At 39.3% G+C, this 115,343-nt stretch carries 108 protein-coding genes and 2 tRNA genes (2 of these 110 running past the window's edge); 6 read left to right on the plus strand and 104 right to left on the minus strand.

Annotated elements, in window-relative coordinates:
- The 21 genes from O3598_RS06165 to O3598_RS06265 form a co-directional block, all read right to left on the minus strand.
- Positions 1 to 1,909, minus strand: partial view of a RelA/SpoT family protein gene (locus tag O3598_RS06165; protein WP_016475797.1) — the 5' portion only. It extends 332 nt beyond the left edge of the window; the window shows 1,909 of its 2,241 coding nt (coding positions 1-1,909); its start codon is at positions 1,907 to 1,909; its stop codon lies beyond the left edge, outside the window.
- A complete protein-coding gene (gene recJ / locus O3598_RS06170) occupies positions 1,906 to 3,900 on the minus strand; it encodes a single-stranded-DNA-specific exonuclease RecJ (RefSeq protein ID WP_316065105.1) in 1,995 nt (664 codons plus the stop codon). Before recJ ends, O3598_RS06165 begins: the two co-directional genes overlap by 4 nt.
- Before the next feature lie 277 nt (positions 3,901 to 4,177).
- Positions 4,178 to 5,596 carry a [FeFe] hydrogenase H-cluster radical SAM maturase HydG gene (gene hydG / locus O3598_RS06175; protein WP_016475799.1) on the minus strand — a complete coding sequence of 473 codons (1,419 nt, stop codon included), beginning with the start codon at positions 5,594 to 5,596 and terminating at the stop codon, positions 4,178 to 4,180.
- Between the two features lie 253 nt (positions 5,597 to 5,849).
- Complete coding sequence (rpmA, locus tag O3598_RS06180) at positions 5,850 to 6,134, minus strand: 50S ribosomal protein L27 (RefSeq protein WP_004696430.1); 285 nt, start codon at positions 6,132 to 6,134, stop codon at positions 5,850 to 5,852.
- Positions 6,135 to 6,146: 12 nt separating this feature from the next.
- A complete protein-coding gene (locus O3598_RS06185; protein ID WP_371441925.1) occupies positions 6,147 to 6,461 on the minus strand; it encodes a ribosomal-processing cysteine protease Prp in 315 nt (104 codons plus the stop codon).
- Positions 6,462 to 6,463: 2 nt separating this feature from the next.
- Positions 6,464 to 6,775: a 50S ribosomal protein L21 gene (gene rplU / locus O3598_RS06190; protein WP_005377353.1), complete on the minus strand. Its 312-nt coding sequence runs from the start codon at positions 6,773 to 6,775 to the stop codon at positions 6,464 to 6,466.
- Positions 6,776 to 6,979: 204 nt separating this feature from the next.
- Positions 6,980 to 7,555 (minus strand): manganese efflux pump MntP, encoded by a 576-nt coding sequence (locus O3598_RS06195; RefSeq protein WP_038148631.1) that lies wholly within the window; start codon positions 7,553 to 7,555, stop codon positions 6,980 to 6,982.
- Positions 7,556 to 7,583: 28 nt separating this feature from the next.
- Entirely contained in the window at positions 7,584 to 9,011 is a 1,428-nt protein-coding gene (locus tag O3598_RS06200; RefSeq protein ID WP_060807907.1) for an Rne/Rng family ribonuclease, read from the minus strand.
- A gap of 57 nt (positions 9,012 to 9,068) precedes the next feature.
- Positions 9,069 to 9,764, minus strand: a complete 696-nt coding sequence (locus O3598_RS06205; RefSeq protein ID WP_371452171.1) for a TIGR03936 family radical SAM-associated protein — start codon at positions 9,762 to 9,764, stop codon at positions 9,069 to 9,071.
- Positions 9,736 to 11,619 carry a TIGR03960 family B12-binding radical SAM protein gene (locus O3598_RS06210; RefSeq protein WP_371452173.1) on the minus strand — a complete coding sequence of 628 codons (1,884 nt, stop codon included), beginning with the start codon at positions 11,617 to 11,619 and terminating at the stop codon, positions 9,736 to 9,738. The genes O3598_RS06205 and O3598_RS06210 overlap by 29 nt, the downstream gene beginning before the upstream one ends.
- Before the next feature lie 60 nt (positions 11,620 to 11,679).
- Complete coding sequence (gene rodA / locus O3598_RS06215; RefSeq protein WP_301833868.1) at positions 11,680 to 12,783, minus strand: rod shape-determining protein RodA; 1,104 nt, start codon at positions 12,781 to 12,783, stop codon at positions 11,680 to 11,682.
- A gap of 7 nt (positions 12,784 to 12,790) precedes the next feature.
- Positions 12,791 to 13,705, minus strand: a complete 915-nt coding sequence (locus O3598_RS06220) for a P-loop NTPase (RefSeq protein WP_371452175.1) — start codon at positions 13,703 to 13,705, stop codon at positions 12,791 to 12,793.
- A gap of 12 nt (positions 13,706 to 13,717) precedes the next feature.
- Complete coding sequence (gene mrdA, locus O3598_RS06225) at positions 13,718 to 15,610, minus strand: penicillin-binding protein 2 (protein WP_311475000.1); 1,893 nt, start codon at positions 15,608 to 15,610, stop codon at positions 13,718 to 13,720.
- Positions 15,611 to 15,648: 38 nt separating this feature from the next.
- Positions 15,649 to 16,140, minus strand: coding sequence for a rod shape-determining protein MreD (mreD, locus tag O3598_RS06230; RefSeq protein ID WP_105084706.1), 492 nt, complete (start codon positions 16,138 to 16,140; stop codon positions 15,649 to 15,651).
- On the minus strand, positions 16,137 to 17,054 hold the full coding sequence (gene mreC / locus O3598_RS06235; protein WP_005377430.1) for a rod shape-determining protein MreC: 918 nt from the start codon (positions 17,052 to 17,054) through the stop codon (positions 16,137 to 16,139). The genes mreD and mreC overlap by 4 nt, the downstream gene beginning before the upstream one ends.
- A complete protein-coding gene (locus O3598_RS06240) occupies positions 17,051 to 18,088 on the minus strand; it encodes a rod shape-determining protein (protein ID WP_005377434.1) in 1,038 nt (345 codons plus the stop codon). Before O3598_RS06240 ends, mreC begins: the two co-directional genes overlap by 4 nt.
- 44 nt (positions 18,089 to 18,132) lie before the next feature.
- On the minus strand, positions 18,133 to 18,831 hold the full coding sequence (gene radC, locus O3598_RS06245; protein WP_371441928.1) for a RadC family protein: 699 nt from the start codon (positions 18,829 to 18,831) through the stop codon (positions 18,133 to 18,135).
- Between the two features lie 102 nt (positions 18,832 to 18,933).
- Positions 18,934 to 19,503: a Maf family protein gene (locus tag O3598_RS06250; RefSeq protein ID WP_371441929.1), complete on the minus strand. Its 570-nt coding sequence runs from the start codon at positions 19,501 to 19,503 to the stop codon at positions 18,934 to 18,936.
- Positions 19,500 to 20,117, minus strand: coding sequence for a hypothetical protein (locus O3598_RS06255; RefSeq protein WP_005382586.1), 618 nt, complete (start codon positions 20,115 to 20,117; stop codon positions 19,500 to 19,502). Before O3598_RS06255 ends, O3598_RS06250 begins: the two co-directional genes overlap by 4 nt.
- A 138-nt stretch (positions 20,118 to 20,255) precedes the next feature.
- Positions 20,256 to 21,461 carry an acetate/propionate family kinase gene (locus tag O3598_RS06260; RefSeq protein WP_371441930.1) on the minus strand — a complete coding sequence of 402 codons (1,206 nt, stop codon included), beginning with the start codon at positions 21,459 to 21,461 and terminating at the stop codon, positions 20,256 to 20,258.
- Between the two features lie 3 nt (positions 21,462 to 21,464).
- Positions 21,465 to 22,028, minus strand: coding sequence for a hypothetical protein (locus O3598_RS06265; protein ID WP_105084710.1), 564 nt, complete (start codon positions 22,026 to 22,028; stop codon positions 21,465 to 21,467).
- A gap of 196 nt (positions 22,029 to 22,224) precedes the next feature.
- On the opposite strand from O3598_RS06265, the gene O3598_RS06270 reads away from it, so the two are divergent.
- Positions 22,225 to 23,430 carry a tRNA(Met) cytidine acetate ligase gene (locus O3598_RS06270; protein WP_371441931.1) on the plus strand — a complete coding sequence of 402 codons (1,206 nt, stop codon included), beginning with the start codon at positions 22,225 to 22,227 and terminating at the stop codon, positions 23,428 to 23,430.
- A 97-nt stretch (positions 23,431 to 23,527) separates the two neighbouring features.
- On the opposite strand, the gene pyrR is transcribed toward O3598_RS06270, so the two are convergent.
- From pyrR to thiT, 59 genes are all read right to left on the minus strand, one after another.
- A complete protein-coding gene (gene pyrR / locus O3598_RS06275; protein ID WP_005382582.1) occupies positions 23,528 to 24,049 on the minus strand; it encodes a bifunctional pyr operon transcriptional regulator/uracil phosphoribosyltransferase PyrR in 522 nt (173 codons plus the stop codon).
- 11 nt (positions 24,050 to 24,060) lie between these two features.
- Positions 24,061 to 24,978: an RluA family pseudouridine synthase gene (locus tag O3598_RS06280; protein WP_005380712.1), complete on the minus strand. Its 918-nt coding sequence runs from the start codon at positions 24,976 to 24,978 to the stop codon at positions 24,061 to 24,063.
- On the minus strand, positions 24,979 to 25,437 hold the full coding sequence (gene lspA / locus O3598_RS06285; protein WP_071605757.1) for a signal peptidase II: 459 nt from the start codon (positions 25,435 to 25,437) through the stop codon (positions 24,979 to 24,981).
- A gap of 90 nt (positions 25,438 to 25,527) precedes the next feature.
- Positions 25,528 to 25,692 (minus strand): 4Fe-4S ferredoxin, encoded by a 165-nt coding sequence (gene fdxA / locus O3598_RS06290; protein ID WP_005377422.1) that lies wholly within the window; start codon positions 25,690 to 25,692, stop codon positions 25,528 to 25,530.
- A 492-nt stretch (positions 25,693 to 26,184) separates the two neighbouring features.
- On the minus strand, positions 26,185 to 26,448 hold the full coding sequence (locus tag O3598_RS06295; protein ID WP_004696474.1) for a SemiSWEET family transporter: 264 nt from the start codon (positions 26,446 to 26,448) through the stop codon (positions 26,185 to 26,187).
- Positions 26,449 to 26,688: 240 nt separating this feature from the next.
- A complete protein-coding gene (locus tag O3598_RS06300) occupies positions 26,689 to 27,987 on the minus strand; it encodes an SLC13 family permease (protein ID WP_118353671.1) in 1,299 nt (432 codons plus the stop codon).
- Positions 27,988 to 28,026: 39 nt separating this feature from the next.
- Entirely contained in the window at positions 28,027 to 28,284 is a 258-nt protein-coding gene (locus O3598_RS06305) for a hypothetical protein (protein ID WP_016475812.1), read from the minus strand.
- Between the two features lie 197 nt (positions 28,285 to 28,481).
- On the minus strand, positions 28,482 to 29,603 hold the full coding sequence (gene mmdB, locus O3598_RS06310; RefSeq protein WP_287506039.1) for a methylmalonyl-CoA decarboxylase subunit beta: 1,122 nt from the start codon (positions 29,601 to 29,603) through the stop codon (positions 28,482 to 28,484).
- A 73-nt stretch (positions 29,604 to 29,676) separates the two neighbouring features.
- Positions 29,677 to 30,060, minus strand: coding sequence for a methylmalonyl-CoA decarboxylase subunit gamma (mmdC, locus tag O3598_RS06315; RefSeq protein ID WP_005377346.1), 384 nt, complete (start codon positions 30,058 to 30,060; stop codon positions 29,677 to 29,679).
- A gap of 97 nt (positions 30,061 to 30,157) precedes the next feature.
- The gene (gene mmdE / locus O3598_RS06320) at positions 30,158 to 30,325 is read right to left on the minus strand and encodes a methylmalonyl-CoA decarboxylase subunit epsilon (RefSeq protein WP_287506037.1); all 168 of its coding nucleotides are present in this window, start codon (positions 30,323 to 30,325) and stop codon (positions 30,158 to 30,160) included.
- A 22-nt stretch (positions 30,326 to 30,347) separates the two neighbouring features.
- Positions 30,348 to 30,692 carry a methylmalonyl-CoA decarboxylase subunit delta gene (mmdD, locus tag O3598_RS06325; protein WP_287506035.1) on the minus strand — a complete coding sequence of 115 codons (345 nt, stop codon included), beginning with the start codon at positions 30,690 to 30,692 and terminating at the stop codon, positions 30,348 to 30,350.
- Between the two features lie 73 nt (positions 30,693 to 30,765).
- Positions 30,766 to 32,295, minus strand: coding sequence for a methylmalonyl-CoA decarboxylase subunit alpha (gene mmdA, locus O3598_RS06330; RefSeq protein WP_205096844.1), 1,530 nt, complete (start codon positions 32,293 to 32,295; stop codon positions 30,766 to 30,768).
- Positions 32,296 to 32,331: 36 nt separating this feature from the next.
- Positions 32,332 to 32,754 (minus strand): methylmalonyl-CoA epimerase, encoded by a 423-nt coding sequence (mce, locus tag O3598_RS06335; protein WP_005377395.1) that lies wholly within the window; start codon positions 32,752 to 32,754, stop codon positions 32,332 to 32,334.
- Between the two features lie 51 nt (positions 32,755 to 32,805).
- On the minus strand, positions 32,806 to 33,744 hold the full coding sequence (gene meaB, locus O3598_RS06340) for a methylmalonyl Co-A mutase-associated GTPase MeaB (RefSeq protein ID WP_287506062.1): 939 nt from the start codon (positions 33,742 to 33,744) through the stop codon (positions 32,806 to 32,808).
- A gap of 78 nt (positions 33,745 to 33,822) precedes the next feature.
- On the minus strand, positions 33,823 to 34,218 hold the full coding sequence (locus O3598_RS06345; RefSeq protein ID WP_005377409.1) for a cobalamin B12-binding domain-containing protein: 396 nt from the start codon (positions 34,216 to 34,218) through the stop codon (positions 33,823 to 33,825).
- Positions 34,219 to 34,245: 27 nt separating this feature from the next.
- On the minus strand, positions 34,246 to 35,892 hold the full coding sequence (locus tag O3598_RS06350) for an acyl-CoA mutase large subunit family protein (protein WP_005377383.1): 1,647 nt from the start codon (positions 35,890 to 35,892) through the stop codon (positions 34,246 to 34,248).
- 28 nt (positions 35,893 to 35,920) lie between these two features.
- Positions 35,921 to 37,423, minus strand: coding sequence for a succinyl-CoA:acetate CoA-transferase ScpC (gene scpC / locus O3598_RS06355; protein WP_005377419.1), 1,503 nt, complete (start codon positions 37,421 to 37,423; stop codon positions 35,921 to 35,923).
- A gap of 370 nt (positions 37,424 to 37,793) precedes the next feature.
- Positions 37,794 to 39,062 (minus strand): O-antigen ligase family protein, encoded by a 1,269-nt coding sequence (locus O3598_RS06360; RefSeq protein WP_371441932.1) that lies wholly within the window; start codon positions 39,060 to 39,062, stop codon positions 37,794 to 37,796.
- A 9-nt stretch (positions 39,063 to 39,071) separates the two neighbouring features.
- Entirely contained in the window at positions 39,072 to 40,379 is a 1,308-nt protein-coding gene (locus O3598_RS06365) for a bifunctional folylpolyglutamate synthase/dihydrofolate synthase (protein WP_016475816.1), read from the minus strand.
- A gap of 9 nt (positions 40,380 to 40,388) precedes the next feature.
- On the minus strand, positions 40,389 to 43,046 hold the full coding sequence (locus tag O3598_RS06370; RefSeq protein ID WP_371452177.1) for a valine--tRNA ligase: 2,658 nt from the start codon (positions 43,044 to 43,046) through the stop codon (positions 40,389 to 40,391).
- A gap of 22 nt (positions 43,047 to 43,068) precedes the next feature.
- Positions 43,069 to 43,953, minus strand: a complete 885-nt coding sequence (tatC, locus tag O3598_RS06375; RefSeq protein WP_005377357.1) for a twin-arginine translocase subunit TatC — start codon at positions 43,951 to 43,953, stop codon at positions 43,069 to 43,071.
- Position 43,954: 1 nt separating this feature from the next.
- Positions 43,955 to 44,926 carry a polyprenyl synthetase family protein gene (locus O3598_RS06380; RefSeq protein WP_119982064.1) on the minus strand — a complete coding sequence of 324 codons (972 nt, stop codon included), beginning with the start codon at positions 44,924 to 44,926 and terminating at the stop codon, positions 43,955 to 43,957.
- Positions 44,923 to 45,621, minus strand: coding sequence for a ribosome biogenesis GTP-binding protein YihA/YsxC (gene yihA, locus O3598_RS06385; RefSeq protein ID WP_009661550.1), 699 nt, complete (start codon positions 45,619 to 45,621; stop codon positions 44,923 to 44,925). The genes O3598_RS06380 and yihA overlap by 4 nt, the downstream gene beginning before the upstream one ends.
- Positions 45,621 to 47,930 carry an endopeptidase La gene (gene lon / locus O3598_RS06390; protein ID WP_281741348.1) on the minus strand — a complete coding sequence of 770 codons (2,310 nt, stop codon included), beginning with the start codon at positions 47,928 to 47,930 and terminating at the stop codon, positions 45,621 to 45,623. Before lon ends, yihA begins: the two co-directional genes overlap by 1 nt.
- Positions 47,931 to 47,995: 65 nt before the next feature.
- On the minus strand, positions 47,996 to 49,249 hold the full coding sequence (gene clpX, locus O3598_RS06395) for an ATP-dependent protease ATP-binding subunit ClpX (RefSeq protein ID WP_005377314.1): 1,254 nt from the start codon (positions 49,247 to 49,249) through the stop codon (positions 47,996 to 47,998).
- Between the two features lie 12 nt (positions 49,250 to 49,261).
- Positions 49,262 to 49,855 (minus strand): ATP-dependent Clp endopeptidase proteolytic subunit ClpP, encoded by a 594-nt coding sequence (gene clpP / locus O3598_RS06400; protein WP_005377316.1) that lies wholly within the window; start codon positions 49,853 to 49,855, stop codon positions 49,262 to 49,264.
- A 34-nt stretch (positions 49,856 to 49,889) separates the two neighbouring features.
- The gene (gene tig / locus O3598_RS06405) at positions 49,890 to 51,194 is read right to left on the minus strand and encodes a trigger factor (RefSeq protein WP_316111943.1); all 1,305 of its coding nucleotides are present in this window, start codon (positions 51,192 to 51,194) and stop codon (positions 49,890 to 49,892) included.
- 158 nt (positions 51,195 to 51,352) lie between these two features.
- Positions 51,353 to 51,808 carry a CBS domain-containing protein gene (locus O3598_RS06410; RefSeq protein WP_005377414.1) on the minus strand — a complete coding sequence of 152 codons (456 nt, stop codon included), beginning with the start codon at positions 51,806 to 51,808 and terminating at the stop codon, positions 51,353 to 51,355.
- A 107-nt stretch (positions 51,809 to 51,915) separates the two neighbouring features.
- On the minus strand, positions 51,916 to 52,395 hold the full coding sequence (gene rlmH, locus O3598_RS06415; protein ID WP_005377364.1) for a 23S rRNA (pseudouridine(1915)-N(3))-methyltransferase RlmH: 480 nt from the start codon (positions 52,393 to 52,395) through the stop codon (positions 51,916 to 51,918).
- 13 nt (positions 52,396 to 52,408) lie between these two features.
- Positions 52,409 to 53,218, minus strand: a complete 810-nt coding sequence (locus O3598_RS06420; protein WP_005380538.1) for an MBL fold metallo-hydrolase — start codon at positions 53,216 to 53,218, stop codon at positions 52,409 to 52,411.
- A 91-nt stretch (positions 53,219 to 53,309) separates the two neighbouring features.
- Complete coding sequence (locus O3598_RS06425) at positions 53,310 to 54,500, minus strand: RuBisCO large subunit C-terminal-like domain-containing protein (RefSeq protein WP_009661556.1); 1,191 nt, start codon at positions 54,498 to 54,500, stop codon at positions 53,310 to 53,312.
- Positions 54,501 to 54,628: 128 nt separating this feature from the next.
- A complete protein-coding gene (locus O3598_RS06430; RefSeq protein WP_005377355.1) occupies positions 54,629 to 55,048 on the minus strand; it encodes a flavodoxin in 420 nt (139 codons plus the stop codon).
- Between the two features lie 10 nt (positions 55,049 to 55,058).
- Positions 55,059 to 55,646, minus strand: coding sequence for a DUF3793 family protein (locus tag O3598_RS06435; protein WP_009661585.1), 588 nt, complete (start codon positions 55,644 to 55,646; stop codon positions 55,059 to 55,061).
- 109 nt (positions 55,647 to 55,755) lie between these two features.
- Positions 55,756 to 56,382, minus strand: a complete 627-nt coding sequence (locus tag O3598_RS06440) for a hypothetical protein (RefSeq protein WP_005377393.1) — start codon at positions 56,380 to 56,382, stop codon at positions 55,756 to 55,758.
- Positions 56,383 to 56,431: 49 nt separating this feature from the next.
- Positions 56,432 to 58,120, minus strand: a complete 1,689-nt coding sequence (locus O3598_RS06445; RefSeq protein WP_105084362.1) for a glutamine--tRNA ligase/YqeY domain fusion protein — start codon at positions 58,118 to 58,120, stop codon at positions 56,432 to 56,434.
- A gap of 45 nt (positions 58,121 to 58,165) precedes the next feature.
- Positions 58,166 to 59,158: a 2-hydroxyacid dehydrogenase gene (locus tag O3598_RS06450; protein ID WP_038141507.1), complete on the minus strand. Its 993-nt coding sequence runs from the start codon at positions 59,156 to 59,158 to the stop codon at positions 58,166 to 58,168.
- 181 nt (positions 59,159 to 59,339) lie between these two features.
- Positions 59,340 to 59,807, minus strand: coding sequence for a large conductance mechanosensitive channel protein MscL (gene mscL, locus O3598_RS06455; protein WP_371452182.1), 468 nt, complete (start codon positions 59,805 to 59,807; stop codon positions 59,340 to 59,342).
- Positions 59,808 to 59,927: 120 nt separating this feature from the next.
- Positions 59,928 to 61,622 carry an ATP-dependent nuclease gene (locus O3598_RS06460; protein ID WP_316586542.1) on the minus strand — a complete coding sequence of 565 codons (1,695 nt, stop codon included), beginning with the start codon at positions 61,620 to 61,622 and terminating at the stop codon, positions 59,928 to 59,930.
- A 109-nt stretch (positions 61,623 to 61,731) separates the two neighbouring features.
- On the minus strand, positions 61,732 to 62,619 hold the full coding sequence (locus tag O3598_RS06465) for a DMT family transporter (RefSeq protein ID WP_009661574.1): 888 nt from the start codon (positions 62,617 to 62,619) through the stop codon (positions 61,732 to 61,734).
- A gap of 81 nt (positions 62,620 to 62,700) precedes the next feature.
- Positions 62,701 to 64,200 carry a threonine synthase gene (thrC, locus tag O3598_RS06470; RefSeq protein ID WP_009661601.1) on the minus strand — a complete coding sequence of 500 codons (1,500 nt, stop codon included), beginning with the start codon at positions 64,198 to 64,200 and terminating at the stop codon, positions 62,701 to 62,703.
- Positions 64,201 to 64,339: 139 nt separating this feature from the next.
- On the minus strand, positions 64,340 to 65,281 hold the full coding sequence (locus O3598_RS06475) for a Dyp-type peroxidase (protein ID WP_009661599.1): 942 nt from the start codon (positions 65,279 to 65,281) through the stop codon (positions 64,340 to 64,342).
- Between the two features lie 87 nt (positions 65,282 to 65,368).
- On the minus strand, positions 65,369 to 65,569 hold the full coding sequence (locus O3598_RS06480; protein ID WP_009661583.1) for a helix-turn-helix domain-containing protein: 201 nt from the start codon (positions 65,567 to 65,569) through the stop codon (positions 65,369 to 65,371).
- Positions 65,570 to 65,683: 114 nt separating this feature from the next.
- Positions 65,684 to 65,759, minus strand: a tRNA-Lys gene (locus O3598_RS06485).
- 107 nt (positions 65,760 to 65,866) lie between these two features.
- A complete protein-coding gene (locus O3598_RS06490; protein WP_038141496.1) occupies positions 65,867 to 66,169 on the minus strand; it encodes a hypothetical protein in 303 nt (100 codons plus the stop codon).
- Between the two features lies 1 nt (position 66,170).
- Entirely contained in the window at positions 66,171 to 67,136 is a 966-nt protein-coding gene (gene moaA / locus O3598_RS06495) for a GTP 3',8-cyclase MoaA (RefSeq protein WP_009661576.1), read from the minus strand.
- Between the two features lie 19 nt (positions 67,137 to 67,155).
- Positions 67,156 to 67,596 (minus strand): MOSC domain-containing protein, encoded by a 441-nt coding sequence (locus O3598_RS06500; protein WP_009661571.1) that lies wholly within the window; start codon positions 67,594 to 67,596, stop codon positions 67,156 to 67,158.
- Between the two features lie 147 nt (positions 67,597 to 67,743).
- The gene (locus tag O3598_RS06505) at positions 67,744 to 68,976 is read right to left on the minus strand and encodes an ISL3 family transposase (RefSeq protein WP_316589771.1); all 1,233 of its coding nucleotides are present in this window, start codon (positions 68,974 to 68,976) and stop codon (positions 67,744 to 67,746) included.
- A 196-nt stretch (positions 68,977 to 69,172) separates the two neighbouring features.
- The gene (locus O3598_RS06510) at positions 69,173 to 70,495 is read right to left on the minus strand and encodes a nucleobase:cation symporter-2 family protein (RefSeq protein WP_205096861.1); all 1,323 of its coding nucleotides are present in this window, start codon (positions 70,493 to 70,495) and stop codon (positions 69,173 to 69,175) included.
- 163 nt (positions 70,496 to 70,658) lie between these two features.
- Complete coding sequence (locus O3598_RS06515) at positions 70,659 to 71,276, minus strand: cyclodeaminase/cyclohydrolase family protein (RefSeq protein ID WP_371452185.1); 618 nt, start codon at positions 71,274 to 71,276, stop codon at positions 70,659 to 70,661.
- A gap of 86 nt (positions 71,277 to 71,362) precedes the next feature.
- Positions 71,363 to 73,033: a formate--tetrahydrofolate ligase gene (locus O3598_RS06520; RefSeq protein WP_371452187.1), complete on the minus strand. Its 1,671-nt coding sequence runs from the start codon at positions 73,031 to 73,033 to the stop codon at positions 71,363 to 71,365.
- Positions 73,034 to 73,267: 234 nt separating this feature from the next.
- Positions 73,268 to 74,536, minus strand: coding sequence for an SLC13 family permease (locus O3598_RS06525; protein WP_038123735.1), 1,269 nt, complete (start codon positions 74,534 to 74,536; stop codon positions 73,268 to 73,270).
- Between the two features lie 103 nt (positions 74,537 to 74,639).
- The gene (gene ttdB, locus O3598_RS06530) at positions 74,640 to 75,251 is read right to left on the minus strand and encodes a L(+)-tartrate dehydratase subunit beta (RefSeq protein ID WP_005377424.1); all 612 of its coding nucleotides are present in this window, start codon (positions 75,249 to 75,251) and stop codon (positions 74,640 to 74,642) included.
- Complete coding sequence (ttdA, locus tag O3598_RS06535) at positions 75,251 to 76,153, minus strand: L(+)-tartrate dehydratase subunit alpha (RefSeq protein WP_156718566.1); 903 nt, start codon at positions 76,151 to 76,153, stop codon at positions 75,251 to 75,253. Before ttdA ends, ttdB begins: the two co-directional genes overlap by 1 nt.
- Before the next feature lie 386 nt (positions 76,154 to 76,539).
- The gene (locus tag O3598_RS06540) at positions 76,540 to 77,562 is read right to left on the minus strand and encodes an AraC family transcriptional regulator (RefSeq protein WP_039926898.1); all 1,023 of its coding nucleotides are present in this window, start codon (positions 77,560 to 77,562) and stop codon (positions 76,540 to 76,542) included.
- A 168-nt stretch (positions 77,563 to 77,730) separates the two neighbouring features.
- Positions 77,731 to 77,997 (minus strand): membrane protein, encoded by a 267-nt coding sequence (locus tag O3598_RS06545; RefSeq protein ID WP_005377360.1) that lies wholly within the window; start codon positions 77,995 to 77,997, stop codon positions 77,731 to 77,733.
- A gap of 341 nt (positions 77,998 to 78,338) precedes the next feature.
- Positions 78,339 to 79,361 (minus strand): AraC family transcriptional regulator, encoded by a 1,023-nt coding sequence (locus O3598_RS06550; RefSeq protein ID WP_371452189.1) that lies wholly within the window; start codon positions 79,359 to 79,361, stop codon positions 78,339 to 78,341.
- Between the two features lie 553 nt (positions 79,362 to 79,914).
- Positions 79,915 to 81,150 (minus strand): molybdopterin molybdotransferase MoeA, encoded by a 1,236-nt coding sequence (locus O3598_RS06555; protein WP_371452191.1) that lies wholly within the window; start codon positions 81,148 to 81,150, stop codon positions 79,915 to 79,917.
- On the minus strand, positions 81,131 to 82,255 hold the full coding sequence (locus tag O3598_RS06560; protein WP_371452193.1) for a molybdopterin-guanine dinucleotide biosynthesis protein MobB: 1,125 nt from the start codon (positions 82,253 to 82,255) through the stop codon (positions 81,131 to 81,133). The genes O3598_RS06555 and O3598_RS06560 overlap by 20 nt, the downstream gene beginning before the upstream one ends.
- Positions 82,248 to 82,778 carry an energy-coupled thiamine transporter ThiT gene (gene thiT, locus O3598_RS06565; RefSeq protein WP_371452195.1) on the minus strand — a complete coding sequence of 177 codons (531 nt, stop codon included), beginning with the start codon at positions 82,776 to 82,778 and terminating at the stop codon, positions 82,248 to 82,250. The genes O3598_RS06560 and thiT overlap by 8 nt, the downstream gene beginning before the upstream one ends.
- A 194-nt stretch (positions 82,779 to 82,972) precedes the next feature.
- On the opposite strand from thiT, the gene O3598_RS06570 reads away from it, so the two are divergent.
- Positions 82,973 to 83,959 (plus strand): GMP reductase, encoded by a 987-nt coding sequence (locus O3598_RS06570; protein WP_005378610.1) that lies wholly within the window; start codon positions 82,973 to 82,975, stop codon positions 83,957 to 83,959.
- A gap of 85 nt (positions 83,960 to 84,044) precedes the next feature.
- Here the strand turns inward: O3598_RS06570 and O3598_RS06575 are convergent, their stop codons facing one another.
- From O3598_RS06575 to O3598_RS06585, 3 genes are all read right to left on the minus strand, one after another.
- Positions 84,045 to 85,229, minus strand: a complete 1,185-nt coding sequence (locus tag O3598_RS06575; RefSeq protein ID WP_038149425.1) for an MFS transporter — start codon at positions 85,227 to 85,229, stop codon at positions 84,045 to 84,047.
- Positions 85,230 to 85,400: 171 nt separating this feature from the next.
- Positions 85,401 to 86,117: a DUF554 domain-containing protein gene (locus O3598_RS06580; RefSeq protein WP_311531980.1), complete on the minus strand. Its 717-nt coding sequence runs from the start codon at positions 86,115 to 86,117 to the stop codon at positions 85,401 to 85,403.
- A gap of 128 nt (positions 86,118 to 86,245) precedes the next feature.
- A complete protein-coding gene (locus O3598_RS06585; RefSeq protein WP_371452197.1) occupies positions 86,246 to 86,842 on the minus strand; it encodes a DNA-3-methyladenine glycosylase I in 597 nt (198 codons plus the stop codon).
- 378 nt (positions 86,843 to 87,220) lie between these two features.
- Between O3598_RS06585 and O3598_RS06590 the strand changes: the two genes are divergently transcribed.
- A complete protein-coding gene (locus tag O3598_RS06590; RefSeq protein WP_371452199.1) occupies positions 87,221 to 89,467 on the plus strand; it encodes an autotransporter outer membrane beta-barrel domain-containing protein in 2,247 nt (748 codons plus the stop codon).
- A gap of 423 nt (positions 89,468 to 89,890) precedes the next feature.
- Positions 89,891 to 91,705, plus strand: coding sequence for a DUF262 domain-containing protein (locus O3598_RS06595; protein WP_009661610.1), 1,815 nt, complete (start codon positions 89,891 to 89,893; stop codon positions 91,703 to 91,705).
- A 254-nt stretch (positions 91,706 to 91,959) separates the two neighbouring features.
- Here O3598_RS06595 and dcuC read toward each other — a convergent pair whose 3' ends face one another.
- The 11 genes from dcuC to ilvB all read right to left on the minus strand — a co-directional run bounded on the left by dcuC (position 91,960) and on the right by ilvB (position 103,853).
- Complete coding sequence (gene dcuC / locus O3598_RS06600; protein ID WP_371452201.1) at positions 91,960 to 93,315, minus strand: C4-dicarboxylate transporter DcuC; 1,356 nt, start codon at positions 93,313 to 93,315, stop codon at positions 91,960 to 91,962.
- A gap of 131 nt (positions 93,316 to 93,446) precedes the next feature.
- Positions 93,447 to 94,625, minus strand: coding sequence for a M20 metallopeptidase family protein (locus tag O3598_RS06605; RefSeq protein WP_371452203.1), 1,179 nt, complete (start codon positions 94,623 to 94,625; stop codon positions 93,447 to 93,449).
- Between the two features lie 128 nt (positions 94,626 to 94,753).
- Positions 94,754 to 94,936 (minus strand): hypothetical protein, encoded by a 183-nt coding sequence (locus tag O3598_RS06610; RefSeq protein ID WP_005378597.1) that lies wholly within the window; start codon positions 94,934 to 94,936, stop codon positions 94,754 to 94,756.
- A 131-nt stretch (positions 94,937 to 95,067) separates the two neighbouring features.
- A complete protein-coding gene (locus O3598_RS06615; protein ID WP_371452205.1) occupies positions 95,068 to 96,255 on the minus strand; it encodes an aspartate aminotransferase family protein in 1,188 nt (395 codons plus the stop codon).
- 89 nt (positions 96,256 to 96,344) lie between these two features.
- The gene (gene argB / locus O3598_RS06620) at positions 96,345 to 97,202 is read right to left on the minus strand and encodes an acetylglutamate kinase (protein ID WP_371452207.1); all 858 of its coding nucleotides are present in this window, start codon (positions 97,200 to 97,202) and stop codon (positions 96,345 to 96,347) included.
- Complete coding sequence (gene argC, locus O3598_RS06625) at positions 97,199 to 98,149, minus strand: N-acetyl-gamma-glutamyl-phosphate reductase (RefSeq protein WP_371452209.1); 951 nt, start codon at positions 98,147 to 98,149, stop codon at positions 97,199 to 97,201. Before argC ends, argB begins: the two co-directional genes overlap by 4 nt.
- A 60-nt stretch (positions 98,150 to 98,209) precedes the next feature.
- Positions 98,210 to 99,220, minus strand: a complete 1,011-nt coding sequence (argF, locus tag O3598_RS06630) for an ornithine carbamoyltransferase (protein ID WP_371452211.1) — start codon at positions 99,218 to 99,220, stop codon at positions 98,210 to 98,212.
- Between the two features lie 62 nt (positions 99,221 to 99,282).
- Complete coding sequence (locus O3598_RS06635; protein WP_371452213.1) at positions 99,283 to 100,470, minus strand: M20 metallopeptidase family protein; 1,188 nt, start codon at positions 100,468 to 100,470, stop codon at positions 99,283 to 99,285.
- A gap of 265 nt (positions 100,471 to 100,735) precedes the next feature.
- Positions 100,736 to 101,323 (minus strand): beta-class carbonic anhydrase, encoded by a 588-nt coding sequence (locus tag O3598_RS06640; protein WP_371452215.1) that lies wholly within the window; start codon positions 101,321 to 101,323, stop codon positions 100,736 to 100,738.
- Positions 101,324 to 101,604: 281 nt separating this feature from the next.
- Complete coding sequence (ilvN, locus tag O3598_RS06645) at positions 101,605 to 102,117, minus strand: acetolactate synthase small subunit (protein ID WP_005381918.1); 513 nt, start codon at positions 102,115 to 102,117, stop codon at positions 101,605 to 101,607.
- Between the two features lie 8 nt (positions 102,118 to 102,125).
- Complete coding sequence (ilvB, locus tag O3598_RS06650) at positions 102,126 to 103,853, minus strand: biosynthetic-type acetolactate synthase large subunit (protein ID WP_371452217.1); 1,728 nt, start codon at positions 103,851 to 103,853, stop codon at positions 102,126 to 102,128.
- A gap of 172 nt (positions 103,854 to 104,025) precedes the next feature.
- Between ilvB and O3598_RS06655 the strand changes: the two genes are divergently transcribed.
- Positions 104,026 to 104,304 (plus strand): thioredoxin domain-containing protein, encoded by a 279-nt coding sequence (locus O3598_RS06655; RefSeq protein ID WP_005378607.1) that lies wholly within the window; start codon positions 104,026 to 104,028, stop codon positions 104,302 to 104,304.
- A 61-nt stretch (positions 104,305 to 104,365) separates the two neighbouring features.
- Here O3598_RS06655 and O3598_RS06660 read toward each other — a convergent pair whose 3' ends face one another.
- The 4 genes from O3598_RS06660 to O3598_RS06675 all read right to left on the minus strand — a co-directional run bounded on the left by O3598_RS06660 (position 104,366) and on the right by O3598_RS06675 (position 107,919).
- Complete coding sequence (locus O3598_RS06660; protein WP_371452219.1) at positions 104,366 to 104,707, minus strand: nitrous oxide-stimulated promoter family protein; 342 nt, start codon at positions 104,705 to 104,707, stop codon at positions 104,366 to 104,368.
- 8 nt (positions 104,708 to 104,715) lie between these two features.
- On the minus strand, positions 104,716 to 105,534 hold the full coding sequence (locus tag O3598_RS06665; protein WP_371452221.1) for a class I SAM-dependent methyltransferase: 819 nt from the start codon (positions 105,532 to 105,534) through the stop codon (positions 104,716 to 104,718).
- A gap of 187 nt (positions 105,535 to 105,721) precedes the next feature.
- Positions 105,722 to 107,038, minus strand: coding sequence for an RNA-binding domain-containing protein (locus tag O3598_RS06670; protein ID WP_371452222.1), 1,317 nt, complete (start codon positions 107,036 to 107,038; stop codon positions 105,722 to 105,724).
- 161 nt (positions 107,039 to 107,199) lie between these two features.
- A complete protein-coding gene (locus O3598_RS06675; RefSeq protein WP_371452224.1) occupies positions 107,200 to 107,919 on the minus strand; it encodes a LemA family protein in 720 nt (239 codons plus the stop codon).
- Between the two features lie 298 nt (positions 107,920 to 108,217).
- Here O3598_RS06675 and O3598_RS06680 point away from each other — a divergent pair, with 298 nt between their 5' ends.
- Complete coding sequence (locus O3598_RS06680; RefSeq protein ID WP_005382895.1) at positions 108,218 to 108,634, plus strand: hypothetical protein; 417 nt, start codon at positions 108,218 to 108,220, stop codon at positions 108,632 to 108,634.
- Between the two features lie 47 nt (positions 108,635 to 108,681).
- Here O3598_RS06680 and O3598_RS06685 read toward each other — a convergent pair.
- From O3598_RS06685 to typA, 6 genes are all read right to left on the minus strand, one after another.
- Positions 108,682 to 108,756, minus strand: a tRNA-Arg gene (locus O3598_RS06685).
- 127 nt (positions 108,757 to 108,883) lie between these two features.
- On the minus strand, positions 108,884 to 109,342 hold the full coding sequence (locus O3598_RS06690; RefSeq protein ID WP_371452226.1) for a low molecular weight protein-tyrosine-phosphatase: 459 nt from the start codon (positions 109,340 to 109,342) through the stop codon (positions 108,884 to 108,886).
- Between the two features lie 36 nt (positions 109,343 to 109,378).
- Positions 109,379 to 110,014 carry a flavodoxin family protein gene (locus O3598_RS06695; protein ID WP_316065144.1) on the minus strand — a complete coding sequence of 212 codons (636 nt, stop codon included), beginning with the start codon at positions 110,012 to 110,014 and terminating at the stop codon, positions 109,379 to 109,381.
- Between the two features lie 341 nt (positions 110,015 to 110,355).
- A complete protein-coding gene (locus O3598_RS06700; protein ID WP_371452228.1) occupies positions 110,356 to 112,602 on the minus strand; it encodes an autotransporter family protein in 2,247 nt (748 codons plus the stop codon).
- Positions 112,603 to 112,749: 147 nt separating this feature from the next.
- A complete protein-coding gene (locus tag O3598_RS06705; RefSeq protein ID WP_371452230.1) occupies positions 112,750 to 113,469 on the minus strand; it encodes a DUF4198 domain-containing protein in 720 nt (239 codons plus the stop codon).
- A gap of 264 nt (positions 113,470 to 113,733) precedes the next feature.
- Positions 113,734 to 115,343 carry the 3' portion of a translational GTPase TypA gene (gene typA, locus O3598_RS06710; RefSeq protein ID WP_038123845.1) on the minus strand. It continues 202 nt past the right edge of the window, so 1,610 of the gene's 1,812 nt are visible here — the last part of the coding sequence; its start codon lies off the right edge, out of view; it ends in the stop codon at positions 113,734 to 113,736.

Consider the following 115,343-nt stretch of genomic DNA (forward strand, 5'->3'; position numbering starts at 1 on the left):
GATGTACGGAAACACCACGACCTCTTGTAATATAACCGATAATATCGTCGCCTGGTACAGGATTACAACATTTAGCCATACGAACCATAACACCAGGTTCGCCTTTTACGAGAACACCAGTGCCATTCTTAGCCTTTTTGGCCCCTTGTACCTTTAACTTTTCAATGATTTGTTCCGTTGTTTTACGAGCATCTTCATGCTCTTTAGATTTTTTGTATAGTTCAACTAATCGCAATAGAACGGTACTTACCGGTATCCCACCATAGCCACAAGCGGCATATAGTTCATTTTCAGTATTGGACTTCAACTGTTTTACAACTTGTTGAATGCGATTGTCACTACAAAGCTCTTTCCAACTATAATTGAGGCGTTTTGCTTCGCGCTCAAGTGCTTCAAGACCCTTTTCAATATTTTCTTCTTTATTTTCTCGTTTGAACCAATTACGGATTTTGTTCTTACTTTCAGAGGAGCCTACAATATTGAGCCAATCAAGGCTTGGTTTACCAGTTTTAGAGGTAATGATATCGACGATATCCCCATTTTGCAAGGTGTAATCCAGAGGCACAATTTTACCATTAACCTTTGCCCCTACACAACGATGGCCTACATCGGTATGAACGCGATAAGCAAAGTCGAGTGGTACAGAACCGATAGGCAACTTAACCACATCACCCTTAGGTGTAAATACAAATACCTCACCAGAGAATACGTCTAATTTCAAAGCATTAACAAGTTCCTTAGGATTAGACGTATCTTGCCATTCTAACACTTGACGAAGCCATGCAACCTTTTGGTCAAATTCTTTATCAGCGCCCTTATTACCTTCTTTATAACGCCAGTGAGCGGCGACACCATATTCGGAAACACGATGCATTTCCCATGTACGAATTTGGATTTCTACAGGTTGCCCCATCGTACCGATAACCGTAGTATGCAAGGATTGATACATATTGGATTTCGGCATAGAAATATAATCTTTAAACCGATAAGGCAACGGTTTCCAAATGCTATGAGCAATACCTAGAACGGCATAGCAATCCGGTACAGTATCAACGATAACGCGTACAGCCAATAAATCATAAATTTGAGACAAGTCGCGATTATCCTTTTTCATCTTTTTATAGATACTATAAAAATGCTTTGGTCGTCCCTTAATATCCGCTTTGATACCGGCCTCACCAAGAGCCTTCGTCAATTGTTCCATCGTATCGTTAACGATATCTTCACGGGCTTGACGCTTTTGTTTCATTTGATCAACGAGATCATAGTATTTATCTGGTTCTAGGTACCGGAAGGATAAATCCTCTAGTTCCCATTTTACGTTGAAAATACCAAGGCGATGAGCTAAAGGAGCAAAAATTTCCAACGTTTCCTTAGCAATGCGTTTTTGTTTATCGCTACGCATATGTTTTAAGGTACGCATATTATGCAACCTGTCACCCAGTTTGATAACGACAACGCGCACGTCTTTCGCCATGGCTAAAATCATCTTGCGATAATTTTCCATTTGGCGATCTTCTTTAGTTTCATATTGGAACTGATTTAATTTTGTTACCCCATCAACGAGGAATGCAACTTCAGCGCCAAATAATTTTTCAATATCTTCCTTTGTATACTCCGTATCCTCAACGACATCGTGGAGCAAGGCTGCAATCAATGTAATATGATCGATTTGCAAATGCGCCAAAATCTCTGCCACTGCAAGAGGATGCATGATATACGGTTCACCAGAGGCTCTAAATTGACCTTCATGGGCTTTATCTGCAAGGGTGAAAGCCTTCATGATTTGGTCGCATTCATCATCTCCTAGATACGAATGCACATAATCCATAAACTCTTTTAAGGCCTCTTCTTTATTAAAGCCTTTTTGTTCAACTAAGGCTTTGCCTTCTTCATTTATGGTCATCATTGTATCACCTCCTGCTGACTATATGTAATAAACGTAACGGATGTTGTCAAATCAAGCTTACCGTTGATGACATTCCAACGGATCATCGCTTGTCCATTATCGTTCGTTTCTTCGCTAATAATACCTAATTCTTTGAACACATCAAGGGCCATCAATGCAGATGAACCATTTTGATTGGTGGGTTTACGCCGCAAAATTTCTTGTTCCACATAGTATAAAGAATTAGCGCCGCCTTTTAATGCGAGGCGTACAATTGTATATATTTCACGTAAACCTTCAGCACTTAATTGAATAGGTTCTTCTATGATAGGCTCTATATCTTGAATCATGAGTTGTGGAGATACAAAACCTTGCCATTCATTTTTTTGAAGTGTAAAGGCAACTTTCACATTCATGCCTTGAAAAATATGTCTAAACAAATCAGGGCGATTCCAAGCGATAGCATCAACGCTACCATTGGCGGTGGCTAAAATCACCTTACAGTGATTTTTAAGTTGCCCCATCAACATAATGTCCTGCACCTTAGCATCCATAACGCCAAATATAGGTGTGCTATTCCCCATTCCATATGGTTCTAAGGCTGACACACGATCTACGATATCTACATCAATATCATCAACAGGCAATGTGGCATCAATGGATACAACGGGAATATACTCATCAGGAGAAACTTGAACCTTACAATATTCTGTTAAACGATGACGCAATTCATCAATACGGCTAGCATCTATACTAAATCCAGCCGCTGCGGCATGGCCGCCAAATTGAATCAATATATCTTCACAGGATTTTAATGCATTATAAATATTAAAACCTTCAATGCTACGACAAGAGCCTTTACCTACGCCATTATCAATGCTGATAACAAGTGTAGGCTTGTAAAACTCTTCTACCAATCGCGATGCGACGATACCGATAACACCGGGATGCCAATTTTCTCCAGCTACTACTGTTACATAATCTGCTAGATGACCTTGAGCAGCCACATTAGCACGGGCCTCTTCGTGAATAGAGCGTTCTATTTCTTGACGTTCCATATTCGTTTCTTGTAATTCTTGAGCAATGGTCTCTGCCAAATCTACATCGTCCGTAACAAGTAGCTCAACGGCACGCGTTGCATGAGTAACACGACCTGCCGCATTTAGGCGCGGTGCTAAGGTAAATCCAATATGTCCTGCGGTGATCGTTTTATCATGTAAGCCGGCCACATCGATAAGTTTATCGATGCCTAAATTAGGCAACTCGTTCATCTTCTTAAGTCCAGCCTGAACGATGATGCGGTTTTCTCCAACCAACGGAACGACGTCAGCAACGGTTCCAAGTGCAACGATATCTAAATCATCAAGATACCACTCTCCGCATTGACGCAACCAGAGCGCTTGGCATAATTTGAACGCAACGCCTACACCGGATAAGTTTTTATCCGTGTACGGACAATCTGGTTGTTTATGATTAATAACGGCACGGGCAGGAGGAATTTGAGGTGGCGCCGTATGATGGTCTGTAATAATGATATCGATGCGATCACAAACGGCCTCGACAATATCATAAGAGCTAATACCACAGTCCACGGTTATCACCAAAGATGCACCATCAGAGATAATATGCTCTAAAGCCTCTAAATTTAATCCATATCCCTCGCTTTGCCGTTCCGGTATGTAATAACTTACACGAGCCCCCATTTTCACCAAAAAGCGATATAACAGCGATGTAGCCGTAATACCATCCACATCATAATCTCCATAGACGACTATAGATTTTTTTGCTTCTATGGTTTCTAAGATGAGCGCAACCGCGGTTTCCATATCCTTTAAGGTAAAGGGATCAAGCAAATCTTTAAGTGTACCTTCTAAGAAGCGATGGCCTTCATCGCTATCTATATTCCGATTCACCATCAATCTTGCTACAATCGGATTTACACCGAGTTCACGGATCAATGTATTTTCTTTTTCTGTATCCCTTGGCATAATATGCCAACGTTTCTTCTTCATAATCCAAACCTCGGTGACATGTATATAAAATAATGTTGATGAATAATGTAATAATTCATAATCAATATTAACATTGATTATAAATCTATTATCATTATCATTTTCTTTCATTATACAACAAACGTCCTTATAAATAAAGGGTTTTATCATTATTTTCCATATATAATTTACTTGTTTTTCTCAACAAAACAGCACTGCTTATTATCATTCTCATAATAAGCAGTGCTTGTTCATATAGTTATATACTATTTTTTACACATGAAATATTAGCAAAAAACTAGAAACGGAAATCTCGTTTTCCATCTTCCATTTGAGCAATGTAAGCCTTTGCCTTATCTTTTACCAAATCATTCTTGATATTTTCCAATTGGTCTTCAATAACCTTGGCACCATGTTTTTTCGTCTTTTCATCGCCGTAATCCATGATGTATTCATTCAACGTCATTAATGCATTAGGTTGGCAACAGTTATGGATTTGGCCGGATTTAGCAAGCGCCATAAAGCGGTCGCCAGTACGTCCTGCACGATAACAAGCGGTACAGAAACTTGGTACATAACCAAGGCCCAAGAGCCAATCTACAATTTCATCCAATGTGCGCGTATCGCTGCGGTCGAATTGTGCGGAGTTATCTTCTGGTTTTTCCTCTTCTTTATAGCCGCCTACACTAGTGCGAGAGCCACCGCTGATTTGGGAAATGCCTAATGCCAAACCACGTTCACGCATAGATTGGCTTTCACGAGTGGACATAATCATACCAGTATACGGTGTAGATACACGAATAAGAGCCACGATTTTTTCAAAGATATCATCCGGTACAGCATTGCTGAAATCATCTACATCGATGTCATCAGCAGGGCAAATACGAGGTACAGAAATCGTATGAGGGCCTACACCATGAACAGCTTCTAAATGCTCGGCGTGCATCAAAAGGCCTACAAAATCATATTTGTAATGTTCTAGACCATACAATACGCCAATACCTACATCATCGATGCCACCTTCCATAGCGCGGTCCATCGCTTCTGTATGGTACGCATAATCACTCTTAGGTCCTGTTGGATGCAAAGCTTCATAATTTTCCTTATTATATGTTTCTTGGAATAATGTATAGGTACCAATGCCAACATCATGCAATTTTTTATAATCTTCAACGGAACATGCAGCGATATTTACATTAACGCGACGAATTTCACCATTTTTATTTTTAATACTGTAAATCGTCTTGATAGATTCCAAAATATAATCAAGAGGATTATTAAGAGGATCTTCGCCAGATTCGATAACAATGCGCTTATGCCCCATCGCTTCTAGAGCGATAACCTCCTCTTTAATTTGTTCTTGAGTCAATTTTTTTCGTTTAATATCGCGGTTCTTAGAGTGATATGGGCAATATACACAGCCATTGATACAATAATTAGATAAATATAGCGGCGCAAACAATACAATGCGGTCACCATAAATAGCTTTTTTAATTTCTTTAGCTAGTGCAAAGAGCTTTTCTTTGTATTCAGGCAACGGACATTCTAAGAGAACTGCCGCTTCTCTATGATTTAGCCCCTTAAACGTAGCCGCCTTAGCTAAAATTTGGTCTAATAATTCGCGATTTTCTTTATTTTCCTCTGCATAGGCAAGAGTATCAAGGATTTCTTGATGAGAAATAAATTCCTCCGCCTTAGGAGATTTTACATCATACATAGTACTTACCTCAAATCTTTCCAGTGGACATGCCACTCTAGTTAGGTCTGTGAAAGTATATCATTACTATTTTAGTAATCTTTCACCGATACTGTACTAAGTATACCACTATTCCTACTAAAAAGCATTGGAATTTACTATAACAAATAATCATTTTCCCAATGCACTGTATACGATAAACCATAATCCACCTAAACAATAATACAAAAAATCCCTAGTGGAAAACCACTAGGGATTCATAGTCTTTGTAAAATTAAGCTTCTACAGGGTATACGCTAACTTTACGGTTATAACGACCAGCACGTTCAAATGCTACTTTACCAGGCACAAGTGCGAATAAAGTGTCATCTTTACCGATACCTACGTTAGTACCAGGGTGGAAGTGAGTACCACGTTGACGAACGATGATGTTACCGCTCTTTACGATGGAACCATCATGGCATTTAACACCAAGACGTTTAGATTCACTATCACGACCATTACGAGTACTGGACACACCTTTTTTATGTGCGAACAATTGCAAATCAAAAGTAAACATGAAGTTCACCTCCTATATTTCGTGTATTTGGACAAACTTTGGATACTGTTTACTAATTTCTTCTAGTCCGAGAAGCATAGTATTTAATATATCCTGACCACTCCGGGTTATTTCACCAGAGAGGACCATATCACATTGGCCTTCGCTATTAGAAAACTCACCTTTTTGCTTAGCAATTTTGGTAAGCCCTAACATAGCTGTAGCAGACAATACAGATACTGCTGCACACACTATATCATAGCCATGTTCATCATATCCTGCATGACCGGACATATGACAACCAATAACTTGGTTATCCTTGTTCCGCTGGATTCCAATGGAAACCATAATTAAGCTTGGATAGATTCAATACGAACTTTTGTGAACGGTTGACGATGGCCTTGACGACGACGGTAGTTGGATTTAGCTTTGTATTTGAATACTAAAACTTTTTTACCTTTACCATGTTCAAGAACTGTACCTGTAACTTTTGCACCGTTTACAAGAGGAGCGCCAACTTTAACGTCGCCGTCATTCACTACAGTCAAAACTTCTTCGAATGTTACGGAATCGTTAGCAGCTGCTTCCAATTTTTCGATAGTAATTACATCGCCTTCAGCAACGCGATATTGTTTACCACCAGTTTTAATAATTGCGTACATGAGAACACCTCCTTGTTATCGAACTCGCTGAATTCGGTATCCCGACCCGAACATCGGTCGGGCGTTTAAACCTGCTTCACGCGGATTGCAAAGTTCAGTAAACCGAACTAATACTGATATAGTATATCGTATTTACACATCTATGTCAAATACAAACCCTCTTATATACGCCCAATTTCTGACACTTTCATATATATACAACGTTTAAAATTCTCCGATAATACCAAGGTGTTGCAAGAGTATCTTAGTACCGATAAGAATTAGGACGCCTCCACCGAGTATGTCTGCATATTTTCCTACGAATTGGCCCATGAATTTACCTAAATATACACCAATCAAAGATATACCAAAGGTAATAACACCAATCATGGTCGATGCCTCCCATACATTGATTGGTAAAAAGGCAAAGGTTAAACCTACAGCCATCGCATCAAGGCTCGTTGCCACAGAGAGCATAATCATTTCCCAAGCGCCTAAGAATTGCTTATCATCATCTTCATCATCGTCATCACTAAGACCTTCTCGAATCATAGCAATCCCAAGATATCCTAAAAGGCCAAAGATAATCCAATGATCCCATTCAGAGATAACATCGATAAACTGACGACCAATAAGCCATCCTATAACGGGCATAAGGAACTGAAATAGTCCGAATAAAAAGGCTAAGGTCACTTTTCGACCATTTTCACCTACTGGCATAGTCAAACCCTTGCCAATAGAAACGCCAAAGGCATCCATGGCTAGACCAATACTAATTAAAATGATTTCAAAAACAGACACGATACTCACCTATCAACATACGACTTACTTATTCTGCTACAGCCATCAAAGAATACCCTTCCCGGCTAATTTGTGGATTCACTACGATTGAAATACTCCGACCAATAGAAGCACCTAAATCATCGAGTACAGATTTGGTTAGATATTGTGCCACCTCTGGGTGGACCTCAATTTCTAAATTAGATTTAATGCGACCAGATTTAAATAGTTCCCGAATCCGACGTACAATCTGCATATATACAGTTCGACCAGACAACATATATCCGGTACCGCCACATTGTGGACATGTATCAAACATCAAGGTTTGTAACCCTTGGCGTGCACGCTTTCGCGTCATCTCCACTAAACCGAGCGAACTAATACCACAGACAACGGTTTTCATCTTATCTAGTTTAGCCTGAGCACTCAATAATTTTAATAACTCTTGTTGATGCTCTTTATCCTTCATATCAATAAAATCGACGACGATAATACCACCGATATCGCGCAAGCGCAATTGTCGACAGATTTCTTTGGCCGCCTCTTTATTAACTGTGAAAGCTAAGTCTTCTAGCTTATTCGATTTTCCGGTATAGTGAGCCGAGTTTACATCAAATACGGTAAGGGCCTCCGTATGATCAATGCGAATAGATCCACCAGAAGGAAGATTAATATCGCGGGAGATAAGATCTTCTAATTGAGGTTCAATGTGGTTCGCTTTAAAGATAGGAGTACTATCTCGGTGGCGTGTTACTTTGATTTGTTGAGAGGTAGGTCCGTGTCCTAAAAGATCCAACAGTCGAGATTCGCCCATATCAGAATCGACGATAATTTCCTCTACATTGCGATGCGCGTAATCTCGCACGAGGCGAAACCAAAAGTCCGCATCACTGTAAAGATCTGTACCACTTTTGGCAACCTTAAATCGCTTTAATACATGTTGCCATGTGCGCCATAAGTAGTCCATATCACGAGCGATTTCATCGGCACTGGCCTTAGCTGCAGCCGTACGGATAATGAATCCACAACCTTCTTTTACATAAGGCGCTGCCAACTCTTGTAATTGAGCACGAATAGATTCATCGGTAATCTTTTTTGAAATATGCATGCCTTCAGAATAGGGCAATAGCACCATAAATCGTCCCGCTAAACTTACATCTGCTGTAACGCGTGCCCCCTTGCCAAGCATTTCTTCTTTCACCACTTGAACGAGAATTTGTTGCCCCACAGATAGGCGTGGCAATATTTTCTGTTCCTTACCTTGTTGAAGGTTCAAGTAAGCATTTTGAGAGCCTCCAATATCAACGAAAGCAGCTTGCATTCCATTCAAAACATTTTTAACAGTACCCTTGTACATATGATTCGCCATGTGAGACTCATCAGTGCGTTCCAAAACAAAATCTATAAGCTGTTCCTTTTCATCGATGACAGCCATGCGAATTTCCTCGCGCATAACATTGACCAAAATTTTATGCATCCTATCCCTCCCTTCTGTTCAGTTTAACTGTAGTATATGCCAAATCAAAACATAGCCTTAATAATTAATTTCTAATGGTGTAAAACGACCTTCTTCATTTTCTACCATAATCGCTTTACGGTGAATTTCGTAACCTGAAGTAATAGGCCAATTATATTGATCCTTGCCAAGATTCCATACTTCACTCGGTTTTATAGTACCTTGTGGATAGATACCAATCCCCATTGTTAGTGTCACCATACCATCGTGCACGGACGCTACAATTGGTTCTTTTACGAATTCTTTTACATCGATAATACGCGTCTTTTTAGGGGTAACCTTTTCATAAGAAATTTCAGTAGCCTCATTAAAAGGCTTAAGTAAGCTATCCCAGTCCACATTCTGTTCCGTTACAGGACCTGTTACTTCGTAAATTGCGTAATTACAGATGGCCATCATCTTTTTAACCTTATCAGGCATGACCTTACCACCGAGAACCTCAAGTTCACGAGGAGCCACTGCATTTAATCGCGCCATAATAGACTCTAAGCTATCATCTTCCAACACATCCATATCAATATATTCTGCTTCTGCCGTTACACCTAGTGCTAGTGCAGAAGAAAAACTAATTTTCATGTGCGGATTAAAGCCCTCAGAATAGGCCATTTTGATTTCTGCACGGCGAATCATGCGCTCTACGGCTTGTGCAAAATCGAGATGCGACAAGAATCGTAATTCTTCGCCTTTATGTAAGGCCAAACGTAATTTTTTCAACTCTGCCACCCTCCTTATAATCTACAATAGCCGTATCTAATTCAGGGCATACATTACAACCCTTACATGGTCCACGACGACAATCTGGCGTTAATTTCTCAGCAACGGCCTGTTCCCATTCGCGTTTTAAGAAGGCCTTGCTTACAGTACAATCCAAATGATCCCATGGCAATGGCTCATCAAAATCGCGGGTGCGACGCGCATAATACGCAGGATCAACACCGCAGTTTTCAAAAGCCTGTAACCATGTTTCATAGCTAAAGAACTCAGTCCAGCCATCAAATTTACAACCGAGTTTCCATGCTTCTACTAATACCTTGGATAATCTACGATCGCCACGGGCAAATACAGCCTCCATATAACCGGTATAGCCATCATGATAATGATAGGAAATATTGCGATTATTAATAAGCGATTTTAAATATTTTTGCTTACGATGGATTTCTTCCACATCTTGTTGACCATACCATTGATATGGAGAATGTGTTTTTGGTACGAAAAACGATACACTAACGGTTACGCTACCATTGCGCTTACCCGTAATATCGCGATGCAAATCGAGTACCTTGTAGGCTAAATCAGCAATACCCGCCAAATCTTCATCAGTCTCTGTAGGCAATCCCATCATGAAGTATAGCTTTACCGTGTTCCATCCAGATTTAAAAGCATTTGTACAAGCAGCTAGCAAATCTTCTTCACTAACACCTTTATTGATAACATCGCGCATGCGTTGAGAACCGGCTTCTGGTGCAAAGGTAAGACCACTCTTACGCACTTGTTGTACCTTCTTAGCAATATCGATAGAGAAGCTATCGATACGCAATGATGGTAAGCTGACGCTAACCTGTTTGTCTTTAAACTCTTCCATGAGCATATCTACTAGTTCTGGCAATTTGGAGTAATCAGCAGAGCTTAAACTCATCAACGAGATTTCATTGTAACCAGTATTAGCAATCGTTTCTTTTGCAATTTCTAACAATCGTTCTGGTGTTCGTTCACGAACAGGACGATATAACATACCAGCCTGACAGAAACGACAACCTCGCGTACAACCACGGAATAATTCAAGAACAGCCCGATCATGAACGATATCTAAAAATGGTACCACCGGTTTTGTAGGGAAAAATACATGTTCTACATCTTCTATGATACGTTTTTGAATCGTCGCAGGCACGTCTTCAAAACGTGGTGTAATCGATTTAAAATCTCCTTGTTCCGTATATTCTACATCATATAATGCAGGACAATAGGTGCCAGGAATTTGAGCTGCTTTCCGCAAGAACGCTTCCTTACCACCGGGGAATCCCTTCGCTTTTTCTGCTTTCAAAAGGTCGATAAATTCATCGCCCCACTCTTCAGATTCACCGAGGGACACAATATCAAAGAAATCGGCAATCGGTTCCACATTATACGCACAAGGGCCCCCACATACGAGCAGTGGGAAATCCATATCCCGATCTTTTGCATACATAGGTATACCGGCTAAATCTAGCATGTTGAGAATATTGGTAAAACTCATCTCATATTGCAGTGTAAACGCAAGTACATCAAAGTCCTTAATAGGCGTCCGTGTTTCTAGTGAGAATAAAGGAATATTGCGTTTCCGCATTTCCTCTTCCATATCGTGCCATGGTGCAAATACACGCTCTGCTACAGCATCTTCACGGCGGTTGACTAAACCGTATAGAATTTTGATGCCCAAATGGCTCATAGCCACTTCATACACATCGGGAAATCCAAGCGCCATAGTTATATCAACAGTACTGTGATCTTTCACGATACTGTTATATTCACCGCCCGTATAACGAGCCGGTTTTTGGACATGTTGTAACCATGACGTATCTAATTGAATCATACATCCTCCGTCTTTTGTGAAAGACTTCTTTCAAACTCATTTCTAAAATTAGAATCATAACTAAAAAATATATTTCTTACGCTGCATTGATATATTTAACAAAATACCAATACTTATCATATTCGTTGTCAACGCACTAACACCATAACTGATAAATGGCAACGGTATCCCCGTAACTGGCATAATCCCCATTGTCATACCGGCATTGACCAATACCTCGAAACATAACATGGATCCAATACCAGTAGCCAATAACATACCGAAACGATCATTACATGTATAGGCTACCTTTATGCTTCGATAGATGAGCATAAACAAAAGAATTAATACAAAGATACAGCCGATAAAGCCAAGTTCTTCACCTATAACAGAAAAGATAAAATCCGTATGATTTTCTGGCAAGAAGTTTAGTTGACTTTGTGTACCATTAAATAATCCCTTGCCAAATATGGTGCCTGAACCAATGGCAATCTTGGACTGAATGATATGATATCCAGAGCCAAATGGGTCAATATCAGGGTTCATAAATACGAGAATCCGCTGCTTTTGATAGTCTTTCAAGACAAACCAAGCCAATGGCATTAGTAAAACGCCTACCGTAGCGATAATTCGAACTAAGCGCAATCGTATGCCAGAAACAAAGAGCATGCCCACAAAAATCGCTATATAAACGAGGGACGTCCCCAAGTCTGGTTGCATGAATACTAGCAAAATAGGTACGCCTACATATAATATAGGCACAACAAGAGATTTAAAGGTATCCAACTTATTGTAACGAGACTCTAACATCTTTGCCATACAGATAATCATGAGTAATTTAGAGAACTCTGATGGTTGCAGCGTAATAGGCCCTAACTGGATCCAGCGCTGTGCACCTAAGGCAGAAGTCCCTACAAAGATTACGGCTAATAGCAACAAAATCGTTAATATATATATACCATTAGCCCAATCTTTTAACTTATGATAATCCATAAATTGAATACCAATTACAAGAGCTACATTAATAACAAAAAAGATAAGTTGCTTTGCTACTAATGTGGAAAAATGCAGCCCTGTTTGATTAATATGGGTAGCACTACCAATGGCAACTACCCCCATTGCAACAAGTAATAGTGTACATATGATGATTGTCCAATCACAATCACGCCAAATTCTTTGTAACATATGGCACCTACTTTATACGAACCCGACGCCACATACTTTCTTTACCAGAAAGAAGTCGGTTTCGCGTAGACCAAGAATTGGTATATGTTACAGGATTGCTTGGATTATCTTCATCTACATCTACAGGCTTAGCTAATGTAGCCGTCACAGAAGGTTCAACTACTTTTACAGCCGTCACTTCGTTAAAGCGCTCAATGAGTTCTTGTTCATCCCAAGCATCTCCAGAGGTTATATACTCTACTACAGGAGCTAGCATATGGCGATATGCTTTTGGCATATCTTGAATGAGTACACCATCCTGCGTATTATCTAGTATTTGTGTGTCATAAGGTAATATAGAGCCCACATATTCAGCACCGAGCGCATCGAGCATATCATACATATTCGGCATATCTCGATCCGTACGGACTGCATTGAATATAACAGCATAATCACGATGACCATATTCTCGACAGAACTGAATGGTACGTGCTGCATTTCGTATGGACACCCACAATGGTTGGGTAACGATTAGGAAACGCTGTGCAAGCTCTACAATTGATTCCAACCCACGACCGATGCCTGCAGGACAATCTACAAGTACATAATCGTAAGACTTGGCTAAGTGGCTCACAAGTTTTCGATATTTCTTACGCCCCATATCTTCCCAGCGCACACTTTGACTAGCTGGTAGAAAATATAGATTGTTCTGAACTTTCATGACTACATCATCAGCCATGGATTTATCTTCTAATGCATTATATGCATCAAAACATACTTCATCTTCTTTTCCCAAGATAATATCTAAGTCGCGTAAACCAAAGTCGCCATCACAAAGAAGAACTCGATATCCTTGTTCGCTGAGCGCAGCCCCTAAACAGGCTGTTATCGTCGTTTTACCTACGCCACCTTTACCTGAGATAAGACCGATTATATCCCCCATTGTATATCCTTCCTATTCCTTTACACTTGGCTTAATTTCCTGTGTTTCTTTTTTGTTGGTTGTTGTTTTTGCATCTGTTGCTTTTGTATCAGTCGATTTTGAACTACTAGTAGGCACCTTAAAATAGGCACTCAAAATGTCACGTACAATCGGTCCTGCAGAACCTGCACCAAAACCACCTTGCTCAACGAGAGCAACGACGACAATTTGAGGCTTATCATACGGTGCATACGCAACAAACCAGCCATGATCTCGACCATGTGCGTTTTCCGCCGTCCCTGTTTTACCTGCTACAGCTACAGGGAATCCTTTAAATAACTCACCAGCCGTACCACCTTCGCTAGTTACATCGCGAAGACCTTCTCGAATGAGGTCCATAATATTTTTAGGTACTGGAAGTACGCCTAGGTTCTTAGGTCCAAAAATTTCAGCTGGTGTCCCATCGGGATTATCAACACGACTCACCACATATGGTTGGTAACGAGTACCTCCATTCGCCACTTGACTGAGAAGTACAGCCATCTGCAATGGCGTTACCAAGTGAAATGATTGTCCGATAGCCGCATCAAAGGTTTCGCCCAAATACCAATCTTGATCAAATACTTTACGTTTATACTCTGGACTCGCCACATTACCAGCTGCTTCACCGACAAGATTGATACCCGTTTTTTCACCTAAACCAAAGTAGCGGGCATAGGTATCGATATTTTCAATACCTAAGCGATTACCCATTTCATAGAAATACACGTTATCAGACTTAGCCAAAGCTCGATTAAAATTCAACCAACCTAATGCTTCACCTTCTGCATTTCTCTTATCAATGAGCCAATGTTTCCCACTATCGAAAATCATTTCATCAGGGGTTACCTTTTTCAAATCTAATGCAGCTGTACCAGTTACAATTTTAAAAGGTGATCCTGGTGGATACTCACCAGCAATGACCTTATTTTCAAAAGGATGACTCTTGTCATTGTTCAATTGATTCCATTGAGTCGATGTAATGCCCTTGGCAAACCAATTAGGATTAAATTCTGGCGCACTTACCATGGCAAGAACCGCGCCAGTATTAGGGTCTAATGCAACCACGGCTGCACCCGTTGCACCTGAACTACGCAACTGATCCAATTCCTTTTTAACAGCCTCTTCTGCCGCTTTTTGAATATTCACATCAATAGTAAGATGAATATTTGAACCCGGTACAGTATGCTTGCGATCGACCTCTGCTACAGGTCGACCAGATGCATCAACCTCTAATTGCTTGCCACCGTCAACGCCACGAAGCACTGAATCATATAATTTTTCTAAACCAGCACGGCCTAGGATAGATCCAGCACCAACCGTTGTATTAGGATCTTGTTCCTTAATTTCTGCTAGTTCATCTTCACTTACTTCACCAACATACCCAAATAGCTGAGATGCCATAGTTTCATATGGATAATATCTTAACGGTTCTACATCGATAGAAACACCAGGCAATTCATGACGATGTTCTTCGATACTAGTCACCACGTCCATGGAGATATCGTTAGCTATACGTATCGGTTCATAACCATGTTTGTGGTCATCTACCTTTTTTTGAATTTCTTCTGGCTTTTTATGTAACAATGTAGCTAGCTTAGCCAATTCATCATCATCTAAAGGTTTGCCATTAGGCATAATAGAAATGGTATAGGCCGGTCTAGAACCGACTAAAATCTGACCATTTCTATCATACATAACCCCACGAGCAGCCGTCATAGGTACAATGCGCAGGCGGTTACCCTCTGCTTTAGCTTGATAATAACCACCCTCTAATATTTGCATAGCAAATAGACGGAGCCCTAGAATAACGAAGATACCCATTACAATATAGAAAAGCACATCAAAACGGCTCGTTTTTTTTCTTTTATATAAACTTTCAAGCACCTATGATTCCCCTTATATGCTTTACTAAATCAGCAATTCTACCAAATATAATCTTCTTTTTCTTCCATAAGGCCCATCATTTTATGGCCTATACCACCTAATATGGCATTCCAAAATACAGTTGGCATAACCATGTGTCCCATGTAAGAAATGAATTGGATATCACCACCACTGGCACCGATCATGATGCAGCGCATAATTCCATCTAAAATCGTACATACACCGATAATGCCGCATGACCAATACCAACGTTCTTCGTAAACACTACTTTTTACAAGAGACAGTAGATATACTACGACAATGTACGGGAAGAGATGTAATCCAAAAAAGTTAGATATCAAAATATCGTGAATGGATCCACCCACTGCAGCAGCAATAAGCCCCATTTTTCGACCTTTAAAAATCGTGACTAAAACTACAGCAGTCAGTATACAATTGGGTAGCCAATTCGTATGAAATATGGCCGGTAATAATTGAGCTTGTATAAAATACAACGCACAACACACGAGAATTAATGCAATATATCTCATTGATTTACCGCTCCTTTAGCCCCTTGTACTTGGTCACGCTGCGTTTGAGGAACTAATTTAGGTTCTAATTTTGCTTTATCTGGTGTTTGCACTGTAGAGGCAGTAATAATAAACACCTCTTCTAAGCGATTAAAATCAACGCTCGGTTGGATAGCCGCGTTTTTCACGAAACCTTCTGTATCATTTGTAATCGTTAATACATTACCCACTAACAAGCCCTTTGGATAAATTCCACCATAACCAGAGGTAATCAATTTATCGCCTACAAGGACATCACCATCACGTGCTATATTGACCATCATTGGCTCATTAGGATGATTACCATCCCCTTTTACTACACCGGCCAAGCGTGATTCGGGACGCTGTACAATAACACCAATTGCACTACGAGGGTCCAAAATAGTTTGAACACGTGCTGAATTAGGATATACATCGGTAACAAAGCCCACAACGCCACTTGGTACGACAACAGCCATATTAGGTTGTATGCCGTCATTCTCGCCCCGGTCAATGGTAAATGTATTTGACCATGTACCGAAATCTTTAGTAATAATGCCCGCCAAGGTCATCGTAAACTCTGGATGAGACGATTTATAGTTAAGCATCTGACGAAGGCGAATATTTTCGGCCACAACTTCATCGTGATTTAACACCTTTTGTTGCAAATCTGCAATGGTATTATCCTTATCATTGCTTTCAACAAAACCCGATATAGCATTATCAATGATACGTATGCCGGTTTGAATCGTTGAAAGTACACGAGCTGAACCATATGTGAATGGGGTAACAATTTTTTCAAAGGGTACAGTTACAAAAGGGATACTAGTTCGCTGTTTCCAGGCAAAACCAAGAAGGGCCATGATAATACAGCCGAGGACAACAAAGATTAATAATTTACGATCTGACTGTATCATACACGTCCCCTTCTATCCTTTGAATTAATAATAAAACGAGCTAATTCTACAATTTGACCCGAACTACGATGCAAACCTTGTACGACCTTTAATTCTGGATCAGAAGCAACCTGAACAGGCACGCCCATTTCGGTGCTAATTCGCTCTGCTAGACCTTGCAAACGAGCCATACCACCTGTTAACACAATCCCATGCTGCATGATATCAGCCACTAACTCAGGGGCTGTAACGCGTATCATTTGTTGGATTGCATCTAAAAAGTCTGCAAGGCGTTTATTAATCACTTCGTAGATTTCAGATTGATGAAGTACAGCACGTCTAACAATACCACTTGTCATATCGCGACCAGTAAAGGAAAACTCACAATCCTCCGCAGGTACAACCGCAGTACCTATAGCATGTTTAATATCCGTTATAGTTTGCTCGGATACCATTAAACCAAAACACTGATTAATATATTGCATGATGGCGCGATCTAAATCGCCGCCGCCAAACCGTATCGTCTTACTAATAACCGTGCCACCTAATGAGATAATCCCCATGTCGGCAGTACCTTCACCAATATCAATAACCATAGATCCACGAGCCTCAAAAATTGGTAAACCTGAACCTATAGCGGCAGCCACAGGGCGTTCAATCAGAAAGACCTCCCGCGCGCCTGCTTGGATTACGGCATCCATCATGGCCCGTTGTTCTACATCAGTCATGCCACAAGGAACGCCAACGAGTACACGAGATCTACGCAATGTATTGGATACCTTGTGAAGAAAATATTTTAACATCGTATGCATTACGCGGTAATCGACGATAAACCCATCTTGTAGCGGTGTCAACTCCATCCACATATCAGGCATGCGTCGTACAATGCGATCTGCATCATCACCGACAGCAACAATTTTATCTAATTTTGTATCAGTCGCCACAATGGAGGGCTCACTCATCATGGTCTCGCGCGTGCCCCCCATGACACGTGTCATAGACGTACCAATATCGATACTCACGTCTTTTCCAAAAGACGGTAAAATGGAATTCATAATGCTAATCTCCTTCATTACATCATCATTCCATTTTACCACAACTAGCTTAATTTACCAATTTCACTCAAGCTTGTAAACTCGCCATCACCAATGACGATATGGTCTAAGACTGGAATGCCCATAAATTGTCCAGCACTGACAAATAACTTGGTAACACGTATGTCATCATCACTAGGTCTACTATCGCCGGATGGATGATTGTGAATCAAAATAATAGCGGCTGCATTACAAGCAATGGCTTTTCTAAAAACAGCCCGTTGTTCTACAAGACTCGATGTGAGGCCTCCATTAGATATGGTCTCGATGTGAATTAATTTATTCCGAGACGTCAACATAGCCGCTAATACATGTTCTTCTGTTTCATGGCGCAAGCGTTCCATTACATATTGAGCGATAACATAAGGCTGAGAAAAATCTTCGTATGTAGAGGTGATTTTTAACTCACCCAAACGCCGTCCTAACTCTACAGCAGCACAAATAGTAACCGCTTTATCGATACCAACGCCCTTAATTTTTACTAAATCATCTACGGTCATATGGTTTAGCCCATGAATGCCATCTGTGAAAGAATCGATAATCGTATGTGCTAAATCAATTGATGATTGACCTTTTAAACCGGTACGTAATAATATAGCCAATAATTCTTCCATCGCCATTTGTTTAGCCCCTAAAGCGACAAATTTTTCACGTGGCCGTTGAAATGGCAACATATCTTTTACGCTGATAGTTTTGACTTGCATTGAATTTCTCCATTCTTACAATACATAAACAAATCAGCCTCATATTTCTACCATAACATTAGAATATATATTTGATGTGTTAACATGACCATCAACATTAATCTAAGACTTTACACCTAATGCTTTACATAATTCTTCATATACATGTTCTACAGGCAACCCTACAACATTTGTATAGGACCCTTCAATCTTATCAACCCACAAAGCGCCCTTTCCTTGGATGCCATAGGCTCCAGTCTTATCCATTGGTTCCATGGAGTCGATATATGACTCGATTTCAAAATCCTGCAGCGTTTTAAAATACACCTTTGTTTCATTGTGAAAAACGATTTCGCGTCCCTTAATGAGTAAGGCTACACCGGTAATAACAGAGTGAACTTGACCAGATAATGTACGAAGCATTGTACGTGCCTCATCCTTACTATGCGGTTTCCCTAGTACCTTTCCATCAAATACAACAATTGTATCAGCACCTAGTACGATGCTACCATCAGGCACATCATTTGCGCAGCGCGCTTTACCAAGAGCTTGTGCTTTCACCATTTCAATAGGATCTGTAATCACTACATTATCTTCTACATAAGAACTAGTAACAACAGTATGGTCTATACCCACTTGATGCAATAATTCCGTTCGTCTTGGTGATTGACTTGCTAAATATAATCCGCTCATTCTTGTTCCTGTTCTTCCGCACTTTTAATTAGACTATCATAATATTCCTTAACATCGATGCCTTGTTTTACCGCATCAGCACGTACCGTAGCATAGAAAATAACATCCGCTTCTGGCACGCGCACACGATTAGGTACAAACTGTTCTAGTGTTTCATAGAATGCATCCTCTGCTTTCAACATAACACGGCCATATTGAACCTTTTTCCCTTTAGTAATGGAATATACCATGAACCAAATCGGTCTATCATCGGAGGTAGAGCATTTTCTATATTTATAGCGATAACGTAAATTCGTTAGAAAATCGCGATTATACGCATAAATACCATCAATATCATCATATTTTACAGAAAATGTACGTTTTCTAAAAAAAGATTTTTCTTTGATGATAAATTCAGAATCCGTCAATATATAGGTATAGCGGCTCACAGCTTGTTTAACAATAACAATGAGCGCCATGATTTCTATGAAATATTCTGAAAGTAATATATGGCCCTGCGCAATACTTCTATAGGTGGTAAAAACCATAGCCCCTACCAACAAAATAACAAATACCACTACTAATAATTCTGCACTACGGGTGCGCTGAGATTGTTCACTATATAAAATATTCATACGTAACCCCTTTCAAAAGACTCTGCATACTATTTATTATATAGGATTCAGCTCTGAAAAACTACAAAAACCCCGCCTATATCTAAGATATAAGCGAGGTTTCTATATAAGAGTTTAGATAACCATTAAGAGGTTATATTATTTTTTCAAAGCGCTTGTAATACGTTGAGTATCGCGAGCGATCATGATTTCTTCGTTTGTAGGGATTACGAAGATTTTTACTTTAGAACCTTCAGCACTGATTTCTTGTTCTTTACCGCGAATATTATTGCGTTCAGGATCGATACGTGTGCCAAGATATTCCAAGCCATTACAGATAGCATCGCGGTTACCGATACCATTTTCGCCGATACCAGCTGTGAAGATGATAGCATCAACACCGCCCATAACAGCAGCGAACGCACCGATTACACGACGAACTTTGTAGTGGAACATGTTAAGAGCCAATTTAGCTCGTTTGTGGCCATTAGCAGCTGCTTCTTCGATTACGCGGAAGTCATTGGACACACCGGAAATACCCAATACGCCGGACTCTTTGTTCATTACTTTGTCGACTTCTTCATAGGACATGCCTGTTTTATCCATCAAGAATGGAACGATAGCTGGGTCGATATCACCAGTACGAGTACCCATGATCAAGCCAGACAATGGAGTGAAGCCCATTGTAGTATCGATGGAACGACCACCTTTGATAGCGGATACAGAGGAACCGTTACCCAAGTGACATGTAATGATGCGAAGATCAGACATATGTTTACCCATCAATTCTGCGCAACGTTGTGCTACATATTTATGGGATGTGCCATGGAAACCATAGCGACGAATACCATAGTCTTCATAGTAGGAGTAAGGAAGCGCATACATGTAAGCTTCTTTAGGCATTGTTTGATGGAATGCAGTATCGAATACAGCAACTTGTGGTACGTTTGGCATGATAGCTTGGCAAGCTTCGATACCTTGGATATTTGGTGGGTTATGCAATGGAGCAAGGGATGAACATTCTTCCAAAGCTTCCATTACTGCAGGTGTAATCAATACGGAATCAGCGAATTTTTCACCACCATGTACTACACGGTGACCAACTGCATCGATTTCATCCATAGATTCAATAACACCGAACTCTGGATCTACCAAGATGTCGAGCAAGATGCGTAATGCTTCTTTATGATTCAAAATTGGTTCAACGCGTTCTAATTTGTCTGCGTTTGGACGTTTATGAGTGAAGATAGCGTCTTGATCACCGATCTTTTCAAATAAACCTTTCGCCAATTCAGTTTCGTTTGTCATATCAAGTAATTGATATTTCAAGGAAGAACTACCGCAGTTAACTACTAATACGTTCATTGATTAACCCTCTTTCTTTTGCGTAACGTAAATCTTATCTTTAATTTGTTTGCTGATATCAGCGCCTATTTGATCATCCGTAGGATATCTATAGGTTATATTCCACAATACGCCCTTATCCATAAAGACATATTGAGAGAAACTAGTTTTAATTTTGTTAACGTAAAAATCACCAGTAATGAGCTGTGCTTGCACCCCATTTAAATCGATAGATTCCACATTAACAGTAGCACCCAATTTTGCATATTCAGATTTCTTTTGATCCACAAACTGTGCAACCGTTGGCAACGCTTTATTCGGTGCCGGTTGACGGGCCTCTACAGAAATCAATATATGTTGGCTTAGGCTACCATACGCATCCATAGGGTATCCATCAACACTCGTCGTTTCTGATGTTTTTCCCATTTCATATGGCAAAGCTACAGTCACTTCCGATTGACCGGAACGAATGACTTGATTACCAAAGCTATATATATCCATCACATTATCGGAACCACATCCGGCTAAAGCCAATAAGGATGTACCTAACACGATGGTCTGTAACGCTCGTTTCCACTGTACTTTCATCAAATCACCTCACGTCAAATCAGAATTCACAGATAATTATACCATTACACCGCCTCCCATTCTAGTACTTTCACAAGAAATTCTATAATTCCTAACAAGAAGGTCAAAAATTCCATACATTACACATGCCACCCATTATATAAATTCTTTAATTTATTATATAATAATAGAAAATAAACCTATGAAAGGAACTACGATGAAATCAATCGGTATTATTTGTGAATACAATCCGTTTCACAACGGCCATGCGCATCAATTACATACATTACGTACTACCTATCCTGATGCATTGCGTATCGCCATAATGAGCGGTTCCTTTGTACAGCGGGGCGAGCCTGCGTATTTTAGCAAATTCAACCGTGCTCGATGGGCTATTCATGGTGGTGCCGACATCGTTATCGAATTACCTACGGTCTATTCTCTAGGCAGTGCAGAACTATTTTGTACCGGTGCGGTGCGCCTTATGAAAGCGCTACACATTCACAGCATTTCCTTTGGCTCTGAGCTTGATGATAATGCCATATTGCACACAGCCGCTGAATTTCTAAATACGCCACAAGGACAAGATGCCATTCAACACCATATAAAAACCGGTGTTTCTTATGGTACAGCATTACGCCAAGTGATTGCTAAGTATATACCAAATGGAGAACTCATTAACAATGCGCCAAACTCACTATTAGGCCTTGAATATATTCGCGCTGCCCAACGGTATTTCACTAACCTTATGGTTATTCCCATTACTAGGCAATCATCACATCATAGTCCTACCCTCTCTCAAGGCCAAGATTTTCCTTCTGGGACCGCATTACGTAAGGCACTCGTAGAAGGCACAACCATCGATGCCTATGTACCACATGCTATCATAGATGATATGCACAAGGTCATAGCACATGATATCTATGTGGACTACGAAAGATACAATGATATTCTGCATGGCCTCAATCGCTTACTTTCAGCTGCAGAATTAGAAACATATGGAGATTTTATGGAAGGCATTGAACATCGTTGGCACAAGGCTATGCAGCAAGTAAGCTGGACGCACGCACTGGAAGAGATAAAGACAAAACGCTATACCTATGCAAGACTACGTCGCATGGCAGCCTATACGGCGCTACAAATCACTAAGCCCATATTACAAGAAGCTCATATACTAGGTCCTCAATACGCGCGATTATTAGCATTTAATCAGCGCGGTCGCACGTGGTTAAAGCACAATACACCGAGCATTCCGCTTATTCAAAAATGGGCTAAAGCATCAACCATAGTTTCCGATTTTGGTCGCCGAATGATGGAAATCGATACGAAGGCTACTGATCTACAGGCTTATAGTTTTAAAGCCCCTAGGGCGCGCACAGGGCACGAAGATTTCCGCTATTCCCCACAATATATTGAAATATAGGTTATGACAATATAGCCTTACCATATTATTCCCCTACCAAAAAGACTCGACCATGTACGTCGAGTCTTTTCATATGTCGATTTGTTATATCTACCTATTATTGTTCGATAGTTACGCCATCAGAGCCATCTAATTCTTGAACCTGTACGCGTACCTTTTCCAAATGAGACGTAGGGATATTTTTCCCCACATAATCAGCGCGTATAGGCAATTCTCGATGGCCTCGATCTACTAATACTGCTAGTTGAATAGATTTAGGACGACCAGATGTCATCAATGCATTTAAAGCAGCACGAATGGTACGACCTGTATACAAAACATCATCTACTAAAATAATGGTTTTTTCTGTAGTATCAATAGAGCAAGGTTCCCCTTCCTTAGGTCGCGTATCCCGATCATCGCGATACATAGCTACATTTAAAGGTTCACACTCAATATGAAGGCCTTCAATAGCTTCAATTTCACTTTGCAATCGTTTAGCTAGCATGACGCCACGTCGTTCAATACCAACAATAACTGCATTTGAAAGCCCCTTATTACGTTCTAATATTTCATGACTAATACGTCTAATGGCACGTCTAATGGCGTCTCCATCCATTAAAATACGTTTTGTTTCCATAGTCTTATCCCTTATCTACGTTCTCTATATTCCTTAGCGAAGGCGATACAATTTTGAAAGTCCTCCGGTACAGGTGCTTCAAAATGCATAGGTTCACCTGTAATTGGATGCACCACATCCAATGTATGAGAATGAAGTGCTTGTCCCTCTATAGGGAAGTCCATACGGCGATATCCATAAAAAGGATCGTTAACAACTGGATGTCCAATATGAGCAAAGTGAACGCGAATTTGATGAGTACGCCCCGTCTCTAACACACATTCCACTAATGTATGATATCCATAACGTTCTAACACTTTAAAATGAGTCACTGCTTCCTTGCTGTTTTCAAACACTACAGCCATTTTCATGCGGTCTTTAGGATGTCTACCGATAGGAGCCTTAATAATCCCCTTTTCCTCCACGATATTGCCTTGAACGAGAGCTAAATATGTTCGTTTAGCACTGTGTGCTTTCACCTGTTCAGCCAAGCCAATATGAGCTGCATCATTTTTAGCAGCCATCATGACACCAGATGTATCCTTATCTAAACGATGTACGATGCCAGGGCGAATTTCACCATTAATACCAGATAAGTCCTTACAATGGTAAAGCAAAGCATTCACTAGCGTTCCTGAGTAATTACCAATTGCTGGATGTACAACCATGCCACGAGGCTTGTTGACGATAATAATATCATGATCTTCATAAAGATATTCAACAGGAATATCCTCTGGTAAAATTTCTACCGATTCTGGTTCTGGAATATCTACAGAAATAGTGCTATCTGCATTAAGGCGTAAGTTAGCCTTACCAACCTTGCCGTTTACCAAAACATGACCAGATTTGATAAGGCTCTGGATATAACTACGAGAACCTTCCATCACATCCGTCAGAAATACATCAAGCCGTTTTCCCTCTTGTTCCAAAGATACTTTATATTCGTTCATCTATTTCTCCTCATGTTCAGATGTTAGTAAATAGTATATGACACATACAACGCCTACACATATACCAATATCTGCAATATTAAAAATAGGCCAAATTCTAAAATCAAAAAAGTCTACTACCCCATGTAGTACATATCGATCTATGCCATTACCTATGGCTCCCGCAATCAACAATGCCGTTCCTACTCGTAATGAAAGTGGACCATTATTAACACGTTTACAATAGAAGCCATATACGATAATTAATACAAAAGCAACGGCTAGAAAGAACCACCGCTGATTCGTCAACATGCCAAAGGCTGCACCGCGATTAATAATATACGTAAGATGGAATACATTGTGAATAACAGGTAGTGATTCACCAAGAGCAAAATGGTTCATCACATAATATTTAGAAGCTTGATCCAATACAAGCCAAATGATTGCAATTAAATAAAACAAGTGATACTCCCTTTTAATAATATATATCTTAATAGTCCTATTATACTAAGTTACATGATTTTAGGCAAAATAAAAAGCCCCTCAATGAGGGGCGTATTTTATTTGTGATTACTCAGCGGAAATTACAGATACTGGGCAAACGGATTCGCAAGAACCGCAGTCGATGCAAGTATCGTTGATTTCGTATTTAGTTTCGCCTTCAGAAATAGCAGCAACTGGGCAAACAGATGCGCAAGAACCACATTTAATGCAACCATCAGCAATAACTCTCATGATAAACCTCCATAGGAACATTATAAAAGAAAACTTATTATTATCATTTAAAAAGGCACTTGCCTTAACTTCTGTTCTCATTATCACACAATAATAATTGAAAGTCAAACGAAAATGATAAAGTTTTGTATATTATTTTGCATAATAATTGTTCCTTTTTATCATATAAAGTCTATGTTTATCATAATTTTGATATTTCTTTTCATTTAAATATTTAAATATATCTTTCAATAATTGAGAATGCACAAATTATCATTTTTATCAAAATACGTACTATTATACTAGGAATTCAATTATCAATATTTATTATCATAAAAACTATTTTTTTATTACAACAGATTTAACGCTTATCTATATTTTAATCTAACATATAAACTTCACTCTAAAAAAGGCCGAATCATACGATTCGACCTCATTTATATTTATAAAGTAAAGTAATATCTTTACTATTATTCACTATATAACAATAATACTATTTTTTTCTTATAGCACTTAGAAAGATGTTAAGAATGTTAGTGTACCTAAAATAACGCCTGCAAGGTTTGGTACGATTAAAATATAATCACGTTTAGGTGATTTTGTCCAACCATATAATACCCAGATCAAACAGGATACTGCTGCAAATAATGGTTGCCATGGTTGACTAGGTTGACCATGAAGATTAGCAATTATTTGTGGGATATAGGCTAAAAATACAAATACACCAATAAATGCACCAATAGAACCAACTAACATGTTAAATCTTTCTTTTGTCATAGATGACCTCCTTATTCAACATTACATTATTATATCTTACACAATATACTATATCATATTTTTTTCGATGTAGTCAATTGTGTAAAATTAATCATGCAAATTAGTTTAATTCATATTGCTTTTGATTACACTTATATGTAATCTATATTAAAATCATATAGGCTAAAATCATAAAAAACGAGGCCGAATCTTACGATTCGACCTCGTGTGTGCTTGTATAGTAGAGTAACCTATTCCCTATTATTTACCAGGGAAGAATGGCCATACCATTGGGATAATAATTAAGCTTACTACGAAGCAAACTAAAATCAATGGAACGCCGGCTTTTACATAATCAGTAAATTTGTATTGACCAGGGCCAAGTACTAATGTATTTGGAGGTGTACCTACAGGTGTACCGAATGCACAAGATGCAGCAACACCGATAGCCATCAATACGGCATGAGGGTCAGCATGCATACCTTGAGCAATGGAGATACCGATAGGAGCCAACAATGCACAAGATGCTGTGTTAGACATAAATTGAGTCATAACACAAGACAAAATAAACAATACTGCTGTTGCAAAGTAAGGGCTAGGGTCAGAACCCATAATACCGATAACTGCATTAGCAATCATTTTACCTGCACCAGATTGATCTAGTGCAGTAGCAACTGGCATCATACCTGCAAATAAGAAGATTGTAACCCAGTCAATGGATGTATAAGCTTGTTTTTCGTTCAAGCAACCAGTCAATACGCAAAGCATTGCGCCAATAACAGCAACCATGCTCAATGGTAAATTGATACCAACACCTTTTAAGGTATCGCCTAAAATCATAGCGATAATTACGCCTAAAAGAATAAGACCAGAGTATAATTGTTTCTTTGGATCATTAGAAATATCTTCGGCTGCAACTTCTTGTTCAACGTCGCCAGCATCTTGAATTTCATGTTTAGGAAGCAAATGCTTACCAATTAACATCATGAAAATAATAGTAGCGATAGTCAAAGGAATACCAATCCATGCAAATTCGAAGAAACCAAATGGTTGTTCACCAAATTTAGTCAATGTACCACTTACAATGATGTTTGGTGGTGTACCAACCATTGTAATGATACCGCCGATACCAGCAGCAAATGCTAACGGCATCAATTGGCGAGATGCAGGAATCTTAGCAACGGAACAGATACCAACAACTACAGGTAATAACGCAGCTGTTGTACCAGTGTTAGATAAGAATGCGGACATAGTAGCGGTAACAAGCATGATGGCAAGCATCAAACCGTTTTCACTAGTGCCTGCATGGGAAACTACGGTTTCACCAATCTTTTGAGCTAAACCTGTGTAGAATAACGCAGCACCAACAACGAACATGCCGGCGAACAACACAACTGTACTATCAGATAAACCAGAGAATACAACCTTAGGAGTAATAATCCCCATAAGGCCAAGGGCAATTGCACCGCCTAAAGAAGTAATAGCTAATGGAATAATTTCCGTAACGAATAAAACAGCCATGACTGCAAGGACGATTAAGGTTTGTTCTGCAGCACCCATACATCATCATCTCCCTTCAGAGAAATGCACTGATTGTAGTTATATGAGGTATAAAACATAGCCTACGATACTAATAGCACAAGCCATTAAAAATGTAACCCCATATCCCTCTATAGTTTTGGGATAACCAAAAAGTAATGCTTCTCCTAGAAATCCTCGGCGATTAAACCAAGAATATTTAGTTCTTCTTTGGAACCATTGTGATTTGCGTTCAACACCAATAATCAGTGCAGTAACTAAAAAAACAATAAATGCCCATACGAAACAAATCAGTATTTTTAATTCAATTGATAACAAGACGACCACCTCTACTATATAGAAAGCACTAGAAGGTTATTTAGTGAAATTCTTGCTCATCACATAATGACCGATCTGACAAAGCATTTATTGCTAATATACCCCTTTTCTGCATGTTTACATACGATACAGGGGATTTTTTATTCACCAATAGGTGTACCTAAAATGGCACACCTTGGTGAATAATTATTAAACTATTAGTGGCTAGACAACATAGCAAGCATTGTACCTGCTGCTACTGCTGTACCAATAACGCCAGCTACGTTTGGACCCATGGCATGCATGAGCAAGAAGTTTGCTGGGTTAGCTTTAGCACCTACTACTTGGGATACACGAGCCGCCATTGGAACCGCAGATACACCAGCGGAACCAATAAGTGGATTTGTTTTACCACCATCGACTAAGTTCATTAATTTACCAAATAATACGCCACCAGCTGTACCACCGATGAATGCAACCAAACCTAAGCAGATGATAAGGAGTGTTTGCACGCTTAAGAAGTGTTCCGCACTCATTGTTAAACCAGTACCAGTTGCTAAGAAGATAGTAACGGTATTAATCAACGCATTTTGAGATGTATCGGACAAACGATCAGTTACGCCGGATTCACGGAACAAGTTACCTAACATCAACATACCTAAAAGGGATGTAATGGAAGGAAGCAATAAGGAAATGAAGATTGTTGCAACGATTGGGAATACGATTTTTTCAAAACGTGTAACTTCACGCAATTGTTCCATCACAATTTCACGTTCTTTTTGCGTAGTGAATAATTTCATTACAGGTGGTTGAATCAACGGTACCAAGGACATATAAGAATATGCGGCAACCGCGATAGCACCTAATAAATGAGGAGCTAGTTTAGTAGCTAAGTAGATAGATGTAGGACCGTCTGCACCACCGATGATACCGATAGCTGCAGCTTCTTGAGCTGTAAAACCGAGCATCATAGCGCCACCTAACGCAACGAATACACCGATTTGTGCAGCAGCACCTAAAAGCAATGTTTTAGGGTTAGCAATAAGCGGACCAAAGTCAGTCATTGCACCTACACCAAGGAAAATTAAAGGTGGGAAGATTTCTTGAGAGATACCCGCACTAATAAGCGCCATTACGCCTTCTTCGAAGCCGTTACGCGGAATATTAGCAAGTACACAACCAAACGCAATCGGACCCAACAATAATGGTTCAAACTCTCTAGCAAATGCTAAATACAATAGGATCAAACCTACAAGAATCATAATAGCATTGCCTGTTGTAAATGCGAGGAACCCGCTATCATTTATAACAGATTGAATCGCAACAGCAAAAGCCTCCATATGCGTTCCCCTTTCACAAATATAAAATTGTTATATGGCGCGGCGCAGCCGCGCCATAAGACAACACTTGGTATTAGCCAAGAACAACCATATCATCGCCAGTGGATACAGTTTGGTTAGCAGCTACGCGAACTTCTGCAACTACAGCATCATGAGGAGCTGCGATTTCGTTTTGCATTTTCATAGCTTCAAGAATCAACAAAGTTTCGCCTTTTTTAACTGCTTGGCCAGCGGATACTGCTACAGATAGGATTTTACCAGGCATTGGAGCTTTTACAGTTTCAGCACCTGCTGGAACTGGAGCTGCTGCTGCAGCTGGAGCTGGAGCTGGTGCAGGAGCCGCTTTAGGAGCTGCTGCTGGAGCTGCTTTAGGAGCTGCTGCAGGAGCTGCAGCTTTTACTTCATTAACTTCTACATCATATGCTGTGCCATTTACTGTAACGTTGAATTTTTTCATCTTAAATTCCTCCAAAATGTGTATATCTACACAATAATTAAAATTCATTTACACATATAGTTCTGATAATCCTATCGATTATCTAAAAGCGTTAATCTTATCGATTACCGCGTAAGCGACCTTCCATTTTCCAATTGTAGCTTACGATTGGACGGATATGCGCGATTTGATCAGCGGAATAACCCATTGCCGCTAACGCGCCAACGATAACTGCAATTACATCTTGAGATGGTGCTTTACCGTTAGCTTTTGTAGCATTGTTCATGACAAATGCCTCCTAAAAAATATTAATTTCTACCGCTTAAACGACCTTCCATGCGCCATTTAGCACTGGTTGCTGTAGGTCGAATAGATGCAATTTGTTCAGATGAATACCCCATCGCCACAATGGCACCCACGATAGCTGCTACTACTTCATCCTCATTTTGAGCAGATGCACTTGGTGTAGCCACTGGAGTAGCTGCAGGAGCTGCAACAGGAGCACTTGCAGGTGCTTCTTTTTTCTTTTTCGTAGGGTCAATCAAATGAACGATTGTCATCAAAATGCCTAAAAGAATCAACACAACAAATACAACTGTCATATTAATGGCCATGATTAACCAGGGATTGGTAGTAACTGCTTGTCCTTCCATAATCATTCCCCTTTCTAAAAAATAAGTAAAGAAAGGTATCTCCCAAATTCGATGATATGATTACCGAATCGAATTATAATGGAATATTACCATGTTTCTTTGGAGCACGGTTTTCACGTTTACTTGCAAGCATAGCCAACGCATTGATAACAGCTGGACGAGTTTGTTTTGGTTCGATTACAACATCTACGAAGCCACGTTCTGCAGCTTTGTAAGGAGTTGCAAACTCTTCTACGTATTTAGCTGTTTTAGCGTCTTTATCTTCGTCTTTTTTGAAGATAATGTTAGCTGCACCAGCAGGACCCATTACAGCGATTTCGGATGTAGGCCAAGCGTAAACTTGATCGGCGCCCAAATCTTGGGAACACATAGCAAGGTAGGAACCACCGTATGCTTTACGAGTGATAACAGTAATTTTTGGTACTGTTGCTTCAGAGTAAGCATACAACATTTTAGCACCATGACGAATGATACCGCCCCATTCTTGATTTGTGCCAGGCAAGAAACCAGGAACGTCAACGAAGTTAACGATTGGAATATTGAAAGCATCACAGAAACGGATAAAACGGGAAGATTTGTCGGATGCGTTGATGTCCAAGCAACCAGCCATTACTTTAGGTTGGTTAGCAATGATACCAACAGATTGACCATCAAAACGTGCAAAGCATGTAATGATGTTTGTAGCATAGAATGGTTGTACTTCATAGTATTCACCATTATCTACAGTAGCTGCGATAACATCTTTCATGTCGTATGGCATGTTGCTGTTATCAGGTAACAAGCTGTTTAAGCCTTCGTCTTCACGAGTTGGGTCATCACCTGTATCTACCAATGGAGCATCTTCCATGTTGTTAGAAGGTAAGAAACCTAACAAGTAGCGGATTTGAGCGATGCAATCATCTTCATCTTCAGCTGCGAAGTGAGCAACACCGGACACAGAGTTGTGAGCCATTGCGCCACCAAGATCTTCAGCTGTTACTTCTTCACCAGTTACAGATTTAATAACTGCAGGACCAGTGATGAACATTTGAGATGTGTTTTTAACCATGTAAATGAAGTCAGTCAATGCTGGAGAATATACAGCACCGCCTGCACATGGTCCCATGATTACGGAAATTTGTGGAATAACGCCAGATGCATTTGTATTTTCGAAGAAAATTTTACCGTAACCAGCAAGAGCATCTACAGCTTCTTGAATACGAGCCCCGCCGGAATCATTGATACCAACGATAGGAGCACCCATTTTCATTGCTAAACGTTGTACTTTAACGATTTTAGCAGCGTGCATTTCACCAAGAGAACCACCTTCTACAGTGAAGTCTTGTGCGAATGCATATACCAAACGACCATCGATAGTACCGTAACCAGTTACTACGCCTTCGCCTGGTAATTCTTTTTTGTCTTGACCGAAGTTAACACAACGATGTTTAACGAATTGATCAAGTTCAACAAAAGAGTTGTCATCGAATAATTTAGCCAAACGTTCACGAGCAGTCATTTTACCTTGAGAATGTTGTTTCTCAACGCGTTTTTCACCGCCACCAGCTTTAACTTTAGCTAGTTTTTCGTGCAACAACTCAATTTTTTCTTGCACTGTTTGCATGTCAGCACCTCCATAAAAACTTGTTACAATAATATTTTATTTCATTCGTTGGCAAAGTTCAAGTAATACGCCACCTGTAGCTTTAGGATGAACGAATGCAATAGAGGAACCGCCAGCACCATAACGAGGTTTTTCGTCAATCATACGAATACCTTTCGCCATAAGATCAGCAATAGCATTTTCAATATTATCTACGCGCAAAGCAACGTGTTGGATACCATCACGACCGCCATTTTTTTCGATAAATTTACCGATAGGGCCATCAGGTGTAGTAGTTTCCAAGAATTCTAATTCAGCATCACCGCATGGGAAGAAGGATACTTTTACTTTTTGTTCTTCTACTACTTCATCTTCAGGAAGATGTTGAATACCTAAAGCATTTTTGTAAAATTCTTTAGTTGCTGCTAAATCATTAACACCAATACCGATGTGATCCACTTGTAATACTTTAAAAGCCATTTCGATTATCTCCTTTATAAGGCTAAATCTCTAATGCTATGTAGTCGCCGTCTACTTTAGCACGTTATTAATTACGCCGTTAACAACTGTATATGGATCGTTTTCACGTTCATTGACAGCTGCCACTTGGCTATTAAATTCGTCGCTTGTAATGATTTTATCAGCTACATAGCGACCAATTTGTTCATTAATCATTGCGATGATTTCATCGCGGGTACGTTCTGCCCGACGAGATTCCAATTCACCGGAATCTTCAAGATACTCAAAATGTTCATCTAAGGCTTCGATAAGTTCATCTACGCCTTGGTCTTTACTAGCAATTGTACGCTTAATTGGTGGGCGCCATTTTACTTCACGAGAATCAAGGTCAAGCATCATTTCAATTTCTACATTCAAACGATCGCAACCATCTCGGTCAGCTTTATTGATAGCAAATACATCGCCGATTTCAAGAATACCCGCCTTAATAGCTTGGATATCATCACCGAGACCAGGAACGAGCACAACCAATGTAGTATCCGCATTTTTTACGATATCTACTTCGGATTGACCTACACCTACTGTTTCAATGATAATCAAATCCATGCCAAAGGCATCCATTAATTTTACAACGTCTGCAGTCTTTTTGGATAAACCACCAAGACTACCACGCGTCCCCATGCTTCGAATGAATACATTTTCATTTAATGTCAAATCATTCATTCTAATACGGTCCCCCAATATAGCACCACCAGAGAATGGGCTAGTTGGGTCGATGGCAACGATGCCGATTTTTTTACCTTGATCAAGATAATGTTTAACAACCTTATCTGTCAAAGTACTTTTACCTGCACCAGGGGCACCAGTTATACCGAGAATACGGGCATTACCCGTTTTAGGGTAAATAGCCTTCATAATATCGATGGCATTTTCATACTCGTTTTCTACAGCAGTGATGGACCGTGCTAAGGCTAGTCTTGAGCCTTCAAAGAGGCCTTTAACTAAATCCATTCGCCTCACCACCTATCTTTGAATATGGGAATAGAGGGGAGCCAACTATTCAGTTGTGCCCCTCTCTTGCCCAATTAATTATTTTACGTTTTCCTTGATGAAGTTAACGATATCACCAGTTGGAGTACCAGGTGTGAATACAGCTGCTACGCCAGCTTTTTTCAAGCCAGGGATATCAGCATCAGGAATAACGCCGCCGCCGATTACAAGAACATCGCCCATGCCTTTTTCTTTCAAAAGTTCAACAATTTTAGGAAACAATGTGTTGTGAGCGCCAGAAAGAAGGGATAATGCAACTACATTAACGTCTTCAGAAAGTGCTGCTTCTACGATTTGTTCTGGAGTTTGACGAAGACCTGTGTAGATTACTTCGAAACCAGCATCGCGAAGTGCGCGTGCTACAACTTTTGCACCACGGTCATGACCATCAAGACCTGGTTTTGCTACGATTACTCTAATACGTTTTTCTGCCATGATAATTACCTCCGAAATTAGCCGATATTATAATGTGGAATGAGCTTGGTATTCACCGAATACTTCGCGCAATACATTACAAATTTCACCCAAAGTAGCATATGTTTTAACTGCTGCAAGAATTAATGGCATCAAGTTAACGTTTTCGTCAGCTGCGCCAGCTTTCAAATCAGCTAAAGCTTTGTCAACTGCTGCTTGATCGCGGTTAGCGCGAACTGCTTGAGTTTTCTTAGCTTGGTTAACACCAACGGAAGCATCTACGCGAAGCAAGTCTTTTGGAGCTTCTTCTTCAACTTGGAATTTGTTTACGCCAACGATTGTGCGCAAGCCAGATTCAACTTCCATTTGCCATTTGTAAGCGGATTCTTGGATTTCTTTTTGGATGTAGCCTTTTTCGATTGCTACTACAGCGCCGCCCATTTCATCAATTTTCTTGATGTAAGCCATAGCTTCGTCATAGATAGCGTTAGTCATAGCTTCTACATAGTAGGAACCGCCCAATGGGTCAACTACGTCAGCCAAACCAGATTCGTAAGCCACGATTTGTTGTGTACGAAGAGCTACTTGTACAGATGCTTCTGTAGGAAGAGCCAAAGCTTCGTCACGGGAGTTTGTATGTAAGGATTGAGTACCGCCCATTACAGCAGCTGCAGTTTGAAGAGCAACACGAACGATGTTGTTATCAACTTGTTGTGCAGTCAACATGGAACCAGCTGTTTGAGTATGTACACGAAGCATCATGGATTTTGGTTTTTTAGCACCAAAACGTTCTTTCATGATAGTTGCCCATAAACGACGGGATGCGCGGAATTTAGCAACTTCTTCAAGTACATTGTTATGAGCATTCCAGAAGAAGGAAAGACGACCAGCGAATGTATCAACATCAAGACCAGCTTTCAAAGCTGCTTCTACATATGCGATACCATCAGCAATTGTAAATGCGATTTCTTGTGCTGCTGTGGAACCTGCTTCACGGATATGGTAACCGGAAATGGAAATTGTATTCCATTTTGGAACGTATTGAGAGCAATATTCAAAGATATTAGTAATCAAACGCATGGATGGTTTTGGAGGGAAAATGTAAGTACCACGAGCTGCGTATTCTTTCAAAATATCATTTTGAATTGTACCTTTCAATTCTGTGGAAGGTACGCCTTGTTTTTCAGCTACTGCGATATACATTGCCAACAAAACGGATGCTGGAGCGTTGATTGTCATGGAAGTGGATACTTTGCCAAGGTCGATGCCGTTGAACAAGATTTCCATATCTGCCAAGGAGTCAATCGCTACACCTACTTTACCAACTTCGCCTTCAGCCATAACGTCATCAGAGTCATAACCGATTTGTGTAGGTAAGTCGAATGCACAGGAAAGACCAGTTGCACCGGATTCGATAAGGTAACGGTAACGTTTGTTAGATTCTTCAGCTGTCGCGAAACCAGCATACATACGCATAGTCCAGAAACGACCACGGTACATTGTAGGTTGTACGCCACGAGTATATGGATATTCACCAGGCATACCCAAATCACGTTCATAATCAAAGCCTTCAATATCAACTGGTGTATACACGCGGTTGTATTTCAAGTTTTGACGTTCTGGAGTTTTTACACACTTTTCGTCACAAAGTTTATTGTACTCAGCAATTTGGGCTTTAAGGTTTTCGTAAGCCATGTTTTCATCATCCTCCTAAAAAAACAGGTTATTTTTTCATGCTTCCAGTTTCTGTGAAGCGTTTATGCCAAGAAAGAGCTTCGTCGAGCAACATTGGTGTATGGGCATTCTTAGTTGCAGCGAGTGCTTTTTCGAGGTATTCAGTTAACATTGGTTTGTAGTCTGGGTGAGCACATTTTTCAATGATCAAACGAGCTCTTTCCACTGGGCTCAAACCACGACAGTCAGCAACACCTTGTTCTGTACAGAAAATCATAGTGTCATGTTCTGGGTGATCCACATGAGATACATATGGAACGATAGAACTGATGTCGCCACCTTTTGCAACGGAATTAGTACAGAAAATAGTGAGATATGCACTACGTGCAAAGTCACCAGATCCGCCAATACCGTTCATCATTTTGCTACCCATAATATGAGTAGAGTTTACATTGCCAAAAATATCAAATTCGATAGCGGTATTCATGGCAATGACACCAATACGGCGAGCAATACCAGGGTTGTTAGAAATTTCTTGTGGACGAAGAATAATCTTTTTACGATATTCATCGATGTTATTATAGAAACGTTTCAACCCATCTGGAGAAGGACTTAATGCAGTACCGGAACATACAGTTACTTTACCTGCATCGATTAAGTCAAACATACCATCTTGGATTACTTCTGTATAAATGGACAAATCTTTGAATGGGCCTTGAGCCAATCCGCTGATTACTGCATTTGCTACAGAACCTACGCCAGATTGCAATGGAAGCAAGTTTTCAGGTAAACGACCTTCACCGATTTCTTGTTCAAAGAATTTGATAAGGTGTTGACTCATTGCTTTTGCATCATCATCGATAGGTGCCAAAGGTCTTGTAGTATCAGGAACATCACAAGGAACTACTGCAATGATTTTGTCTGGGTCACAAGGAATTGCATCAGTACCAATACGATCACCAGCATGTTCCAATGGAATTGGTTTGCGATATGGTGGATCAAGTGGTTCGTAGATATCATGCATACCAACCAAAGATAATGGTTGAGATACGTTTACTTCTACGATAACTTTTTTAGCTTGGCTAACAAATGTTGGAGAGTTACCAACAGATGTTGTAGGTACTAAAGAGCCATCTTCATTGATTTGACAAACTTCTACGATAGCTACGTCTAAATCACCAAAGAAACCATAGCGTACATTTTGCGCCATTGTACTTAAGTGCATATCAACGTATTTGATGTCGCCGCTATTTAAAGCTTTGCGTGTATCCCCATTTGTTTGATAAGGGAAACGACGGTTAATACCATGTGCACGTGTTAATGCACCGTCGGCTTCATCACCTACGGAAGCACCTGTCCATAAATCAATTTTGAATGGTTCTTTTTCCATTCGTTCAGCCAAAGCCAATGGTACAGCTTTTGCATAACCAGATGGAGTAAAGCCGGAAATACCAACTTTATCATTGTGGTTAATCATTTGAGCTGCTTCATAAGCTGTGACAATTTTGCCTTGGAGGGCCGCATTTTTAACGCGATCTTTGATGTCTATCATCGTACCATCTCCTTAAAATCACCTTGTTAAACGACAGTTGATCAATCTCTTGGTCTAAACCGTTCCTTAAACCAACTTCATCGTATGCTTTTACAATCGCATTGTCAACTTATATGCATAAAATGTATTTTTTGTCACATATTTATGGGTCATTATGACTAAAAGTCATAGATTTTCCATTTTTGGGATAAATTAAATTCACATCGTTATAACTCTCAGGAATTATAGATATATTTTTATAATTTCATATATATAGTTAAAAAAGAGTGAATCGAAGAATTTCTATACAATATATAGATTCTCTTCAATTCACTCTTATTCTAATTTGTATTATACATAACACAATAACTTCGATTTTTTTCGATGCGTTTTAATTATGATTGATTTTAGTCTGATTTTGTTGAACTTTCACAAAAGCACCTACCCACCCTAGCAATAACCAGAATGTAATCGTTACTTGGTGACTATATAATTCAAAATCAGACAAACCACTGACAAGGACACCGACTGCTAAAGCACCGACACCGATGGAGGCAGCCTTACGGAACACATCACCTTTTAGACGTATAGAGGTAACCACATGACCTATTAATACAGTTATAAAGGAGATAAGTCCTGGTATGCCTATTTCAGCCAACATATTAAGGTATAAATTATGAGCGTGATACATCAATACATTAGGACCTTGAATATAATAATTATATTCTGGATATACTAAGTAAAATGTATTCCACCCAATCCCCCACACAGGATTTTCACGAACAATGTACATCGTGCTATCCCACAAGGCCCATCGTAAATCAGCCGATGTATCATGACCTTGGAATATAGACCAAAGACGAGTAGCAATTTCTCCATCATAAAAATATAGAATGATGGGGATTGCTATCAAGGATAATAATAAACGACGTTCTACAAAAATTCCCCAGTAAATAATCATGGCACCAAAACTGATCCATATGCCACGTGAATACGTTAATAGCATAGTAACAAAAAGTATTAACGCAATGGGAATCATCATGTAGATTTGTTTCTTATATTCCTCCGATAAGATTTTATCGGATAAGCCCTTCCAGTATACCAATAAATAACTAATACTAACGCTCAGAATCATCAATAAGTAAGCGCCCAACAGATTGGGATTCGTCAATGTTGACGACATGCGTCGCATTAATTTTGGAAATTGGATGGCATCAACCCATTCCTTAATATGATGATTAGGAATAAAAATATATTCATAAGCACCTATACAACAAACGAGAATCGCCGTTCCCAATGTACATTGAAGAAAATAACGCCACTGTTTCGGCGTACTAATATAGGTACGTACTAAATAATAGATACCTCCACCGGCCACAATCTGATAAAACCAACTTGTCAAAGCCCATTGCGCATTATCGGATAAAGCAGCTGATACACCAGTCCAAAGGACAAAAAACATGACCGTCCACGATAGCCAGCCCGTAGGTAAGCTAAGACTACGACTTCGTATTAAATCGACAATGGCAAGCCCAACGGCTAGCCACAAAAGTACATCGCCTACCATCGGTTGAAGTGGCATGGCAATAGCCACACCATAAATAAGTCGTTCAATATAAAACTTCAACTTTGTTTCCGTTGGAAATAATGAGTGATCCATAATGATTACCTAGTGGCTCATACGGTTTTGTAACCAACCGCGAGCTTCGCCAAGAATATATAATGATCCACACACAACAATGATGTCTCCATCTTGTGTCGATTGTAATGCTAAATCAAGAGCACTGCTCACAGAATCTTCTGTCTGTGCCACTACCCCTTTCACACATTGCCGAACGGTTTCTACCAATTTCTCTGGCACCTCTGTACGTGGTGTTGGTGCAGCCACTGCAATGACTGTATCTTTTGGTTTTACAACTTCGTGAATAATCCCCATTTCATCCTTATCTGACAAAATAGCCATCACCATTGTTTTTGGCGTATCTCCAAATAATTCATGGTAAGTCATACCGAAAGATTCTGCACCTGCTGCATTGTGGGCACCATCAAATATGAATGTCCGATCCAAAGCTTTTTTAATCTCAAAACGACCAGCCCAAGTGGCACGGGCAAAACCTTCGCGCATTGTTTCTTCGCTAATAGCATCATCATGTTCCATAACTAGGCGTACAGCTTGTAATGCACAAGCCAAATTGACAGATTGATGAATCCCAGCCATCGTTGTAAATAACATAGCAGGCGGTGCACCAATAGCGCTGACCGTAATCAATTGCCCACCTGGCACTACACTACGGCTATCGATACCAAACTTTTTGTTAAACACATATAATGGTGCATGCTTTTCTTCAGCTGTCTCTTCAATGACCTTTAATGGTCCTTCTTGAGCCGCCGTTACGACAGGAACACCTTCTTTTATAATGCCCGCCTTATGCTTGGCAATCTCTTCAACCGTATTGCCACAATACGCTTGATGATCAAGGGTAACATTAGTAATAACGGAAACCACTGGTGTCACAACATTCGTTGAATCCAGTAATCCACCCAAGCCAGCTTCTACAACAGCATAGTCTACACCTTGTTCTTTAAAGAATAGGAATGCTGCGGCCGTTAGAATTTCAAATTGTGTAGGTGGCTCTACCCCATCAGCAATGATCTTATCTACGCCTTGTCGAACACAATCGATCAAATTGCCAAAAGCGTCTTTGCTAATTTGAACATCATTAATTTCTATACGCTCCGTATAAGATTCAAGGTGAGGCGATGTAAATCGCCCCACCCGTAATCCACTGGTAAATAGAGCATACGAAATATAGGTTGTTACAGAACCTTTACCATTTGTACCCGTAACATGAATGATTTTATAATCTCGTTCAGGATTCCCCAACGCTTGCAATAATGCACGAATACGCTCTAACCCCGGTTTTATGCCAAAGGATGAGGTATCTTCTAAATACGTTAAGGCTTCTTCGTATGTCATATAAACCTCCTATAAGGTTTTTAAGAATTCTTCACGTTCTAACAACGCTTGTTGTTTTTGTTTATATTCTTCTAGTTTTTCTTTTTCTTTTGCTACAACTGCTTCTGGTGCTTTTGCAAGGAAACCTTGATTGCTCAATTTACCTTCTAAGCGTGCAATTTCTTTTTGCATTTGGCCTTTTTCTTTTTCGATACGTTCTTTTTCTTTATCTGCATCGATAAGATCCTTCAAGAGAAGATATACTTCCATACCATTTACAACAGTTACGGTTGCATTTTCAGGTTTTGGATCCTCAGCACCTAGAATAGTTACCTTTTCAGCCCATGCAAGTGTTACGAAATAATCGCTATGCTCTGCAACGGCCTCAGCGATAGACGCATCAGTCGGTGCTACAATAACTTCGGCTTTTTTGCCCAAAGGTACATTCATTTCAGCGCGCATGTTACGGATACCTTTAATAGCATCCATCATGATTTCCATTTGACGTGCAGCCTCTGTAAGATTTGTGAAAGCTAACGCTTCTGGCCATTTAGCAATCACAATGCTTTCACCTTCATGAGGCAAGTGTTGCCAAATATGTTCTGTAACGAATGGCATAAATGGATGCAACAATTCAAGCATATGACGCAAGATTGTTACAAGCAAATATTGTACAGTACGACGATCGCGTTCATTAGCCTCGCTATACAAACGAGGTTTTGCAAGTTCAATGTACCAGTCGCAATAGGTATTCCAAATGAAATCATATACGGAGCTAGCCGCTTCACCAAGCTCAAATTTATCAAGATTTGCAGTAATACTTGCTACGGTTTCATTGTATTTTTCGACAATCCATTTGTCAGCCAATGTTAAATCAGCCTCAGTAGGAACGAAACTTTCATCATAATTCGTCAAATTCATGAGAACGAATTTAGAAGCATTCCAAATTTTATTTGCAAAGTTGCGGTTTGCTTCCACACGTTCCATGTAGAAACGCATATCATTGCCCGGTGTATTACCTGTTACAAGTGTAAAGCGCAATGCATCAGCACCATATTCGCCGATTACATCTAATGGATTAATACCATTGCCTAAGGATTTACTCATCTTGCGGCCTTGGCTATCACGTACAAGACCATGAATAAATACATGTTTGAATGGAATTTCATGTTCAAACTCAAGAGCCATGAAAATCATACGAGCAACCCAGAAGAAGATAATATCATAACCAGTTACGAGTACACTTGTTGGATACCATTGTTTAAGCTCTGCTGTATCTTTAGGCCAACCCATGGTAGCAAATGGCCATAAACCAGAACTAAACCATGTATCGAGCACATCTGGATCTTGTGTTACATGTCCATGACAATGAGGGCATTCTGTAATGTCTTCACGGCTAACAATCGTCTCACCACAGTCATCACAATACCACGCTGGAATACGATGACCCCACCATAATTGACGAGAAATCGTCCAGTCGCGGATGTTTTCGAGCCAATTTACATATGTTTTAGTAAAACGTTCAGGAACGAATTGAACTTCACCATCTTTTACAACCTTCAATGCTGGCTCTGCAAGAGGTTTCATATCTACGAACCATTGTTTAGAAACCATTGGTTCAATAATCGTTTTACAACGGGAACAATGGCCAACCGCATGGTCATGATCTTCGATTTTTTCTAGCAATCCTAATTCATCAAGCTCAGCTACCACTTGTTTACGCGCTTCTTCGCGTGTCATGCCGTTAAATTTACCAGCACCTTCGTTCATTGTCGCATCATTGTTCATAACAACGATGGATTCTAAGTTGTGACGTTGACCCATTTCAAAGTCGTTAGGGTCATGGGCTGGTGTAATTTTTACACAACCTGTACCAAAGCTTGCATCTACATAGTCATCAGCAATAACAGGAATTTCACGATCAACAAATGGCAAAATTAATGTTTTACCAATTAAATCTTTATAACGGTCGTCTTCAGGATTTACTGCTACCGCTACGTCGCCGAACATTGTTTCAGGACGTGTTGTCGCAACGATAACAAAGCGACCTTCTTCACCTTTTACAGGATATTTAATATGCCATAAATGACCGTGCTCATCTTCGTGTTCTACCTCTACATCAGACAACGCTGTTGCACAACGAGGGCACCAGTTGATGATGCGTTCACCACGATAGATCAAACCTTTTTCATAAAGGCTTACAAATACTTCACGTACTGCATGATAGTATCCTTCATCCAATGTAAAACGTTCACGGCTCCAGTCACAGGATGCACCTAAGCTGCGAATTTGTTTAACAATGGTATCGCCATATTCTTTCTTCCATTTCCAAACGCGTTCTACGAATTTTTCACGACCTAAATCATAGCGAGATTTGCCCTCTTCTTTAGCGAGCATTTCTTCTACCTTGATTTGTGTAGCAATACCAGCATGGTCTGTACCAGGCAGCCATAATACATTGTAACCTTGCATACGTTTAAAACGAATCAAGATATCTTGTAATGTATTATCTAGCGCATGCCCCATATGCAACATACCTGTTACATTTGGAGGTGGTAATACAATGCTAAATGGTTCCTTGTCAGTGTCTACTTCTTCATGAAAGTAACCTTGGTTTTCCCAATAGGAATACCATTTACTTTCGATTTCACCAGGATTGTAGGTGGTTAAATTTTCGTAGGTTTTCATCGTTCCTCCTGAAAGTAAGTACTTATCGTTTCATCACTTTAGCTAACACAAAGAGGCTAGTTTCATATAATAATATCATCGGCAATGCAATCATGGTTTGTGAGAACATATCCGGTGTAGGTGAAATTACTGCACCTATAATAAAGGAAAGCAAAATAAATATTTTGCGTTTCTTCTTTAAGAATTGGGATGTAATTAAATTAAAATATCCCATAATGATAATAATCAATGGCAGTTCGAATATAAAGCCGAACGGTAGTACAAAGGCCAATACAAAGTCCATATATTGACCAATGGAAAACATCGGTTGCAATTCATCGGTGGCAAAGCCCATAAAGAACTTAACCGCAGCAGGTAACACTAAGATATAGGAAAAGAAAATACCTGTTACAAACAACAAAAAGGCTACTGGTAAAATCCAGTTTGATAGATGTTTCTCGCGAACTGTCAATGCTGGTTTCACAAAGAGCCATATTTGATGCAGTATGATAGGCGATGCCAAAATTATGCCGCCTACGATGGATACCTTCATATATGTAAAGAAGGCTTCTGTAGGACGCATGTAATATAACTTGCCTGCAGGGGCTAATAAAATATCTAATAATACGTCTACATAATAATAGGCAATGCCCGTTCCTATGATAATAGCAACAACCATAATTATAATACGTCTACGAAGTTCTGATAGATGACCTACCAACGATAAATTGGCAGCTTCGTCCATCATCTTTTGTTCCATCTCCGTATATAACGGCTCTGGAGCATCCTCTTTCTGTTCAGTATTTACCACGGCATATTGCTCTTGTTCTGCTTTTTGTGCTTGTTCCCGACGCTTTTGTCGAACTACGCTATCAAATGAAGGTTTCTTTATGGGATATTCGAAATCTTTAGGTTCGAAGGCCTCCATATTATACCTTTCTATCTGCTAAGTTTTGAACAGCTAATACTAAAAACTCTTTGCCATCAAAATCACGTATAGATTGTAATGCAGATAACGCATCATCACAATATTGTTGAGCGACCCGTAATGTATTATCTATACCACCCTGAGCAATAACATAATCGATAATCTCTTGTTCATTACCGCCATGATTAAGGTTCTTAATATCTTGCAACAACTGATTCTGATTGCTTTCATTAACGATACTAAGCAATGGATAGGTTAACAAGCCCTCTCGAAGGTCATTCCCCACAGGTTTACCTGTCGTGTCTGAGGTTTCGCGATAATCCATAATATCATCGGTAATCTGGAACGCCATCCCCAACGCATGACCATATCGTTTTAGGTACATAATTTCATCACTAGACCAGCCACCTAACAGACCCCCTAGTTCCATGCAGCCCTCCATAAAGTCGGCTGTTTTCTTTTGCGTCTTTGTCATATATCGATCTATGCCTTGGTCAATGCGATACACATCTTCCATTTGCATAAATTCACCTTCCACAAGACAGGTGATGATATGAGAAAAGATCTTTAAATATTCCATATGTGGCATTTCGGATACGATACGGAATGCCTTCGCAAATAAATAGTCACCACTTAAAATGGCAACCTTATTGCCTTTGTGCTTATGAATTGTCTCTTCACCGCGACGTATTTCCGCTTGATCTAAGACATCATCATGAATCAACGTCGCTAGGTGTAACATTTCTACAGCTTCTGCAATCTTAATACGCTCTTCCTCTACCGATGTACCCGCATTGGCAATAAGCAAGCATAATTGCGCGCGCAAACGTTTACCGCCGGCCTCGGATAAAGGTCTAATCAGTGTATTAAAATCTTCAGACCCTGTGTTAAAGGATGACGCAAGAGCACGTTCAACACCCTCTAAATCAAGAGCGATGCGTTCCATCATCTCTAACTGGTTTGAATTACTCATGCTTCCTCCCCTACTAGTACTTGATTAATTCGTTGCTGCAATAACTCACGGCCCGTATGTTTCAATGAGCTATACATAATCGGTGGAGAATCAGTTGGATACATGGCTTTAACTTTTGCTAAATTTATTGATTTCTCTTTAGCATTGAGCTTATCTACCTTTGTCACCACGATTTGAAGAGGCACACCGGCCTCAACGAGCCAATCAAACGCCACTTTGTCGATAGGCATCTCTGGATGACGCCCATCGATAAGCAAGCATAATAACATTAATCGTTCAGAATGCAATATATAATCAGATATAAATGATGACCACATATTGCGATTATCTTTATTAGTTTTTGCAAAACCATATCCAGGCAAATCAACTAAGAACCAGTGATACCGACGTTCTTCAGTTTCACTAATATCCTCTTTTGATTCAATATCAAAATAGTTTATCGTCTTTGTTTTCCCTGGCTGTCCACTCACAAGAGCAAGGCCACGATAATTACATAAGGAATTAATCAATGAGGATTTGCCCACATTAGAGCGTCCTAAAAAGGCTACTTCTACCGTATCCCCTTCAGGATATTGATCTGCTTTTACACAGGATGTATTATATTTTGCTGCTATAATGCGAGGCCCCTTAATTTCTTTTCTTGTATATTGTGGTTTTGGCCCCATATGTTTTGTGGATTTTTTCTTCTTTTGCATTATACAAGTGCCTTTGCTAAAACTTCATCCATTGTCTTAACAGGTGTGATGATAAGACCTTCTTTTACACTATCTGGTAATTCAGGAATATCCTTTTCATTACCTTTTGGAATTAAAACCTCTTTCACACCGTATAACAATGCTGCCAACAATTTCTCTTTAAGACCGCCAATTGGTAATACGCGGCCACGCAATGTGATTTCACCAGTCATAGCGAGATCAGCGCGCACCTTACGTCCCGTCAAGGCAGATACCATTGCTAATGTCATCGTAATCCCTGCTGAAGGACCATCCTTTGGTGTTGCCCCTTCTGGAAGATGAACGTGAATATCTAACTTTTTATAGAATTCTTCATCGATTTTCAAGGATTTTGCATTATGACGAATATAGCTCATAGCAGCATGACCGGATTCTTGCATTACTTTACCAAGGCTACCGGTTAGTGCTAGTTTGCCAGTCCCTGCCATTGTTGTCGCTTCACAAGGTAATACTACACCACCTACAGAGGTCCAAGCAAGTCCGTTAACATAGCCCACTTGAGGTTTCTTTTCACGTTCTTGATCGATAAAGATAGGTGCGCCTAAGTATTCGTGTAAATTCTTGACGGAAACCTTCGGAGTTTCAATATCTTGTTCTACCACTTGGTAAGCCATTTTTCGGCATACTTTAGCGATAGTTTTTTCCAAGGTACGAACGCCAGCTTCACGAGTATATTCGGATACAATTTTCTTTAACACTGCATCAGATAGTTTAATCTTATTATCTTTTAAACCGTTCTTTTCGATTTGTTTAGGTGCTAAATAGCGCTTAGCGATTTCTAATTTTTCATCTTCCATGTAGCTTGAAAGCTCAATAATTTCCATACGGTCTAATAATGGGCCTGGAATATTAGAGGCCACATTCGCCGTAGTAATCCAGAATACATCGGAGAAATCAAATGGAATTTCAATAAAATGATCGCTAAATGTACTATTTTGTTCCGGATCCAACACTTCTAATAATGCAGAAGATGGATCACCTTTATAATCGGATGCCAATTTATCGATTTCATCAAGCAAGAATACAGGATTACGTGTACCTGCATTTTTAATGCCCTGAATCATACGACCTGGCAATGCGCCAATGTATGTACGACGATGGCCACGAATTTCAGCTTCATCGCGAACACCACCTAAGGATGCGCGTACGAATTTACGATTCATCGCTTTAGCAATAGATGAAGCTAACGATGTTTTACCAACACCAGGAGGTCCTACTAAGCAAAGGATGGAACCGCTATTTTTACCTGTCAATTTGCGAACTGCCAAGAATTCTAAGATACGTTTCTTAACCTTTTCTAAGCCATAATGATCAGCCTCTAAAATATCTTTTGCTTCATTGATATCTAGACGATCATCGGTAACATCGTTCCATGGTAAACTTAGCACCCAGTCGAGATAATTTCTAAGAATGGTCGCTTCTGGCATCATTTGTGGCATGCGGCTATAGCGAGAAATTTCTTTATCGATACGATTGTGAACCTCTTCGCTCAAATTAAGAACTTTTAATTGTTCTCTTAATTCATCTGCTTCTTCCTCAGGGTCGCCTTTATCACCCAATTCATCATGAATGACGCGAATTTTTTCACGCAAGAAATATTCTTTTTGTGTTTTTTCCATAGCTTGACGAACTTGATTGTTGATGGAATTTTCCAAATCAGAAATTTGTAATTCCATATTAAGAATGCCTACAATCATGTTCAATCGTCTTGCAACAGATAATTCTTCTAGTAACTCTTGTCGTTTTGCATTATTAACAGGCAGCATAAATGCTACTTGATCGGCTAGTTCACAAGGGTCACGCAATTCCATAACGCGTGTAATGCCTTCTTCAGTGATCGTTTTAGCTTCATCAGCCCATTCATTGAATTTAGACTGTACTAAACGACGATATGCCTCAAGTTCTACATCATCTTCGAAAATGGATGCTACACGTTCATAGTCCCCTACATAATAAGGATCCATGCTCGTAATGTTCATAACACGAATACGAGTAATACCTTCAACGAGAACACGAACAATACCACCTGGTAAGCGCAACATTTGTTTAATTTTTACAAGTGTACCCATTTGGGCTAAATCATGAACGGTAGGTGCATCTACAGAATCATCCTTTTGGGATACCACTGCCATAATGCGATCTTCGTTCATTGCGGCTTCTACCGCTTTGATGGATTTGTCTCGACCGATATCGAGGTGAATCACGATATTCGGATATACAACCATCCCTCTAAGGGGAACGGTAGGAATACCTACTTCGAGTAAATTCATATGTCCTCCAAGGATTTATATTATGAAAAGAAACTCATTCCTACACAGAAATGAGTTTCTTCGAATTACGATTTCAGCTGGATGTCTTTGTCTGCCTCATTTTTGAGTATAGGTTCACCTGTGCCCTTTACGGCTTCTCTGGTAACTATGCATTTTGCCACATCATCCATAGATGGAACTTCATACATAACATACTTCATTACCTTCTCAATAATGGCACGCAAACCACGAGCACCAGTTTTACGCTGTAATGCTTCATCAGCGATTTCTTCTAATGCATCATCTTCAAATGTTAATTCTACACCATCAAGGGATAGAATTTTTTCATATTGCTTAGTCAATGCATTTTTCGGTTTTGTAAGAATTTGGACCAATGCATCCCGATCTAATAGATCTAATGTTACCATAACAGGCAAACGACCAATAAATTCGGGAATCAAACCAAATTTCAATAAATCTTCAGGTACAACCTCTTTGAGAATCGCAGATACATCGCGTTCTTCAGCACGTTGTACATCAGCACCAAAACCTAATGTTTTCTTAGCGGTACGTTTTGTAATAACCTTATCCATACCATCAAATGCGCCACCACAAATAAAGAGAATATTAGTAGTATCGATTTGTAACATTTCTTGATTAGGATGCTTACGACCGCCTTGAGGTGGTACGGAAGCAACGGTACCTTCTAAGATTTTTAAAAGTGCTTGTTGCACACCTTCCCCAGACACGTCACGTGTAATGGAAGGATTTTCAGACTTACGGGCAATCTTATCGATTTCATCGATGTAAATAATACCGCGTTCAGCCCGTTCAATATCATAATCGGCGGCTTGAATGAGTTTTAATAGAATATTTTCTACATCTTCCCCTACATAGCCAGCCTCGGTTAAGCTTGTTGCATCTGCAATTGCAAATGGAACCTCTAACATTTTTGCCAATGTTTGAGCCAATAATGTTTTACCACTACCTGTAGGTCCAATAAATAGAACATTGGACTTTTGTAGTTCTACATCATCTACCACATTATCTGTTTGTAGACGTTTGTAGTGATTATATACTGCCACCGCAAGGGAAACTTTAGCATCATCTTGACCAATGACATATTGATCAAGATGAGCTTTAATTTCTTTTGGCGTTGGCAATTCTTTTAATTTAAAGTCTTCTGTACCGATGTCACCAAGTTCATCTTCAATGATGCGTTCACAAACTTCTACGCATTCATCACAGATGTACACATTAGGACCGGCCACTAGTTTTCTTACTTCATCACTTGTGCGTCCGCAAAAGCTACAACGCATAGTATCTTTATCTTTTGCCAATGAGCGCCTCCATTACTTGCTTTCTAGAGTATCACGAGTTAACACCTCGTCAATCAAACCGTATTCAACGGCATCTTGGGCACTCATGAAGTTATCACGATCCGTATCACGTGCTACCACTTCAATGTCTTGGCCACTGCGAGCTGCTAGGATACCATTTAACTCTTCACGCATACGAAGAATTTCACGGGCATGGATTTCGATTTCAGATGCTTGACCTTGTACACCACCCAATGGTTGGTGAATCATAACGCGCGCATGAGGCAATGCAAAGCGTTTTCCCTTTGCACCGGCTGTCAATAATACAGCCCCCATACTTGCAGCGGAGCCTACGCAAATGGTAGACACATCTGGTTTAATATATTGCATCGTATCATAGATAGCCATACCAGCAGTTACAACACCACCTGGGCTATTAATATATAGATGAATATCTTTATCTGGATCCTCTGCTTCTAGGAAAAGCATTTGGGCAATCACCGCATTTGCAACATTATCATCAATAGGTCCACCTAAAAAGATAATGCGATCCTTTAATAAGCGAGAGTAAATATCATACGAACGTTCACCACGTTCGCCTTGTTCAACTACGATTGGTACATACATATAATCACCTTTTCATGTACCTAGTGAGCAAGCATTATTCTGCTGCTTCTGCACCTTTTGCATTATCGATGATGAATCGAGCTGCTTTTTTGCGAGCTACAGAGCCTGCCAACATAGCTACACGACCTTCTTTTGCAATAATATCCCAAACTTCTTTAGGATCTGCCCCAAAGTTTTGAGCCATAATGAAGATTTCGCGATTCATATCATCTGGAGTTACTTCGATACCTTCAGCAGTTGCAATAGCGTCCAATACTAAATCAGCGCGTACATTTTCAGCTGCGGAATCTTTGTATTCAGTGCGTAAATCTTCGATAGTTTTATTGGAGAATTTCAAGTAGTCATCAAGTTTCAAGCCACGGCCTTCCATGTTCATAGCCAATTCTTGAATCATTTGTTCTACACGATCATTGATCATCACTTCTGGAATATCTACAGTTGCATTTTTAACAGCTGCTTGGATCAAATCAGCATTGTAAGTGTCGATGGCACGACGGGATGCTTCTTCTTCCATTTTAGCGCGAAGATCGTTTTTCAATTCTTCAATGGTTTCGTAAGAGCTTGCTTCTTTTGCGAATTCATCGTTCAATTCAGGCAATTCTTTACGTTTAATATCATGGATATGAGTTTTGAATTCTGCTTCTTTACCAGCTAATTCAGCTACGAAGTAGTCTTCTGGGAATGTTACTTTTACAGTTACATCATCACCAGCTTTTGCGCCGATCAATTGATCTTCGAAACCTGGGATGAAGCTACCGGAACCAATTTGTAATGGGTAGGATTTACCTTCGCCACCATCAAATGGTTTACCATCAACAGAACCAGCGAAATCGATTACTGCGAAGTCGTCTTTTTGAATTGTAGCGCCTTCTTCAGCAACAACCATTTTAGCTTGTTGTTCACGAATATTGTTCAATTGTTCTTCGATTTGTTCATCAGTTACAGTAGCGTCTTGTTTTGTAGCTTCTAAGCCTTTGTAATCGCCAAGATTAACTTCTGGGCGTTTTGTTACAGTTACTTTGAAGATTAAATCTTTACCTTCTTCGAATTGTACGCGTTCTGTTTCTGGATCAGATACAGGAACGATATCGTTTTCACGAAGAGCAGCACTATAGTTTTGGCTAGCCAATACGTCAAATGCTTCTTCCAAGATAGCTTCTTTACCAAAGTTCATTTCCAATACACGACGAGGTGCGTGGCCTTTACGGAAGCCAGGAATGTTTACTTGGTTTGCAATGCGTTTTACCGCTTGTTTGATACCTTTGTCTACTTCTGCTGCAGGTACTTCGATAGTTAAAGTTACTACGTGTTGATCAACAGGATTTACAGTTGCTTTCATTAAAATATGTCCTCCTTGAAGGGCAAACGCCCAAATTTCTGTAGTATATTATGCACTCCTTATAATATCATAAATGAAAATTCAATGCAATTCTTAGCATTATAAGGAAACAGCCACTCATAGGGAGTGGCTGTTTAGTATTGCATATATGTAAATAATTAGTTATCTTTTGCAATCAATTTAATGATATCACGACGAGATAAAATACCAATCAAACGGTACTCTTTATCTACAACAGGGACATTTTTCAAATGTTGATCAAGCATAACGGATACGATTTCTTCTACATCTTTATCAGGTGTTGTAGTAATAACATCGCTAGTCATCAATTCATATACGTGGGATGCTAACAATTTTTTGAATTGTGCATTATATTCACCAATACCATTGTAATAGATACTAGCGCCCAAAACATTTACATAATGAGGTACATGAGGGCGAACCTTTTTGTATAACAAGTCACCTTCTGAAATAATACCTAACAATTTATTTTCTTCATCCACTACAGAAACAGCTGTTAAATTATATTTAACTAATAAGTCTGCTACATCAGAAATAGGAGCATCTTTACCAACTGTAACAGGATATTTATTCATTACGTCTTGGATTTTCATAGGGAATTCCTCCTTCATATAACTTTACTCTTTATTATACTATTCGACCTTAGAGTTGAAAACTCCTTTTTCAAAAATTGTATATAAATAATATTTAGTTAAGTATATCACCAATGGTATGGTTCATTGCGATTTATCTTAGCACTGCGGTAAATCTGTTCTACTAACAACAATCGAACCATTTGATGAGTAAAGGTCATAGGGCTAAAGGATAACTTAAATTTTACAGAACGGCGCAATTCGTCACTAACGCCAAAGGCACCGCCTATGATAAAGGCCATATCGCTGATGCCGTCCACCTCTAATTTAGATACCATAGAGGCCAAATTTTCAGAAGACATCGTTTTACCATATACATCTAGCAATACAGTGTATGCCGATTTAGGAACGGCCTTTAACAACCGTTGTCCCTCTTCTACGACTACTTGTTTACGGTCCGCATCACTGGGCTTATCCCCTATTTTACTTTCATTCAATTCAGTAATTGTAACACCTCCATAGGGGCGCATACGTTTTACAAATTCGGCCACACCTTCTCGAAGGTAAGCCTCTTTTAATTTACCAATACAGATTACATGAAACTTCATACAAGATGTACCTCTAATTTTTATGAACAGACTGCATGGATACTATTTCGTTAGGTTGGCCATGCTGTAATTTCATTTCCGGTCCTATTTTAACGCCCCCATCGACGAGCATTTGACCAATCGTCTGCGTTACGAGGACAGGGTTATTATTATTTTCAGAGCGATGTGCCAAAATGACCTGCATAAAATCAGGTCGTTTCATCATGAGTAAGGCCTGTGCCGCCATTTCATTGCTCAAATGGCCTTCATCACTGGCTACGCGTTGCTTTAAAAACGGTTGATACGGTCCAAAACGCAACATCTGAGGATCATAGTTAGCCTCCAAGACTAGCAATGTGCTGCCATCTAATCGGTGCAATATATCGTCCGTAATCACACCTGTATCGGTGACAACCGTAGCCTTGTCCTTGCCAGAATATACATTGATGCCTATAGGATCTGCCGCATCATGACTAACACTAAAGGGTTCCACCGTAAGATTTCCAAGCTCCAAACTCCCCTTTGTCAATTCCACCAGTTGATGTTTTGGAACGATTAACTTATCTTGGATTTCACGCCACGTGCCTTGCTTAGTATATACAGGAATATCAAAACGCTTTAATAGTTGTTGTAGCCCCGCAATATGGTCGGTATGTTCGTGGCTAATAAATATTCCCTCAACCTGGCTCATATCGATATGTAATTCTTTCAGCCCATTAACGATGCGCCGGCAACTAATACCCACATCATGTAATATTACAGAATTTCCTTTTTTTATAACTGTACAATTACCCTTGCTACCACTGGCAAGAACATGGACCTCTAAAGGTGAGGTTTCACTCATTAAACTACTCCATATAATTAATTATTTCTATTGGTGAAAGTCTTTCAATCACCGTACGATTGCGTTAGTGAAAGTCCAACTTTCACAACTATTATTGTTTCAATTGTGACAGTTCTTCTAATCGATTAACAAAATACGCCATATTCGACTCAAGATCTGGTCCACGACGGAACATATCGCCTCCAACGAGGAACATCGTATCATTTCCGTACAACTCGACTAATTCTGTAAGGCGCGCATCAGTCACGCCACCACCAGGAGCCGGACAGCCTGCTTTCACCAATCCTACAGGATGTTTAATATACGCGGAAATACGCTTACATTGCTCTTGGGTAAAAGTAAAGCGCCCTCCATAGGATACAAAAACCATCATATCAGCGCCAAATAGGCGAGGCAAGAATCCCAACTGTAAATAGTCGGCAATGCCGGATACACCAGGGCTCACAAAGCCACCAGAATAGGCAGGATGGTGAATAATCGGCAAGCGCAATTTTTCATCGGTAGCCAATTTATGTAACCAACCAGAGCCCACTAAACCTGTGGCTACCATAAGGGCCGTAGCACCCGCCTCTTTAGCGAAATAAGCACGTTCTAATACGTCTGTGCCATCACCAGACACATTAGCTGCATATAATGCGTGTTTTCCATGCGCTTCATTCATCTCACGCACCGCAGCAGCACATCGTCTTACACGATCCTTAAACTGCGAAAAGGATTGGTTCGTAATGCCATGATCATCCTTGATAACATCGACACCACCACGCGTATACGCTGCACACATGCGAGCTAGTTCTTCATTCGGCGTTCCCATAGGTTTAATTACAGCTTGAATCATCGGTCTTGTAGGCGTTTCAACCAATCTACGAATACCATGCAATCCAAATCGTGGACCTTTGAATACGTCAAATAATGTAGGACATAGTTCTATGTCTACCACCCAAATATGAGGTTGTAACGATGAGTTACCAAATACAACATTTAAAAATTGCGTTGCTTCTAATGCGGTAGTATCTACATGATATGAAATGCGAGCTAGATAATACCGAGAAGCATCAATCACTACATTAGGCATCACTCCCACAGTTGCATATGCGGAATCTGGCGCCATCGGTTCGAGAGATTCCAATCGACCGGTAATTGTATTTTTAATATATGGATCAGTTACAAATTCATAAGGAAATTCAATCGTTTGTTCTACTTGAACAGCCCAAGCAATAGACTTTGCGTCTTCATATGTGTCGGCTTCAATTCGGTAGGTAACTATAAATCGCTCGTCCTTCATAATGCGTCTCCTTTGCAATAACATTATTTAATTATATACCAAAGCAGTACACCTTTCCATAAATAGATACAAAAAAGACTATAGCGATGTCACATCCATCGCTATAGTCTTTATATAATATGAAGTTGTTATGCGTTAGCTAAAGTTTTACCCAATTCTTGGCATTGTGCGTTGCCGTCATCATCTGGTTCACCCAAGATTGCCACACCGTCAGCTACTAATTCGCCGCCAGCATCTTTAATGCGAGTGCCCCAGTCTTCTAACCAAGTGCCACCCCAACCATAGGAGCCAAAGATTGCTACTTTTTTACCACTCAATTTACCTTCTAATTCAGTGTAGAATGGTTCGAATTCGCCTTCTTCTAATTGTTCAGCACCCATGTCAGCGCAACCAAGAGCCAATTTATCGTAAGCTGCTGCTTCATCAACAGATACTTCAGAAACGGATTTTACTTCTACGTCTTGACCTGCAGCTTTGATACCTTCAGCTACTTCATAAGCCATTCTTTCTGTATTGCCTGTACCGGACCAAAAAATTACACCAATCATCTTGTACCTCCTAGGCCGTTCTTGCGACCAATGAACTAAATGTTTTTCCCAACATCAATTGAGTTTGACAAAATTCACGACATGCTTTGTAACATAGGAAAGAGCGTTGTGCATCTACTACATCGTGGTAAACCTTCCATTCACCACACATAGAATATCCATTACCGCGACGAGAAATAAAATACTTCACATCCATTAATGGATATCCAAGGAACACACCAATTTCATGAGGGAAATCAACGCTTGATTCCATACGATATCGCAAATGTTCAAGCATCTCCATAATGCTCATACTATCTTGATAACCGTAGGCTTTCAAAAATGTCATCACCGCAGGTTGCCGTACATAGTCTCGTAATTGTGTTTCACGGAACACCAATAATAGTCTACGTGCTTTACAGCGACATAATTCAAAGAAGAATAAACCCTTTTCATTAAACTCTTTATTATATTCAGTCAAAACGAATTGGATTTGTTCATTCATGTCCCGTGGAATAGAAACCAAATTCGAGACCTTAATGCCTCGAATTGCCGGTGCACAATGAAATCCAATGATATTGTCAATTGAATCCATCATAGTCGTACCTGCCTGTTGCATATCTATATAGAATCCGCCTCATTACTTGAGATTGATTACTATATACACATAGTACTCTCGATGAGAAATATTGTCAAGATAATTGATAATTTATTTCAATAATTATTTATTATTTACCCGTTAGCAAGTTGCTCACACGAGGAAATACCTTAGCATCACTTTCTTCATCTATAGCGATAAATCGCACACTAGGGCCCTCGTATTTACTTTCAGAAACAGCAATATGAAGAATCTCATTATAAGAATTATTATTATCTTTACTTGTATATTTTAGTGCACCTACATATGTTTTATTATGCTTAGCCAAAGGTGTCACCACTTGGTATTGGCCTAGCTCAGCAGCTTTACCTCCATTGATAGACGCCACCAAATTACCGACATCACTGGCATCAGTGCTCACATGCTTGGTGTTAACAAGATTATGTTTACCACCTACGACCACATTCGCAAATACAGCGTAATTCATTTCATTTTCTCGTTTTACGTTAAGCGTATATACCTCGGCACGGCTGGCACCAGCTTGCATAAGAGCCGTTTTTACATCGGTTTTACCTGCGCCGGCGAACAAAGCCTTTGGCGCATTGGCATAAATCGTAACACCTTCGTTAAGTTTCATACCATTATACGTTCCATATGCAGCGGCATATTTACTAGCATTAATATTAGCCGCATCAACAAGTACAGGTGTGCTCATCGCTACAACACCAGCGAGAGCTAAAGCTATCATTGATTTCATAGTTTTCTCCTAAACAAAACCGCCCCTTAAAGGGGCGGTATAATCACAACTATTTCTTTTGTTGTTTTGCCCATGTATCACGTAAACCTACGATGCGGTTTACCACAATATGATCGGCAGTGCTATCCTTATCAGTTACGAAATAACCTTGACGCAAGAATTGGAATCTATCGCCAGGAACAGTATTAGCAAGGCTTGCTTCACCTTTACTGTGCATAACTTGTAACGATTCATGATTAAAATCAGCTAAGAAGTCTTTACCATCGGATTCTTCTTTAAGCAAGTAGTCATATAAACGAGTTTCAATATCTACAGCCGTAGAAGCCTCAACCCAATGCAATGTACCCTTTACCTTACGTGTGCAACCACTGCCGCTCTTCGTTTCAGGGTCATAGGTACAATGGATTTCGGTAATGGTACCGTTTTCATCCTTTACAACAGATTGGCAAGTAATGAAATAAGCGCCTTTTAAGCGTACTTCTTTTCCCGGAGCCAAGCGGAAGAATTTCTTAACCGGTTCTTCCATAAAGTCAGCGCGCTCAATATAAATTTCGCGACCAAACATAACTTCACGAGTACCGAGTTCTTCATTTTCTGGATTATTTTCAACCACACAAGGTTCTGTTTGACCTTCTGGATAATTATCGATAATAACCTTAACAGGGTCGATAACAACCATTGGACGTGGAGCTTTTAATTTCAAATCTTCACGAATACAGAATTCGAGCAATGCAATATCTACAGTGCTATCAGCCTTAGCTACGCCAATGCGGTCGCAGAAATCACGGATGGCTTCTGGTGTATAGCCACGACGGCGCAAGCCAGAAATGGTAGGCATACGAGGATCATCCCAACCGGATACGAGGCCAGCCTCTACAAGAGCACGTAATTTGCGTTTAGACATAACCATTTTTGTTACATTTAAACGAGCGAACTCGATTTGGCGAGGTTTTTCAGTGTCTTCCCAATCTTCGAGAACCCAATTATACAATGGACGATGCACTTCAAATTCCAATGTACATACGGAATGGGTAATGCGTTCAATAGCATCCTCAATAGGATGTGCAAAGTCGTACATTGGATAAATGCTCCATTCAGATCCTGTACGGTGATGAGCTGCATTTACAATACGATACAATACAGGATCGCGCATGACGATATTAGGATCCGCCATATCAATTTTAGCGCGTAATACCTTTTCGCCATCCTTGTATTTCCCCTCTTTCATTTCTTCAAAGAGTTTTAAATTTTCTTCTACAGAGCGATCGCGATATGGGCTATTTGTACCTGGTGTAGAGAAATCGCCACGCGTTTGACGGATTTCTTCTGCTGTTTGATCATCTACATAAGCCTTACCCAAGGAGATAAGCTTTTTAGCATAATCATACATTTTGCCAAAGTAATCAGATGCATAACGTACGTCGCCATCCCAATGGAATCCAAGCCATTCCACGTCTTCCTTAATGGAATTTACATATTCCACATCTTCCTTTTCTGGATTTGTGTCATCAAAGCGTAAATTTGTTAAGCCCTTATATTCTTCGCCTAACCCAAAGTTAAGGCAAATGGACTTAGCATGGCCGATATGTAAATACCCATTTGGTTCTGGTGGGAATCGCGTATGTACACGGCCACCGTATACGCCCTCTTCATTATCTTTATTTATTTCAGCTTCGATAAAGTTAATGGATACAACTTCTTCAGGAGCTACAGTTTGTTCAGTATCTTTATGTTCCAACGTTACAACCTCCATACGATAAATATTCTTTTATTTTACCATATTTTATATAGGACCGCACATTTTATAATTCACCTCTTCATTAACACATGTTTGTAGAGGTTTTTTATGAACACCAGCAATGATATTATTCGCTGTCAACATGGACATATCATATCGCGTGCGATCTGTATACGAACCAATATGAGGAACAATTAAACAGTTATCAATAGACAATAATGGATGATCTGCTGGTAGTGGTTCTGGATCAGTTACATCAAGTGCAGCATAATCGATTTCACCAGTTTTAAGAGCATCGATGAGTGCATCTGTATCAACGATGGCACCGCGACCTACATTGACGAACAATGCGGTCTTTTTCATTTTCTTAAAGAACTCGGCATCGCACATATGATACGTTTCATCCGTAAGTGGCGCCATGATACATACCACATCACTCGTAGCGAGTAGCTCATCTAATTCCATATATGTTGTTCTATACAATTTATCGTCATTACGTTGATGTCGATTATGATATACAACGGTCATACCAAAGGCGCGAGCACGTCGAGAAATGGAAACACCGATGGCGCCCATACCAATGATACCCAATGTGCGGCGACTCAAATCAAAGCCCTTAATATTAGAAGGACGCTCAGCCCAACGGCCATTTTTTACAAAAATTGCATTTTCAATAATGCGACGACTGGCCGTAGCAATCAATGTGAAAGCGAGTTCTGCTACGGTTTCGTTGAGAACACCTGGCGTATTGCCATAAGGAATGCCCGCCGCCGTAAGTTCATCAATCTTTACATTGTCATAGCCTACTGAGGCTTGTGCAATGACCTTTAAATTAGGCGCATCTTTCACAAGGTCCGCATCAACCGATATGGAATTAATAGACCACAAACCATCAGCATCGCGTAACCATTCTTTTAAAACCTCTCTAGGCATTTTAGTTTTTTCTGTCCACTGACGTACGTCAACATGTTCTTGTAAATAAGCAATAGCATCACGTCGCACTAAGCCAGGTACCACTACTAATGGTTTACGTTCCATAATCATTTCATCCCTTCTCTATATATTCTTAAATGCTGTAACAACATATCATTTACAACGAAAACTATATGTATCTATATTGTATCCTATAATTGGAAATTTACCAAAACTCAGGGCTAAGTTACAACAAAAAAGAGTTCTAAAAGCATTATGCTTCTAGAACTCTTTCTTAGTGTGTTGATTATTTTAAATCAGATGTACAGTTAGGACATTTAACCGCATCAATATTGATTTCTGTTTTACAGAATGGACATTCTTTTGTAGTCGCTGGTGCTTCTTCAGCTTCTTTCTTAGCACTTTGCATTAGCTTCGTCAACGCGCGAATCATTAAGAATACAACAAATGCTAAGATTAAGAATTGAATAAGGTCAGTAATGAATGTACCATAAGGCAATACAGCACCAGCAGAGCGAGCTGTTGAAATATCAGCACCATTTACAAATGCCTCTTTAGACGCTTCACTTAATGGCAAATATAGATTGCTAAAATCAATACCACCAGTGAACACACTGATTAATGGCATGAACAAATTGCTAACTACAGAATTCACTAATGCTGTGAAAGCTGCACCAATAATCATACCTACAGCGAGGTCCATCATGTTCCCTTTAAAAGCGAACTCTTTAAACTCTTTAATAAATTCCTTCATGTTTAACTCCTACTCACACTTAATACCGTTCGGAAAAATTAACCTCATTAATCATAAAAGAAAACTGCATCTATGTCAACATTTTTCGATATAGTTTATTGAAAGTTTTTAATATGCTTATCATCCTATTTTCATAATAGATGATTCTAGAGATAAAACTTTAGCCCGTTCAATAACCGCAATAAAGGCTGGTGGAATCATATGATCCGGTATATAGTAGGCAATTCTACGCCCTACAATCACACCTTTATTGCTATAAAACCAAGAGAAATAGTACGCCAATAATGTATCTATATCCTTTGCCTTGATATTTTTCAAACATCGTTGTACCACTTGATGATTATCAAGTCCCAACTTAGCAAAACCGCGGCGTGCCATATCCTTTGTTACCATACCACGCCCTGTATCAATAAGATCCTGAATAATGCTGTCCAATACATCCCGATGATGATGTCGAATCAAATGGGATACTACATCCATTTCAAAACAGATTTCATTTGTGTAAAAGACATTAACATGAGACTTGCTATGCTTATCCATTACATCTCTGTCATAGAGTGCTACCGTCGGAATGGCAAAGCTTTTAAATAATTTATGAAGCTTACTAATAGAAGATTCTCCACGTGCATTGATAAGACATATACCAAAATAATCAAAATCTACATTTAATTTTTTGGCCATACCTGCAAAACTACCATACTCAGTTTCCCCTTCTACCAAGATGATACACCGTGCATAGAGGGCTTCCTTCGCTTCAGGGAAATGCATAATCAAATGTTTCTCTACTTCTCGAGCAAATTTAAAGGTCACCCCGCAAGCAGCGCGAACGAGACCCGTTTCATCACGATACATGCGTATAATATGACGATAATCGTCTACCAATGCATCGGTACTATGAGTTACTACAAATAATTGACCCAATAGGCCATCAATTTGGAATAGCTGTTTAATTAACGCTAAAAATTCAGCATTTTCATTGGTTGCAATTTGACGATAATAGCTGAGCACGGCTCGTTGCAAATAAGGACTCAAATGTAATTCCGGTTCATCGACACTGATAAATACCGGTAAATATCGACGGCCCTCACTGTCATACACGAGCAGTGATTCTAAATTAGTAGATGCACTGTGCACCTTCATGTAAATTTGAGCCAAAATCTTTAGTGCTACCGCCATGATAAGCCGTACATTATCTATGGAATACTTACGAATTAAGTTTGCCTCTGTAGAGGATGTTAACAGTTCTACAAGACGCTGAATATTAAGAACACATTCGGGATCAAGCCCCATTCTTACATTGATAAAGCTATCTAATGCGATGGCATCATCTGATGTCAACCCAGTCTTAGGCAGATAGGTAACAAGCTGTTTCCCCAGTTCCATATACACCGATGTAGGAATGGAATAAAGTTCCGCCTCCGATGTATCGCGATGACACATATAGATTGTATGGCGCAACATAGACAATGGTACAGGTGTCAATTGGTCCCCCTCCACCTTATAGAGTCGTGGATATACCTCTTGTACCACTTGTTCAAGTCGTAGATACATGCCATCTTCTGGACCAAGTATATCCTGAAATGAGGTAGTCAGTTCAGAAAAAGACAGTTTACACTCAATGCGTATCGGTTTATGCACATCAGCAAAATCACTTTCTTGAAAGCCTCGTACATTCATCATTTGCTCTAAGAGGTCAAGAAAATTGGATTTCCCCACTGCATTTTCGCCTACAAAGTAATTGATATCATTGTGAAAGTGTAGTTCAATATCTACGAGATTACGATAATTCTCAATTTTAATCCACTCCATAAACATAGTCATCACACTCCTACAATATACAAAAAGATGCAACCATACAATAATATTCCTAATTGATGGTCGCATCTTAATTATGCACCAATACTACTTATATAGTATTCGACATTTATTTTGTTTTTTCCTCTATAATTTTGCCTGCCCGAATAGGTCCATCTTGCTCTTTTAATCGCGCCAACATAACGGACGCCACAAACATGGCAATACCAGCCCCCACCGTTTCGATGGATAGACTTTCACCAAAGAATAAAAATCCATAGAAGGAACTAATGAATACGCCTACATATTGCAAGAATTGTGCTACTACAGCATTCGTTGTAACAAAAGCGCCCGTTAAGAAGAATTGCGCCACTACGGTTATACCGCCAATAGCAGTAATGATTAGCCATTCTTGACCTTGAGGCATGACAAATCCATCTGTCGTCACAAGGCCCGCAATCATTCCTGTAATTAAGAAATAAGCCATGATCTCAAAATTACTATGTTGTCCATGCTTACTAATGGAGCGAATTGTTGTATACGCAGCGGCAGATAACGCTGCACCTAAGATGGCAACTAAGGCATACCAGGTAAATCCGCCATAACTAAATGGATTAACCATAACCATTACAGCTATGAAGATTAAGATAAGCCATTTACCAGCGCCCTTCGGAACGCGTTCCTTAAGGAAAAAGGCGCTAAAGATAAACACGAAAATTCCCGATGTTTGAAATAATATGGTAGCATCAGACATCTTCATATGTACCAAGGCTATAAAGTTACACACCATGCCAAAACCGCCATAGAGGCCTCGCATAATAAGCAGTCCTCGGTCCTCCGTGGAAAATCGGATGCCCTTCATATACATAACGACAAGGACAGCAACGGTGCCAAATAAGCCGCGAAAGAAAGCAATCTCTCCAGATGGAATATTGGATCCCAGCATCTTAACAAATAAATTCATGGTACTCAGCAATAGTGCCGAAAGGAGTGCATAAATTAAACCTTTTTTTGCCATATATCCCCCTATCTCATCAATACAATATATCGATAACCATTACAATAAGAAACCGCCCCTCCAAGGAGAGGCGGCATAGTATTATTTAGAGAATGTATCGACAAAATCTAGAATTTCTTGTTTCATATTTTCTTTGTCGATGGCTTTTGTAAAGCGTAATGATTTAGCCTTTAACGCAGCCAATTGTTTAGGGAATGCTACACCGGTTACAGCTGAGATGTTATCCAAGCTTTCATAAGGCGTAGAACCAACTTTAATATCAAGGGCCTCACAAATAGGTGTTGGGAATTTGAATGGATGTGCAGTAGATGCGATGATTGTATGACGAGCACCATCTTCTGGATGAGCTTCTAATTCTTTCATATACGCACCCATCGCAACAGCTGTATGAGGATCCATTAAATAGCCATAGGAGTTATACACTTGCTCAATAATAGCCTTTGTTTCTTCGTCATTGACATAGGCACCGCTGAAATTAGCTTGTACACGTTTAAATTCTTCTTCATTAACAGATAATTTACCTGTGGATTTCAAATCTTTCATCCATTGAGCTGTTCTTTCACTATCCTCGCCGGAGATATAGTACAAGAAACGTTCAAAATTAGAGGACTCAAGGATATCCATAGATGGAGAAATCGTCGTATAGAATGGACGATTCATATCATATGTACCAGTGTTAAAGAAATCAGTAAGCACGTTATTTTGATTGGATGCACAGATCAATTTACCGATAGGAATACCCATCTTTTTAGCATAGTAAGCAGCCAAGATGTTACCAAAATTACCTGTTGGAACCACTACGTTAAACGCCTCATCTTCATGGATAGCACCTTGTGCAACAAGCTCAGCATAAGCATTTACATAGTATACTACTTGCGGTGCTAAACGACCGATATTGATGGAGTTCGCACTGGAGAACATAACGCCTTTTTCGGCTACTTCTTTTGCTGTATCAGCATCGACAAATAAGCGTTTCAAAAATTGTTGAGCGTCATCAAAGTTACCATGAATAGCAGTTACATTAACATTAGCGCCTTCTTGCTTTTGCATTTGTTCCGCTTGCATAGGGCTAACGCCATCAGTTGGATAGAATACTTGAATATGTGTACCAGGTACATCTTTAAACCCTTCAAGGGCAGCCTTACCTGTATCACCAGATGTAGCCGTCAAGATAAGAACCTCTTTATCTTCGCCTTCTGCTTCTTTCGCTGCTACCAATAAATATGGAAATAGTGAAAGCGCCATATCTTTAAATGCTTGTGTACGGCCGTGGAACAGTTCTAACACAGATAGTTTTTCAAGCAAAGAATGTAGAGGTGCAATATCACGAGTGCTAAAGTTTGCATCGCTGTAAGCGGAGTTAATCATTTCCTTGAGATGTGCTTCGGAGAAGCAAGGGAATAATTTTGCTAATACAACAGCAGCTACCTCTTGGTAAGATTTATCTTTGATGTCGTTATAGCTCAAGCAATTCGTTGGAAATAAAGCCGGTACGTATAAACCGCCATCTTCCGCCAAACCATGTAATAATGCATATGTTTCATTTACGGCAACAGTGCCACGTGTACTTGTATAATTCATGGGCAACCTCTACAAACTAAAATTCTACAGAATCAATAATATTCTTTAATTATAGCATAAAAGCGCCCCCAAAGGGGCGCTTTCTATAGATTTTATTGCATATTATTTTATCATTGCATATATCGTAAAATTATAACGATTATAATTCGCCTTCTGCAATAGCATCCAATGTATCAAGGGATGGAATAAAGAATAGCATACCGGTAATAGGTTTAGAATAATCTAGCAATTTATCGTTTTGAGTAAACATGTTTGTAAGCATTGTTTTCGTTACATCCCAATAACGAGCATAGCCGATGAAATATGTGCCACGCACACCTTGACCAGGTTGTGCAAATGGTACATTCATACGAACGATTTTATGTTCTTCATCGTCACGATTATCTTGAGCTACTACATTGTGAGCTGCTGGATCTTTTTCATCGTCTTCCAATTCAATATCGCTGAATTTACGACGGCCAATGAATTTTTCTTGCATTTCTGTAGGAAGTGCACGCCACGCATCAAGATCGTGTTCATATTTTTGTGCAAAAGCATAAGAACCATTCGTGAATTCAGGGTCTTCATCACCGATAACGCCCCATTCTACCGCTTCTTGGCCTACAGGATTTTCCGTACCATCAACGAAATCGATGATAGCACGGCCTTGTTCATAATGGAATCCATGAGTTTCATCAACTACGGATGTAACAGGACGTAAGAATTCCATGATTTGGTCCACTACTGTATATGTAACAGATTCATCATTGGAACGTACATGCAAGAACAAGTCAGCCGCTACAGCTGGCACATCTTGTTTGTCCCCTTTAATACCTTGAAAGTCTTCTAACTCTTTTGGTACAGGTGCATTAGGGAATAAATAGTCCCATGCTTTACGGCTAAAGCCAAACGCAATACCCAAGCCTTCACCATTAGCACGAATACTAACAGAACGTTTAATGGCTTGAATACGATCTGCCATGTCTTGAATTACTTCTAATTCTGCATCGCGATCTTTACGATTTAATAATAATGTTGTGAAATTGACACTTTGGCCAGCATCTTTATATACATCTTGTGTTCTGGATACATCTACTGCCATTTGGGACCTCCTAATGAGAAATACTACTATATTCCAATCATAAGTGATTAATAACTTATTGTCTATGTGATATTTATCGGAATAAATTTATAAAGGCTTTATTTCTTTACCATATAAGCGTTCCATACCTTGACGGGTTACAAGCCAATTTCTTCCGGACTTTCTAGCTTCATCTTCAGTGAACTGATTATTTGCATATCGCTTTAAACAACATTGTTTTATTGAATCAGCCGGTACATTCCATCTCTCTCCCGCCTCTTGTGTGGTCATTACATCTTCTAGTTTCATTTAAATCCCCCTAATAATCAACTTTTAATCGATGTCAAAATGGTGTCAAAAGTTAACCTGATAAAATAATGTCAAAATAATAAGAAAAACCCGCACCGTAGTGCGGGTTTATTTTGGTGGACCACCAGGGGTTCGAACCCTGGACACCCTGATTAAGAGTCAGGTGCTCTGCCAGCTGAGCTAGTGGTCCATGACATGAATTATTATATGCTTATTTTATAGGAATGTAAAGAATATTTATTACATTCCCATAAAATATATCAATTTGATTTATACCATCTCTATAGGTATAGGATATTAGAATTCTAACATCCAATTCTTTATCGTTTCACAAGCCTCGGTAGGAATGATATCCGTAGTCCCCACACATTCCTCGCCATGGTAAATTTGAATAACGCTATGGGTACGACTTACTTCTTTCACAATGATGTCTGTTACATCAGCCTTAGGCACGCTAAATTGTAATCCATAACGTCCTATATAGGTAAATATAAGCTTTTGTGTATCATATTCCATGTGGACTTGCAGCATTTTACCACCAGGCCAACAGGATTCGACAAACTCTTTATTTCTCGGTTTCAGAAAATCAAAGAATCCCATACTATCCTCCGATGCGCCACATAGGGCGTTCTGGTTGATCCATCGTAACACCATCATGACGTTCTTGTTTACGTTGTAGAGCCCATTCAATATGACTGGCGAGTTCAGTCTCACTTAAGCCTCGACGTACAAGAGACACTAAATCGGCCTCATCATCACGCAAAAGGCAGAGTCGCATTTGACCATCCGAAGTAAGACGAACGCGATTGCATGTATCACAATAACTATGAGACATGGAGAAGATAAAACCAATCTCCTTACCACTCGGTAAATTGTAATACGTGGCAGGTCCAAAACCGTACACACCGTGATTTTCAGTGAGGATACCACCGCTGACGCGTTCTAATTGAGCCTTCCATTCATCGAAGGTCGGCCCATGAAACGCATCGCCCTGAAATGGCATATATTCAATAAAGCGCCAAATCACCGGCCAAGTTTCCACATATGTTAGTAAAGCACGAACTTCATCATCAGTCCAATGTCGGGATAATACAGTGTTAATTTTAACAGAAGTAAAGCCCGCATCAATAGCACTTTGAATACCACTTAGAACGGAGTCGAGTTGGTCAGCTTTGCCCACACATAGAGCAAAAGCGTCGCTATCAAGGGAATCAAGGCTAATATTGACTCTGTTCAAACCGAGTTCTTTCAATTTCTCGGCCCGCGGCGCCAATAGACTGCCATTGGTTGTCATAGAAATATCTTCAAACCATCCGGTCTGCTTGATACGTGCTAATAACTCTTCAATATGAGGATATAGTAACGGCTCACCACCGGTGAGGCGTACAGCTTTCACCCCTACTTGGTGAAACGCACCTAAAATAGTCATCCATTCATCCACAGATAGTAGTTGATGTTGGCTTTGTGGTGTAATCTCTGCTGGTCTGCAATAAGGGCAGCAAAAATTGCACGCATCTGTCAACGACAGACGTACATATTCAATTGTTCGGCCCCATGCATCCTTCATAGCACACCTCTTTACATCCTTATTTAATAATGGATACGTCATCACCTACGTTAATTGTACCATTTTTTAGAACTTTACCAAAAATTCCTTGCGTAGGCATAATACAAGATCCAACTTGTTTCATAATTTCACAACCATGATGACATTCTTTACCAATTTGTGTGACCTCTAATAACACCTCAGGACCTAGTTGTAATTTCGTACCGACCGGTAAATCATACAAAACAATGCCTTCGACGGTGATATTTTCAGCAAAATCACCAGGTTTTACATCGGCCCCTTTTTCACGCATATGCTCAATGCTCTTAATGCCGAGTAAACTAATTTGGCGATGCCAATTACCTGCGTGTGCATCGCCTTCCATGCCGTGATCTACGATGAGATTGGCAGATTCAATATTATGTTTCTTTTGCCCTTTTTTCTCGCTAATCGAGATGGCAATAATCTTACCTTCAGCCATAAACTCCTTCCCTTCTTATGGGAACAAATTATCTAAATTTATCAATTTATTATACCATAGTATATAGGTGTAACCCCTGTGAGTTTAGTCACTATTTGGAGATTATTACTTTCAAAAAAAGAGGCTCTCTGTCAAATGTTGGGGTATTCACCCTACGAGTCTTCTTTGGCACCAATCATAGTTATGGTTGGTGCCATTCTTTTTGCTCAAAAGTAGAATACGTACTCTAAATCTACCAAAGTGGCGAAGTCCATAGCTTATTCGTTTTAATACCTTAATCTTGTTGTTAGTTCCTTCTGTGTATCCATTAGAATATGGAAGTAAGAATGCATTAGTTAATTGAGTCATCCATGCAGGAAATGATGTAAAGAAGTTATTAAATTCTTTCAAACCAGATGCTTTCACTAATTCTAACCAATGGGTTAAATGTGCAGCTATTCCTTGTTTACCATAGGTTGAAAAGATTTTTCTAAAAGATAGTTTTAAAGCATATGCTTTCCGTATATCTTCAGAAATTCGAAGTATTTCACAGAGCTTAATGTGTTCAGCTTCCGTTAAATGGTCTGGATGCTTCATTAGTACACGTCGATTCTGTTTTAACATACGTGAATAAGCAGCCAGTTTATGTTGCTCACGCTTTCTAACTCGCTCTACCGCCCAATCTACAAGTCGACATACATGGTATCGATCACAGATAATATGCGCATGTGGAAATAGCGCCTCCATGATGCGCTTAAATTGTATGGACATATCCATTACAATAAACTTAACTTGTAGGCGATCCTTATGTTTAAATGATGCAAAATAGTGGATTAATGCTTGCGTATCACGTTTCGGTAAAATATCTAATATTTCATGTGTATCTGGATTAGTTAAATTAACTTGGTATTGGTAGCCTTCTGCATTTCCTTTAAACTCATCAATACCAATCACAGTGGGTAAGGTCTTAGGCTTAGGTATAGTGATCATAGAGCAATAACGTAATACTGTAGTAATAGATGTATCACACTCGTTAGCAATAGCTGTATAGGTTATACTTTCAGTAAGTTTATCAAATAGCATTCTAATATTAGTTACACTTAGTTGCATATGTTTTTGTACAAATGGATTGCTTTCAGCAAAAGAATGACCACAATGAGGACAAATATACCGACGTTGTCTGTATTTTCCAATTAGTGGACCTCGTTGTACTTTTCCAAACTTTACAGTACGTATGCGGTAATCCTTAATATGCTTTGTGCTTTCTCCACACTTTGGGCAAATATGTGATGTTGCTGGTAATTCTATGTCAAAAATAAATATTCCGTCTAATTCATAGCTATTTGTAATATATTCTTGTTTTACATTATGTAAAAATTCAGTATAATCAGTAGTAGGCATATAAGCTCACATCCTTTCTTTAGGACTTTGACACTTTTATTGTAAAGCATGTGATCCTTATATGCTTATTTTTTTGCAAAAAAATAATGTTGGAAGTGACACCGTAGTGGTGTCACCCCAACATTTATTATAGAGCCAAAAAAGAACCCTACCCACTACGAGTAGAGTTCTTAGTATTAATAATGGTGAAAGCCGATTAACGACGGCCCATTTCTTTAAATTCATCGCCCTTATTCACGCCATTGAGCAATAAGTTAAGGAGGATGGCCATGATACTACCAAAGGTAATACCAGATTTCAAAATAATTTGAGCCCATGCAGGGAAATGTGCATAGAATGTTGGTGCCGCAATAGGAATCATGGATACGCCAATACTAATAGCAACGAGCATCAAGTTTTGATTACCCTCAAAATTAACTTTACCAAGCGAACGGATACCGCTAGCAATAATCATACCAAACATAGCAATACCAGCACCGCCGAGCACTGCATTTGGAATGCTTGCTACAACAGCTGCCAATTTAGGGAATAAACCTAATAGAATTAAGATTACACCAGATGCAGCTACTACAAAACGACTTTTAACGCGTGTTACAGCGATAAGACCAACGTTTTGAGCAAATGCTGTATATGGGAAGCTATTAAGAATACCACCAATAACAGTGGAAAGACCATCGGCACGGATAATGGATGCCAATTCCTTACGATCGATTTTTTTATCTACAATCTCACCGATAGCAATACTATCGCCAGTTGTTTCAACCATAACAACGAGCATAACAACTACCATGGAAAGTACGGATGCCCAATCAAATGTAGGCATACCAAAGTAGAAAGGTTCAATCATAGCTACCCAATGAGCTTTGCCTACCTCAGCAAAATTAGCTACTCCCATGGCAAAGGCAATAGCCGTACCACCAATAAGACCAATTAAAACGGAAAGATTACCAAGAAAACCTTTGGCAAATTTATAAGTAAAAATAACGATTAAGAATGTAAGGAACCCGAGTCCTATGTTGGTAAGACTACCAAACTGCGGATTACCTACACCGCCCCCCATCCAGTTGACGGCAACTGGCATAAGGTTAATACCAATGATTGTAATAATGGTACCTGTTACAACCGGTGGGAACAAACGAATCAAACGACTAAAAAACGGTGCCACTAAGAATGTAAAAATACCGGCTATGATGATGGCACCGTAAATAGCGGTCATGCCATGTTGAGCACCAATCATGGCCATCGGACCAACAGAGGCAAAGGTTACGCCTTGAATCATCGGGATTCGACCACCAATATTACCAAACCCTATTGTTTGAATAAGTGTGGCAATACCGCAAGTAAATAAGTCCGCTGTAATAAGTCGGATTAAATCCTCTACAGGCAAATGCATAGCTTGCGCAATAATGATTGGTACCGCTACAGCACCGGCATACATTGCTAATACGTGTTGTAAACCGTAGGCAAACAGCTTAGGTATTGGCAACATAGAGTCAACAGTATTGTTTTGTTCTGACATAATGGTCTCCTGTTTTCTAAACTACAAACATTACACTTATATTCTACGTTATTATTCGGATTTAAACAATAGAAAAAGAAAAACCTTAGAAATTTTATTTTCTAAGGCTTTCTATTTTATTTTTTTCCGAACATTCTTAGTGTAAAAGTATGTTATCGTCCATTTATTTGTACAAGGCTAAAACGGATGATTCCTTTTCGTCTAGTTCAGATTCTATTTGATTCATTTGCGCTTTCAAATCAGCTACATAGCTTTCATCCTTAATGCCAGATATATTGATACGCACATTTAAAAACGCCGCCTTTACCGCTGCCCGCGCATTGATGGCCGCAATAATACCATCAGTAATGAGGTTTTGATTACCTTTCGTAGCTGCAACATAAGCAAGATCAAAGATTTCATAACTAATCATGCCGATTTCTAACGGTACATTGGCCGCATCCTTATAAGCCTGTTGAATCGCAGCAGTACGCGCCAGTTTCTCTTCATCCGTATTTTTAGGCAATGCCAAAGCATCCATAAATAAATTAAATACATTAGCATCTGCTTGTACTAGTGAAAGTGCTTTCTCACGAATCACCTCTGCTTTTTGTTGTAAAAGATGCATCTCGTCTTGCACATCTTCGTATCCTTTTTTATCAAATGTTAAATTCGCTACCATTTCAGCCAATGCTGCACCTGTAGCTGCCGTCAATGCCGCAATCGCCCCACCACCTGGAGTAGGCTCCTTTGATGCAGTTGCCGCTACAAAATCTTTTACAGAACTCGTCAATAAATCCATATATACTCCTCAATAACAAAGGGGGCTATTGCCCCCTCTGTATACTATGTCAATAAAAATACTATGTCGATTACAATACCATAGTGTTAGAACAATCCTTTAATGGTACCGTCCGCATCAATGTCCATGTTAAGTGCAGCAGGACGTTTAGGCAAGCCTGGCATAACCATAACATCACCAGTACGGCATACTAGGAATCCTGCACCATTAGCAACGCGAATATCCGTTACATTGATTGTAAAGCCTGTTGGTGCACCTAATAACGCTGGGTTATCGGATAAAGAATATTGCGTCTTTGCCATACATACTGGCAAATTATCAAGACCCCACTCTTTTAATTGAGCGATTTGTTTTTTCGCTTTAGCCCCAAATGTAACACCATCACCACCATAAATAGTGCGAACAATTTTACCGATTTTGTCTTCGATGCTATCTGTTAATTCATATACAAATTTAGGTGTTGGTTCACTACCTTCCACGAGTTCCACAACGCGTTTCGCCATGTCGATACCACCTTCGCCACCTTTTTCCCAACATTCATTGAGCTCTACAGGCACGCCATAGTCATTGCACAACCGTGTTAACTCGGCAATTTCCGCATCTGTATCGGTAACGAATTTATTGATGGCAACCATAACAGGTACACCAAAGAAACGCATATTTTCAATGGCCTTACGTAAGTTACTAAACCCTTTTGTTACAGCCTCTACGTTTTCTGTATTTAACTCTTGTTTTGATACACCACCATGCATTTTAAGAGCACGCAATGTAGCGACGATGACAACGGCATTTGGGAAGATATCGCCATAACGACATTTAATGTCGAGGAATTTTTCTGCCCCTAGATCAGCGCCGAAGCCAGCTTCGGTTACTACAATATCACCAAGTTTCATGCCTAGTTTTGTAGCTACTACAGAGTTACAACCATGTGCAATATTAGCAAATGGACCGCCATGAACGATGGCAGGCGTATGTTCCAATGTTTGTACAAGATTTGGTTTAATAGCATCTTTCATAAGAAGTGCCATCGCACCTTCACATCCGAGTTGATGTACATACACCGGTTCGCCCTTAAGATTTGGACCGATGACGATGCGACCGAAACGAGCTTTCAAATCTTCTAAATCCTTAGCTAAACACAAAATAGCCATGATTTCAGAGGCAACGGTAATCATAAAATGATCTTCACGAGGGAAACCACATACCTTGCCACCCATTGCGACAGTGACATTACGCAATGCACGATCATTCATATCGAGAACACGAGTCCAAGAAATTTGACGCAAATCGATTTGGAGCTCATTACCTTGGTGGATGTGATTATCAATCATAGCAGATAAAAGGTTGTTCGCTGCTGTAATGGCATGCATATCGCCTGTAAAATGAAGATTAATATCATCCATTGGTACAACTTGTGCATAGCCACCGCCAGCAGCGCCGCCCTTGATACCGAACACAGGTCCCAATGATGGCTCGCGAAGTGCGGCGATAGCCTTCTTACCAATTTTATTTAATGCTTGCACCAAACCAATGGAGGTCGTAGATTTACCTTCCCCTGCTGGCGTTGGTGTAATAGCCGTAACGAGAACTAATTTCCCGTCTTTTTTATTTTCTAAACGCTTAATGGCATCAAAGGGAATTTTTGCCTTATAATGACCATATTGCTCTATATCATCAGGTGTAAGACCACATTTATCAGCAATAACCTGAATTTTTTCCATCTTATTTTGTTGAGCTATTTCAATATCGGTAAGCATAATTCCTCCTCATATCCACCTGTTTTGTCTACTGTGAATGTATATTTGTACACTCGTTACTTTTTCTATTATATGTGAAAGTATGGATTATGTCTAATCATTTCTTACTTATATGTATATTGCTTTTTCTAATCAATAGGCTAAGGCACACATAGACTAAGGAGTTCAACAATAAAACCGCCACCAACGGTGACGGTTTAATATCACTTACTATATAAAATTACTTTGTACATATTAGAACGGGAATAGGATTGGCAATAATACTAATGCTACAATACTAGACACGACAATGAGCGGTAAACCAGCTTTCACATAGTCCATGAAGCTATAACCAGCTATATTATATACCATAGTATTCGCAGGCATACCAATTGGTGTAGCATACGCTAAGGAGCTAGCGATTACGATAGCTGCAAGCACTGCTTTTGGATCGAATCCCAATTGAGAGGCTAAGCTAAGACCGATTGGTACCAATAATGCACAGGTAGCAGTATTAGACATGAAGTTCGTCATGAACACACCAAGCACAAAGATTACTACTAGAACAACAATTGGAGATGGACTAGCACCAAGGCTATTTACGATAATATCTGCAATTACAGAACCAGTACCTGTTTTAACCATTGCGTCCCCAAGGGCCATAGAGCCAGCGAAGAGCATGATTGTTTTCATATCGATAGATTTTACAGCTGCTGTTTCACTAATAACATTTGTAGCTACTAATACAAGAGCACCTACCCAGGCACTCACATAAAGTTTTACACCTAATTGTTTTTCAAAGATCATAGCACCAACGGTCAAAATCAATACAAGTGCTGAAGTCCATTTTTTCCAAGACGGTACATGGCTATAATCTTCATTGTTTTCAAAGGCACCATCTGGTTGATGACTTGGAGCATCCGGTAAGAAACGTTTACCAATTGTAGCATAGAAAATAGTACCAACAATAAGAATTGGCAAACCTACTAGACCATAATCAAAGAAACCAAAAGAGCCTAGGCCCGCTTGTTGTAAGCCCGCTTGCGCAATCATGTTGCCAGGAGCGCCGATAAGTGAAATATTACCACCCATAGCTGCGGCAAATACAAGAGGCATCAATAATTTAGTTTGTTTAAAACCACTTTTTTTACAAATACCAATAATTACAGGAATCAGTACAGCAGCTGTACCAGTATTAGATAAGAAGCCAGATAATATACCTGTAATCATCATAATTGCAACGAGCAAAGACGTTTCGGTTTTGGCAAACTTATGAACTACATTACCTACCCCTACTGCTACACCAGTTGCAAAGAAGGCTTCACCAATAACAAACATGCCCATAAATAGTAAGACATTTGGATCTACAAAACCGGCGAATGCTTCTTTAGCGGATAAGACTCCACTTAAGTGCAAACCTACTGCTACAACCATAGCAGTAATAGATAATGGAATTTTCTCCCATGCAAACATGACGATGGCAAATACCAAGAAGCCAAGAGTTATCATTACACTCGTATCCATACATACCTCCCAATACGTGTAATATCCCTAAAAAAGGGTACAAAAAAGGAGGATTGTACAAAATCCGTATAATCCCCCTATTAAATTGAAGATCACAATTCGATTATTTAATGAAGCTTACGTGTTTATAAATCTCTTCTAACACTTCATCTTTTTTCGCATTGTATTCTACTTTTTTATTTTCAAAGTAGTTATTCCCTTCCGCATCGATGGATACGATGAGCGGACCAAATTCTTTTACACGACAAGTCCACAAGGTTTCAGGCATGCCTAATTCACGCCAGTTCGCAGATTCGATTTCTTCTACTTCTGTAGCAGCAAGTACGGCATTACCTGCTGGGAATACGCAGTGAAGAGCACCAAAATCTTTACATGCACGCGTTGTTTCAGGACCCATGCCACCTTTACCAACGATGAGGCGTACACCTGTTTGTTTTACGAATTCATATTCGAATTTTTCCATACGCATAGATGTAGTAGGACCTACGGAAATCATTTCGAATTTATCATCCCCATGGTCACGCACGATTGGACCTGCATGTAAAATGGCACCATTACGAACATCTACTGGTAATTCACGACCATATTCAACAAGACGACGATGAGCTACATCACGACATGTTGTGATGTGACCATTTAAGTAAATAATATCCCCTGCTTTAATTCCTTTAAGATCAGATGCTTGGATTGGTGTTGTCAAAATATGTTTAGCCATTAGAATGTCACTCCTTTGTGAGATAGAATTTCGTACTTACCGTCTTTATCAAATACCATATGTCCGCGACGATGGTTCCAGCAACCAACGTTAACAGCTACGGAAATTACAGATGGATGACGAGAACCATGTTCGATGTTTACACCCATAAGGGATTTATCACCGCCCATACCTTGAGGTCCAAGATGTAATGCATTAATACCATCTTCTAGTAATTGTTCCATATATGCTGCTTTTTCATTTTCAGCCTTAGAGGATACAGGGCGCATCAACGCTTTTTTAGACATAGTTGCTGCTGTATCGATAGATGTAGCAATACCAACACCAACCAATAATGGAGGACATGCATTCAAACCATAGCTTGTCATCAAATCCAATACGAATTTAGCTACCCCTTCATAACCTTCGCCTGGCATCAATGTTTTACCAGATCCTGGCAAGGAGCAACCGCCACCGGCCATATATGGGAAAATTTCTACATCATCACGATCAGGTACGATATCCCATGTAATGTAAGGTGCAGTGCGACCAATATTTTTACCAGTATTGAATTCATCAAATGTTTCTACACAGTTATGACGAAGTGGCGCATCTTGCGTAGCTTGATATGTGGCATTGCGCAAGATTTCTTCAAGTTCACCAATTAATGGATAATTAGAACCAACCTTCACCCAGAATTGCAATACTCCTGTATCTTGGCAAGAAGGACGATTCAATTCATAGGCAAGATCCATATTTTTATGCATCGTTTCATAAATTGTTTTAGCTAATGGATTCTTTTCATCGGCTGCCAATTCTTTAATTTTAGCTTCCACATCATCAGGTAATTTCTTTGCCATATAAGCAATGAACTTAGCAATGACATTTGTCATCTCTTGTACTTGTTGTTCTTTCGTACTCATCGTAAACCTCCAACAGGACTTCATTATTTAAAACTTAGCATTTATTTTGTATCGGAACCTTAGCTCCTTTCGATGATTTCATTGTACTCTTTTTTCAGGATATAACTATCCAATATACAAGTTGATTTTTGAGAGTGAAGTCCCTATAAAATCATAATGAATCACCTATATAAGTAAATTTTAACGCATATAAAATATACAATTTTACCTACCTATAAACACGAAAAAGAGCACTACTTATTGAAAAGCAGTGCTCTTTTTATATTTAGGAACTGGGATTTTTAGTATATACAAAATTACCTATACCTAATGATTGTATATCTCCCTAAATTTAAAACGCAAAACCATAAAATTATAACAATTTACAATGGCTGTACTAATTAAGGTTAGGATTGTAATTTTTTAACAACAGATTCAAGCTGTTCTCTAACAACTTGTAATTTTTGATTCGCTTCCTCTAGCTTTAACTTATAACTAGAATCATGTTCATAAGGCAAACAAGATTGTAGTAGTTCTACAATATCTTCCTCTTGTGTAGATATAATCTCTTTCCAATCATGTAATTTGGTCTTACGCCCTAACTCTTTTGCTTGCTTACGATATTCTGATGGTGTCGTATGAAAGTGCTTTTTAAAGGCAACATTAAAGGCTTTAATATCTGCAAAGCCACAACTACTTGCAATATGAGCAACCCCATCATCAGAATTAGCTAAACGAACTGTAGCCTCCCTTAGCCTCATCCGCAAGAGATACTCTAAAAAGGAAACGCCTAATTGGCGTTTAAAGAACTGCGATGTATAGTTCACATTATAGCCACCGATTTGGGCAATATCTTCTAATTCAATCTTTTGCTGATAATTTTTATCTATATAGGCAATCATCTTATCAAAGGTAGCTACTGTCATATCAACAGGCTTACCATGAATCGACTTAACCGCATCAATCTCATCATATACCTCACTGGCTAATGCTAAATAGTGATGTTCTAACCACATCTGATTAATGGGGCTTTCACCATTAGACTTAATCAACATCATCATGGCTGCGTGATGTCGTAAAGAGGTAAAGAACGGATTATGCCGATTAGACTTATCAGAGCGTATCACAAATTGATACATTCCAAAGTTCGGATCAAATTGTTGAAAGAAATCCTTACCTACATGAATAACCAATGCCGTCGTATCCTGCTCTAATGCCAACGTAGCGTGCCCCACTTGAGGGGAAATAATGATAGAGTCGAGAGGTTCCATCGTGAAAACCTCACTATTACAGCTCATCTCGATACGGCCCTTTAATAAAATAAGAATTTCCGTTTCTCCATGCCAATTGTAATGATAGGTACTAACCTTGTATATATGGCTACTGAAATCTATATGATTATGTTTATATGTATAGTAAAAGTAATCCATAATTACCTCATCTTCTAACATAAAAATGCATCCCTAATAAATCCAAGGGATGCATTTATTATGATACATATAATTAAAAACGGTCAACAGCATCTTAAGATTATTTATTGATTAAGTCACATAAAGTCCCACGAAAGAGAACTCGATGGAAAACGCTTATGTAGAAAATTACATAAGAGCTGTAATAGCTGCTGCTAAACCGAAGAAGATGCCTGGTGCATTGGCCAATGCAACTGGAATATCTCTATGTTCTTTAAACAAGCCATATGCTACCCATAATGTGCAGTTGATAGCTGCTACTAATGGTTGGATCCAATCGCCTGTGCCTGGATGAGCTAGGTTGTTCATAATTTGTGGGAAATAAGATACATACATTGCTACTGCTGTAACTGTTGCAACTTTACCTACATTTTCCATGAATTTAATACGAGTCATTATATCCTCCAAAATTAGTAACTCAATACGTGTTTGTTATCTGATGAATCATATTCTACTCGTTTTGGTCGATATAACTATCCATATTAAAAGGTAATTTTTTAGGTAAAATCATAGAAAACATATGGAATCATCACTATTTTCTCATTTTGATCAATCTAAAATCTATAGATTTTCCTATAAAAAGAGCACTACATATCAACAGTAATGCTCTTCTAAGAAATATATGATTTTTAAATATATAGAAAATCACCTAGGTCTAATTTTTCTATATGCTACAAAAAATACTTTGCATGAACAGCAAAAGTTCCATCATTGCCACACCCTACTATAAATAGTAATTATAATTCGCTAACAACATCGGCAAGCTTCGCTTTCAATGATTCTAGCTTGTGGCTCATGTACTCTAACTCCGCCTTTGCTCTAGCATCATCTTCATAAGACAAGAATGATTGTAATAAGTCTAGTACATCTTGATTTTCAACCGAAATAATTTCCTTCGAATCTTGTACCATTGTTTTACGTCCAATTTCTTTCACTTGCTTACGATATTCTGTTGGCGTCATATGAAAATGCTTTTTGAAAGCTACATTAAAGGCCTTGATATCTGCAAATCCACAACTACTTGCAATCCTTGCAACAGCCTCATCCGTACTAGTTAATTGTGTCGTAGCATCTCGCAGTCTCAACCGCAACACATAGTCCACAAAAGAAATGCCCATTTGCCGTTTAAAGAATTGTGATGTATAGGCCACATTATAGCCACCTATTCTCGCAATATCTTCTAGTTCTAACTTTTGTTGGTAATGTTCGTCGATATACTCAATCATTTTATCAAAGGTAGCCGGTTTAATATCACCAGGTCTTGCATTTTCATGAATTTTTTTGACTGGATCAAATTCTCTAAATACATCCCCCACTAAAGACAAGTAATGATGCTCTATCCACATACGATGAATTGGGTTTTCACCTTTATTCATTAATAACATCGTCATGGCCGCATGATGGCGTAATGTCGTAAAAAATTCATTACGACGTGTGCTCGCATCGGAACGAATAACAAACTCATACATGCCAAAATCCGAATCATACTGTTGATAAAATTCATTACCTACTTGAATAACAAAGGCAACCACATCCTCTTCAAGAGCGAGTGTTGAATGACCCACTTGAGGAGAAATAATAACAACATCAAGAGGTTCCATCGTAAAAACCTTATCATTACAACTCATCTCAACACGACCCTTTAAGAGAATAAAAATCTCTGTTCCCCCGTGCCAATTGTAAGTATAAGTACCAACCTTATATATACTACTGCTAAACTCAATATAATTGTGCTTATAGGTATAATCAAAATAATCCATAGCATCTTAACCGCTCCATATGAAAAAAGCATCTCGTTCCAATCAAAGAGATGCTTTAATTATGATATATTCATTCAATTACGGTCAATATCATCTTTATTTTTTAATATCGATTCCGATACATACTGTTCCCAAAATTAGTACAGGCCTGTTCTATTTGCAACGAGCCTATACATAGGGTCCTAGAATTAGTACAGGCCTGTTCTATTCGCGATGAGCCTATACATGCAGTCCTAGAATTAGTACACGCCTGTTCTATTTGTAACGATCCTATACATATGGTTCCAAAATTAGTACAGGCCTGTTCTATTTGTAACGAGTCTATACATAGGGTTCCAAAATTAGTACAGGCCTGTTCTATTTGTAACGAGTCTATACATATGGTCCTAGAATTAGTACAGGCCTGTTCTATTTGCGATGAGCCTATACATGCAGTCCTAGAATTAGTACACGCCTGTTCTATTTGTAACAAGCCTATACATATGGTTCCACAAATTAGTACAGGCCTGTACTAATTTAAAAAGGGACTCATACATGAGTCCCTTGCAATTTATTATATTGTTGGTAAGAGGCCTAGCAAATATACCTTAAATATATCTCCTTCATGTACCTCATGTACGCCTTGTGGAATGCAGGCTAAGGCATTAACAGTATATAATCCAAGCATGCTGCTACTGTTAAAGTGACGATTTGCCACAAAACGAGGTTGTCCATCACCAAATATGACCTTGCCTTGCACGTAGCGATCAAAGGCATTACGTTTAGATAGATCACAATCCATTACACAATTAAGTACTGGGGTGGACCAATTTTTAATACCTTTATATCTACGCAATGTAGGAACCACTAATAGGTGCCAACCATTAAAGGCTGCACCGGGATTACCTGATAAACCAAAGATAAGTTGACCTTTAGGCGTAACGGCCCCATAGGAGGCTGCACCGGGACGCATTTGAATACGACCGTATAAGGTTTTAGCTCCTAACTTTTCATATATAAGAGGCATTGTATCAAACATACCTACAGATACTCCGCCTGAGCTGATGATGATATCTGCTTGTTCACTGAGTTCAAGAACGCGTTCAATTTCTGCGTATAGTCTATCCGGTGCATCACTCACATGATAATGGGTAACGCGCCGAAAACCTAAATCAGCAAGTAAACTACAAATCATCATGCGATTTGAATTGTAAATTTTTCCTGCAGTTAAGGGTTCGCCCGGCTCAATAACTTCATGGCCTGATGTAAGAACCAGTATACGTGGCATCGCATACACAGACACATCGATGCAACCAAGGCCGATCAAAATTGTCTGCACCGTAGAGGTTATTTCTGTGCCTTTTGGTATGACAACGGTCCCTGCGGAACATTCTTCACCACGAGGGATAATATGGCTACCCTTTTGTTGCGTACCTTGTAAAGTAATTGTAGCCCCTACTTCGCCAGTACCTTTCACCTGTTCTTGCATAATAACTGTATCACAAGTACTTGGTACAGGAGCACCTGTCATGATACGTACGGCATGACCAGTAGTTACAGGCTTATCCCACACGACACCAGCGCCGATGATACCATCGACGATATAGGTATCACAATTAGGATCATATGCTAAGGCATACCCATCCATTGCGGATTTATGAAAAGCGGGCACATCGGTAGGTGCCAAAACATCTTCGGCTAACACACATCCTTTTGCGTCGTCAACGGCAATGGATTCGATGCTATGATGTTGTTCTCGTAAAGCCTCATTCCACAAATGAAGCGCTTCATCAACAGTAACGGCTATCATCTAAATTCCTCATCATACTTTGTATTCGACATACCAACGCTGGTAAACATTGATCTAATTTAGTAACCTCTATGGTCTCTACGCGTTCTATATCACTAGATATAAGTGATTCGGTATACCCGGCTCTGGTTACCTCTACAATCGGAAATATACCTTGAGATCTCGTTTCTAGTATAGCAATATCTACAGGTAATTGCTGTACCAAATCATACAGATTAGATTGTTTTTCGGTGCGTATGCGTATGGCCGTTTCCGTGGGGCCTGCAATGGCTACGGCCGTGGCGCCTGCTTTCATAGCAAGATCCGTATCAGTTCCTTCATAATCCATGTGAAAGCCATGTTTATCGCTTTTTACAACGCCTACAGAGAAACCAATTTGTTCTAATTCCTTAATTAGTCGCGTTACCACCGTAGTTTTACCAGTCTTACGTTTTTCAGCAACTACGCTGATAAGTGGAACATGACGATTCGCATTAACAGCCTCTGCGCGGGACCACTTATAATCCTCTATATGATTCACATTGCGTAAATGATGACCGTAATCACCTGCATCAATGGTTACCACAGGTCCTACAGTATCTAATGCATGCTGCAAAGATACATCCTCTCCTGCTAAAGTGGTTTGCAATAATGGAGCAATGGATGGCTTATATATCCCCGCCATAGGCTCATAGCGTCCACTTTCACCAACAGGCACAATAACATTCCAATCATCACCATCTACTTGGTAGAGCCAATCATAATATAAATTAAAATCCATAAACGGCATATCTACAGCTAACACTGCATAAGCATGACTCTTGCCTACGGCCAATGTGCTATATAATCCGCCTAATGGACCACTCCGAGGAACAGAATCCCGAACGATAGAAACTTTTTCTTTCTCTTTATTCGACAATGTGTCGATAATATTAGCCTGAATGGCTTGGCCTAGACTTTCATCGTCACCGATAGAAATGAGAATGTCATTAGCATCATGTTCTAATGCATTGCGCAACGCATGAGAAATGAGGCTTTCACCATTCGTCCAAGGCAATAAAGCCTTAGGATATCCCATGCGTGAACTTAGGCCACCGGCCAAAATAATTACGCCTAAATTAAGCACCGCGTTTCAACCCTCTTTTTACCCCTTGGTAAATAAACAACAACACAACAATATTAAGAATTCCATCCGGCACCATATAAGATGCATTATAAATCATAGAGTAGATCCATGGATTTTGACCTTGCGGTGCATAACTAGCAAATACAACAGCACCACTTGTTACGGACACAAACCAACGAAGCGCAATAGCAACAATAGATCCGCTAACAAGACCTGTCATATTGTCCTTGAAATACCCACACACACCAATAACACCGTAAGCAACAAGATAGTCTAGGATGATGCTTAGATAATGGATAGATGATTTAAAACCGAGCAAGAAATGAAGTATGCCATATACAACGCCAGCCCAAATACCGCGTGTACCACCCCAGCGATATGCAAAAATCATGAGAGGTACCATGGATGCGGCCTTAATGGAACCGCCTTGTGGCATATGAAAAAGTGTAATAAAAGATAATACTTGTGCAATAGCAATAGCTACACCAGCTTCTGCTATCATGCGTGTCTTGGAATGCTCCATTAAAATAACCTCCTATTAATATAATGTGTATATAATGGGCTAAACATAGAGAAAATGTACAGACAAGCTACCTATAAAATTGTATAATAACTATATGAGTGTTTTTAATATTCGGAATGTATTGAAAATTGAAAACAAATTCAGTATAATGGTACAGGTTCAATTTATTATACCTCAAAGGAGATATAGAAACTATGATTAATACAACTAACATCTTCGATTATGAAGACGTACAACTGATTCCTAATAAATGTATCGTAAACAGCCGTAGCGAATGTGATACTCATGTTAAACTAGGTAATCGTACATTTAACTTGCCTGTAGTTCCTGCAAACATGCAAACTATCATTGATGAAGAGTTAGCTGAAAAACTAGCAGAAAAAGGCTATTTCTATATCATGCATCGTTTCCAACCTGAACGCCGTCTTGACTTTGTAAAACGCATGCAAGAAAAAAACTTATATTCTTCTATTTCCATCGGTGTAAAGGAAGAAGAATTCGCATTAGTTGATGAATTAGCGAAAGCTAACCTTATTCCTGATTATATCACAATCGATATCGCACATGGTCACTCTAATGCTGTTATCGACATGATTCAATACATTAAAAAGAATTTACCAACAACATTTGTTATTGCTGGTAACGTAGGTACTCCTGAAGCAGTTCGTGAACTTGAAAATGCTGGTGCTGATGCTACAAAAGTAGGTATCGGTCCTGGTAAGGTTTGTATCACAAAATTAAAAACTGGCTTTGGTACTGGCGGTTGGCAATTGGCGGCTGTACGTTGGTGTGCAAAAGCAGCTACAAAACCTATCATCGCTGACGGCGGCATTCGCGATCACGGCGACATCGCTAAATCTATTCGCTTTGGCGCTACTATGGTTATGATTGGTTCCCTATTTGCTGGTCACCAAGAATCTCCAGGGGAAGAAAAAATTGTTGACGGCCAAGCTGTAAAAGAATACTTCGGTTCCGCTTCTGAGTTCCAAAAAGGGGAACGTAAAAACGTAGAAGGCAAAAAAATCTTCATTCCTTCCAAAGGCTCTATCTTCGATACATTAATCGAAATGGAACAAGATTTACAATCCGCTATCTCCTACGCTGGTGGCACAACACTACAAGCTATCCGCAAAGTAGACTACGTTCTTGTTAAAAACTCCATCTTTAACGGCGACCGCTAATCGGTTACTAACATACTAAGAGGGGCTACGATTCATACGAATCGTAGCCCCTCTTCTTTTTATTTGCAGCATTTAAACGAAGAAACTATTCTTCTACACCACAATTTTTATTCATTAAATAATATGCATATTTACCAATGCCGGCACTGATAACAAGCAATACAGTCAAGACGATGAATGCAATGGTAAGACTCGTACCATGAGCAATGAATCCAATCAATGCAGGTCCCATCAAAATCCCCATATAACCGAGCATGGTAGATGTAGCCACTGCTTGTGTCATAGGAATTACATTTTGTTCCCCCATCGCAGAGAATAGATTTGGCACAACCATGGCTAATGAGATACCTAATAATAAGTACGTATACATAGACGCATGGCCAGGTAGGAATACAATGAGTGCCATTGCAATAGCACCTAGTAGATAACCACCTACAACAACTTGTTTAGATGTTACATGTTTACCAATTGTATTACCAAGAAGGCGACCAATACACATAGTCCCATTAAACAGCATAACGCCCATTACAGCTTCTTGAATAACAATGCCTTTATCTTCAAATAAGTAAAGCGCACTCCAGTCCCCTACGGCACCTTCTACCAAATAGGATACAAAGGATAAGAGACCAAAGATAATAGCAATTGGATGGAATGATAACGGACTTTTAGACTTCTTCATAACCTTTGCATTTGGATCACGACCAAAGGTTAACATAAATTGACTAATCGCAATCATCGCAATAAAGAGTATGATGAGAAGGCCCCAAATACTTTCATTAACAGGTAAAGATAAGATTTTTAAGAGAACAAGCAATACACCGGCACCTGCAAAGCCACCTAAGCTCCACCCACCGTGATAAGCACCCATTAAATGCTTTTTACTTACCTTTTCCGTTAAAATAGCTTGTAAGTTGGCAGAAGCACCACTAAGGCCTACGCCAATGCCAAAGAAAAATAATGCTATTGTGGTTGTCACAATTGTAGAACACATGGTAACAATAGCCAGAGACAACATGCCGATAAAACTAGCTAATAAAACGACTCGCTTACAGCCAAAGCTTTCTACAAGTTTACCAGCTATAGCCATGGATAAACAAGAACCTACACCGAGCAACAAAATCATGGAACCTAATACATCCTCACCGATGCTTAGTTTCGCTTTTAAATATGGCACAAATCCGGCCCATAAGGCGGTGTACATACCAGGAATAAAAAATGCACCAAATGCACCACGAATATTAGATTTTGAAACAGAAACTTGTTCGCTCATCATGTCCTTTCTGGTTTCTAGAACCGTTCGGCGAAGAAAGGCCCTTTTGTATCCGCTAGACCGCGATAACATGCGTTTCTAGGGGAAACCATTTTAACTACAAGAAAATTATATTGAGAATATAGTAACCCTCTTTACACATAATGTAAAGAGGGTTCTTAAAATTTAAATTTAAATTAAAAACGTAAGGCCCATAGCGATAAAAATAGCAGGTAATAAATTAGCTAAACGAATCTTATTAGGCCAAATAATATTAATGCCTACACAGAAAATTAAGATGGATCCTACATAGGATAAATTGTCGATAGCCTGCTGTGTCATAAGTGGCGCCGCAACATGCGCTAAGGCCGTGATCAACCACTGCGTGATACCTACAGGAATGAAGGAAAACAATGCGCCCTTCCCCATGGATGAGGTCATAACCATAACGATAACACCATCAAGAATTCCTTTGAGTAGCAAGGTTTGGTAATCTCCTGTCAATCCATCTTGAATTGAACCGAGCACGCCCATCGCACCAACCGTAAACGTAAGTGATGCAGTGATAAACGCTTGCGTAAACTTAGGGTCCCCTGTATTACCGGTTTTATCTTTCACCCAGTCACCAAAGACCGTAATCCATCGGTCTAAATCAATGATTTCACCAATCACAGCACCAACTACCATGCTGATAATCATCAACAAAGGTCCAGTAGTTTGCAAGGAACCATTAACGATAACCAGCATAAATTGCATGGCCCCGCTCATCCCTAGTAACAGCACGATGATACCACATACTACCATAAGGGTTTGTTTTAAATTGTCCTTCATAAATCGGCCGCACGTGAGCCCAATAATACTACCACCGACAATGAGCCCCATGTTGATGGCCGTTCCTAACCCAATCATACTTGTATCCTTTTCCTTATTTCTGAAAGTTATTATGAAAGTAGTATATCAACTACATCGATAACAATCAATATAAAATATCACAAAAAAACCGTATCTATGTTTCAGTAGATACGGTTCTATTTATATTAATCATCTATGGTCATATAAACCACAGGATTAGCCTCATTGATTTCATTAAAACAAGGGCAATCCTTACCGTGATCGTTGATGAGACCACTAGCTTGTAAATGGGAATAGATTGTCACAGGTCCTACAAATTTGAACCCTCGTTTCTTAAGGTCTTTGCTAATGCGCGTAGACAATTCATTTTGAGCAGGCACCCTTCCCTCTGGATGGCCTTTGTAAATAATAGTTTTATGATTGGTGAAATCCCATATATATTCGCAAAAGGATCCAAACTCGTCTTGAATGCGTTGGAACGCCTGTGCATTGTTGATGATGGCCTCAATCTTCTTGCGGGATTTTAACATTCCCTCTGTACACATAATACGCTCTATATTTGTTTCCGTATATTTAGCTACTGCATCAACATCAAAATAGTCAAAACACTGACGTATAATGTCTCGTTTATTTAAAATCGTAAGCCAACTCAGACCGCATTGTAGGCTCTCCAAACATAAATGTTCAAATTGATGTTGGTCATCATGAATAGGACGCCCCCATTCATAATCATGATACGCCTGATACAGTGGCGTTGTGGGCCAGGAACAAGTGAATTTCATGAAGGCTCCTTTCTATGCTACAACTAGCCTGTTACTAGAAATCGCGCTATACATACAATAATACCCATGCTCACTAGATTTGTAAAGAATACCATACATCGTATTCACTGCCCCTAATATGTAACTCATCTATTAACAATTTAAATATTTTTAAAATAAAATTATGAAAATTCATTTACAATTCACGAAAAATGTTATATTATTCTAAATATATTTTAAATGTGTCTGACACAAAGTCTTTATAAGTCGAGTATATATCTATCTTTCATTATATAAGAGAGTATTAAATCAACCGATAGATATATATTCATTTATGAAGAGTCTTTCACAATATAAAAATAAATTACAAATTAAGTAATATAGTTGAGGTGTAAGAGAATGAGAGCGAGAAATAAGATGTTATTGTCCGCTGTAATGATGACCATGTTGTCATCTACAGTGGCCCTCCCTAGCACGTGGGCGGCAGCAGGCCTTGGTTCTAATGGCAATGTGTTTGCAGTAGGTTCTGAAAGTAAATTTGAAAGCACTGGCAATACGACGGCAACAGGTGTCATTGCATCAAACGGCGGTCAAGTGACTATTGCCTCCTTAGATACGCCTGATCAAAACCAATTACCTAAGCGCCATCGCCAACCAGCTTTCATTACAGGCATGCTAGATAATAGTTCCATTCAAGTGGATGGCGGGGTTATGAACGTGAATACGGCCCCATGGGACGCACCCTATCCACTAGCATTTGCCTATAACAGTAAAATTAATCTTGGTATCGATGATTCAGGTACTGTAAAACATAAAGTATTTAATATGCAAGGTAATATACTTGTATCTGATAAAACGATGCCTCCATACCAACAACAGCAACCATCCGTGATTAATATTGGCCTCGGCCGTGCGCACAATAGCCCTAACCAATTTACCGGCAAGGCTGTGAACACATTAGAGGATAAGGGTGGCGAAATCAACATGACCTTTGATGGTGGCATGTGGAGCCACGATAACATGGGCGGCTTGGAAGCATTCCAAATTAAAGGCAACGAAGCGCGCAGCAGTATCAATACACTCAAAGGCACTCGTACACGTGAAGGATTCAGCCGTATTTCCCAAGATTCTCGTAGCGACATCCACGTTAATAATTTAGACGGCCACATCAATGTCATTTACGATATGAGCGCTGGTACTGGTTTGAACTTCGCTAAACCAGCCGCTCAAAAAACAGGCCTTGATGCATCTGACATCGAAGGCGGTAACTTCATCGTAAAATCCGCTACAACAGGGTCTGGTGTACATGGCTATGTAACAGGCGATCATCTCGATACGTCCTCTGAAAGCAATGTAAACAAGATTCTAGATAACTTGGCGCATAAATTCTATTACGATAATTATATGAATGGTGAAAGAAACCTTTCTGGTACTGTATCCATCGCTTCTAATGGCATCGTATCAAGCTTCCAAAAAGCGTTAACTACAGACCAAAAAGAAGGTACTATTACATGGCAAAACGGTAATGGTCAAGGTTCCTATGCGGCTCCTACTCCAACGCCTACGCCAGCTCCAACACCAGTAACTCCTGTTACTCCGGCACCTAGCCCTGTAACTCCGGTTACTCCAGCGCCTACACCTGTAACTCCAGTTACTCCGGCTCCTAGCCCTGTTACTCCGGTAACTCCAGCACCTAGCCCTGTGACACCTGTAACTCCTGTTACACCGGCACCTACTCCGATAACTCCAGGTGCTTACGATACACCACAAATGCGCGGCATTCGTTCTGCTGTAGTTGGTAATATCAACGCATGGCGTACAATGACGAGCGATATGAATCGTGCTAACCAATTACAACAAGGTTCCCCAACAGGTATTTGGGCTCGTATTGGTGGCGGTCGATATAATTATGCTAATGACGGTATCAATACAGCTACTGATTACACAAGCATCCAAGGTGGCTATGATACGAAAACTAGCCGTGACTGGACCGTAGGCGGCCAAGTTTCTTACCTACGCGGTTCTGAAGATTATGTATTCAATGGTTCTGGCAAGGTAAAATCCTATGCTGTTGGCGCTTATGGATTGAAAGACCTTGGTAAGGATCAATACGTACATGTAGAATCTCAAGTAGGTCGTATCTCTAATAAATTTACAGCGCGTAATGAAATCGGCCAAGCTAAATCTGGTGATGTAAAATCCAATGCGTATAGCATCGGCGTTCGCTACGGCAAAACTATAAAATCTGCTAATGGTTTCTATGTAGAACCACAAGCACAATTAAACTATACACACTTCGGTGGTCGTGACTTTACAGCAGGCAATGTATCCGTTAACCAAGCTGGCGTAAATAGCACATCCGGCAAACTAGGTCTCGAAGTAGGCAAACATTTTGGCAATGGTAACCTATATACACGCTTTGCTGCAGGTCATGCTTTCACAGGCAACATGAAAACTACCTATGCTAGCGGTAATGCCGTAAAATTGACAGAACAAGACCTCAAAGGCACTTGGACTGAACTCGCATTCGGCGGCCGTTATGGTTTCAATACTAACAACAGCGTATATGCGGACGTTACTACCGGTCTATCTGGTGATTACCAAGCTGACTGGGGTGTAAACGCTGGATTTACTCATAAATTCTAATTTATATTACATACCGTTATATACGGCCATATAGTTGTACAACCATAGATATCTCCCCTGTATATCCCTTACATATCTATGAGAGACGCATCCTAATATATTTCCCCTTTTTATGCAATACTACTCCCATAGGATGCTACTTCCCCCTCTTATCGTAAGCTGTATGGCCTTATATACATACATTTAGATTCCCGTCTAAATGTTTACTAACTTTCTTACTACAATGCAAAACGCCCTCTTCATTGGCAACCGTAGATGGTTGCTGTGAATGGGGCGTTTTGTGATGGTTAAAGAATTTCCACACAAAGTATTGATTATTTTAATTCTAAGTACCCAATACATACTTTTTCATTATTTCCTCATTCAACTATTGATCTTAAATATAATTATATGATCTAATAATGATATAAGGAGGATAATCATATGGCCAAAATAACATCCGAAATGCAACCTTTATCTCAAGTATTAGTTCGTTCTTCTAATCAGTTTCTCATTCCTGATTTTCAACGAGCTTTTGTTTGGACTGATGAGGAAGCCAATAATTTAATTAACGATTTTCTCGAGGATACTGATAATTTGTCGGTTGATATAAATTTATTGCCAGGCTATCTATTAGGTAATATAGTATTAATAAATAACGAAGATGAAAATACCGTCGATGTCGTAGATGGTCAACAACGACTAACCACATTAACACTCTTATTCAAAGCTATATTCATTACATTAGAGACACTTCAACAAAATGATACACAAAATGCTCATAATTGGTATCGTGTTATGGCAGATATAGATAAAGCATTTCAATTTCTTGATAATAATGATGCATTTAAAGGATTACGAATTTTACATAATCCTAGTTTAGGATTTGGAGATACTTATAAATCAATCATAACTGATCAACCTATCTCTACAACTAAATCATTAAATGAATCTGACGAAAATCTAAATCTAGTCTTTGACACATTATGTGAGCGTGTAAATGAAATTAGACAATTAGGAGATATTGAGTTTAAAAAATTTATCAAATACATACAAGACAAAGTTATGCTTATTGTGACAACAGCCGATTCAAAACAAAAGGCATTTCAACTTTTTGAGGTTTTAAATAACCGTGGACGCTCACTTGAACCAATGGATTTACTAAAAAGTAATTTTATGAAAATACTCTATAGTGATAATTCCATTACAGATACAAAGAAATTAGAATTCAATAACAATTGGAACCATTTTATTAATATATTATCAAAACAAAAAATACAAACATCTTCTTTTACTAAACATTTTATTTTAGGTACATATGGAAAAAATGTAAAACAAGATGAATTATTCACATTCTTTGATACTAAAAAATTAACAAGTAATGAGATATTACATCTTTCAGAACTACTAAAGGAAAGTGCCACAATATATAGCAGTATTATAAAAAATACTACTACAAATAAATTTGTATCTGATAGTAAGAATAGCTTTATTTTATTTACCTTACTAAAATTAAAACAGATGCTCTCTCTTTTGATACCATTTTATAATAGTTCTGATGACTTAAAAGAAAAGATATTAGACTTAGCAGTTAAATACGGCGCATCAGTTTTATTTTCCTTCACCCAAACAAACCAAATTGAAAAAGAATTGGAAATAGCATTATCAAAAGCGTTAAAAGAAAAAACAGATAGTAAAAAATATGATATTATACAAGACCATTTAAAAAATCGAATTTCAGATAATCTAAAACAACTAAAAGTTGTTTTACCAACTAAATCATTTGCAAGTGCTGCTGGTAATGCTAACAAAAAAGCCTCTCTATTACTTCGTTTTATTGAATTATACTTTAATGACAATGTAATTATTCTCGCTCCACCACGGAAAATCGAATTAGAACATATTATGCCACGTGATGCTGATGCTCAACGCTATCAATTCGCAAGTGATAAAGACAAAGCTGAGTATATTAATCGTATTGGTAATCTAACTCTACTTGATAAATCAGCTAATATTGCTGCTAAAAATAAAGATTTTATAGAAAAGAGCATCTATTATGAGCAATCAGACTATAAAGTAACAAGTAGTATTGTTAAAGCCATTACAACTGCTGTAAATTCAGGAACTGATGCACAGCGTATACAATTACAAGCCCAATATCAACCTCAATATATAGTACAAAATCTTTGGTTAGAAAAAAATATTACTGAACGAAGTAAAAATATTGCAACACTGCTAGAAAAAGCATTAGAAATTTAAGATTTTTAATATTTATATTTGAAATGTTGTTACATCTCCCCTTTACTGAACTACTAGCAAAGGGGAGATTTTCATGTGATATATAACGGTTTTAAAACTGAACATTTATCATTCAAGACTTTTACAATATTGCTAGAAAATGACATTAACTATTATAACAACACATGACTTATATTAATTAAATTTAGACTTATAAAATATAAGGAGAGAAACAGTCATATGTTTAAAACAATAAATGATATGTGACTAGGGAATCAGTATAATATCCATATCCCCACACAACTCGTAATTAGTGCCACAAGTACAGGGACCGAGGTGCGCTTAAGCAAATCTACAGATTTAATATGTGCTACCCCTGCTACACCAACCATAACAGGGCTTATAGGGCTCAAAAACAGTCCAAGACTAGCCCCATTTTGCATGCCTAGCATGGTCGTAATAGGATCTAGTCCGAGATTAGATACAATATTAGGCACGAGTGGCACTAATGTAAATAAAGGTGCTACATTGCTGCCAGTTACCATGCTAAGGCCTAGCATGCCTCCCCCCATAACAGAGGTAAGTCCCACAGAATTTAGAGATAAAGTTTGCAGTACACTAACTAACGAATCAATAAGACCTAAGCTCACTAAGCCTTGTGCAAAGACTTGTCCACCTATAATGAGGGTTACCGCATAGGAAAACTGATTCCCCATGCCTTCGAAAAATACAGTGGTACTTTTAAGGACGGTCCTTAAATTACGATGACGGATAAGTTCTGCCAATAAAGCAATACCAAAAGCAAGCATCATAGCAAGGGTTACATTCATCTTTACGCCAGGCAAGCCATATTGGCTAAAGCCCAAGATGAAACATAGAGGCAACAAAGGGAATATCATATATAGCTTAGGTCCAATTGGTGCCTCAGGGATGCTTTCACAGTCACCTACATCCATAGGACCATCTATTCGATCGCGATATCGTTGCCATAAAAAGTGTGCTACTGCTGTAACAACAGCGACTAAGAAATAGAGGCGTAACTGGTAACCTACGAAATAGTTTGGTACCGGTATATTAAGTGTCTTAGCAATGAGCAATGTCGAAACGGCACCCGGCCCAACGTCCATCAGATGTCCTGTAGCGATAACCGCTGCTGCCCCTATGGGACTTACGCCAAGGCGCAACAGAACAGGATAGATGGTAACCATCATAAGTAAGGCAAGACTCAACGGATTTGGTACACATATGGATAGCCCCATATTGAGTAGAAACATAAGTGCTAGCACTATATACGGCCGATTAAGGCGATATAAAGGTTTTATAAATGTATGGGCTAAGCGTGTTCCTGCCCCAATGTGTTCCATGTATTTTGCATAACCAGCACAGGTCATAATCATAAGACCTAAACTCACTACATTCTCCGATGTTGTAATCCGCACAATATCCATTGCATCAAACACCAGAACGCCTGTAGACTGAGATTCATCTAATATGGCATTAATCCAGCTACCTTCATAGGCGATATACATCATGAGGATGCCCATGCCTATCAAAATTGGCTGAGGTTGATAGCGCTTCATCAGTAATATACCGGTAATAGCAATAATGATGAGACATATAAGTATATTCATAAATACCTCTCATATAACAATTCTTGTATTATATATTTATAGTATACATAAAATACAAATAAAAATACATGACAAAAGCACCATCATCAGATACGATGATGGTGCTCTATAGTTTTTATACAGTAATACTATTACTTATTCTCTTTCAACCACGCAATAGCATATTCCGCATACACCGCCGATGCAGCAGATAGTACGCTATCGTCCATTGTGAATCGATTGTTATGGTGATCAAAGGTAGCGCCTACCTCTGGGTTTTGGATACCAATAAAGGCAAAGCACCCTGGTTTTTCTTGTAGGTACCAAGCAAAGTCTTCGCCTGGCATCACCTTGCGCATTTTAGACAGTTTTTCCTTACCAAGTGTATCGATAACAACACGCTCAGCCAGTTCACTGGCTGCTGCGTCATTAATGGTTGGAGGCACTTTCTTTTCATAAATCAATTCAGCCGTAGCACCATAAGCTAATGCTGTATGTTCTACAACGCGGCGTATAGATTCTACATAATGGTCCTCTTGTGCAGGATCAAAGAAACGGATGGTACCACCCATTTGTGCTTCGCCTGGGATAACGTTCCATTCTGAACCAGAGTGAATATTGCCGATGGTGAGCACAAGAGAATCCAAGGCACTCACATTGCGAGATACTACGGTTTGCAGATTCATAACGATAGCACTGGCTACGACAACCGCATCAATAGCTTGATGTGGTTGTGCCCCATGACCTTGTTTGCCTTTTACGCGGATTGTAATTTTACTGCTAGCCGCCATACGTGGACCTTCTTCAACGGAAATGAGACCTGCTGGTAAGTCAATCCATACGTGACCACCAAAGATAGCATCGATTTTTTCAAACCAATGATCAAACTTCATAAAATCAGGAGCGCCTGCACCGGTTTCTTCGGCCGGTTGGAAGGCAAGGTATACGTCACCTTCGATACGGTCTTTCATAGCAGTAAGCATCTTAGCTGCACCGAGTAATATCGCCATATGGCCGTCATGACCACAGGCATGCATCTTGCCATCTACATCGGATTTAAAATCAAATGTATTATGTTCCTGTACAGGCAAGGCATCGATATCTGCACGAAGGGCAATCGCTTTACCAGATTTAGCGCCATGAATAATACCGATAAGTCCTGTTCCACGTTCCGTATCCACATGAACCTCTACGCCCATGGACTCTAATTCTTTGGCTAATGTTTTTGTTGTTTCGAACTCTTCATTACTGAGTTCTGGATGTTTATGAAAATACCTACGCCAATCTTGTACATAGGTTTTATATTGTTCAATTAAATCGCGACTATGCATGGTATCGCCTCCTTAGCTTTCAGCACAGATTAACAAAATATACTGGAAATCCCCATATTTATAGGAATAACAGGGTAAATGTAAAAGAAAACGACAGGCAATGCCATGTCGTTTTCTTTATGCTTCTCTTATCGATTGCGCAATACTGCTTGTACCGCCAAGGATACAACAGCAGTTGCTACCGCTACAGCTGCTGTAATTTTTGCAGTTGTGCAGAGCTCATCTTTTGTTGGTTTTGCTTTTGCTGCAATGTCTAATGTTTTAGCAACAGCAGGAACCAATACATCATTACGTAAGGATTCTGTATTCATATTTACTCCTCCAATATAGACTATTTATTCTAGGTTATCACGAATAGAATATAAAGTCTACATATTCATCGGATTTTATCTATATATTTATCAATTGTTCATACCAAATAAATGGATCTGTCAACGTAAGACTATTTGCTAGCCAATTCACCAATTACATCAGCCAAGATGGTAATTGCTTTTTCTAGTTGTTCTTGTGGAATATTAAGGGCTGGCAATAAACGAACCTTGTTTTTAGCAGATAAACATACAACGCCTTTTTCTAGACATTTAGCGATGACGTCTTTAGGATCTACAGTTGTTTCGATACCAATCATGAGGCCCATACCGCTAACGCCAACAACGCCTGGTTTCCCTTCTAAGGCGTGTTTTACGTAATCCCCTTTAGCTTTCACAGTAGCCAAAAATTCTGGTGTTAACCGTTCAATGATGGTACAGCCTGCAGCGGCACAGATTGGGTTACCACCAAATGTAGTGGCATGCGCACCTGCAGTTAATACGAATTGCGTTTTTTCATTGAATAAGGTTGCGCCCATAGGCAAGCCACCAGCTAATCCCTTAGCCGTAGATACGATATCTGGTTTGATACCAAATTGTTCATATGCATACAGGCTACCAGTCCGGCCATTACCGGTTTGCACTTCGTCGATAAGCACGAGTTGATCGTGTTCGTGAGCGTATTTTGTAACCGCTTGTACGAATTCCTTATCGAGAGGCATAACGCCACCTTCACCTTGAATTGGTTCCATCATGATAGCGCAAACTGCTGGATTAGCAAGGACTTTCAAAGCCGCATCAATATCATTAGCAGGCGTATGAACGAATCCTTCTGTGAATGGGAAGAAATGTTGATGGAACACATCTTGACCTGTAGCCGACAAGGTTGTTACTGTACGACCATGGAAGCTATTAACGAGCGTAACGATGACATTACGACCATCGCCGTATTTGTCATGGCTATACTTACGAGCTGCCTTGATGGCACATTCATTAGATTCGGCACCAGAGTTGCAGAAGAACACCTTTTTCATACCAGTCCGTTTACATAACATTTCAGCCAATTTAATTTGTGGTACGGAATAATATAGATTAGAAATATGGTTTAATGCATGTGTTTGTGCAATCACTGCCTTGGACCATTCATCATCGTCTACACCAAATGCTGTAACGCCAATGCCAGAACCAAGATCGATGTATTCTTTTCCTTCTACATCCCATAACAAAGAACCTTTGCCTTTTTCAAAGCAAACGTTAAACCGGCCATACGTATTGGCTATATACTCTTTATCTTGTTGTTCAAAATCTTGTGTCTTACTCATCATATCCTCCAAGCGTACGGCCCAGCCGCCGTCTATCTATACGCAATGTAACGATAGCAAATGATGTTATCATCGTTATATCTACTATATTACTTTACAAACATTGTGCCAAGACCTTCATCGGTTAGTAGTTCGATGAGAATGGCATGTGGTATTTCACCATTGATGATGAAAACCTTTTGAGCCCCTGCATTGATGGCCTCTAAGCAACAGTCTACCTTTGGTATCATGCCACCAGCGATGACGCCCTCTTTTTTCAACTGTTCCGCTTCAGCGAGAGTAATCTTTGAAATAAGGGAATTAGGATCGTTTACATCCCGTAGTACGCCATCGATATTCGTCATGGCCACCATGGTTTCCGCATTGAGGGCACCTGCAATCTTTGCAGCTGCTGTATCGGCATTGACATTATATACATTGCCTTCTGCGTCACAACCAACGGAGGAAATAACCGGAATATATCCCTTACTGATGACATCGTCGATAATCTTTGGATCGATTGTATCGACTTCACCTACATAGCCAAGTTCTTCATTTTTCTTGTGTACTTGAATGAGTTCACCATCCACGCCACATAGGCCAACGGCACGGCCACCAAAGCCGATGAGGTCCGCTACGAGGCCTTTATTGACCTTGCCGGCCAGCACCATTTGTACTACATTCATCGTTTCTTTGTCGGTAACGCGCAAGCCATTACTGAATTTCGATTCAATATTCATAGCCTTTAAGGTACTATTAATATCTGGACCACCGCCGTGAACGAGGACTACTTTCACACCTACCAATTGAAGTAGTAGCAAATCATTCATAACGGATTTTTTAAGTTCCGGATCCGTCATGGCATTGCCGCCGTATTTTACGACTACGTATTTATCTGTATATTGTTTAATATATGGAACGGCCGCCGTTAAGATGTGCGCCCGCATTGCATTTGTTACACTGTTCATAGTGAAAGCCCCGTTTCTTCTGGCAATCCAAGTGCGATGTTCATACATTGTACGGCTGCACCAGAAGCGCCCTTACCTAAATTATCAAAAATAGCGTGAACGACCATGCGGTCATTATTGCCCGTTACAGAGATAATCATGCCATCTGTATTGCTTAGTTTATTAGCATTTAACAATTGTTTATTGTCTTCTTCTAAGTTAAGTGGTGCTACCTTGACGATAATGCTATCCTTGTAGAAATCTACGAGTGCAGCATGCACATCTTCAACGGTAACAGGTTTTGCTAATAGACGTGTATGTAGGCCAACACTGACCTCCATACCGCTGTAGTAATCGTCTACGATAGGCATGAATATTGGCGCTTCTGTAAGGCCGCATACATGGGTTACTTCTGGCAAATGTTTATGTTGTTGACTAAGGCCATATTGACGTGGTGCGTAAAGGAAATAATCCTTTGGCTCCGATTCGTATTGACCAATCATCTTCTTACCGCCACCACTATAACCAGTGAGGGATGTAATGGTGAAAGGATAATCTGCTGGGGCAATGCCTGCTTTCACAAGAGGTGCAATGCAAGCAATCATGCCGCTTGCATGACAGCCAGGATTTGCGATATGTTGTTTCGTTTTAATATCGTTTTTATAGCTTTCACCAAGTTCAGGAAAGCCATAGGCCCAATCATCAGCCGTTCTAAATGCTGTGGATGTGTCGATAATCTTGCAAGGATAATCGCCGATAGCAGCCACCACCTCTTTAGAGGCAGCATCAGGCAAGCACAAGAATACGATATCCGCGTCCTTTGCAATGCTCGCAATAACATCAATATTTTTACGGTCCTCATCGGAAATGGATAATAATGTAATATCCTTCCGACCGGATAGCCGTTCGTGAATTCTAAGGCCCGTCGTTCCTTCGTGACCTACGATAAATACCTTATATGGATTCATATGATAACCTTCTTTACTATACGTGCTAGATGACCTCTCCCGTCATCTGTATTCTAACTATTATTTCATTGGATAATCGCCAAATGTAGCAACCATAACCGCCTTAATGGTGTGTAAGCGATTTTCTGCTTCTTGGAATGCCAAGGAGTTTGGACCTTCAAATACGTCCTCTGTGACTTCGATACCATTCATGCCGAATCGTTCAAAGATATCTTTACCAACTTGCGTTTCCGTATTGTGGAATGCTGGCAAGCAGTGACAGAATTTCGTATTTGGATTGCCTGTTAAGGCCATCATGTCCGCATTGATTTGGAATGGTTTAAAGAGGTTAATCCGTTCTTCCCACATATCGTAAGTATCGCCCATCGTTACCCATACGCCGGTATAAATTACATCAAGGCCTTTCACGCCTTCTGCCACATTATCTGTGCACGTAATCGTAGCGCCTGTTTCCTTTGCTACCTTCAAGCATTCTTCGTAGAACGGACCAGCTGGCCAGAATTGTTTAGGACCGATGAGGCGGAAATCCATGCCCATTTTTACGGCACCGCTCATCAAAGCGTTACACATATTGGATTGACCATGGCCTACATAGGCATAGGAAATTTCATTCAATGGTTTATGGATATTTTCTTGCAATGTAAGGAAATTAGCCAATGTTTGTGTAGGATGATCCATATCGGTTAGGCCATTCCATACAGGCACGCCTGAATATTGTTCCAATGTATCCACGTCTTCTTGGTCAAAGCCACGGAATTCAATAGCATCATACATGGAACCAAGAACACGCGCCGTATCCTTTAAGGATTCTTTCTTATTCATTTGAGATCCTGTAGGACCAAGGTATGTCGTATGCGCCCCTTGGTCTGCCGCACCTACTTCAAAGGCACACCGTGTTCTCGTAGAATCCTTTTCAAAGATGAGTACGAAATTTTTGCCTTCCATCGTTTTGATTTCTGTGCCCGCTTTTTTATCTGCCTTTAATTTAGCAGCTAGATCTAAGTAATATTTAATTTCTTCTGGTGTGTAATCTAGCATTGTCTTAAATGATTTATTATGTAAATTTTTCATGATAACTCCTTCAATCTATACGGTATATATTTATACAATTTTATTTTTGTTATTTGTGAAAGCTACTCTTTCGGTTGTAAATATTCTGCAGCTAGTGCCGCCATCATGGTAATACCGGATTCTAAAATCTTTTCATCAATGGTAAACCCTGCATTATGAAGTGCTGGATTGCCTTCAAAACCGGTTCCCAACCAAAGAAAAGCGCCTTTGATTTTGTGTAAGTATGCAGAAAAATCTTCTGCCGCCATAGACGGATGTTCTGGATGTACTACGGCGTCCTTGCCAAGGTATTTTTCTACGATGGATGTAGCATAGTCGATGGCATCTGGGTCATTCGTTGTCGCTCCGTGGCCGCGTTTATAATCTAAGGTACTCTTTGTTTTGTACATCATGTCCAAAGCTTGTAAACTTTCACCTAAACGACGTTCAATATAGTCACGTTTTGCTGGTTCGTAGGTACGACAAGTCCCTTCGAGGTATACATCGCCGCAACCTACATTATAGCGGTCACCACCATTGATTACCCCGATGGTGCACACGAGATTTTCCATTGGATTCGTCTCCCGAGCCACCATGGATTCTACATTAACAATCCAGTTCGCCGCAGCCACGATGGCATCGATACCATTGTGAGGTTCTGCACCATGCGTAGATTTACCGTGAATATGAACGAGAAAATGATCAGATGCCGCCATAAGATGACCTTTCTTAAGGCCTACCGTGCCTACCGGCAATTGAGGCCATACATGAAGTCCAAAAATTTCATCTACATCATCTAGGATACCGCTGTCCACAATGCCTTGTGCACCAGGAAATAACGCCTCTTCTTCAGAAGGTTGGAATACGAGTTTAACGGTACCGTGCAATTCATCTTTAATAGATTGCAACACAGCTGCCGCACCAAGCAAAATCGATATATGTCCATCGTGCCCACAAGCATGCATAACACCTTCATTTTGCGATGCAAAAGGTAGTCCCGTCTCTTCATGGATTGGCAATGCATCAATATCGGCCCGTAACGCAATAACAGGGCCTGTGTGAGTGCCCTGTATTTCACCGATGACTGCATAATCGGAAACATCATTTACATAAGGAATATGTAATTCATCTAGAATCTTTTGAATGAATAACGATGTTTCTTTTTCTTGACCAGATAATTCTGGATGACTATGAATATATCGACGCCATGCTATAACTTGTTCTTTATATTGTGCTGCATATTTTTTTATTAAATCTTGTAATGTATTCATGACGTTATCTCCTTTATACACTGTATGTATATTTTATACATCATTTGTGTATTTTTATAACCTATGTACGTATTATAATACTATTGCTTATATTATTCAAGTTTTATACATATATTTTGTATTTTTATTTGTTATGCTATGCATTAATTTTAATCATAGAACTATAAGCTATAAATTATATGAATTTCTAAGTTTTACGAAAAAAGAGCTGTAATAGCATACGCATACTACTACAGCTCCATTTATTTTTCAATGACGGACTCGTCTATCTTTCGTAATATTGTTTCATTTGTGTATAGCCGTTGACAAGGACCTCAATTTCACCAGTTCTAGGATGGAAAATTAGACCGTGAATCGGCACATCTTTAGGAATCAACGGATTCATACGTAATTCATCTACTGTTTCCTCTACATTTTCAGCAGGATGTGTGAATCCATCCGCCCAATGTTCCATCTCCTTTTTCACCATATGAATGGCCTCAGGTGCAATACCACGAGCTAACATTTTTTCTGTTAAATCTTTAGCCGTAGTTTTAGCCATACCACACTCATGATGACCGATGATAAAGATTTCGTTAACACCTAACTCATAAATGCAAACCAACAAACTACGAACGACACCATCAAAAGGTCCTGTAATACAATTACCTGCAGTCTTAACAATCTTAGCCTCACCACGACCAATATCCATGGAATCCTCTAAGAAATTCACAAGGCGCGTATCCATACACGTTACAATCGCCATCTGACGGCTCGGCATCTTACTGCATTTTGTATCTACATCAACATATCCTGTATTTTGATCCTCTACATATTCCTTATTGTGCTTCAAAATATCATCAAGTAACCTCATATTTCCTCCTGATAGAAAAGACCTTGTCTAAATTAAAGCAAGGTCTCTATATTCAATACATTCGATATTTTATTATACCATATATCCGTATCCCCTATCTCTCCTGTCCATAGACTTCGGCTCGCTTAGTGACAGTAATAAACCGAAAGGAAGAGAGTGTTGAGTAGTCCGTGCTCGCGAGCGACTTTGGCCCTGCGAAGCCCGAAGGGCGAAGTCAGACCCGGCCGGTGGAGCGAGCAAGTATGGGCTACTCAACCTGAATACTCTAGGTTTATATGTCACTAGCGATCCGGAGTCGCCAATGCCTCTATTGCGACACTACCACCACGAACGACTTCGATGCGATTAACGAACATATCCTTAAACAAGGCAATCATGTCATTGTTCTTAGATACTGTTTTTACGCATTGTACAAGTACGGATTTTCGATTGTAGTCGATAACCTTAAGGTCAAAGGTTTCTGCAATGCGGAATATTTCTTGTTTGTCCGATTCTTTACAGCTATTAATCTTGATGAATAGTAATTCTTTTTTTGTAATCGGCATATCCGTAAAATCGATAACCTTAATAACCTCAACACTGCGGTTAAGTTGCTTAATGATTTGTTCGTATGTCAAATCATCGCATGTGAGCTCTATGGTCATACGTGACATGGTAGGGTCTTCTGTTTCACCGACTGTCAACGTATCAAGGTTATAGTTTTTACCAGCGAAGAGGCCTGAAATTTTGGCCAATACGCCGATTTGGTTTTCTACATATGCTGAAATGCAGCGTTTTTCTAAATGTAATTCCATAGCCCCTCCTATTTTTTATCCTTTAATAACATGTCGCTCAACGATTTACCTGCTGGTACCATTGGCAATACATTTAACTCGGTTGGAACGATACATTCAATAAGTGTTGGTCCTTTTTTGAAAGCATCCGCTTTTGTAAAGGCCGCTTCTAGTTCTTCAACTTTTGTAACACGTATACCTTGTGCACCATAGGCTTCTGCTAATTTCACAAAGTCTGGTACATATTCAAATTCATCGTTATCAATCATATCACGAGTGACAATAGCGCTTTCATCCATCAATAAATTAGTACATGCATAGCGTTTATCGTAGAATAATTGTTGCCACTGACGTACATTGCCAAGATAGCCATTGTTGATGACAACCAAGGTCACAGGCAAATGGTAATGCATAGCTGTTGCAAATTCTTGAATATTCATTTGCACGCCCCCATCCCCACAAATGGCGAATACGCGTTTTGTTGGATTGCCAAATTGAGCACCAATAGCCGCAGGGAATCCATAACCCATCGTACCTAAACCGCCGGATGTCAACAATTGATGATTGCCTTCGATTTCGAGGAATTGCGTAGTCCACAATTGGTTTTGACCTACATCGGTTGTCACCACTGGACGGTCATAATGATTATTAATGTAGTCGATAATATTTTGAGGTGTAAGACCTTCTTCACCAGCTTGCGTAACAGGGCGCTCTTCTTTTAACTGTTGCAATTGAGCTGGCCAATCGCCTAAGTTGTGAGGTTCAATATATTCTAATAGAGCTTCAATAGCTAGTTTTGCATCCGCCACGATTGGAATATCTACCTTAATATTTTTAGAAATGGATGCGGCATCTACGTCAATATGTACAATTTTGCAGTTTTGTGCAAATGTACTCAATTTGCCGGTAATACGGTCATTAAAACGAGTACCAATAGAGATCATCACATCACAATCGGTAATGGCCACATTCGGTGCATAGCCACCGTGAATGCCTACATTGCCTAAGTACAATGGATGACGTGAACTAATAGCACCTTTCCCCATCAAGGTAGTGACTACAGGAATACCCGTTTTATCTACCAGCTGTGTCATCAATTCATTAGCACCACTGATGCTAATACCACCACCTAATAAGAATAAAGGGCGTTTAGCTTTAGCAATAACGGAGCACGCTTTTTTTACCTGACCAATGTGAACTGTCGTATTTGGCTTATAACCACGGATGTTAACTTCATCAGGGTATACATCAGAGCCCATCGCTTTTTGAATATTCTTAGGTATATCTACGACAACAGGACCTGGGCGGCCTGTACGAGCAATGTAAAAAGCTTCTTTCAAAATACGTCCCAAATCCTTGCGGTCACGAACGGTAACAGCATATTTACTTACATTACGAACAATGCCGACCGTATCTACTTCTTGGAATGCATCATTCCCCATCAACGCCAAATCAACTTGGCCTGTAATACACACCATAGGTACACTATCTGAGTAGGCTGTAGCAATACCGGTAACAAGATTTGTCGCACCTGGGCCAGAAGTAACCATGCAAACGCCAACCTTACCTGTACTGCGTGCATAACCATCAGCAGCATGTGCTAATGCTTGCTCATGGCGAGGTAAAATTACTTTCACCTGATCTTGTTTGTATAATTCATCCATAATATCGATGGTTGCTGCCCCAGGATAGTTGAATAAAATCTCAACATTCTCCTCTTGCAATGCCTTCACCACGTATGCGGCACCTGAAATCATAGCCATCCTCCTATATAACAACCTACAAATGTTAGCAGATTATATCTAAAAAATTGAATATTGTTATTATTTATGATATACTTTTTAATATATCACATCTTAGTTGATGTGAGTATGAAATAACTCAATAAATCACTAAATTTAGTCGTATTTTCTGAAAGGACTGAATACTATGAAAGAAATTTTAGGTTTCCACTTAAACGGTTGCCCTTATTGCCATAACGCATTCCGTGCAATCGAAGAATTGCAAGCAGAAAATCCTGCATATAAAAATATCAAAATCGACTGGGTTGAGGATCAAGATGCTCACGAATTATTCAAAACGCATCCATATGAATACTACCCTAACCTTTGGTTCGGTACTGATAAACAATACGAAGCACAACCTGGTGAAAGCTATGACCAAACTAAGGCATACATCAAGGCTGTATTCGACAAAGCGCTTGCATAAAACTATATAACTAATAAAAATGCACCTCTAACATACAATTTAATGTAAGAGGTGCATTTTATTATGCCTTAGTATTAATACTTTTTTTGTCTTTCCATTCTAAATACATATGACGAATAACCTGAATTGGAGAATGTAGTAGCATCCGCGGACCACCATAGCGCATGATTTCACGGATTTTTTCTCGGTAGGTCGGCGCATAACAATGTGTTTTGCATACGCTACAGAACGTCTTATGCTCCATATGTGGGCATACATCGATGCGATACTGTGCATACTGCCATACCTGTTCACAATCTTCGCATAGTTGGCCCTTCGGCGTATGATGTTTATCATGACAATAGATGCCAATGATTTGACGCATCGTTTTGAGTTCTAATTGACGCTTCTCTTCTACTGTCATAATACCTCCTACTTAACCGACCACGATACCCATGCAACCGTATCCACTGTTTTATTATGAATTTTACCATCTATAGTACGGGGTTCAATGAGTTGTCTAATTTCTCGCTTCATATCTTCTATGGTCCCCCACTCATTATTGTGGAGGCGCAACGTAAAATAATCTACCGCTTTATCGATGCTCATAACCTCTGTTTCAGGAACTGTTTTGTAGGTAACTTTCACATTATGACCTATCTCATGAATAGCATCTAAACATTCTTTCAGTTTACCAGCCCACGGAAATGAATCTCGTCCGAAGAAATGTTCGGACAACATATCTACCGTTTCATCCATACGTTCACTAAATGCAATCCATAGACATGTATCATGGCTTGCATCATGCATGGCACGTATATTCTCTACATCAAACATAATAGGACAAAAAATACTATATGCCAAATCAAACGTTTTATTCCAACCTAATTTCTGTCTAGTTTCTTCAGACCATGGTGCAATATATAGGCTCACATCAAGGCCTTCTGTATCTGCCAGTTGTTTTGCACCCTGAATCATACCATCGGATAAATCAATGCCCGTAGTTTTATAGCCTTCTCTAGCTAATCCAAGTGCGTAATCGCCGACACCACAACCAATGTCGAGGGCAGTCCCACCATTTGGAGGTAATAGATGTTCGTCCTTTAAAAATGAGAGAAAGTCAGTTACCTGTGCCTTACGATCTGCTCGATTATGTAGTTCTACGAAAAATTTAGATCGATTATTCCAGGCCGCTTGTTCATCGCGCCAATCATGGAGATCAACAGATACTTCTTGTATTGTATTATTCATATTATATCCTCTAGACTGTAAATATAGTTAACACAATATCCATATGGCCCTATCGTTCCAAATGGGCAGTTCAGATTTTGTATATGGATACTATATTTTTATTGTATATTATTCTCAATAAAATTTGTGTTACTATAGTCACATTTACATATATTATCTAAAGTATCGAATATCCTATTCTATATATTTACATTGTATCGGATAAAATATATCGTATAGAACGTCCCTTGCCAATCTGTTTAAGTCGCCCCTTCTCCACTAATCGTCGTAATACTCTACCGCTCGTGGCCTGTGCTACTTTTAATTCTGTATCAACATCACTCCGTTTGATGCTTCCACAATCACGAACTAGATTAATGATCTGTTCTTCTTGCTGATAGCTAATTTTAGGTACATTATGTTCAGATATAGGCTCATCGATATTGCAATTTGGTAATATTAATTTAAATGCATTAGTAGTCACAATAATTTGAGGTTTAACTGTTTTATTTTTATAGGCATCCATAATTTTTTGTAAGCCTGTCCCATAGGCTTCAATTAATTCTAACCGATAAAATACATTAGCTAATTTGGGATTCCGGCACAATGAAAACCCATCTAATAAAATATCGTCTAAACTAGTTCTAGGTGGCAAACCGCCAAGCGATGTAAACTCAATACGATTATCATATATGCATATGGTTGGACTAGCCATATACGAATAATCTCTATGAACTAGCATATTTAATAATGCTTCACGAATAGCAATCTGTGGATAATCTCGTTTATCCTTTCTATGAAGCCCTTCAATAGTGGCTTTAACTGCATTTCGATTATCTATATACTCGTACGCTTCATATAATTGATCTAATAAGGCCCCTCTGATTTCACGCCTATCTCTAAAAATATATCCATCGGTTCCCTGAAATACTGCAATTTTCAACTCATGAGGACATTGATCAGACAATAGTAACCCCAGATTGGTATAAATATCATCAAATTCAGTAATGCCTAAGGTTCTTTTTTGCGGATCATTAAAGGCTAGAGTTTTACCATCAAATTCATGTTTTAACCGTTTAAATGTTAATTTTTGTTGTAAGGATCTAGCATTTTCGTAACTATCTCCGTCAGTATCGCGAATCATATCCTTAATTAACATATCACTAGCTGGCACAGAAGCGAAACCTTGTCGCACATATACACCACTAGGTTTTAATCCCTTACTATGAATATAATAAGGTCTTAACGTGCCACGTTGGACTGTAATTTTTAATATATTTTTATCATGCTCTACCAAATTATCGTAATGAATAAATGCAGTAATATCTGGCTTAATGGAATCTCGCACTAAATTACCTATTTTCAACATAAGAGCATCACAATCATCTATACCTACAATATCGCCATTATCATCAATACCAACATAAATAGTACCACCATTAGTATTAGCAAAGGCAATAATCTCCTTACGAATATCCGCTGTATATTCTCTTTTTAATTCTATTATTTCCGATTTCTTATACATAAAAACCTCCTTTCTAATCTAATCTAATCTAATCTAATCGCATTGTACTATTTTAATGATTAGAAAACAATATATTTCATTATTTCCCAATAATCATCAAAAGGGACTATACCCACATGCAATATATTTGCATAAGGTATAGTCCCTTATAGTTAGATAAACTATTTTTTATCATCTTGCTTAGTTTCTTCTGTATCTACAGATTTACCAAGCTCATTTTGTTTTAAAACTTGTTGTTCTAATTCTTCTACACTAGTTGGTTGTTCAGATTGTTCAGGTTTATCTTGAGGTTTAAATTCAGCAGGTTTCTTATCGAATGTATCTCTAAGTTTATCAGTACCTTCTTTAGCTAAGTTTTTGATAGCCTCAGGATCTGCACCGCTGAATGCTGCAAGAGCGTCTTCATTCTTAGGATCAAAGAATGGCGCTTGTTTAAAGCCCAACATAGCAGCTACGAATACCATTGGAATTTGCGCAATAGCACTATTGTACTCTTTAACTTGGAAGTTATAGATTTCCCGTTTATTAGAAATGAAAGTTTCATTTTCACTAATCGCTTCTAAAAATTTACCATATTGACTATCTGCTTTTAACTCTGGGAATTGATTAGCTAACGCCGTAATATTTTGAACAGCCTTAGCCGTTGCACGTGCCATTTCCAAGAAATTATCAGACACCTTTAATTGAATGGATTTCTCATAATCGCCATATTCATCAACTAAACCAGAGTATTGATTGATAATAGCTACCTTTTTCTCATAGGCTACGATAATATTAGCGCGAGCTTCTTTAATCTCTACAGTTAATTTTTGCAATGTATTATATTGCTTAATAAAGAAAATTACCAATGCTAATATCAGCAGAAATATTAATGAACTCATATAATCCTCTCTCCATTTCTGTAATACTATAATGAAAACCAAAATAACATGAACAACATAAATAATTTGGTAACATTATACCATATCAAATATATAACTGATATGAAATTTCATTCATGAAGTGTAAACTATAGAATACATTTCAGATATACCTTTACTCCATTTAGTAGTACGTTCATGTATGTCCATTCATTTTTCTCCTATTAATACATACAAATATCGCTTCAATGTTAACGATAAAAATTATTTCGTACACCACTTATATTTATTATAATAAAGAAAAGGAGGACTTGAAAGTATGGGAACCTATATACTAATCCTAATGTTTGTATTAGTTGCTATTGCCGTGACATTTGCTACTTATAACTTATCTATGATTAAATCTATGCCGCCTGAAGAACGTTATAAACTTCTCTATTTTAAAGATGATCAAGTCTCTATAGGCATTGGATTAGTAAGAAGAACATATAAATTAAAAGATATTCGCGAAGTACGTTTCTCTAAAGGCAAAAAATTCCGCAGCATGGGAAGTTGGGCCGGTAGAATGAAGATTTGCAAAATAAATGGTAAGACAAGTCGTTGGATAGAATTTGATGGTACTGTCTATTACAAAAAAATGGTATATATATCTAACGAAGAAATTATTGATAAATCAATAGACATACTCATGAAAGAATTTAGATCTAGAGGAATTCAATGTAATAAATATAGATAGTAACATACAAAAACGGCTTCTCAAAATTTCGAGAAGCCGTTTGCTATTGGTGCGCCTAGCAGGATTCGAACCTGCGCACCCGGTTCCGGAGACCGGCGCTCTATCCCCTGAGCTATAGGCGCATGTGTACTAAAGAATTATACCATATTACAGCATGCTTCGATAGTATAAAGTATATTAGCACATGGACATATAACATACGCCCCTATCATTAGCTAATCGATGAAATAATAATAGAGGCGTATTATTTTACATATTCTTTTGAATGACCTGTAAGAGTGCATCACAGCTACGACTGACATCATCATAGGTTTCATCAAAGTTTCCCGTATACCAAGGATCCTTTACATCTCGGCTTTCACCAACAAAGGTCATAGCCTTATGCACCTTATGATCCACATCATCACCGATAATGCGACGCAAGTTTCGTGCATTATTTTCATCCATGATGACGAGGTAATCAAATCTATGGTAATCATCTACAGTCACTTGGCGAGCCTTACGACGAGTATAAGGAATACCCATTTCATCTAATTTTTGTTTAGTCCCATAATGGGTATCATTCCCTATCTCCTCACGAGATGTGGCAGCAGATTCGATATAAATAGAATCAGTCAAACCTGCCTCGTTAACGATATGCTTCATATAAAACTCTGCCATCGTAGAACGACAAATATTTCCGTGACAGATAAATAAAACATTAACCATTATATCTCCTTTAACACCACACCAAGTGCCGAATTATTAACGTACAAAGTTCGTAGATACATTTTTCTCTGTATCTGGATATGGCACACCTTGCTCCTTGGCTACCGCAAAGCTACGCATCATCCAAATCATATTACGAGCCAAGTTACGCATGGTTTGCATACCTTCTTCATCTTGCTTAGCATCCGCTGCTACTAGGCCGTGGCTGATATTCCAATACGTAGAGCCTGCAATTGGCATTTGAGAAATACCAAAATATTTATTAAGCACATCAAAGGATGCCGTTGTGCCACCACGACGAGCTACCGCAATAGATGCACCTGGTTTAAAGGCAAATGGATTTGGTGTTACATTTTCTGCACTGAAAAATACACGATCTAAAAAGGATAAAATACGACCACTTGGATGTGCATAATATACAGGTGTGGCAAAAATAAATCCGTCCGCATCCTTCGCTTTTTCTACGAATGCATTTACATCATCATCTTTAAATACACATTCGCCATGTTCAAAACAATAGCCACATTGAATACAATCACGAATAGGCTTATTGCCAAGCTGAATGACCTCTGTCTCTACATTGGCTTCGCTGAATACCTTTTGTACCTCTTGTATAGCTTGCATAGTCGTACCATTTACATGGCTACTACCATTTACGATCAAAACTTTCATATTCTATTCTCCTAATTTTTACTTAAAAAATTGTATAAGCTCTAGTTTTTATATATTAGCATAGAAATGTGAATTTGTTAAATTAATAGATTTAGATGCCCGAACCCTCTTTTCAGAATTAAAGAAAATATAATTACACATTATCGCCGTAAAATATAGCCCTAGTAATTTTAATAAATAATCAATTGTCATATTATAAAATAATAATCTTTTATCTTATAAACAAAAACATCGACTACTATCATATGAATTAGTCGATGTTTTTTGCACTATAAAGTTAACTATTCATGGCCGTCTAAAACTTCTATTAAAATAAACCTACAAAATAGTTATATATTCAATTAGAAATTATGTCGTACCCCCGCATCGATACGCCATGTATTATCTATAGTAGCACCAAAGTTTTTCGTAAATGTGCCATATAGGTATGTACTAGGGCGAACGCTCCAGGAACCGCCTATTTCAGCATCGATCCAAGTATCTTTCAAATCGAGTTCCGTTTTTACTGTTGGATTGCCAGGTGCGGAATAGGTTGTGTTCATCTTACCAGCAAATTCATGAGCCAATGCAAGTTTTGCAAAGATATTGGATTTTTCTGTTTCTTTACCAATACCAAAGCCTAATCTACCCACGGCGGAGTTAACGCCGTCAGCTTTCACATGCATGGAGCCACCACCGGCAATATTAGCATCATAGGATACGCCATTCAAACGACCTACGATGAATTCTACGCTAGGGTCGATGTAGAAGCCATTTTGTTTCTTAATGCGCTTACCGTATTCAGCACTCAAGGATGTGCCAAATGTGTGGTAATCACCGTTCACACGTTGTCCACCTACCGAATAAAGTTTGTAATTATTGGATAAACGGTTTCCACGAGCGATAATGTCTAGGTAACGACCATCATCATGTTGTTTTGTGCCATATAGTGCAATACCACCAATTTTACCATCACCACTGCCAACGGCGTAGGAATTGCTAGATGTACTGTAATCTAGGGCACCACCAAAAATCCAGCCATTCGATACCTTATGGTCGTAACCAAGTTGAACGCCATTATAGGTCATGCGAGCATCAGCGCCATCTGTAATCTTTGATTTACCACCAATATATTTAGCCCACACACCTTGATCTGTATTAGCTAAACGAAGGTCGCCTAAACGACGTTGTAAATCGTTTGTATTATTACGCCATGCCATAGCCGTAGATGCAAGAGCGGATTTTGTACCACTTACCAACGAAGATTCTCCAGTGTGTTTAACAGTCGCCGTATTACCTACAACAAGATTACCTTGTGCATCAAATGCATCTGTACCAAGTTCTGCAACAGCTGCAGGTCGTGTAATTCCTTCATTAATTTGAACTGCGGTAGCTAGTTTCTTATCATTTCCAGTATATTGTAATTTGTTGGCCAATGATTGCATTTCAGCACGATAGCTAGCATCATCGGTTAAGTTTTTAGCACTATCCCCTTGCACCGTTACATGGCTATTGTCAGCCGCATGTTGGATAATGATTTGCCCCTTACCTTCTTCACTAGCTGGTACACCAGCCTTATAATCAGCATTCACAAAACCACTATAGTTTTGAATCATCATTGGACGTGCATCGATTGGATGAATGATACCTGCTGCAGTTGGATTTGCTCCACCTACGAGATTACGTACTTTACTTCCCTTATATAGGTACGCCTCATTATCCCCAGAAGGACGTTCTTTTTTAGGAGTAGGTCGTTCCATGCCAATCCATTCATTATTCCAAATAGCCCCATTTTGTAGATAAATATCCGCACCGGAATTATGTGGATTTTTATTGCTTTCAGCATATTCATTCAAAACAGCACCGGTAAGGCTAGAATTAGGTGTTGTGAAAGCTAACGCTATATTAGTAGGGCTTTCATTATGATTTGGATCGCGTCCATAGTCCTTATTGATAAGGCCCACATTGCCAACAGCAACTAGGTCCTTAGTACCTGGATGTTTGCCATCAGCGCCTGCATTAACATATACATCCCCTTCTTCTGCTACTACAGAATAAGTATCAGATGTTTCTACAGGATGAGTGATAATCTTACCGCCTCCATCAACAAGGATATGACCTCGTTGATTGACTTGTAAACCAGAGCCGATAGCATCGATATCTACATTGCCTTTAACGTGAATGTTAGTGTCACCAAAATCTCGATCAGGATTATCTTTACTTAGGCGTGGAACCTTACCACCGTAACCGGCGTAAACAGCACTCATATAATAATGACCAAGATCTCTTTTGGCTGCTGGTGCATCATTCTTTAACCGTACAACAAGATCTTTATCTACCGTTAGTTGTGAACCAAATCCATTATAGATACCTGTTACATTTTTACTTTTACCTGCATCGGTTAAGCTTTTTCCATGTACATTAACCGTTAATGTATCCGTAATATGTTTAACTTCAGGTGCTGTTTGTACAGGTGAGCCCATTGTTAAACCGAGCAGTTCTTCTGCTTTATCACTCGACACATTAATATCAGTGGCCCCAGCAGAATAAGATAAACCTGTTAACACTAAAGCAGCCATGACTGCCGATACATGACGATATAATTTCATAAAGTTCTCTCTTCTTTCTTAGCCAGTCTTAATTTACACTCTCAACAGACTGGTTTATATACACTCAAAAAAATAGAAAGACCCCCTAAGTCCAACTTAGGAGGTCTTTTCTAATTTACACACTCAGTGAATACTATACGATAATGATTATTCAGGATTGATAATGAATGACAATGCGCTGAAGTATTTATTTTGTTCTCCTTTAGTTTGAGTTGGGAAGCCTACTTCTACGCCTACTACGTTAAGGCCGTTAGCACTTACTGTAACAGTTGCTTTACCGTTTGCATCAGCTTGGCTTTCATTTGTAAGGTCGTTAATTACGTCCTTAATAAGCGGAGCATTTGCATAAGGTTTACCATCTTTCAACACTTGGATTTCATAAGTATCACCTTTTCTAAGTGTCAATGGGTTAACAGATGGGATAATTTGAATGAAAGCAGTTTTGTTGTTGAAAGGTTTTGCATCAGCGTTCCAGTAGTGAACATCGTATTTGATAGCATGTGTACTTTTTGTAGCGCCTGGAACTTCTGTAATTGGTTTATGTACAGTTTTGCCATCTTTATCTTTGGTCCAATAACCATAGTCAAAATCAGTTACTGTAATGCCTAAGTTATCAGAAGGTATAATTGCTACATTTTTTTCATGTTTGATAACTTGTAAAGGAATTACCATACCATTATTATCCAAACCAACGATACCTTTTACCATTTCTGGGCTATAAGCATCATCTACCGGACCTTCGCCAAGAACTAACGCTTTTTCATCTAAACGGTTAGCAAAGAATACGCCATGTGCATCAACAGAAGCGCATACACAGCCTGCAGCTAAACCTACAGCAAATAAGGATGCTAATAATTTCTTATTCATAAGAACCTCCATAATCAATAACTTATATCAACAAACTTGCTATTATTATACAAATTTATGGAGGTTTCGTATATACCTATACCCGTATAATCAAGACATTATGCATACTTTGTATATATAGGCATTACTATGCTTATCTATCATAAATGATAAATTTATCATCTAACTTTCATGTATATATAATAAATAGGAATACCTAAACCTTACAAAAATACAAAAACGACACTCACTAGGAGTGTCGTTTTCATATATCTTGTATAGATATTATTTTTTATTTTTTGCAGCTTTCGCACGTGCAGCACGATCAAGGATTGTTTTACGCATACGAATGCTTTCAGGTGTTACTTCAACAAGTTCGTCATCGTTGATCCACTCAAGAGCTTGTTCCAAGGAGAAGATACGAGGTGGAGTCAAGCGAACTGCTTCATCAGAGGAGCTGGAACGCATGTTAGTAACGTGTTTTTTCTTACATGGGTTAACGTCCATATCAAGTTCACGAGTGTTTTCACCGATAACTTGGCCTGCGTACACGTCTTGGTTAGGACCAACGAACAATGTACCACGGTCTTGAACGGAGTTCAAACCATATGGTGTAGTTTCGCCATTTTCGAATGCTACCAAGGCACCACGTGTACGGGAAGGGATTTCGCCTTTGTATGGTGCATAACCATGGAATACATGGTTCATGATACCATTACCTTTTGTAGCTGTTAAGAATTGTGCACGGAAACCGATCAAACCACGTGCAGGAATTACGAATTCCATACGAAGGTAACCGGCCAATTCAACCATGTTAGTCAATTCAGCTTTACGTTGACCAAGGTTTTCCATTACAGTACCCATGAATTCTTGAGGTACATCGATAGTCAAGGCTTCTAATGGTTCGCACAATTTGTCGTTAATAGTTCTAAAGATTACGCGTGGTTTACCTACTTGTAATTCGTAGCCTTCACGACGCATAGTTTCGATCAATACAGCTAAGTGCAATTCGCCACGGCCAGATACTTTGAAAGCATCGGCAGAATCAGTTTCTTCTACCTTCATAGAAACGTTAGTTTCTACTTCGCGGAATAAACGATCACGTAAGTGACGGGATGTAACGAATTCACCTTCGCGACCTGCGAACGGAGAGTTGTTTACGGAGAATACCATGGACAATGTTGGTTCGTCGATGGAGATGGATGGCAATGCTTCAGGATTTTCAGCATCTGCTACAGTTTCGCCGATATTGATATCGTCGATACCTGCGAATGCAATGATATCACCCATTTGTGCTTCATCAGTTTCAACACGGTTCAAGCCATTGTATGTATATACGCGGCCAATTTTCGCTTTACGAGTGCTTTCACCAGTCATGATAGCCACTTGTTGGTTAGGTTTCATTTTACCGCGAACGATACGACCTACTGCGATTTTACCGATGAAGTTATCGTAATCAAGTGTAGTAACCATGAATTGAAGAGGACCTTCCAAATCACCTTGTGGTGCAGGAATTTCTTTAATCAAGGTTTCAAATAATGGTTCCATATTTACTGCTTCGTCATCCCAGTTAGTTTTAGCCACACCAGCACGAGCAGATGCGTATACTACAGGGAAATCGAGTTGGTCATCATCAGCTTCAAGTTCCATGAACAATTCAAGAACTTCATCTTCAACCTCTTTAACACGTTGGTCAGGACGGTCGATTTTGTTGATAACTACGATTGGTTTCAATTTTTGTTCTAATGCTTTACGCAAAACGTATTTAGTTTGAGGCATTGGACCTTCGTAAGCATCTACGAGAAGCAATACGCCATCAACCATGTTAAGTACACGTTCTACTTCGCCGCCGAAGTCAGCATGGCCTGGAGTATCAACGATGTTGATTTTGATGC

It is taken from the genome of Veillonella atypica (assembly GCF_041431435.1).
Taxonomy (GTDB): Bacteria; Bacillota; Negativicutes; order Veillonellales; family Veillonellaceae; genus Veillonella; species Veillonella atypica.

Coding starts and splice junctions, on each gene's coding strand:
- O3598_RS06460 (WP_316586542.1), bottom strand. CDS start 61,622: ATGTTTATGGAGTGGATTAAAATTGAGAATTATCGTAATCTCGTAGAT.
- O3598_RS06200 (WP_060807907.1), bottom strand. CDS start 9,011: ATGCATAAAATTTTGGTCAATGTTATGCGCGAGGAAATTCGCATGGCT.
- O3598_RS06515 (WP_371452185.1), bottom strand. CDS start 71,276: ATGGATTTATTGACGAGTTCTGTAAAAGATTTTGTAGCGGCAACTGCA.
- tatC (WP_005377357.1), bottom strand. CDS start 43,953: ATGGAGGCCTTCGAACCTAAAGATTTCGAATATCCCATAAAGAAACCT.
- O3598_RS06475 (WP_009661599.1), bottom strand. CDS start 65,281: ATGGCAGTAGATGTATCCAGAACACAAGATGTATATAAAGATGCTGGC.
- O3598_RS06705 (WP_371452230.1), bottom strand. CDS start 113,469: ATGAATAAGAAATTATTAGCATCCTTATTTGCTGTAGGTTTAGCTGCA.
- O3598_RS06360 (WP_371441932.1), bottom strand. CDS start 39,062: ATGGATCACTCATTATTTCCAACGGAAACAAAGTTGAAGTTTTATATT.
- O3598_RS06435 (WP_009661585.1), bottom strand. CDS start 55,646: ATGCAACAGGCAGGTACGACTATGATGGATTCAATTGACAATATCATT.
- O3598_RS06265 (WP_105084710.1), bottom strand. CDS start 22,028: ATGAAAGTACAGTGGAAACGAGCGTTACAGACCATCGTGTTAGGTACA.
- scpC (WP_005377419.1), bottom strand. CDS start 37,423: ATGATAGACATCAAAGATCGCGTTAAAAATGCGGCCCTCCAAGGCAAA.
- mscL (WP_371452182.1), bottom strand. CDS start 59,807: ATGAAGGAATTTATTAAAGAGTTTAAAGAGTTCGCTTTTAAAGGGAAC.
- O3598_RS06585 (WP_371452197.1), bottom strand. CDS start 86,842: ATGAAATTCACTTGTTCCTGGCCCACAACGCCACTGTATCAGGCGTAT.
- O3598_RS06505 (WP_316589771.1), bottom strand. CDS start 68,976: ATGCCTACTACTGATTATACTGAATTTTTACATAATGTAAAACAAGAA.
- dcuC (WP_371452201.1), bottom strand. CDS start 93,315: ATGAATATACTTATATGTCTCATCATTATTGCTATTACCGGTATATTA.
- thiT (WP_371452195.1), bottom strand. CDS start 82,778: ATGGAGCATTCCAAGACACGCATGATAGCAGAAGCTGGTGTAGCTATT.
- O3598_RS06660 (WP_371452219.1), bottom strand. CDS start 104,707: ATGACAGTAGAAGAGAAGCGTCAATTAGAACTCAAAACGATGCGTCAA.
- O3598_RS06605 (WP_371452203.1), bottom strand. CDS start 94,625: ATGCATAGTCGCGATTTAATTGAACAATATAAAACCTATGTACAAGAT.
- O3598_RS06345 (WP_005377409.1), bottom strand. CDS start 34,218: ATGGCAGAAAAACGTATTAGAGTAATCGTAGCAAAACCAGGTCTTGAT.
- mreC (WP_005377430.1), bottom strand. CDS start 17,054: ATGATACAGTCAGATCGTAAATTATTAATCTTTGTTGTCCTCGGCTGT.
- O3598_RS06410 (WP_005377414.1), bottom strand. CDS start 51,808: ATGAAAATCCAAGACGTAATGAATAAATATCCTGTTACAGTTGGTAAA.
- O3598_RS06365 (WP_016475816.1), bottom strand. CDS start 40,379: ATGACATACGAAGAAGCCTTAACGTATTTAGAAGATACCTCATCCTTT.
- O3598_RS06545 (WP_005377360.1), bottom strand. CDS start 77,997: ATGACTCGTATTAAATTCATGGAAAATGTAGGTAAAGTTGCAACAGTT.
- O3598_RS06185 (WP_371441925.1), bottom strand. CDS start 6,461: ATGGTTTCCATTGGAATCCAGCGGAACAAGGATAACCAAGTTATTGGT.
- O3598_RS06510 (WP_205096861.1), bottom strand. CDS start 70,495: ATGTCAGAACAAAACAATACTGTTGACTCTATGTTGCCAATACCTAAG.
- lon (WP_281741348.1), bottom strand. CDS start 47,930: ATGAATTTACTCGAAGTAGGTATTCCTACCGTTCCCCTTAGAGGGATG.
- argC (WP_371452209.1), bottom strand. CDS start 98,149: ATGAATCCATATAAGGTATTTATCGTAGGTCACGAAGGAACGACGGGC.
- rpmA (WP_004696430.1), bottom strand. CDS start 6,134: ATGTTTACTTTTGATTTGCAATTGTTCGCACATAAAAAAGGTGTGTCC.
- O3598_RS06540 (WP_039926898.1), bottom strand. CDS start 77,562: ATGGATTACTTTTACTATACATATAAACATAATCATATAGATTTCAGT.
- O3598_RS06700 (WP_371452228.1), bottom strand. CDS start 112,602: ATGAAATTATATCGTCATGTATCGGCAGTCATGGCTGCTTTAGTGTTA.
- O3598_RS06380 (WP_119982064.1), bottom strand. CDS start 44,926: ATGAGTAATTCAAACCAGTTAGAGATGATGGAACGCATCGCTCTTGAT.
- mmdB (WP_287506039.1), bottom strand. CDS start 29,603: ATGGAGGCTTTTGCTGTTGCGATTCAATCTGTTATAAATGATAGCGGG.
- O3598_RS06350 (WP_005377383.1), bottom strand. CDS start 35,892: ATGGCTTACGAAAACCTTAAAGCCCAAATTGCTGAGTACAATAAACTT.
- O3598_RS06690 (WP_371452226.1), bottom strand. CDS start 109,342: ATGGTTAATGTTTTATTTATCTGTCACGGAAATATTTGTCGTTCTACG.
- rlmH (WP_005377364.1), bottom strand. CDS start 52,395: ATGAAGTTTCATGTAATCTGTATTGGTAAATTAAAAGAGGCTTACCTT.
- O3598_RS06610 (WP_005378597.1), bottom strand. CDS start 94,936: ATGAATACAGAATCCTTACGTAATGATGTATTGGTTCCTGCTGTTGCT.
- ttdB (WP_005377424.1), bottom strand. CDS start 75,251: ATGGCTAAACATATTTTGACAACACCAATCCAAGCATCTGATCTTAAA.
- O3598_RS06570 (WP_005378610.1), top strand. CDS start 82,973: ATGATTAATACAACTAACATCTTCGATTATGAAGACGTACAACTGATT.
- ilvB (WP_371452217.1), bottom strand. CDS start 103,853: ATGATTTCAGGTGCCGCATACGTGGTGAAGGCATTGCAAGAGGAGAAT.
- O3598_RS06250 (WP_371441929.1), bottom strand. CDS start 19,503: ATGAGCGGATTATATTTAGCAAGTCAATCACCAAGACGAACGGAATTA.
- mce (WP_005377395.1), bottom strand. CDS start 32,754: ATGGCTTTTAAAGTATTACAAGTGGATCACATCGGTATTGGTGTTAAT.
- O3598_RS06280 (WP_005380712.1), bottom strand. CDS start 24,978: ATGAACGAATATAAAGTATCTTTGGAACAAGAGGGAAAACGGCTTGAT.
- O3598_RS06550 (WP_371452189.1), bottom strand. CDS start 79,361: ATGGATTATTTTGATTATACCTATAAGCACAATTATATTGAGTTTAGC.
- O3598_RS06555 (WP_371452191.1), bottom strand. CDS start 81,150: ATGATAGCCGTTACTGTTGATGAAGCGCTTCATTTGTGGAATGAGGCT.
- O3598_RS06500 (WP_009661571.1), bottom strand. CDS start 67,596: ATGGCTGAAGGTAAGATTATTGCCATCTCGATTAGCGAGAAAAAAGGG.
- mmdC (WP_005377346.1), bottom strand. CDS start 30,060: ATGAAAAAATTCAACGTTACAGTAAATGGCACAGCATATGATGTAGAA.
- O3598_RS06480 (WP_009661583.1), bottom strand. CDS start 65,569: ATGAAACTAGAAGATGTAATGACCACACAAGAGGCGGGAGAGAGATGG.
- hydG (WP_016475799.1), bottom strand. CDS start 5,596: ATGTATGATGTAAAATCTCCTAAGGCGGAGGAATTTATTTCTCATCAA.
- argF (WP_371452211.1), bottom strand. CDS start 99,220: ATGAAAAATTTACATAATAAATCATTTAAGACAATGCTAGATTACACA.
- mmdD (WP_287506035.1), bottom strand. CDS start 30,692: ATGGAAGGACAAGCAGTTACTACCAATCCCTGGTTAATCATGGCCATT.
- O3598_RS06490 (WP_038141496.1), bottom strand. CDS start 66,169: ATGGGATTCTTTGATTTTCTGAAACCGAGAAATAAAGAGTTTGTCGAA.
- rplU (WP_005377353.1), bottom strand. CDS start 6,775: ATGTACGCAATTATTAAAACTGGTGGTAAACAATATCGCGTTGCTGAA.
- meaB (WP_287506062.1), bottom strand. CDS start 33,744: ATGGATTTAGTTAAAGGCCTCTTTGAAGGCTCAAGACTAGCCTTAGCA.
- ttdA (WP_156718566.1), bottom strand. CDS start 76,153: ATGAGTACGAAAGAACAACAAGTACAAGAGATGACAAATGTCATTGCT.
- O3598_RS06575 (WP_038149425.1), bottom strand. CDS start 85,229: ATGAGCGAACAAGTTTCTGTTTCAAAATCTAATATTCGTGGTGCATTT.
- mmdE (WP_287506037.1), bottom strand. CDS start 30,325: ATGAACAATGCTACAAAAGCTAACGGTAAAGCACCATCTCAAGATGTA.
- thrC (WP_009661601.1), bottom strand. CDS start 64,200: ATGAATTATACAAGTACACGTGGCACTGTTGCCGTAAATGAAACATAT.
- O3598_RS06580 (WP_311531980.1), bottom strand. CDS start 86,117: ATGATTGGGTTAGGAACGGCCATCAACATGGGGCTCATTGTCGGTGGT.
- O3598_RS06465 (WP_009661574.1), bottom strand. CDS start 62,619: ATGGCAAAAAAAGGTTTAATTTATGCACTCCTTTCGGCACTATTGCTG.
- O3598_RS06255 (WP_005382586.1), bottom strand. CDS start 20,117: ATGAATATTTTATATAGTGAACAATCTCAGCGCACCCGTAGTGCAGAA.
- O3598_RS06220 (WP_371452175.1), bottom strand. CDS start 13,705: ATGGGGGATATAATCGGTCTTATCTCAGGTAAAGGTGGCGTAGGTAAA.
- pyrR (WP_005382582.1), bottom strand. CDS start 24,049: ATGGAAACAAAACGTATTTTAATGGATGGAGACGCCATTAGACGTGCC.
- O3598_RS06425 (WP_009661556.1), bottom strand. CDS start 54,500: ATGAAGGACGAGCGATTTATAGTTACCTACCGAATTGAAGCCGACACA.
- O3598_RS06525 (WP_038123735.1), bottom strand. CDS start 74,536: ATGGATACGAGTGTAATGATAACTCTTGGCTTCTTGGTATTTGCCATC.
- ilvN (WP_005381918.1), bottom strand. CDS start 102,117: ATGGAATTACATTTAGAAAAACGCTGCATTTCAGCATATGTAGAAAAC.
- O3598_RS06665 (WP_371452221.1), bottom strand. CDS start 105,534: ATGAATAATACAATACAAGAAGTATCTGTTGATCTCCATGATTGGCGC.
- O3598_RS06670 (WP_371452222.1), bottom strand. CDS start 107,038: ATGTATAAGAAATCGGAAATAATAGAATTAAAAAGAGAATATACAGCG.
- O3598_RS06675 (WP_371452224.1), bottom strand. CDS start 107,919: ATGAGTTCATTAATATTTCTGCTGATATTAGCATTGGTAATTTTCTTT.
- O3598_RS06680 (WP_005382895.1), top strand. CDS start 108,218: ATGGGAACCTATATACTAATCCTAATGTTTGTATTAGTTGCTATTGCC.
- O3598_RS06240 (WP_005377434.1), bottom strand. CDS start 18,088: ATGAATTCCATTTTACCGTCTTTTGGAAAAGACGTGAGTATCGATATT.
- mmdA (WP_205096844.1), bottom strand. CDS start 32,295: ATGCAAACAGTGCAAGAAAAAATTGAGTTGTTGCACGAAAAACTAGCT.
- rodA (WP_301833868.1), bottom strand. CDS start 12,783: ATGTTACAAAGAATTTGGCGTGATTGTGATTGGACAATCATCATATGT.
- clpP (WP_005377316.1), bottom strand. CDS start 49,855: ATGTATGTACCAATCGTAGTTGAACAAGGCGAACGTGGTGAACGTTCG.
- O3598_RS06635 (WP_371452213.1), bottom strand. CDS start 100,470: ATGAATACATTACAAGATTTAATAAAAAAATATGCAGCACAATATAAA.
- O3598_RS06440 (WP_005377393.1), bottom strand. CDS start 56,382: ATGAAATCAATGATAGCTTTAGCTCTCGCTGGTGTTGTAGCGATGAGC.
- O3598_RS06420 (WP_005380538.1), bottom strand. CDS start 53,218: ATGAGTGAAACCTCACCTTTAGAGGTCCATGTTCTTGCCAGTGGTAGC.
- O3598_RS06695 (WP_316065144.1), bottom strand. CDS start 110,014: ATGAAAGTTTTGATCGTAAATGGTAGTAGCCATGTAAATGGTACGACT.
- O3598_RS06590 (WP_371452199.1), top strand. CDS start 87,221: ATGAGAGCGAGAAATAAGATGTTATTGTCCGCTGTAATGATGACCATG.
- yihA (WP_009661550.1), bottom strand. CDS start 45,621: ATGCAAAAGAAGAAAAAATCCACAAAACATATGGGGCCAAAACCACAA.
- moaA (WP_009661576.1), bottom strand. CDS start 67,136: ATGAAGGATGCATGGGGCCGAACAATTGAATATGTACGTCTGTCGTTG.
- O3598_RS06655 (WP_005378607.1), top strand. CDS start 104,026: ATGAAAGAAATTTTAGGTTTCCACTTAAACGGTTGCCCTTATTGCCAT.
- O3598_RS06300 (WP_118353671.1), bottom strand. CDS start 27,987: ATGGGTGCTGCAGAACAAACCTTAATCGTCCTTGCAGTCATGGCTGTT.
- O3598_RS06520 (WP_371452187.1), bottom strand. CDS start 73,033: ATGCTTACCGATATTGAAATAGCTCAACAAAATAAGATGGAAAAAATT.
- O3598_RS06210 (WP_371452173.1), bottom strand. CDS start 11,619: ATGATTCAATTAGATACGTCATGGTTACAACATGTCCAAAAACCGGCT.
- radC (WP_371441928.1), bottom strand. CDS start 18,831: ATGCAAGTCAAAACTATCAGCGTAAAAGATATGTTGCCATTTCAACGG.
- O3598_RS06430 (WP_005377355.1), bottom strand. CDS start 55,048: ATGATTGGTGTAATTTTTTGGTCCGGTACAGGCAATACAGAAAGAATG.
- O3598_RS06640 (WP_371452215.1), bottom strand. CDS start 101,323: ATGAGGTTACTTGATGATATTTTGAAGCACAATAAGGAATATGTAGAG.
- O3598_RS06295 (WP_004696474.1), bottom strand. CDS start 26,448: ATGACAAAAGAAAGATTTAACATGTTAGTTGGTTCTATTGGTGCATTT.
- recJ (WP_316065105.1), bottom strand. CDS start 3,900: ATGAAGAAGAAACGTTGGCATATTATGCCAAGGGATACAGAAAAAGAA.
- O3598_RS06370 (WP_371452177.1), bottom strand. CDS start 43,046: ATGAAAACCTACGAAAATTTAACCACCTACAATCCTGGTGAAATCGAA.
- O3598_RS06595 (WP_009661610.1), top strand. CDS start 89,891: ATGGCCAAAATAACATCCGAAATGCAACCTTTATCTCAAGTATTAGTT.
- argB (WP_371452207.1), bottom strand. CDS start 97,202: ATGAACAGTGTAACAAATGCAATGCGGGCGCACATCTTAACGGCGGCC.
- fdxA (WP_005377422.1), bottom strand. CDS start 25,692: ATGAGAGTTATTGCTGATGGTTGCATTAAATGTGGTTCTTGCGCATCT.
- O3598_RS06270 (WP_371441931.1), top strand. CDS start 22,225: ATGAAATCAATCGGTATTATTTGTGAATACAATCCGTTTCACAACGGC.
- O3598_RS06615 (WP_371452205.1), bottom strand. CDS start 96,255: ATGAGTAAGACACAAGATTTTGAACAACAAGATAAAGAGTATATAGCC.
- mreD (WP_105084706.1), bottom strand. CDS start 16,140: ATGAGATATATTGCATTAATTCTCGTGTGTTGTGCGTTGTATTTTATA.
- O3598_RS06260 (WP_371441930.1), bottom strand. CDS start 21,461: ATGAACGTATTAGTAGTTAACTGCGGTAGTTCTTCCTTGAAATATCAA.
- tig (WP_316111943.1), bottom strand. CDS start 51,194: ATGAAAGCAACTGTAAATCCTGTTGATCAACACGTAGTAACTTTAACT.
- O3598_RS06450 (WP_038141507.1), bottom strand. CDS start 59,158: ATGGAACGTAAACCATTAGTAGTGGTACCTGGCTTAGTGCGACGTGAT.